The following is a 114,620-nucleotide window of genomic DNA, read 5'->3' as shown; positions in this document are numbered from 1 at the left end:
TTCCGGGGCTCCGCCCCCGTACCCCCGCGCCGCCGACGCCGACAGGGCCGGGTCCACCGCACCCCCTGAAGCACACGAGCCGGGTCTGCCGCACCCCCAGAAAACGCACTGCCCCGGCACGAACCGTGCCGGGGCAGTGGAAAATCAGGGCGCGTCAGCCGACGACCTTCTTCAGGGCGTCACCGAGTGCATCGGCTTCGTCCGGAGTCAGTTCGACGACAAGCCGACCGCCGCCTTCGAGCGGAACGCGCATGACGATGCCCCGCCCCTCCTTTGTCACCTCGAGCGGGCCGTCGCCCGTCCGCGGCTTCATGGCCGCCATGCTCGTTCCCCTTCCTGAAACCAGCTCATCGCAGCCGGCGGCCCCGTGAGAGGTGCTGTGTCACCGGCATCGAACACATTGCTTCCAGGTCATTATCCCGCATGGCGGGACCCAAAGACCAACATCAGTCGGCATCGCTTGCGCAACGCGCTCTCTCAAAACCACCCAATTCGGCGATGTGCCTGCGATACTTCGCCGCCGCTCCCCAGGCGCCCCACGGAGTTTGTTTGACGCAGGTCACATGTGCACACCCGATGATCTCCGTCATGCTGGCCTCGACACTGCCGTCAGAACCACTAAGGGGACCCGCCATGGCCGACTCCGTGCTGTACGACGTGAACGACGGACTCGCGACGATCACGATCAACCGGCCCGAGGCCATGAACGCGATGAACGTCGACGCGAAGGTCGCTCTGCGCGACGCCGTGCAGGCCGCGGCCGCCGACACGGCGGTGCGCGCGGTGCTGCTGACCGCCACCGGCAAGGCGTTCTGCGTCGGCCAGGACCTCAAGGAGCACGTGTCCCTGCTCGCCGCCGACCGTGAGTCCGGCAGCGGCGGGACCATGAGCACCGTGCGCGAGCACTACAACCCGATCGTCCGGGCGCTGACCGGGATGCAGAAGCCGGTCGTCGCCGGGGTCAACGGCGTGGCAGCCGGTGCCGGCCTCGGGTTCGCACTGGCCGCCGACTACCGGGTCGTCGCCGACACGGCCAAGTTCACGACGTCCTTCGCGGGCGTGGCGCTCACCGCCGACTCCGGCGTGTCCTGGACGCTGCCCCGGCTGATCGGGCAGAGCCGCGCCGCCGACCTGCTGCTCTTCCCCCGCTCGTTCTCCGCGCAGGAGGCGTACGAGTGGGGCATCGCGAACAAGCTCGTCCCGGCGGACGAGCTGGCCGCTCAGGCCGCCGCCGTGGCCCGCGCGCTGGCCGACGGGCCCACGCTCGCCTACGCAGCGCTGAAGGAGTCGATGGCCTACGGCGCGGACCGTTCGCTGAGCGAGGCGCTGGACAAGGAGGAGGAGCTGCAGGCGAAGGCGGGCGCCTCCGAGGACCACGCGATCGCGGTGCAGGCGTTCCTGGCCAAGGAGACCCCCAAGTACCTCGGCCGCTGAGCCGTACGGGCCGGCGTGGCGTCAGCGGCCGCCGCCGCGCGCCACGCAGTCGGCGAGGTGGTCGTCGACGAGCCCGCAGGCCTGCATCAGGGCGTACGCCGTCGTCGGGCCCACGAAGCGCAGTCCGCGCTTCTTGAGGGCCTTGGCGAGAGCGGTGGACTCGTCGGTGACGGCCGGCACGTCGGCGATCGTGCGGGGTGCAGACCGCGCCGTGCCGGGCGCGTACGACCAGATCAGTTCGTCGAGCTCGCCGGCGGGCCAGTCGGCGAGCACCCGCGCGTTGGCGAGGGTCGCCCGGATCTTGGCGCGGTTGCGGATGATGCCGGGGTCGGCGAGCAGGCGCTCCTCGTCGGCCTCGGTGAACGCGGCCACCGCGGCGATCTTGAAGCCGTCGAAGGCGCTGCGGAAGCCTTCCCTGCGACGCAGGATCGTGATCCAGGACAGCCCGGACTGGAAGGCCTCCAGGCAGAGCCGTTCGAACAGGGCGTCGTCGCCGTGGACCGGGCGGCCCCACTCCTCGTCGTGGTACGTGACGTAGTCGGCGGTGGACAGCCCCCAGGGGCACCGGAGCCTGCCGTCCGGGCCCGGCACGGCGGCGCCGGTCACCACGGTCACCGGCCCGGCTCCTCTCCCGGCTTGGTGAACATGTCCTGCCTGCCCGCCGCGGTGGCCTGGGCCCCGGCGAGCGCGGACTCCAGCTCGGCGATGCGCGCGTCCCTTTCGGCGAGCTCCGCGCCGAGGCGGCCCAGCACGTCGTCCACGTCCACCATCCGGTAGCCGCGCAGGCCGACGGGGAGGCGGAGGGCCTCGACGTCGGCGCGGCCGACGGGGCGCCCGGGCGGCAGCGGGTCCACCAGCTGCTCCGGAGGGGCCTCCGGCAGTGCCGCGCTGTCACTGCCGCCGACCACCACGAGCGTGACCGCCGCGATGACCACGACCATCGCGATCAGCAAGAACCAGAACACGAGCGACCCTCTCCCCGAACTTCCCGTACGTCCCCGGGGAACTTACCCGAGCGGAAAACCGTCCACCGCTGATCGTGCCACGGGGCACCGACAGCTAGGGTCGCAGGCGAACGATCTGAGGAGGATCAGCGGATGCTGCGGCTGGGACGGCGCGAGTTCGACGCGCACGAGCCGGTGATCATGGCGATCGTGAACCGGACGCCCGACTCCTTCTACGACCAGGGCGCGACGTTCCGGGACGAGCCCGCCCTGTCCCGCGTCGAGCAGGCGGTGGCCGAGGGCGCGGCCATCATCGACATCGGCGGGGTGAAGGCCGGTCCCGGCGAAGAGGTGTCCGCCGAGGAGGAGGCGCGGCGCACGGTCGGCTTCGTGGCCGAGGTGCGGCGACGCCACCCGGACGTGGTGATCAGCGTCGACACCTGGCGCCACGACGTGGGCGCGGCGGTCTGCGAAGCGGGCGCCGACGTGCTGAACGACGCGTGGGGCGGCGTGGACCCGAAGCTGGCGGAGGTCGCCGCACGGTACGGAGCCGGTCTGGTGTGCACCCACGCGGGCGGCGCCGAACCGCGCACACGCCCGCACCGGGTGGCCTACGACGACGTGATGGCGGACATTCTCCGCGTGACGCTCGCGCTGGCGGAGCGGGCGGTCGGGCTCGGCGTCCGCAGGGACGGGATCATGATCGATCCCGGTCATGACTTCGGCAAGAACACCCGGCACAGCCTGGAGGCGACCCGCCGGCTCGGGGAGATGACGGAGACCGGCTGGCCGGTGCTGGTGTCCTTGTCCAACAAGGACTTCGTCGGGGAGACCCTCGACAAGCCGGTCAAGGAGCGGGTGCTGGGCACCCTGGCGACCACGGCGGTCTCCGCCTGGCTGGGCGCGCAGGTCTACCGCGTGCACGAGGTGGCGGAGACCAAGCAGGTCCTGGACATGGTGGCCTCGATCGCGGGCCACCGCCCGCCGGCGGTCGCCCGCCGCGGTCTCGCCTGAGAGCCGGAGCCGGGCGCACAAGAAGCGCCGGGCACGGGAAGCCCGGGACGGCGAGGCCAGGACGGCCCCGGACGCTCGTCCGGGGCCCCTGCGCCGGCCGCGTGCGGCTACCTGCCGGTCTCCTTGGAGACCATGGCCACCGCCTCCTGAACGTCGTCCGTGACGTGGAAGAGCAGCAGGTCCTTCTCCGACGCCTTGCCCTGGGCGATGACGGTGTTGCGCAGCCAGTCGACCAGGCCGCTCCAGTAGTCCGTACCGAAGAGCACGATCGGAAAGCGCGTCACCTTACGGGTCTGGACGAGCGTCAGCGCCTCGAACAGTTCGTCCAGCGTGCCGAGTCCGCCCGGCAGCACGACGAAGCCCTGCGCGTACTTCACGAACATCGTCTTGCGGACGAAGAAGTAGCGGAAGTTCACCCCGATGTCGACGTGCGGGTTGATGCCCTGCTCGAAGGGCAGCTCGATGCCGAGGCCGACCGAGATCCCCTTGGCCTCGCTCGCGCCCTTGTTCGCGGCCTCCATCACTCCGGGACCACCGCCGGTGATCACCGCGAAGCCCGCCTTGACCAGCGCTCTGCCGAGTTCGACGCCCACCTCGTACTCGGGTGTGCCGGCCGGGGTGCGGGCGGAACCGAAGACGCTGATGGCACTGGGCAGTTCGGCGAGGGCGCCGAAGCCCTCGACGAACTCGGACTGGATTCGCATGACCCGCCACGGGTCGGTGTGCACCCACTGGGAGTCGCCCTCGGTGTCGAGCAGCCGCTGATCGGTGGTGCCCGGCCGGATCTGTTCCCTGCGGCGCAGCACCGGTCCCAGCCGCTGCTCCTCCAGCGCCCGCAATCCCTCGGGGTTGCTCATGACCTGCTCCCTCCGCCGAACATCATCTGCTTTGGCTCAGGGTAGGTCGGCCGACGTGACGAATGGCGAAATCGGGGCGATCCACCAGGATGCGATGTCAGGAAGAGAGCCACTCACGCAGCCGGTCCTCGCAGTGCGTGATCTTGTCCACGGCGACGTGTTCGTCCCGCTTGTGGGCGAAGAGCGCGTCGCCCGGGCCGTAGTTGACCGCGGGCACCCCCAGGGCGCTGAAGCGCGAGACGTCCGTCCAACCGAACTTGGGCTGCGCGGTGCCGCCCACCGCCTCCATGAACGCGGCGGCGGCGGGGTGCGACAGGCCGGGCAGGGCCCCGCCTGTGTGGTCGTCCACCACGATCTCGCTCACACCGCAGTCGGCGAACACCTCGCGGACATGCTCCTCGGCCTCGGCCATGCTGCGGTCCGGGGCGTAGCGGTAGTTGACCACCACGGTGCACTCGTCGGGGATGACATTGGTGGCCACGCCTCCCTCGATGCCGACCGCGTTGAGGCCCTCCCGGTACTCCAGTCCGTCGATGACCGGCCGGCGCGGCTCGTACGACGCGAGGCGGGCCAGGATCGGGCCGGCGGCGTGAATGGCGTTGGACCCCATCCAGCTGCGCGCGGAGTGTGCCCGCTCCCCCTTCGTGCGCAGGTGGACCCGGAGCGTCCCCTGGCAGCCGCCCTCGACCTGGGCGTCGGAGGGCTCCAGCAGGACCGCGAAGTCTCCGACGAGCCAGTCCGGGTGGGCCTCGGCCACATGCCCCAGTCCGTTGAGATGTGCGGCCACCTCTTCGTTGTCGTAGAAGACGAAGGTGAGATCGCGGTTGGGCTCCGGCACGGTGGCGGCGATCCGCAGCTGGACGGCGACGCCCGACTTCATGTCACTGGTGCCGCAGCCCCACAGGATGCCGTCGTCGTCGAGCCGCGAGGGCACGTTGTCGGCGATCGGGACCGTATCGATGTGCCCCGCCAGCACGACCCGCTCGGAGCGGCCGAGGCGGGTCCTGGCCACGACGTTGTTTCCGTGCCGGTCGACGGTGAGGTGCGGCAGCTCGCGCAGCGCTTCCTCGATGGCGTCGGCGAGGGGCTTCTCCGTGCCGCTGACCGACGGGAAGTCGACCAGGGCTGCGGTGAGCGCGGGTGCGTCGAGGGTGAGGTCAAGCGCGGTCTCAGGCATGGCTCCGACGATAAGCGGTCGTCGGCGGGTCTTGACCGGCACACCCCCCGGGGGCGCCCCCGGGGCTCCAGTACGGTGGGCGGGTGTCCGAGACCGCCTCTCCCGTCCGGCGCGGCCGCCTCTTGCGCATCGCGGCCGCGTCCCTCGTGCTGCTGGCCCTCATCGGTTACGTCGCGGTGCAGTACGTCACCGGCGGTGGGCCCCCGCGCTGTGTCGTCAGTACGGCCGAGGGCGACGGCCCGTCGTACGAGCTCACGGCCGAGATGGCGGGGAACGCCGCGACGATCTCCGCGGTGGGCACGACCCGCGGGATGCCGGAACGGGCGGTGACGATCGCGTTGGCGACCGCGCTCCAGGAGTCGGCACTGCGCAACATCGAGCACGGCGACCGGGACTCCCTCGGCCTGTTCCAGCAGCGCCCTTCGCAGGGGTGGGGGACGCCCGAGCAGATCCTGGACCCCGTCTACGCCTCGGGGAAGTTCTACGACGGCCTGGCCGAGGTGCCCGGCTACTCACGGCTGCCGCTCACGGTGGCCGCGCAGCGCGTCCAGCGCAGCGGTTTCCCTCAGGCGTACGCGAAGCACGAGCCGGACGCCGCGCTGCTGGCCGCGGCCCTCACAGGCCGCGCCTCCGCGACCTTGACCTGCGACGTCAAGAGCGGCGGCGGGCCGGGCGACCTTGCGCGGATCCGGACGGAGCTGACGCGGGCCTTCGGGCCGGAGGTGCTGCCGAAGGGCGGCAGCGGCCGCGGCCGCGCGGGCGACGCGGGTGCGCGTGAGGTGTCCGTTCCGGTGCAGGCCACGGTCGGCTCGGCGGAGACGGGTGACGGCGGAACCGGGGCGCACGGCGGCGGCACCGGCCGGGGCGGCGAGCGCGGCTGGGAGCTCGCGCACTGGGCGGTGGCCCGGGCCGACGAGCTGCGTATCGCGGAGGTCTCGTACGCGGGCCGCGTGTGGAGCGCCGAGGAGTCGGAAGAGGGCTGGCGTCCGGCGGACGGCGAGGACAGCGGCACGGACGACGTACGCATCCGCATCGCACGCTAGTGCCGCGCCACCCTCGAACGAGGCAGTCCGTTCCCCTCCGGGACGTGCTCTTCCGGGCAGCGGACCACCCCGGCGCGAGCACCTCGATTCCCCTTGAGAACAACGGGGAGTGACGGTTCGGCAGATGGTTTCCCCCTGCAGTGTTTGACCGTTTTTGCCCGAGAACGACCATGCGGCGCCTTACCAACTCTTTACCTTTGGTCACCGCAACTTTCCCCCCGCTCCCCCCGGTTGTCAGGACGTCCGAACGCCGGACACGCAGCATTCCGAACGTCCTCTCGTCTCAAGGAGCATCATGTCCCTCCCCCTGACCCGTCGGATCGCCCGTGCCGCGCTGCTCATCGCGGCGGGAGCAGCTCCCGTGGTCGGTGCGGCCGGCTCCGCAGGCGCCGTTGAACTCCCGCAGGCCCCGGTCGGCGGTCTTTCGGCCCTCGACGCGGACAACGTCGACTCCGCGGTCGACGGTGTCTCGAAGGAGACCACCAAGGTGGCAGGCAAGGTCGGCGGCAAGACCGTGAAGAAGGCCGCCCCTGTGGCGACCAAGACCGTCGGCAAGGCGGCCAAGACGGTCACTCCGGTCGCCAAGAAGGCCGCCGGTGACACCGCCGGGCAGGCGGGCGACCTGGTCGGCGGTGCCGGCGAGGGCGGCCTGCCGACCGACTCGCTGGCCGGCGGCGGCCTGCCCACCGGTGCGCTGGGCGGCGGCGGCCTGCCGATCGCCTGACAGCACGGCGCACACGCGCGGGAAGGGCCCGGGAGCAGCAGCTCCTGGGCCCTTCCCGCGCGGTGACCGGATCACGCCATGACCGGGTCACACCCTGCCCGCATGAGGTCCTGCGCTCATCCGAGGCGCTTGACCGCCGCCTCGACACGCTCGTCGGTCGCGGTGAACGCCACGCGCACGAAACGCTCGCCCGCCTCCCCGTAGAAGTCGCCGGGCGCGACCAGGATGCCCAGACCGGCCAGGTACGCGACCGTGTCCCAGCACGGCTCGTCGCGGGTGGCCCACAGGTACAGGCTTGCCTCGCTGTGCTCGATCCGGAAGCCGTGCGACTCCAGCGCCGTCCGCAGGGCCGTGCGCCGGGCCGCGTACCTGGCGCGCTGCTCGGTGACGTGCGTGTCGTCGCCGAGCGCGGCGACGGTGGCCGCCTGGACGGGGGCGGGGGTCATCATGCCGCCGTGCTTGCGGATCTTCAGAAGCTCGCCGAGCACGTCCGCGTCGCCCGCGATGAAGGCGGCGCGGTAGCCGGCCAGGTTGGAGCGCTTGGAGAGCGAGTGGACGGCCACCACGCCCGTGTACGAGCCACCGCAGACGTCCGGGTGGAGCACGGAGACCGGCTCGGCCTCCCAGCCCAGCTCGAGGTAGCACTCGTCGCTGAAGACCAGCACGTCGTGCTCGCGCGCCCAGGCGACGATCCGGGTCAGCTCGTCCTTGTCCAGCACCCGGCCGGTCGGGTTGGACGGCGAGTTGAGCCAGAGCAGCCGCAGGCCCGTAGGGTCGAGCTCGGTCGGGTCGTCGTAGACGACAGGCGTCGCGCCGCAGAGCCTCGCGCCGACCTCGTACGTGGGGTAGGCGAGACGCGGGTAGGCGATCCGGTCACCGGCGCCCAGGCCCAGCTGCGTCGGCAGCCAGGCCACCAGCTCCTTCGAACCGACGACCGGCAGGACGTTGGTGTGCGCCACGTTCGCCGCGCCGAGCCGGCGCTCGACCCAGGACACGAGCGCGTCGCGCAGCGCCGGCGTGCCCCAGACCGTCGGGTAGCCCGGCGAGTCGGCGGCCGCCACGAGGGCCTTCCTGATCAGCTCGGGCACGGGGTCGACCGGGGTGCCGACGGAGAGGTCCACGATGCCGTCGGGGTGGGCAGCGGCCGTGGCCTTGTAGGGCTCGAGCTTGTCCCAGGGGAAGACGGGGAGTCGCGAGGAGACTGCGGGCACGGCGGCGCTCACTTTCGGGTACGGGCGTCGTTTCGGGCTGTCGGTCGCGGCGTCGGACGGCGGGGTCGCACGAGGATCTCGGCGACGGCCGGGCGTGCCGCACGGGCGTGTCGGCCGGATCGCCGCTCGGGCGTGTCGGCCGGGCGCGCCGTGCGGGCGTGCCGCGTCAAACGCCTCGGTCCCGTACGGACGACGAACCGTACGGGACCGGGGACATGCGGACGGGATCAGCCGTTCTGCGGCGGCAGGGCGGCGATGAACGGGTGGTCGCGCTCGATCAGGCCGAGCTTGGAGGCACCACCGGGCGAACCGAGCTCGTCGAAGAACTCGACGTTCGCCTTGTAGTAGTCCTTCCACTCCTCGGGAGTGTCGTCCTCGTAGAAGATCGCCTCGACCGGGCAGACCGGCTCACAAGCACCACAGTCGACGCATTCGTCCGGGTGGATGTACAAGGACCGGGAGCCCTCGTAGATGCAGTCGACGGGGCACTCCTCGATGCACGCCTTGTCCTTGACGTCGACACAAGGCTGCGCGATGACGTAGGTCACGCTGTCGTTCCTCCTCGATAAGGGCTGGCTTGCGCGGGAGCGCGGCGTCGTCGATGCCCGCCCCTAGTATCTCCGTTCTTGGTAACGATCCGAACAGGAGGGGCTCACAGAGCTGTGGAATTCACTGCGGGCGGACGGCTCGAGATCAGGATCAGCCCTGCTGACGTGGGCAAACGTGTATCGGTCCGGCGCTTGAGCGACGCTGAAGCACCGGTCGCGAAGTTCACCGACACGGTCGGTGTTCTCACATCATGGACCGGGGGTGTGCTGGTGATCACACGCCGGACGGGCGAGAGCGTCCGCATCCCGCAATCCACGCTGGTCGCGGGAAAGGTCGTGCCGGCGGAGCCCGCCCGGCGCCGGGGTCCCGCGGCCGATTTCCAGGAGCTGGCCAGGGTGACGGCGCGCGCCTGGCAGCCGGTGGAGAGCGAGCGGCTCGGTGACTGGGAGCTGCGGGCGTCGGCGGGCTTCACCAGGCGGGCGAACTCGGTCCTCCCTCTCGGTGATCCGGGCATGCCGCTGGACGACGCGCTGGCGCGGGTGCGGGACTGGTACGCGGCTCGCGGACTTCCGGCGTACGTGCAGACCGCGACAGGCGCCGCCGGCACACAGGAGGAGCTCTGCGCCGAGTTGGAGGCGCGGGGCTGGCGCGCCGAGGTCTCGGCGCAGGTGCAGGTCGGAGGCCTGGCGGCGGTGGGCGACCTGGACGCGGACGTTTCCCGTGTCACGTTGTCCCGCTCGTTCGACGAGGCGTGGCTACGGCGCTACCAGCGGTCCGGTGTGCCGGGACCACATGTGCTGAAGGTCCTCGGCAGCGGCCCTTCCGTATGGTTCGCCTCCATACCCGGAGAGGGTGGGACCCCCGCGGCCATCGGCCGATGTGTGGTCGACGCACGGTGGGCGGGCTTCATGGCCGTGGAGGTGGACCCGGCGTACCGGCGCCAAGGGCTCGCGAAGGCGATCATGGCCGCCCTGGCGCGCAGGGCCCTCGAGGAGGGCGCCTCGGCCGCCTGGCTCCAGGTCGAGTCGGACAATGACGGGGGGCGTGCCCTGTACGCCGGTATGGGCTTCCGCGTCCATCACCACTACCACCACTACCGGGCGATGTAGGCCGGGGGTACGAGCACATGCACCAGAACGACCGGCGGTCCCGTTTCGCACAGGAGGCCCGCTCGCAGCGACCGGACGTGGCCCTGCTCTGCCTGCTCATCGGCGCGGAGGCCGACCCGTCGCTGGACGAGGCCGGCATGGACGCGGCCCAGATCGAACTGGACCGCCTGGCCGGGATGCTCCCGTACGGGCTGCGGGACCCTCACGCGTGGGCGGCGGCCGTCGCCGACCTGCTCGGCGGCCGGGAAGGCTTCCACGGCACGGCCGGCGACTACCAGCACCTGGAGTCCTCGCTCCTCCACGAGGTCCTGCGCCGCCGCCGGGGCCTGCCGATCCTGCTCTCCGTCGTCTGGACCGAGGTCGCCCGCCGCGCGGGCGCCCATGTCTACGGAGTGGCCCTGCCTGGCCACTTCGTGGTCGGCTTCGGCGATCCGGAGGATCCGGCCGGACAGGTCCTGGCCGACCCGTTCGCGGCCGGGCGTGTGCTCTCCGGCGCGGAGGCCGACCTCCTCGTCACGAGCGCCGCCGGCACGTCCTTGACGCCGTCCATGCTGACGCCCGCCGATCCGCTCGCGGTGGTCTCCCGCATCCTCAACAACATCCGCGCCTGGGCGGCCCAGCGCCCGGAACACTCGGCGGTCGCCCTCTGGGCCCTCGACCTCCTTCTCCTCCTCCCCTCCCACCCGGCCCGCCTCCGCTTCGAGCGCGCCCAACTGCTCGTCCAGCGGGGCGACTTCCTGACGGGAGCGGCTGAGATGGACGCGTACGCGGAGGTCGTGGACGCGGTCGAGCCGACGGCTGCGGAGGAGATCCGGGGACGGGCCCGGGCGGCCCGGGCCATGCTCAACTGAGCCTGCGCCGAGCGTGCCGGGGCCACGCCGGACCGGTCCTGCTCCCGGACCCGGCGAGGCCGCGGCGAACGGAGCCTGCCTGGCCACGCCGGACCGGGCCTGCTCCCGAGCCCTAGCGGAACTCGTGCACGACCTGGATCTCGCCGACGATGTGCGCGTTGAACTCGTCGAGCTCCTCGGCCGGCACCCAGAGCTCGAGGATCGTCTTCCCGCCTGCCTGCTGCACGGGATACCGCGCGACGAACTCGGACTCGACCTCGAACCGCGTCACGAACCCGGCGCCGTCGTGCTTGACGTTCCAGTCCCGGGCGATGCGGATCGCGTAGTCCTCGTTGAGCACGGGATAGAAGATCGGCTGCTCGGGCAGCCTCGGCGGCCACGCCCGCCATCCCGACTCCCGCACCAGCTCCAGCTCGACGGGGCCGGTGGGGCGCCACAGGGTCGTGGTGGGGGTGGTGGCGTGCTGCTGCCTGTTCATGATCCGCTCTCGGGAGTCGTGCGTGCCGGCTGTGAGCCCGGACGATAACCCGCGTGCTGCCGGACGGCCACGGCGTTTCCTGACCTCCGCGGCCGGGGGGCGGCCGGCGCCCCGCCTGTCCCGGCGTCGCCAAGGGATCTACGACCTCAACTTCCCCGTGATCCGGGCCCCTTGTCCGACCGTCAGGCGGAGACGACCTTGGATGCGACAGGCGGGGCGTGAATGACGAAGCCCCCCGCCCGGACCGGGCAGGGGGCCGTCGAGGCAAGCGTCTCAGCTCGGGTCGAGCTCGATGACCGCCGTGCGTTCCGCCGGGGTCTTGCCGCGCAGTGCCGGGCCCATCGCCTGGGCCACGTCGTCCGCCGAGACCTCGTGCTTCTTGCCGTCACCCTTGGTGATCATGATGCCGTCGAAGACGCCGTCGAGCAGCTGCTCGATCGCCTTCTTGTCGTAGACCTCGACCAGCCTGCCGTCGATCGGCTTCATGGAGAGGATCTTCGGCAGCGACTTCGCGGGGCCGAACTGGATCGACTTGCCGCCCGCCTTGATCGTGATCAGGTCGGACATCGCGGGCTCCGCGAACTCCTTCATCGCCCGGTCCAGCTCGGCCTGGGTGATGGTCGGCTGCCGGGTGGCGACCGGGAGTTCGACCAGGTCCGGTTCGCCGGTCTGCACCTGGGCGCGGTAGGCGTCCTTGACCGAGATCATGGAGCGACCGACGTCCAGCGTCTCCCCGGGCTTCCCGGGCACGGCGACGGCCTTGTTGGGCTCGAAGCGGATCGTGCCGTCGCTGGAGGACCCCGCGGTGCCCGCGAGGTCGGCGAGGGCGACGCTCAGCTTCTCCTCGTCGACGACGATCACCGGCTCGGCGACACGCTCGCCGCCGAAGAGCGAGCCGATGACGGAGACCGGGTTGTAGTCGCTGCCCGCGGCGGCGCGGACGGTGGCCTGGCTGTCCAGGGACAGTCCGGCCTTGTCGGGGTGGAGTTCGGCCTTCTTGCCGCCGACGGAGAGCTGCAGCGGCGCCTTCGCCCGCTCGCCCAGCGTGGCGTCGAGCTTGTTGACGGCCTCGTCCCTCGTGCCTCCGCCGATGTCGACGCCGAGGACCGTGGTGCTCTTGGGCACGTCGGAGTGGTTCAGCAGCAGCCCGGCGCCGTACGCGATGCCCAGCAGGCCGACCACGCCGGCGCCGACGAGCACCAGCTTGGAGCGGCCCTTCTTGGCCGGCGCGGGCCGGGGGGCGGGCCGGGCAGCCGGCTCGGCCGAGGGGCCGGGCACGACAGGGCCGCCGGAGCCGCCAGGACCTGCCGGGAACTCCGGGACGGAGAAGTCCCCGTCACCGGCCTGCGGGCCGGGCTGGGACAGGATCGGGTTGGGACCCGTACCGGGGCCCGTCTGCAGTCCGCCCGGCGGCGGGAAGGGCGAGCGGTGCCCGCCGCCCGGGACCACGGGGATGCCGCTGGTGAGCGTGTCACCGGAGACATGACCATGATCGCCGTCGCCTTCGGACGCGGGCTTCTGCGGGGTGAGCACCGCCGTGTCGTCGGACATTCGGGGCGTGTTGATGCCGGGCACCGGTGCGCCGGGGCGCTGACCGAGCGGCATGCTGCCGGTGACCGGGCCGGACGTCGGGCCCATGGGTCCGACGTCCCGTCCCGGCGCGCCGGGCGGACGGACGCCCAGCGGAGGTGTGTTGCGGCCGGGGGCGAACCCGTTGCCCTGGCCGGACGCACCGGGGCCGCCGCCGGACGCGCCGGGACGAGGGGCCGAGGGGTCGGAGGGCGCGCCGGTGGAACCTGCCTGCTCCGCGAGGGCCGCGAGGCCCGAACGCGGACCCGAACCGGCCCCGCCCGGACCGGGAGCGCCATTGCCGGCGGGGCCGCTGCCCGGCGCCGACGACGGTCCCGAACCGCCGCCCGCACCCGGCGAACCCTGCGCGGCCGCGCCCGGCGTCGGCGTACCGGCCGCCGGTGTCGCACCCGTGGCCGGCTTGCGTGGCGCGAACCAGTCGCTGGCGGCGGGCTTCTCCTCGGCCGCCGGTCCCGACGACCCTGCTGTCTCCCGGGCCGCTCCGGGGCGCGGTGTACTGCCCGTGCGCTCGCTCTCCCGCTCTGCGGTACCCGCGCCGCCCGAACCGCCCGACGACCCCGAGGCACCCGACGCACCGGTCCCGCCGGACGTACGGGAGCCGGTCGACGTGGCGGAGCCGCCGGAGGCGGGCCGGGCGTCGACGTCACTCATCGGCGTACGCATCACGACCGGCGGGATCGGCCGGGAACCCGGGATGTTGATCCGGATGCGCGTGGTCAGCGTCGTCTCGGTCCTGGGCTCTTCCGGCTGCTGCTCGGGGGCTTCCGCGGCCTCTTCCGGAGCGTCCTGCGGGTGCAGCGACGGATACTGGCGCGATCCGTACGGCGGTGTCCCGGAGGGGTACGCGGCTCCACCGCGCCCCTGGGGGCCGGAGGACGAACTGTCAGTTTCACGACTCAAAGCAGGTTCTCCCGGTTGGCTTCGCCGCCCGTTTCTTACTGGATAGCTACTGCTGCGGGCGGCTCGGCGGCGCGCACCACCATACTGGCCGCCGCCGACGAACACCCCGGGACTGTGGGAAGCGGCCTTCGGCCGACCGTACGGGCATGGTCAGTTCGACGGCTTCCCACTCCGTGGGTCGACCTACCCTAGGGGGCCGGTCGCACCGGGTGCTTGCTGGGTCCTGCGTTGTTCTATCCGCCAAGTCGGCCCGAGCCGCCGCCCGGTTGCGGCGCCCGCGACATGGTGGCACACATCACAGCGACCGCCATGCCGCCGAGCATGAAGACGAGCGGTCCGATCCCGGCGCCGAACATGGCGTCCCCTTCGGGCCGTCCGGTGCTCAGCACGACGATCGCGGCGAGCCAGCCCACGGCGGCGGAGGCCACGCCGAGCTGGGAGCCCGTCGCCCGCAGCGAGCCGATGAACAGGCCGGCGGAGGCGAGCAGGGCCAGCGCCAACCCGCCCGGGAGCCAGGCCGCTTGGACGAGTGAGCCGGCCGTGCCGACGATCGCTCCGAGGATCACCAGGGCGAGGTACGCCACGAGGCGGCCGGGCCTCGGGGGCTTCGGGGAACGGGTGAGCCAGGACCCGGGCGCGCTGCTCATGACGAAACCCCCGCGAAAAGGTCGTGCTCGCGCTCGCCGGGCTCCGCTCCCGATTCCCCGGCCACCAATTGGTAGTACTCGGTACTGAAGAGAGGTTGCCCCAGTTCGTTGGAGAGTGCGAAGAATGATCCGTCCACCACGATCTGGGTGGCATGCGCCCGCATCGCGGCCGCCTTGCGGTCCGCGTACGCGGTGCCGTCGATCTCGGCCGTGATCTCCGCGTCGTCCACGACACCGGGGACGTCACCGATCTCGGCGACACCGGGGAAGTCCGCCCCGGCGGCACGCAGCCGGGCGAAGCCCTCCTCCGCGACCGAGCGCGGGACGCGGTTCCAGTAGATCTTGGCGATCGAGTGGGGCGCTCCGAGGTCGGGCCGGAAGCCGGGCTCGGCGGCGAGGACGGCGGCTCGCATGGCCACACGGTGGGTCTGGATGTGGTCGGGGTGCCCGTATCCCCCGTCGGGGTCGTACGTCACCAGCACCTGCGGACGCACCGAACGGACGACCTCGACGAGATGTGCGGCGGCCTCGTCCACGTCCGCGCTCCAGAACGCCCCTTCGCGGTGGTTCTGCTCGAGTCCCATCATCCCGGAGTCCCGGAAGCACCCCTGACCGCCGAGGAAGCGGTGGTCGGTGACACCGAGCTCCTTCATCGCCGCGGCCAGCTCCCCGGCCCGGTAGGGGCCGAGCCGGTCCTCCCGATCCGGAGCGAGATGGGCGAGATCGTCCGGAATGACCTCGCCCTCCTCTCCGAGGGTGCAGGTCACCAGGGTGACCTGGGCGCCGGCCGCCGCGTACAGGGCCATGGTGGCGCCGTTGTTGATCGACTCGTCGTCCGGATGCGCGTGCACGAGGAGCAGACGGCGGTCGGGGAGATCCTTCATACAGGACACCCTAGAACGGGCGGTCAGAACTTGATGCCCCCGAGCATCCCCGCGACGTTGGTCGTCAGCTCGGTGATGGTCGGCGCGACCGACGAGCTGGCGAGGTAGAACCCGAGCAACACACAGACCGCCGCATGTCCGCCCTTCAGCCCGGCTTTCCGGATCAGTAGGAAGACGACGATCGCCAGCAGCACCACCGCCGAAATCGAGAGTGCCACGGCGGTTCACCTCCACAGATATTCGGTCGGGACGGGCCGGTTGCATGTGCCAGGACATGTGCCAGGAGGTTCATACCCACCTTGCGCTACGGATCATAACTATCCGTGCCTGTGCATCGATCGGTGCACGGCAGCACATGGGGGCGCACACCCCCTAAGGTTCGGTCGCATGACGTCGACGCAACCGCTCTCCTTCCCGCGTCAGTCCGCGCGGACGCAGCGCTTCACGCTGGGCGCCCCCCGCGCCTTCACGGTGTCGCCGGACGGTTCACGCGTGGTCTTTCTGCGCTCGGCCTCCGGAACGGACCGTTCGGGGCTCCTGTGGGTGCTCGATCTCGAGGGTCACGGCCCGCCGCAGGAGCGGCCGGCCGCCGATCCGCGGGAGTTGCTGGGTGGTTCGGCCGAGGAGCTCTCCGCCGAGGAACGGGCGCGGCGCGAGCGCAGCAGGGAAGGATCGGCCGGGATCGTCGCCTACGCGGTGGACCGGGCGGTCGAGTTGGCGGCGTTCACCCTGTCAGGGCGGCTGTTCACCGCCGAACTGCGGGCCGGCACCGCGCGTGAACTCCCCACGCCGGGGCCGGTGCTCGACCCGCGGCCGTCCCCGGACGGCCGGCTCGTCGCCTACGTGGCCGGCGGCGCGCTGCGTGTGACGGGCGCGGAGGGCGAGGGTGACCGTGCCCTCGCGGAGCCGGAGGACGAGCACACCGCCTACGGCCTCGCGGAGTTCATCGCGGCCGAGGAGATGGGCCGTTCACGCGGCTTCTGGTGGTCACCGGATTCGGACAGGCTGCTGGTCGCCCACGCCGACGAGCGGGACGTGCGGCGCTGGTGGATCCCGGACCTGGCGCATCCGGACCTGGAGCCCTCGAAGGTCGCCTATCCGGCCGCGGGGACGCCCAACGCCGTTGTCCGGCTGTTCTTCGTCGCCCTGGACGGGAGCCGGACAGAGGTGACGTGGGACCGTGAGCGCTACCCCTATCTGGCGCGGGCACACTGGTCCGCCGCCGGTCCTCCGCTGCTGCTCGTACAGTCGCGGGACCAGCGCACCCAGCTGTATCTGGCCGTGGACCCGGAGTCCGGCACGACCCGGACCGTGCACGTGGACGAGGACGACGCGTGGCTGGAACTCTTCTCCGGCGTCCCCGCCTGGGCCCCGGAGTCGTCCTACGAGCAGGGTTTCGGCGGCGGACGGCTGGTGCGCATCGCGGACGAGGGAGGAGCGCGGGTGCTCGCCGTCGGCGACCGGGTGCTGACCGGCGCGCAGTTGCAGTTGCGCGCGGTGCTCGACATCGGGGAGAGCGATGTGCTGGTCTCCGCGTCGGCGGGTACGGACTCCGCGGAGCCGGAGACCGGTGAGATCCATGTGTACCGGGTGAACGAGCTGGGCGTCGAACGCGTCTCCGACGGCCCCGGAGTGCATGCGGCGGTACGCGGCGGCGGGGTGACGGTCCTGGCCTCGTCGCGTACGGACGTCAGCGGCGCCCTCGTCCAGGTGCTCAAGGACGGCAAGCAGATCGCGGTGGTGGCCTCGCACGCCGAGCAGCCGGTGCTGCGTGCCCGGCCGACGCTGACCGAGGCGGGCGCCCGCCGGATCCCGTGCGCGGTGCTGCTGCCGTCGGGCCACCGGGAGTCGGACGGTCCGCTGCCGGTACTGATGGACCCGTACGGGGGACCCCATGGCCAGCGTGTGCTCGCGGCGCACAATCCGTATCTGACCTCGCAGTGGTTCGCCGATCAGGGTTTCGCCGTGGTCGTCGCCGACGGCCGGGGCACTCCGGGGCGCTCCCCCGGTTGGGAGAAGGCGGTCGTGGGCGACTTCACGCCGACGCTGGACGACCAGGTCGAAGCGCTGCAGTCGTTGGCCGGATCCTTCCCGCTCGACCTCGACCGGGTGGCGATCCGCGGCTGGTCGTACGGCGGTTACCTGGCGGCGATGGCGGTGCTGCGCCGCCCCGACGTCTTCCACGCGGCGGTGGCGGGCGCCCCGGTGACCGACTGGCGGCTCTACGACACCCACTACACGGAGCGCTATCTGGGCGACCCGGACACGCAGTCCGCGGCGTACGCGGCGAACTCGCTGGTCACCGAAGCCGGGTTGACGTCCGCGGAAGGCCCGGCGCGGCCGTTGATGATCGTCCACGGTCTGGCCGACGACAACGTGGTGATGGCCCATACGCTGCGGCTGTCGTCGGCGCTGCTGGCCGCCGGCCGGGCGCACGAGGTGCTGCCGCTGACCGGAGTGACGCACATGACGCCGCAGGAGCAGATCGCGGAGAACCTGCTGCTGCTCCAGGTCGACTTCCTCAAGCGCTCGCTGGGTCTCGGGTGAACCGGGAGCTACCAGTTCGGCGGCGGTGACGACGGCGGCGGCGGGCCGAACCCGCCGCCGGACGGTGAACCGGGCGGTGAGCTCGGCCCGGGGTAGCCGTAGCCGGGCGGCGCGGAGGGCGGGTACCCGTATCCGGGCCGGGCCGGCGGACCGCCGTAACCGGAAGCGGGCTGCGGATACCCGTAACCCGCCGGCGCCCCGTACCCGCCCGCGTCCGGACCGCCCGCCGGTCCGCTCTCGCCGCGACGCGTCAGCAGGACGATCAGCAGGAGTCCCGCGACCAGCTCGAACAGCGAGGTCGCGACGAGCAGTTGGTACTCCAGCGGCACCTGCCCGAAGTGTTCCAGGAGCCGTAGCCGGACGGCGGCGTCCACGCCGACCGCTCCGGAGGCGGTCATGGCCACGGCGACGACGGCTCCCAGCGGACGGGAGAACACGGCCCTGGCGAGCAGGCCCACGCCCGCCGTGAGGCCGAGGACGGCGGTCGTGGCGGCCAGCCAGCCCGAGGGCGGCGCCAGCAGCCGCTGTCCGACCCGTTCGCCGCCCACCAGGCTGTCGAGATACACCTCAGACCCGAACTGGTAGCCGAAGCGGAGCTGCCAGGCCGTGATCAGGGCGGCCTCCAGGAGCAGGAACGCGGCACAGAGCCAGGCCACGACGACGGTCGGCCTGGTGGGCGTCCGGTGGTGCCTGCCGGCGCGCGGACCCTGGCCGTCTCCCGCCTCGGCCGGGCGTCGTCCTGCCACGGCCGTGATGACGAGCCCGACGGCCAGCCCCAGCACGGCGAAGGTGCTGAACAGCGCCCGGGTGCGAATCGAGTCGGTGGGCTGGAGGTACGCCCAGGAGGCGGTCAGGACCCACAGGCTGGGCAGCCGGACGGCGAGGGTGAACACCGCGGCGGCGACCAGCGCGGACGCCGCCACCGACGAGCGCAGCACGGCGACACCGACACCCGCGTACACCGCGAGGAGCGTGCCGTCGAGGGGCGAGGTGGCCTGCGGGGCGATCCTCCACTCCCGCCGGGGATCCAAGGCCCAGTAGCGCCACAGGCCCTCGAGCCCGTCGGACACCGAGATGTCCCTGACGATCCACGCTCCCGTGATCAGGGCGAGCACGCCGCACAGCGCCGCTCCCGTGATCCTGGCCCCCCGCGTAAGAGTCACATCGACGATCCTGCATCGAGGCCATGGGCCGGACAAGGCGGGGACCGGACAGTTCCGGACAACCGGCGCGGGGGCGCGGGAGGACCGGCCGGGTCCGCATGGCGCGGTCCCGGCCGGTCTACGGCACCCGCACGGCCGTACGTTCCTCAGCGTGAGGCGTCCGTATATCGGACCTGCGACGCCCGAGTTGCGTCGGTGTTAAATGAACTGGTGGGTGAACTGGCGGGCCTTCACAGGGATTTCGCGCTCCCGGTATCACCGTCGCCGGGTGCCGGGCCGCTCGGCACCACATGCTTCTCCTCCGCGAAATGGCATGCCGACGGATGCCGCGCCGGCCCTTCCACCTGCTCCAGATGAGGCGGCACGGCGAGCAGCGGAACCTCCCGCGCGCACCGCTCCTGTGCCTTCCAGCAGCGGGTGCGGAAGCGGCAGCCCGAGGGGATGTTGGTGGGCGACGGCACGTCTCCCGTGAGGATGATCCTCTCCCGGTGCTCGCGCGCCTCCGGGTCGGGCACGGGCACGGCGGAGAGCAGGGCCTGGGTGTAGGGGTGCGTGGGGTGGTCGTAGATCTCGGCGTCCCTTCCGATCTCCACGATCCGTCCCAGATACATCACGCCGACCCGGTCCGAGATGTGCCGGACGATCGACAGGTCGTGGGCGATGAACACATAGCTGAGCGAGAACTCGCTCTGCAGCTTGTCGAGCAGGTTGATGACCTGTGCCTGGACGGACACGTCGAGCGCGGAGACCGGCTCGTCGGCCACGATGACCTCGGGCCGCAGGGCGAGTCCGCGGGCGATGCCGATGCGCTGGCGCTGGCCGCCGGAGAACTGGTGCGGGTAGCGGTTGATGTATTCGGGATTGAGCCCGACGACGTCCAGCAGTTCCTGGACCTTCTGCCTCCGGGAGCCCTTGGGAGCCACCTCGGGGTGGATCTCGTAGGGTTCGCCGATGATGTCGCCGACCGTCATCCGCGGGTTGAGCGAGGTGTACGGGTCCTGGAACACCATCTGGATGTTGCGGCGCACGGCCTTCAGCGCACGCCCCGACAGCTTGGTGATGTCCTCGCCCTTGTACCGGATGACTCCCGCCGTGGGCCGCTCCAGGTGGACCAGCATCTTGGCGAGCGTGGACTTGCCGCAGCCCGACTCCCCCACGATGCCGAGGGTCTCCCCTGCGAACAGTTCGACGTCGACGCCGTCGACCGCCTTGACCGCGCCGACGTGCCTCTTGAAGAGGATGCCGCGGGTGAGCGGGTAGTGCTTGACCAGGTCGCGCACCTCGAGGATCGCCTCAGCCACGGATCGCCGCCTCCCAGAAGTGGCACGCGCTGCCGCGCTGCTCGTTCACCTCGTACAGCGGTGGTACGTCGGTCCGGCACACGTCCTGGGCCATCGGGCAGCGCGGGTTGAAGGCGCAGCCGGGCGGGATGTGCATCAGGTTGGGCGGCAGGCCCTTGATGGCGTAGAGCTCCTGCCCCTTCTGGTCAAGGCGGGGGATCGATTCGAGCAGGCCCTTGGTGTAGGGGTGGGCGGGCGCCCGGTAGATGTCGTGGACGGGGGCGGTCTCCACGATCCGCCCGGCGTACATCACCGCGATCTTGTCGGCGACGTCGGCGACGACGCCGAGGTCGTGGGTGATCAGGATCAGCCCCATGTCCAGTTCGCGCTGGAGCTCGGCCAGCAGGTCCATGACCTGCGCCTGGACGGTCACGTCGAGCGCGGTGGTCGGCTCGTCGGCGATGATCAGGTCCGGCTCCAGCGACAGGGCCATCGCGATCATGATGCGCTGGCGCATCCCGCCGGAGAACTGGTGCGGGTACTGGCCGACGCGTTCCTTGGCCGCGGGGATGCGGACCCGGTCCATCAGCTCGACGGCCCTGGCCTTCGCGTCCTTGCGGGACAGGCCCTGGTGGACGATGAACATCTCCCCCAACTGGTCCCCCACGCTCAGGACGGGGTTGAGGGAGGACAGGGCGTCCTGGAAGATCATGGCCATTCCGGCGCCTCTGATCTTCCGCCGTTCGTCCTCCCGCATCTTCAGCAGGTCCTGGCCCTTGAAGAGGATCTCGCCACCGGTGATCCTGCCGGGCGGCATGTCGAGGATGCCCATGACGGCCTGGGCCGTGACCGACTTGCCCGACCCCGATTCGCCCAGCACCGCGAGCGTCTCGCCCGCGTCGACGGTGTAGTTCACGCCGTTGACGGCTCTGGCCACGCCGTCGCGGGTGCGGAACTCCACGTGCAGGTCGCGTACGTCGAGCAGACGGCCTGGCGTGTCCGGTTCCGCGGACATCACGGCCTCGTAGGACGTGGTGGGCATGGCGGCTCCTTGGGCGGTCAGCGCAGCTTGGGGTCGAGGGCGTCGCGTACCGCGTCGCCGAGCATGATGAAGGCGAGCACCGTGATCGCCAGCGCTCCGGCGGGCCACAGCAGCATGTGCGGGGCGTTGCGGATGTACGGGGAGGCCGACGAGATGTCGATCCCCCAGGAGACGGTCGGCGGCTTGAGGCCGACGCCCAGGAAGGACAGCGTCGCCTCCAGCGAGATGTAGGTGCCCAGGGCGATGGTCGCCACGACGATCACCGGCGCGACCGCGTTGGGGGCGATGTGCCGCAGCAGCATCCGTGAGCTGGAGGCGCCGAGGGCGCGGGCGGCCTGCACGTAGTCGTTCTGTTTGGCGGTGATGACGGAACCGCGTGCGATGCGGGAGATCTGCGGCCAGCCGAGCAGCACCATGAAGCCGACCACGGGCCAGACCGTGCTGCTGGTGATGACGGACAGCAGCACGAGGCCGCCGAGCACCACGGGGATGCCGAAGAAGACGTCGGTGAGCCGGGACAGCACGGCGTCCCAGGCCCCGCCGAAGAAGCCGGCGAGTCCGCCGAGCACGGAGCCGAGCAGCGCCACGCCGACGGTGGCGCAGACGCCGACGGTGACCGACGCCCGTGCGCCGTAGACCGTACGGGTGTAGACGTCGCAGCCCTGCCCGTTGAAGCCGAAGGGGTGGCCGGGCTGGGAGCCCTGTTGTGCCTTGGCGAGATCGCAGCTCTGGGGGTTGCCGGAGGCGATCAACGAGGGCCACAGGGAGATGACGACCAGGAAGAGGATGACGAGCGCGGAGACGATGAAGACGGGGTTGCGCCGCAGGTCCCGCCAGGCGTCCGACCAGAGGCTGCGCGGCTTGTCGGCAAGGCCGGTGCCGTCGGGCCCGCCGGGGGCCTTCTCCAGCGTCTCTCCCTCCGCCATCGCGAGGTTGGCCGCCCCGCCCGCTCCGGTGGCCGCCACGGCGGAGTGCGCGGGGTCGTCGAAGTGCGGATTCTGCTGCGGCTCAGGCATACCGGATCCTCGGGTCCAGGACGGCGTACAGGAGGTCCACCAGAAGGTTCGCCACCAGGAAGACGATGACGAGGACGCTGACGAAGCCGACGACGGTCTGCGTGTTCTGGCGCAGGATGCCCTGGTAGAGCTGGTAGCCGACGCCGTGGATGTTGAAGATCCGTTCGGTGACGATCGCGCCGCCCATGAGGGCGCCGACGTCCGTCCCGATGAAGGTGACCACCGGGATGAGGGAGTTGCGCAGCAGGTGCTTGCGGATGACCCGGCTCCTGGGCAGGCCCTTGGCCTTCGCGGTGCGGACGTAGTCGGCGCGGCTGTTCTCCGCGATGGAGGTGCGGGTCAGCCGGGTGACGTAGGCCAGCGAGACGGAGGCGAGCACCAGGCCGGGGACGATCAGTTCGTCGAGCCGTGCGTCGGTGGAGACCGACGGGTCGATGATGTCCCACTTGTAGCCGAGCAGCAGTTGGAGCAGCAGTCCGGTGACGAACGTCGGCACCGAGATGACCACGAGGGTGAGCAACAGCACGCCGCTGTCCACCGGTCGGCCGCGGCGCAGGCCGGTGACGACGCCGAGGGCGATGCCGATGACGATCTCGAAGAAGATGGCCACCAGGGTGAGCCTGATCGTGACGGGGAAGGCCTCGCCCATCAGCTCGGTGACCTCCTGCCCGTTGAAGGCGGTGCCGAAGTCCCCGGTGAAGACGTTGCCCATGTAGGTCGCGTACTGCTGCCACAAGGGCTTGTCGAGCCCGAACTCCTTGCGCAGCTGTGCGGCCGTCGCCGGGTCGCACTGCCGCTCGCCGCACAGGCCGGCGATGGGATCGCCCATCACGTTGACCATGAGGAAGATCAGCAGCGTGGCGCCGAAGAAGACGGGGACCATCTGCAGCAGACGCCGGATCACATAACGTCCCATGAAGGGCTCCGGGGGTCGTGGGAAGGGGTACGGCCCGGCGCGGCGGGCGCGCCGGGCCGGGTGCCTTCGGCCGTCAGTTGACCTTGATCTCTTCGTAGACGGGAACGCTGAACGGGTTCAGTGCGACGTTCGATACGCGCTCCGAGTAGCCGGCGCTGCCGTTCTGGTACCAGAGCGGGATGGCGGCCATCTCGTCCCGTACGACCTTCTCCGCCTCCTTGAACGTCTCGACGGCCGTGGCCGGGTCGGCCTCCGCGTTGGCCTTGTCGACGAGGTCGTCGAACTTCTTGTTGCTCCACTTGCCGTCGTTGGAGGAGGCGTTGGTGTAGTAGAGCGGCTGGAGGAAGTTCTGGATCAGCGGGTAGTCCATCTGCCAGCCGGCCCGGAAGGGGCCCCGCATCTTGGACTGGGTGATCTGGTTGCGGAAGTCGGCGAAGGTGCCGATCGGGTTGCCGACGCAGGCCCTGTCGTCGCCGAGGGCGTTCTTGATGGAGTTGCAGACGGCGTCGATCCAGTCCTTGTGCGACCCGGTGTCCGCGTTGTACGTGAGGGTGACCCGGCCGCCCGGCAGGCCGCCGCCCTCGGCGATCAGCCGCTTCGCCTCCGCGGGGTCGTACTCGCACGCCTTGCCGCACAGCGTCGGGTCGAAGCCGCCCTCCTCGCCGAGCACGGGCGAGGTCCAGTCCTTCGCGGGGGTGCGGGTCTGCTGGAAGATGGTGTCGGTGATCTGCTTGCGGTTGATCGCCATCGACAGACCGGTGCGGACCTTCGCCCCGTCCGGCGTGTTCCACGCCTTGTCGTAGTAGGGGAAGGCGAGGGTCTGGATGATGCCGGCGGGGGTGTTGATGTACCGGTCGCCGAGGTCCGCCTCCACGTTCTTCAGCTGGGAGGCGGGCACGTCGTCGACCAGGTCGAGGTTGCCGGCGATCAGGTCGGTGTAGGCGGTGTTGTTGTCGGTGTAGACCTTGAGGTCGATGCCGCCGTTCTGTGCCTTGTCCGGCCCGTTGTACTCGTCCCAGCGGCGCAGGGACATCTGGGAGCCCCTGGCGTAGGAATCGACGAGGTAGGGGCCGTTGCCGACGGGCTTGGCGAGCCAGGCGTCGTGGTCGTCGAAGAAGGCCCTGGGCAGCGGGGCGAAGGCCGCGTAGCCGAGGGTGTCCGGCCAGGTGGAGAACTTCTGCGACAGCTTGACGGTGAAGGTCCGGTCCCCGGTGACCTTCAGTCCGGACAACGTCTGGGCGCTCGGCCGGCCCTCCTCGGGATGGACCTGCTCGTACCCCTCGATGTAGCCGAAGAAATACGCGTTGCGCTGGTTGTTCCTCAGGTGGGCGCCGTAGTTCCAGGCGTCCACGAAGGATTTGGCGGTGACGGCCTCGCCGTTGCTGAACTTCCAGCCGGGTTCGACGGTGATGGTGAAGTTGACCGAGTCCTTGGTCTCGATGCGCTCGGCGAGCATGTCCTGGGCCTCGCCCGTCTTGGGGTCGTACCGCTTGAGCCCGCGGAAGATCATGTCGAGGACCTTGCCGCCCTGCACCTCGTTGGTGTTGGCGGGCTCCAGGGGGTTCTGCGGGTCGCCCCAGGAGGAGCTCACGATCCCGTCGGCACCACTGCCGCCGCTGTCGCTTCCGCCGCCGCAGGCCGCCGCAGTGAGGGCGACGGCGATCGCGCATGCGGCCCACTTCGCGTGGGTGGCTCCGCGCATGGAGTGCCTCCTAGATCCCAAGTCAGACTTGGGCCCAATATCACCCCATAAAGGATCTAACGCATTTTCAGCACACCCGGGCGGAGGCCCGAGACACCGTCAGGACCAGCTCCCAGGTGTCGATCGCATAGAACAAGGACATCCCGTGCGCCTCGTAGAGGGAAAGGGCGCGGCTCTCGTTCTGCGTGTCCACGGCCAGGCCGATGGTGTCCCGGCCGCGGGCGGCGTACGTGGCGAAGGCATGGCGCAGCAGATGGCCGCCGAGACCACGGCCGCGCGCCTGCTTCCGTACGCCGAGGTTCCCGATCCAGCCCATGGCGTCCTTGTCGTTCCTCGTCAGCAGGACGGCCACGTCGCCTTCGCCCTCGATGCTCGCGATCCACATGAGGGACCGGTCCCGTGGCCCGGTGTCGGCCAGCCACTGCTCGTAGGTCCGCGGGTGGTGGTCGAAGTGTTCCGCGAAGGTCTCCTCCACCAGGGCGTGGGCGATCCGGTGGTCGGCGTCGGCGGCGCAGTCGCGCAGCCTCACACCGGCGGGCGGCTCCGGCATCCGGTCGGCCTCGCTCAGCGGCCGGGTCATGACCTGGTAGCGGCGCACGACACGCCAGCCGCGGGCATCGAGGAGCCCGGTGTCCAGCGCGGGCCGGACGTTGAGGTTCAGATGGAGCACGGCCCGTTCCGCACCGGCCGCGGCCGCCTTGGCTGCCGCCCGCTCCTCGATCCGCTCCAGCACGAGCACGGCCGCGTCCGGTCGGCCGGGGAGCACATAGTGGTCGACGCCGATGTCACCCTCGCCGGAATCGCTCCAGAGGATCCCGTACGCCACGAGGTCGCCGTCCTCGTGCACCAGCCAGGAGTCCTGGGCGAGGTCCACCTCCGGGTGGGCGAGGTCGGTCTCGACCGTGTGCAGTTCGGTGTCCGCCCGTCCGATCTCCGCGATGTCGACGGCGTTCAGCAGGGCGCATATGAAGGGTGCGTCCGCGAGGGTCGCGGGCCGGACGGTGAGTGGCATGCCGCCACTGTTCGCGCACCGGCCCCGCCCTCGCAACGGATTTTCGCCGCCGCGGCGGCTCAGACGGCGGGGCTCTGACGGACCAGGAGGCCGACGACGGTCTCGTCGTCCTCGAACGTCCCCGTCGGGGTGAAGCCGAGGGCGCTGTAGAGCTTTGCCGCGCCGGTGTTGCGGGGATGGTGGGACAGCCGTATCTCCCGGCAGTCCGGACGCCCGGACAGCATCCTGATCAGCGCGGTCATCGCCTGCCGGCCCACGCCCTTGCCCTGCTCGTCCGCGTCGACGATCAGGCCCCCGACCCAGTGGGTCCCGTCCTCCTCGTCGTACGCCCACATGACATGGCCGACCACCGTGTCGTCGGCGAAGATGCCGAGCGAGGTCCAGACCCCGCCGCGCATCGACAGCAGCAGGTACCGGGCGGCGAGGGCAGCCACGAAGGCCCGCTGCTCGTCACGCGGCGCGATGTCCGCGACGGCCCGCCAGTTGTCGTCGTCGACCGGGCGGAGCGTGATCCGGCGGCCGGTACGGTCGGTCAAGAGGTCCATCGGGACACCTTCCGGTGCCCCCCTGCACGGGCGCAAAGCCTTTTCCGCCGCTTCCCGCCGGGCACGACGAAGGCGCCCGCTCCCCGGAGGGAACGGGCGCCTGCGCCGACAGCGGGGACTACGCCGCGTGGACGACGTCCTTCTCCTCGGCGAAGTGGCACGCCGACTCGTGCGCGGCCGGGGTGTCCTGGCCCTTGAAGCGCTCCGGGACCGCGAGCAGCGGAACCTCGGTGGCGCACTTGTCCTCCGCCTTCCAGCAGCGGGTGCGGAAGCGGCAGCCCGAGGGCGGATTGGCCGGCGACGGGACGTCACCGGTGAGGATGATCCGCTCACGACCCTCGCGCGCCTCGGGGTCCGGGACCGGGACCGCCGACAGCAGCGCCTGGGTGTAGGGGTGCGTCGGGTGGTCGTAGATCTGCACGTCGGTGCCGATCTCGGCCATCTTGCCGAGGTACATCACGCCGACCCGGTCCGAGATGTGCCGGACGATCGACAGGTCGTGGGCGATGAAGACGTAGGAGAGGTTGAACTCGTCCTGGAGCTTCTCCATCAGGTTGACGACCTGTGCCTGGACCGACACGTCCAGCGCGGAGACCGGCTCGTCGCAGATGATGATCTCCGGGTTGAGCGCGAGGCCGCGGGCGATGCCGATGCGCTGGCGCTGACCGCCGGAGAACTGGTGCGGGTAGCGGTGGATGTACTCCGGGTTGAGACCGACGACGTCCAGCAGCTCCTGCACCTTGCGGCGCCGGTCACCCTTCGGGGCCACCTCGGGGTGGATGTCGAAGGGCTCGCCGATGATGTCGCCGACCGTCATACGCGGGTTGAGCGAGGTGTACGGGTCCTGGAACACCATCTGGATGTTGCGGCGCACGGCCTTCAGCGCACGCCCCGACAGCTTGGTGATGTCCTGGCCCTTGTAGAAGACCTCGCCGGCGGTCGCCTTCTCCAGCGTCATCAGCAGCTTGGCGACGGTGGACTTGCCACAGCCGGACTCGCCGACGATACCGAGCGTCTCGCCCTGGTAGAGGTCGAAGGAGATCCCGTCCACGGCCTTGACCGCGCCGACGTGACGCTTGAACAGGATGCCCTGGGTCAGCGGGAAGTGCTTGACCAGGTTGCGCACCTGAAGGATCGGCTCACCGCGCTCGACGGTCGCGTCGAGCGCCGCGACGGCCGCCTCCTCGGAGGCGACCTCGACGGTCTCCACCTCGGTCACGTTCGGGGTCGCGTCCACGGCCTCGTTCGTCTTCTTGAGCTCAGCCATGGATCGTCTCCTTCCAGAAGTGGCACGCGCTGCCGCGGCCGGGCAGATCACTGCCGTCCTGCTCGGTCACCGGAGCCAGCGCCGGGATCTCGGTGCGGCAGATGTCGTCCGCCTTGGGGCAGCGCGGGTTGAAGGCGCAACCGGTGGGGATCTTCAGCAGGTTGGGCGGCAGACCCTTGATCGCGTACAGCTCCTGGCCCTTCTGGTCCAGGCGCGGGATCGAGTCGAGCAGACCCCGGGTGTACGGGTGCGCCGGCCGCTTGTACAGCTCGTGCACGGGGGCGGTCTCGACGATCCGGCCCGCGTACATCACGGCGATCTTGTCCGCGACGTCGGCGACGACGCCGAGGTCGTGGGTGATCAGGATCAGGCCCATGTTGTACTCGCGCTGGAGCTCCGCGAGCAGGTCCATGACCTGTGCCTGGACGGTCACGTCGAGCGCGGTGGTCGGCTCGTCGGCGATGATCAGGTCCGGCTCGAGAGCCAGGGCCATGGCGATCATGATGCGCTGGCGCATACCGCCGGAGAACTGGTGCGGGTAGTCGCCGACCCGGGCCTTGGCGGCCGGGATCTTCACCTTGTCCATCAGCTCGATGGCCTTGGCCTTGGCGTCCTTCTTGGACAGGCCCTGGTGGACCCGGAACATCTCGCCGAGCTGGTAGCCCACGGAGAGGACCGGGTTGAGGGAGGACAGCGCGTCCTGGAAGATCATCGCGATCTTCCGGCCGCGGATCTTCCGCCGCTCCTCGTTGCTCATGGTGAGCATGTCCTGGCCGCGGAAGAGGATCTGGCCGTGCGGGATCTTGCCGGGCGGCATGTCGAGGATGCCCATGATGGCCTGGGCGGTGACCGACTTGCCGGAGCCCGACTCGCCGAGGACGGCCAGCGTCTCACCGGAGTCGACGCTGTAGTTGACGCCGTTGACTGCCTTGGCGACACCGTCACGGGTGTGGAACTCGACGTGCAGGTCGCGCACTTCGAGCAGCGGACCGGAGGTCTCGCCGCCCGCGCGGGGCGCCGGGACGCCTGCTGTTTCTTCGATGATGGTCACGTCGTACGCCCTCCTCAGCGCAGCTTGGGGTCGAGGGCGTTGCGAACCGCATCGCCGAACATCAGGAACGAGAGCACCGTGATCGAGACCATCACCGACGGGATGATCAGCACGTGGGGTGCGTTGCGCAGCTGCTCACGTCCACTGGACACGTCGACACCCCAGGAGACCGTCGGTTCGGCGAGGCCGACACCGAGGAACGACAGCGTCGCCTCCGCGGCGATGTAGCCACCGAGGGCGATGGTCGCGACGACGATGATCGGCGCGAGCGCGTTGGGCAGGACGTGCCGGGTCAGGATGCGGGTGGTCGAGGCGCCGAGCGCCCTCGCGGCCACCACGTAGTCCGCCTGCTTGATGGTGATGACGGAACCGCGGGCGACACGGGCGATCTGGGTCCAGCCCAGGAACACCAGGGCGAGGATGACGACCCAGATGGCGCGCTTCTCGAAGCTGGTGAGGACGACAAGGGCGCCCAGCAGGAACGGGATGCCCATGAAGATGTCGGTGATGCGGGACAGCAGGGTGTCGATCCAGCCGCCGAAGTAACCGGCGATCATGCCGACCAGGGTGCCGAGGACGGTCACCAGGGCGGTGACGCCGACGCCGACGATGATCGAGGCACGGGCGCCGTAGACGACACGGGCGTAGATCGAGCGGCCCTGGCCGTCGTAACCGAACCAGTCCGGCTGGAAGAAGTGGCTCCAGTTCGGCTGACCGAGGTAGTGGTTCGCCAGGTCGGCGTCGCGCGGCGAGGCACTGGTGAACAGGCCCGGGAACGCGGAGATGACGACGAGGAGGACGATCATGCCCGCCGAGATCAGGAACAGCGGGTTGCGGCGCAGGTCGTGCCAGGCGTCGGACCACAGGCTGCGAGCCTTGTCCGGCTTGGGCGCGGTGGCCGTGAGCAGCGCGTCGGGCGCCGCGGTGGTGGCGGTAGCGACCTTCTCGGCCCCGGTGGACGCCGCGGTGGCTGCGGTCTTCTCAGGCATACCGGATCCTCGGGTCCAGGACCGCGTAAAGCAGGTCGACGAGCAGGCTGGCGAGCAGGTAGACGAGGACGATCAGGGAAGCGATGCCGACGACGGTCGCGCCCTCGCGGCGGAAGAGTGCCTCGTAGATCGCGTCACCGACGCCCTGCACGTTGAAGATGCCCTCGGTGACGATGGCGCCGGTCATCAGGTTGCCGATGTCGGTGCCGAGGAAGGTGACCACCGGGACGAGCGAGTTGCGCATCAGGTGGACACCGATGATCCGGCGGCGCGGCAGGCCCTTGGCGACCGCCGTGCGCATGTAGTCGGCGCGCAGGTTCTCCGCCATCGAGGTACGGGTCAGCCGTGCCACGTAGGCGAGCGACAGCGAACCCAGGACGATCGCCGGCAGGAGGAGGTCTCCGAAGCTCTCGGAGTCCTGCACGGTCGGGGTTGTCACCCCCCACTTGAAGGCGAACAGGTACTGCATCAGGTAGCCCAGCACGAAGGAGGGCATCGAGATCAGCACGAGGGTGAGGGCGAGGAGCCCCCGGTCCCGCACGGACTCGGGACGCAGACCCGCGATGATGCCGAGGCCGATGCCGACGACCACCGTGAAGGTGAACGCGAAGAGCGTGAGCCGGATGGTGACCGGGAACGCCTGCGCGATGATGTCGGCGATGGGACGCTGGCTTGCGATCTCCGTGCCGAAGTTCCCCTGAACCAGCTCGAAGAGGTACTTCAGGTACTGCTGCCAGAGCGGCAGGTCGAGACCGCGGTCATGGCGAATGGCCTCGACCACGGCGGGGTCGAAAGCCTGGTCCCCCATGAGCGCTCTGACGGGGTCGCCGGGCAGCGCGAACATCATGGCGAAGATCAAAAAGGTTGACCCGATGAACACCGGGATCATCTGGAGCAGTCGTCGTGCGACGTAGCGCCCCATGGGTGCCTCCGTGAGGGGTTAACTGGGTCCGGGGGCCGCCCGCTTGCGGACAGCCCCCGGACCACCGCCGCCGCCGGATGTCCGGCGGCGGCGGGTGACGGCCGAGTGGGGATGAGGCCCGCAGGCGCTTACTTGACGGTGACTCCGGTGAGCTCGAGGTCACCGTGGAAGTCGACCGCGACGTCGTCGACGCCCTTACCGTGGCCACCGTTGATGCGGTAGTACCACAGCGGGATGGCCGGCATCTTCTCGAGAAGCTTCTTCTCGACCGCCTGGTAGCCCTTCACGGCGTCTTCCAGGGAGCTGGCCTTGTCCGCGTCCTCCATCATCTTGTCGATCTCCTTGTCGGAGAAACGACCGTTGTTGGACTCGGCGTTGGTGTGGTAGAGCTCCTTGATGAAGTTCACGTTGACGGGGTAGTCGGCCACCCAGCCACCGCGGTACATCGACTTCACCTGGTCGTTGTCACGGGCCTCGAGGTCCGTGGGGAAGTCCGGCTTGGCGTCGCCGACACAGTCGACACCGGTCGCCTTGCGGATGGACTCGCAGACCGCGGTCACCCACTCCTTGTGGCCGCCGTCGCTGTTGTACTGGATGAACAGCTTGTTCTCCGGGACGCCGCCGCCCTCGGTGATGAGCTGCTTGGCCTTCGCCGGGTTGAACGTGAAGACGTCCGTGCCCAGGTCCTGGTTGCCCTTGACCTGCGGCGGCGTGAAGCTCGTCGCGGGGGTACGGGTGTTGTTCAGGACGGTCTTGGTGATCGTCTCACGGTCGATCGCCATGGACAGACCCTGGATGACCTTGGGGTCGATGTCCTTGAACGTCTTGCTGTAGAACGCCGGGACCAGCGACTGGATGGCCGCGTACGGCTGCTCGATGGCGCCGTCACCCAGGTCCTGCTTGTACTTCGGCAGGTCCGTCGGGCCGACCTGGCGGATGATGTCCAGGTTGCCGGAGACGACGTCCTGGTACGCGGCCTCGAGGGTCGCGTAGTTCTTGAACTGGATGCCCTTGTTCTTCGCCTTGTTGGGGCCCTGGTAGTCAGGGTTGGCCGCAACCTGGATCAGCTTCTTGTGGGTCCACTTCTCGAACTTGTACGGACCGTTGCCGACCGGCTTCTGGCCGAACGCCTTCGGGTCGTCGAAGAAGACCTTCGGCAGCGGCGCGAACGTCGCGTAGCCGAGCTTGTAGTTGAAGTACGGGACCTTGTCCTTCAGCTCGATCGTGAAGGTGGTGTCGTCCACGACCTTCAGACCGGACATCTTGTCGGCCTTCGGGTCACCCTTCTCGGGGTGCACGTCGTCGTAGCCGGCGATGTCCGCGAACCAGAAGCTGTTCTGCTGGTTGTTCTTGATGTTCGCGTACCAGTTCCACGCGTCGACGTACGACTGCGCGGTGACGGCCTCGCCGTTGTGGAACTTCCAGCCGGACTTCAGCTTGACGGTCCAGGTCTTGGAGTCCGTCGTCTCCACCGACTCGGCGTTCGTGAGGACGATCTCGCCCTTGGAGTCGAAGTCCAGCAGCTGCGTGAAGAGCGACTGGATCACGTACGAACCGTTGGTCTCGTTCGTGTCGGCCGGGATCAGCGGCTTCTGCGGCTCGCCGACGTCGATCGAGACATAACCGGCAGGCTTGCCGGCCGGGTTCTTCTTGCCCTCTTCGCCGCTGCCGCCACCACAGGCAGTGGCCGCCAGGGCGACAACGATCGCTCCCGCGACCCACTTGGCGCTCTTGGCACCACGCATGGGTTCCTCCTCATGAGTCCACTTGTCACTACAAGAGGGGCACCGTTCTACGCGCGCTGACACCCCTGACAGCGCTCGTCAAGTACCCCGAGTGTGCTCGTGAGTCGGCGCTCCCCACAGCGCATGACCCATTGACCCGAGCTCAATGGAGCCAACTATTAAGTAGGACAGGCTTGTAAACCACACCTAAAGGGTCTCGTTTTGACAACATCAGAGAGGGACTCCAGCCCGAAATCCGGACAAAGCGATCCCAGACAGACACCCGCGAAACGGACCGTTAACACATGTTCCGGAGTGCGACGGCCGATATCCGGACACTCGGGCCAGGAAAAAGAGTTGACGAACGGCCCGGCCCTCCACAGTCTCTGCGGAGGGCCGGGCCGTGCGTTCAGCGGTTTTCCAGAGCTTTACCGTCAGCCGTGCTTGGCACGCGAAGCCGCGCGGCCGCGCTCCTTCTGGTCCAGGACGACCTTGCGGATGCGCACCGCCTCCGGGGTCACCTCGACGCACTCGTCGTCACGGCAGAACTCCAGCGACTGCTCCAGCGAGAGCTTGCGCGGCGGGACGATCGCCTCGAACGAATCGGCCGAGGAGGAGCGCATGTTGGTGAGCTTCTTCTCCTTGGTGATGTTCACGTCCATGTCGTCGGAGCGGGAGTTCTCGCCGACGATCATGCCCTCGTACACCTCGGTGCCGGGCTCGGTGAACAGCACGCCGCGCTCCTGAAGGTTCGTCATCGCGAACGCGGTGACGGCGCCGGAGCGGTCGGCGACGAGCGAGCCGTTGTTCCGGGTCTGCAGGGGGCCGAACCAGGGCTCGTGGCCCTCGTGGATGGAGTGCGCGATTCCGGTGCCGCGGGTGTTCGTCAGGAACTCCGTACGGAAGCCGATCAGGCCGCGGGACGGGACCACGAACTCCATGCGGACCCAGCCGGAGCCGTGGTTCGACATGTTGTCCATGCGGCCCTTGCGGACACCCATGAGCTGGGTGACGGCACCCATGTGCTCCTCGGGCACGTCGATCGTCATGCGCTCGACCGGCTCGTGGACCTTGCCGTCGACCAGCTTGGTGACGACCTGCGGCTTGCCGATCGTCAGCTCGAAGCCCTCACGGCGCATCTGCTCGACCAGGATCGCCAGCGCCAGCTCACCGCGGCCCTGCACCTCCCAGGCGTCGGGACGCTCGGTGTCGAGCACGCGCAGCGAGACGTTACCGATCAGCTCGCGGTCCAGCCGGTCCTTGACCTGGCGGGCCGTCACCTTACGGTCCTTGACCGCGGACTTCGCGTCCGCGCCCTTGCCGGTGCCGCCCCGGCCGACCAGCGGCGAGGTGTTGGTGCCCACCGTCATCGAGATCGCCGGCTCGTCGACCGTGATCAGCGGCAGCGCGATCGGGTTCTCCGGGTCGGCCAGCGTCTCGCCGATCATGATGTCCGGAATACCGGCGACGGCGCAGATGTCACCGGGGCCGGCCACCTCGGCCGGCTTGCGGGTGAGCGCCTCGGTCATCATCAGCTCGCTGATGCGGACGTTGGAGATCGTGCCGTCACGCTTGATCCAGGCCACGGTCTGGCCCTTGCGCAGCTCGCCCTGCTCGACGCGGAGCAGCGCGATACGGCCGAGGAAGTTGTCGGCGTCCAGGTTGGTGACGTGAGCCTGCAGCGGGGCGGACTCGTCGTACTCCGGCGCCGGGACGGTCTCGAGCAGCGTGCTGAAGAACGGCTCCAGGCTGGTGCTGTCGGCCGGGACGGTGCCGTCCTCCGGCTTGGTCAGCGAGGCGACGCCGTCACGGGCACAGGCATAGACGATCGGGAACTCGATCTGCTCCTCGGTCGCGTCCAGGTCCAGGAACAGGTCGTACGTCTCGTCGACGACCTCGGCGATCCGGGAGTCCGGGCGGTCCGTCTTGTTGATGCAGAGAATGACCGGCATCTTCGCGGCGAGCGCCTTGCGCAGCACGAAGCGGGTCTGCGGCAGCGGGCCCTCGGAGGCGTCGACGAGGAGGACGACCGCGTCCACCATCGACAGACCGCGCTCCACCTCGCCGCCGAAGTCGGCGTGGCCGGGGGTGTCGATGATGTTGATGGTGACCGGGGCCCCGCCGTCCTTGGGGTGGTACTTCACGGCGGTGTTCTTGGCCAGGATCGTGATGCCCTTCTCACGCTCCAGGTCGTTCGAGTCCATCATGCGGTCGTCGAGCTGCTCCGCGGCGTGCGCGGCGAAGGCGCCGGCCTGCTTCAGCATGGCGTCGACCAAGGTGGTCTTGCCGTGGTCGACGTGGGCGACGATGGCAACGTTACGGATGTCGTGGCGCGTGGGCATGCTGGCTGGCGCTTCTCTCGATCGTGGGATCGGGCGTTGGATGAGATCCTCGTCCGCCCGCCGGGCGGACACGCCACGGCTTGTCCCATGGTACGGGGCCGCCGGGACGCGGGCCTCCCGGAACGATCGGGTCCGGGACGAACGAGGCGGGGATCACGCCGCGGCCGGTACCGGGAGGACCGGCGAAGGCGGTGCACATCGGCAGGTGGGGAGGCTGCCGGTACGAGGGGGGGGTGCATGGACATGCGTGGGCGAGCCTGGGTCAACGAATCGGCACGAGCTTGCCCGCCGGCGGTGCCGGCGGGCAAGGAAATTGAGCCAGTCCTGAGGTTGTGACCTGCGGTTTCTCCTGGCAGACGGTCGGTGCGGCTACTGCTTGGGGGCGGCTGCGGCCGTCTTGAAACCAATGTCCTGGTATCGGGGCTCGGCGAATCCGAAGGCGCCCGCGTTGACCACCTGCTTGCGTACCGCGACCAGCTGCGGGCGCTGGTAGAGCGGAACCGAGCCGGCCGCCGCCCAGATCCTGGCGTCCGCCCTGCGCATCAGGTCACGGGCGGCGTCCGCGTCGAGCTCACCGGCGGCCTGGGTGAAGAGCTGGTCGATGTAGTCCGTACCCACCCGCGTGTAGTTCTGCTCGACGAGGAGCGAGCCGTCGGAGGCCGGCTTGGGCTTGGCGTAGATCGGCCGGGCGTCGGTCGCCGGGAAGGGGCTGGAGGGCCAGGAGTACAGGGCCAGGTCGTAGTCGCCGGACGCGATGTGGTCCTTGAAGAAGCTCGCGTCGTCCACCTTGATGATCTCGGTGCGCACCCCGACCCGGTCGAGCATCTGCGCGATCTTGTCGCCGACCGTGCGCAGCACCTCCGAGCCCGCGCCCGTGGGGAGGACGAAGCGGAGGCTCAGCGGCTTCCCCTCCTTGCCGAGGGCGCCGCCGACGGGTGCGCCGCCGGGTGCCGCCGTACCGCGCGGAGCGTAGGCGCCTGCCATGCCGCCCTTGTCCTCGGCCTTCCTGGCCGCCTTGTCCGCAGAGCCGGCACCGTCGTCGGCGAGCGACGCGGCCTGGCGCCGGACGGCGGCGCTCTGGAGCGCGGCGCCGGTGGCCGGGGCGAGGACGTGCGTGACGCGGGAACCGGATCTCGGGTCATGGGCTGCCGGCTTGTCGTCACCGACGATGTAGAGCCCGTCGTCGGAGGCGGCGTCGTTCTTCTTCTCCGACGCCTTGCCCGAAGGGTGCGAGGACGGCTCGGCGGTGGCCTTGCCCGTCGTCTTCTTCCCGTCCTCCGGCTTGCCGTCCTTGCCGTTCTCCTCCGGCTTCCCGGCCTCGCCGCCCGCCTTGGCCGGCTCCTCTCGCAGCCCTTCGGGCGTCCAGCCGGCGTCGGCGAGCAGCGCCTGCGCCTCCTGGGTGTCCTGCTCCCCGAGTGCGGCGCTGTTGTCGGTGTACGCGGCCTGCCCGGCAAGCGCGAGGTGGTTGCCGGGCGGCTCCGCGGGCAGTCCGAGCGGCGTGAGCACGGCCTCGGCGATCTCCTTGCGGTCCAGCGCCCGGGCGATGGCGCGGCGCACCCGGTCGTCGGCCAGCGGCCCGGACTCGCCGTTCAGCGCGAGCTGGGTGTACGCGGGCTCCAGTGACTTGCGGACCTCGTACTTACTGAGGGCGGACTGCTCCTGCGCGTACTTCTTCTCCGCCTCCGCCGCCCGCTTGCGGGCCTGCTGTGCCACCTCGGCCAGCTCCTCGTCGGAGCCATGGGCCATCGCCCACGACTTCAGGGCGGCGGAGGGAGCCTTGGCGGTGCCGGGGCCGTAGGCCAGCGGACGCCCGCCGCGTCCGGCGTCCTTCACGGCGTAGGCGATACGTTCCGCCGCCGCGGGGTCGACATCCGCCAGGTCGAGGCTTCCGGCGGTGAGCGCGGCGACCCGCTTCTCCCGCGGTACGGCCGACAGCACCAGCTTGTCGAGCTTCGGGCGGTCCCCCCACCAGCGCGGGTTCGGCACGAGCGTGGTGGTGTCGGCCGCCTGGTCGATCTTGGAGATCCGGAACGGTCCCGCCGACACCTTGAGCTTCGTGCGGGCTCCGTCATTGAAGGCCGCCGGAGTCCCGGTCACGTCCTTCGGGTAGAGCGGCGTGAACAGCGACTGCCAGTCCGCGTAGGGCTTGGTGAAGGTGACCTTGACCTCCAGGTCGTTATCACCGCGCTCGACCTTCTGGATCCGGTCGTACCCGGCGTTGCGCGCCGTCCAGTACGAGGAATCCTTTCCGCTCAGCGCGCGCCACTGGGCGAGGAAGTCCGGGGCGCCGATCTCGCGGCCGTCGCTCCACACGGCCTGCTGGTTGAGCTTGTAGAGCACGACCTGCTTGGGCTCCCGCTCGACGATCTCCGCCGATTCGAGATAGTCCGGATTGCGCTGCGGTCGCCCGTCGGCGTCCAGGGTGAACAGCGCCGGCAGCACGGCGCCCGCGATCCGGCCGGTCGTGGCGTCCGCGTCGGCCTGGAAGGAGTTGAGCGTGGCGGGCATCGTGTCGACGGCCCAGCGCAGGGTCCCTCCGTCGGTGACGAGCTCACGGTCGGCGGGTGAGATGTCCTGAGCCGGGGGCTTCCCCCTGCTCTGCTCCTCGCCCGAGCTGCATCCGGCGAGAACGGGGAGTACCAGCACTCCGCTCGCGAGCAGTGCGACGGGGCGGAGCCTTCGGGAGCATGTCCGCCCGCGGGGGGCTTCGACCTGGGACATGGCTTGTACCTCTTCGTCCTGTTTCGTCGAATTTAGGGATGATCACACCGATTCCACTCACTGAAGTGGATGGATTGCCGCGCCGGACGCAGACACGGCGGCGCTTCCGCCAAGGCCACCCGTGCGGGCGAACCGCGAACGCCGCCAACGGGAACAAAAAGGGTGAATATGGGGGGAGTGAGGCTCCGACCATGAGGGGCGCGCTGGCGGCGCATGCGCCGGGAATCCCCGTACGTCCCCTTCACAAGCGGGGATGTGACGCGCGACACTCGCAGGCGCATGAACGACGCCACCGCACCCCGCGGAAGTGAGGGCAAGTCATGTCACAGGAAGATCTCGCGGCCGTCCAGCGCCGCCTCGATGAGCTGGTCCGGCGTGTCGGCCAGCTGGAACAGACCGTCGACCAGCTGCGCGGCTCCCGCCCGCTCACGGGCACCGCCGCGCCGGCCGCGAAGGCCCGTACCGAGCTGGTCACCATCCCCGACGCCCCGTACGACAACGCGCTGTGGACCGATTCCGACGACGAGGGACTGGGCGTGCGCGACCGGCACGCGCCCTGACCGGCCCGGACAGCAGGAGCCGGCCCGCAGGAAGGGCCGGCGGACCGGAGCCCATCCCTGATCCCACTCCACCCGGAGCCTTCGTTGGCCACTGGTACCGAACCACCACAAGTCCATAAGGGCGTGCACGAGGCCACGCGTGCCGCCATCGGCCCCCGCCACCTGCGGACGGACCGCTGGTGGCTGGCCCCGGCCCTGACGGCCGCCGGCCTGCTCGCCTTCATCGTGTACTCGACCTGGCGCGCGTTCGCCAATGCCGACTACTACGCGGCGCCGTACGTCTCGCCCTTCTACTCGCCCTGCCTGGCCGAGAACTGTGAACCGATGCGGTCGGGCCCCAACTGGGAGATCTTCGGCAGCTGGTGGGGCCTGTCGCCCGCGCTGCTCATCCTGATCTTCCCGCTCGGCTTCCGGCTGACCTGCTACTACTACCGCAAGGCCTACTACCGGGGCTTCTGGGCCTCTCCCCCGGCCTGCGCCGTCGCCGAGCCGCACAAGAAGTACTCCGGCGAGACCCGCTTCCCGCTGATCATGCAGAACATCCACCGGTACTTCTTCTACGCCGCCGTGCCGGTCGCCGGGATCCTCACGTACGACACGGTGCTCGCCTTCCGCGACGAGCACTACGAGTGGGGCCACATGGGCCTCGGCACGCTCGTGTTCCTGGTCAACATCGTGCTGATCTGGGCGTACACCATCTCGTGCCACTCGTGCCGGCACATCATCGGCGGCCGGCTGCGGCACTTCTCCAAGCATCCCGTGCGCTACCGCCTCTGGGGCTGGGTCGGCAAGCTGAACGCCCGTCACATGCAGCTCGCGTGGGCGTCGCTGTTCAGCGTCGCGCTCGCCGACCTCTACGTCTACCTCGTCGCGTCCGGCGTCTTCGACGATCCGAGGCTGTTCTAGATGGAAGGTGCTTGATGACCGAGCTCGAACGGCAGCAGTGGGACGTCGTGGTGGTGGGTGCGGGCGGCGCGGGCCTGCGCGCCGCCATCGAGGCGCGCGAGCGGGGCGCGCGTACGGCGGTGATCTGCAAGTCCCTGTTCGGCAAGGCCCACACGGTCATGGCGGAGGGCGGCATCGCCGCCTCCATGGGCAACGCGAACGCGGGCGACAACTGGCAGGTGCACTTCCGCGACACCATGCGTGGCGGGAAGTTCCTCAACCAGTGGCGGATGGCCGAGCTGCACGCCCGCGAGGCGCCCGACCGGGTCTGGGAGCTGGAGACCTGGGGCGCGCTCTTCGACCGCACCGCCGACGGCCGGATCTCGCAGCGCAACTTCGGCGGTCACGAGTACCCGCGTCTCGCCCACGTCGGCGACCGCACCGGACTCGAACTGATCCGCACACTCCAGCAGAAGATCGTCTCCCTCCAGCAGGAGGACAAACGGGAGCTCGGTGACTACGAGGCCGGCCTGAAGGTCTTCCAGGAGTGCACGGTCACCAGGGTGCTCAAGCAGGACGGCAGGGTCTGCGGAGTCTTCTGCTACGAGCGGGAGTCCGGCCGCTTCTTCGTCCTCGAGGCCCCCTCCGTCATCCTGGCCACGGGCGGCATCGGCAAGTCCTTCAAGGTGACCTCCAACTCCTGGGAGTACACCGGGGACGGGCACGCCCTCGCGCTGCTGGCCGGCGCTCCGCTGGTGAACATGGAGTTCGTCCAGTTCCATCCGACGGGGATGGTCTGGCCGCCGTCGGTGAAGGGCATCCTCGTCACCGAGTCGGTGCGCGGCGACGGCGGGGTGCTGCGGAACTCCGAGGGCAAGCGGTTCATGTTCGACTACGTGCCCGACGTGTTCAAGGAGAAGTACGCGCAGTCCGAGGAAGAGGGCGACCGCTGGTACGAGGACCCGGACAACAACCGGCGTCCCCCCGAGCTGCTGCCGCGCGACGAGGTCGCGCGGGCGATCAACTCCGAGGTCAAGGCGGGCCGCGGCTCCCCGCACGGCGGTGTGTTCCTCGACGTCTCCACCCGGATGCCGGCGGACGTGATCCGCCGCCGGCTGCCGTCGATGTACCACCAGTTCAAGGAACTCGCGGACGTGGACATCACGGCGGAGGCCATGGAGGTCGGCCCCACCTGCCACTACGTGATGGGCGGCATCGCCGTCGAGTCCGACACCGCGGGGGCGCTCGGCGTGCCCGGGCTGTTCGCGGCCGGAGAGGTCGCGGGCGGGATGCACGGCTCCAACCGCCTCGGCGGCAACTCGCTCTCCGACCTCCTCGTCTTCGGACGCCGGGCCGGTCTCCACGCGGCCGAGTACGCCCAGCGGCTCCCCGCACGGCCGGCGGTCGACGAGGCACAGATCGACGCCGCGGCGGCGGAGGCCCTGCGCCCGTTCAGCGCCGAGGGTCCACAGGCGGGTGCGGCGCCCGAGAACCCGTACACGCTCCACCAGGAGCTTCAGCAGACGATGAACGACCTGGTCGGCATCATCCGCCGGGCGGGCGAGATGGAGCAGGCCCTGACGAAGCTCGCCGACCTGCGCGAACGGGCGAGCCGTGCCGGGGTCGAGGGGCACCGGCAGTTCAACCCCGGCTGGCACCTCTCCCTGGACCTGCGGAACATGCTGCTGGTCAGCGAGTGCATCGCGCGGGCAGCCCTGGAGCGGACGGAGAGCCGCGGCGGCCACACCCGGGAGGACTGCCCCGGCATGGACCGCGAATGGCGCCGGGTGAACCTGGTGTGCCGGCTCCGGCAGGAGGACGACGCAGCCGGGACCGCCGGAGCCACCGGCCGGATCCGGCTCGAGCGGAGGACCACCGAGCCCATCCGTGCCGACCTGCTCGCCCTTTTCGAGAAGGAAGAGCTGATGAAGTACCTCGCCGAGGAGGAGCTGACCGAGTGAGCGCCTACCAAGCCCGCTTCAAGGTCTGGCGGGGCGACCGGAGCGGCGGCGGCCTCGAGGACTTCACCGTCGAGGTCAACGACGGAGAGGTCGTCCTCGACATCATCCACCGCCTCCAGGCCACCCAGGCGTCCGACCTCGCGGTCCGCTGGAACTGCAAGGCCGGCAAGTGCGGGTCGTGCAGCGCCGAGATCAACGGCCGGCCCCGGCTGCTGTGCATGACCCGGATGTCCGTCTTCACGAGGGACGAGACGATCACGGTCACCCCGCTGCGGGCGTTCCCCGTGGTGCGGGACCTGGTCACCGACGTCTCCTTCAACTACGAGAAGGCCAGGGAGATCCCCGCGTTCGTGCCGCCCCCGGGCGTCGCGGCCGGTGAGTACCGGATGCAGCAGATGGACGTGGAGCGGTCGCAGGAGTTCCGCAAGTGCATCGAGTGCTTCCTGTGCCAGGACACCTGCCATGTGGTGCGCGACCACGAGGAGAACAAGGAGGCCTTCGCCGGCCCGCGGTTCCTGATGCGCATCGCCGAACTGGACATGCATCCGCTGGACTCGGCCGCCGGGACGGGACTGGACCGCAGGACGACGGCACAGGACGAACACGGACTGGGCTACTGCAACATCACCAAGTGCTGTACGGAGGTCTGCCCCGAGGGCATCAAGATCACGGACAACGCGCTGATCCCGATGAAGGAACGGGCCGCGGACCGCAAGTACGACCCGCTGGTGTGGCTGGGCAACAAGATCAGGCGCCGGGAGGGCTGACCGCGTGCGGCGCGGGGGCCGGCGCGAATCCCACGCCGGGCCCCGCCCCTCGGCTGTCAGCACCACCCGTCGCGGTAGGCCTTCCAGTCGCCCTCCTCGGCCGCGAAGTCCACGTACAGCGCGACACCGAAACGCTTCCTGTCGCGGTCCGTGCGTCCGAGGCCCAGCCGGGTGCCGCGGACCGCGGCCTCGACCGTCTCGGCGTTCTCGTGGTGGCCGAGATCGTCCTCGTGGAAGAACGGCAGCCCCATCAGCAGGTCGGTGTCCGGGGGCGTCACCTCGAGCGCGAGGGCGGTCTGCTGCGCGACGTAGCCGCCGTACATGCCCTCCAGCGGCATCCAGGTGTCGTACGACATGACGGCGATCTGGTCGACCCGCCGCGCGACCTCGCCGAAGAACGTCTGCGACCACCACTTCTCCCGGCCGGTGACCGCCGCGTTCACACGGTGCAGGGCGGGCAGCGGGTCGATCTGGTGGGCCGCGACCGACAGCTGCGCCTTACGGTCGCGCGTCAGCTCGCGCAGTGCGTCGAGCAGGGACAGATAGTCGCGGTCCCCCGAGAGCAGCGGCTCCAGGTCGAAGTGGACCCCCTCGAACCCGGCGTCGAGGATCTGCCGGGCGGAGCCCACCACCGCGTCGCGGGACCGTTCGTCCAGGCGCAGTCCGTCCGGCCCGTCGTTGGCGAGCACGTCGCCCAGCCACGCCTGGACGCGGATGCCCGGCATCTCCCGGTGCACGGCGTCGATGAGCCGGCGGGCACGGGGGTAGCGGTCGGCGGGCAGAGTGCCGTCGTGCTCGAGAGGACCGGCGTGCACGTACAGGTCCTTGATGCCGGTGCCGCGGATCCGCTCGGCGAAGGCCCGGACGTCGGCGTCCTTCTTACGGCCGTCCACCCATGCGTGGCCCAGCCAGATCGCGTCCTTGCCGCGGGTGCGGGTGCCGTCCTGGAGGTCGCCCGCGTAGTTGATGCGCAGAGCCACCGCACCGGCGAGCGGTGGGACGAGCAGGACCAGCGCCAGGGCGAGCGCGATCCTCCTCGGCCACTTCAGCCGCGGGCCCCGCCATGCCCGTACGAACGCCCGCACCCTGCCCTTCGGCCGTGCGGCCGTTCCCGTTCCCTCGTTGATCCCCATGAGGTGCAGGACCGGTGATCGGGTACCCGCGGTTCCTGACGGTGTCCGGTCGCGGCGGAACAGAGCCGGACTTAGCCTCCGAAATGTGATGCGAACAGCCGCCCGGATCCTCGTCGCCGTGCTCGCGGCGGCATGGTGGCTGGTCGCGCCCGCCGCCGGAGGAGCCACGGCCGACGACCCCGTCGACCTCTCCCGGCAGGGGCAGATCACCGACCGCACCAACGCCCTGGGCGACCGCGCGGGGCAGGTGTCCCGGGCACTGGACCGCCTGTACGACGAACAGCGGCTGCAGCTGTTCGTCGTCTACGTCAGCGACTTCTCCGGCCGCTCCGCGCAGGACTGGACGGCGCAGACCGCCGCGAAGAACGGGCTGGGCACGAGCGACGTCCTGCTGGCCGTCGCGACCCGCGACCGGCAGTACGCGTACTGGGTCGATGCCGCCTCCCGCCTCACCGACGCACAGCTCGCCGAGGTCGCCCGGACGGCGGTGGAGCCCGCGCTGCGGGAGAACGACTGGGCGGGCGCCGCGATCGGCGCCGCCGACGGCTACGGCGCGGTGCTGTCCGGCGAACCGGTCCCCACGGTGAACATCACGCCCGGCGAGGCCGAGCCCGGCGGCGGTGGCGCGGGTACCGGCGCGGGCGACCTCGTGCTGCCGATCGCGGTCGTCGGCGGCGCCGCCGCCCTCGCCGCGTACACGTACACCAAACGCAAGCGGCGCACGGCGACCCGCACCACGCCCCAGGGCGGCCAGGAGGGCTGGGGCACACCGGAGCAGCCACCGCTGTCGGAGCTCGACGCCAGGGCCAAGGCGGCTCTGGTGGAGACCGACGACGCGGTGCGCACCAGCCAGGAGGAACTCGGCTTCGCCACGGCCCAGTTCGGCGAGGAGGCGGCACAGCCCTTCCACGAGGCCGTGGCGCACGCGCAGCAGGAGCTGACCGCCGCGTTCCGGCTCCGCCAGCAGTTGGACGACGCGTACCCGGAGGACGACGCCACCCGCCGCAGGATGCTCGACGAGATCCTCGCCCGCTGCTCGGAGGCCGATCGCAGGCTCGACGCCGAGGCCGAGGACTTCGACCGGCTGCGGGCCCTGGAACGCAACGCGCCGCAGGCCCTGGACACGGCGGAAGCCGCGTTCCAGGACGTGAACGGCCGGGTCGTCAGCGCGGAGGCCACGCTGGGCGTGATGCGCGAGCGGTACGCGCCGTCGGCGGCGGCCCCCGTCGCGAACGACGTGGAACAGGCGAAGGACCGGCTCGAGTTCGCGACGGCCGCCCTCGAGCGCGCCCGGCAGGCCGTCGAGGCCGACGACAACGGATCCGCCGCGGTCCAGGTGCGGGCGGCGGAAGGGGCCGTCGCCCAGGCCGCCCGTCTGATCGAGGCCGTCGACCGCCGGGCGCAGGAACTGGCGGAAGCGGCCGGAAAGCTGCCGAGCGCGCTGACGGAGACGGAAACCGATCTGGCGGAGGCACGCGGTCTGCTCAAGGGGACGGAGGAAGGCACGTCGACCGCCGGGCTCCAGGGGCGGATCGCCCGAGCGGAGGCGGTCGCCGCGGAGGTGCGCACGGCGACGGAGTCGGGGCGGTACGACCCCATCGACGCACTGCGCCGGGTCGAGGAGGCCGACGCCGCCCTGGACGAGGCGCTGGCCGGGATCCGGGAACAGGAACAGGGGACGCGGCGCGCCCTGGCCCTGCTGGACAGGGCCCTGCTCGGCGCGCGCTCCGGCATCGGCGCCGCCGCGGACTACATCACCACGCACCGCGGCGCCGTCGGCAGCGAGGCCAGGACCCGGCTGGCGGAGGCCCAGCGCCGGCTGGAGCGGGCACAGACGCTCGCCGGCGCGGACGGCATCGGCGAGATCGGCACCGGCGGTGATCCGCAGGCGGCACTGGCCGAGGCACAGCGGGCGGACTGGCTGGCGCAGCAGGCGCAGAGCCTCGCCGAGAACGATGTGCGCGACTTCCGGAACCCGTTCGGTCCGGTCGGTACGCCAGGGGGCCGGGGCGCCGGAGGCGGGCTCGGGGGCGCGGTGCTCGGCGGGATCCTCCTCGGCGGGATGCTCGGCGGCGGGGGAAGGGGCGGCGGCATGGGCGGAGGGTTCGGCGGGGGTTTCGGCGGCGGGCCCGGCAGCTTCGGCGGTGGTGGCACGCGGGGCCGGATGGGCGGTGGCCGTTTCTGATGTACGCCGGCCCGAAGCGCGCACGCCGGCCCGTATTCCGTTTGGCGTTCAGGAGCCGTTCAAGGAGCAGTGGCATGACCAAGCAGACCGTTCTCGGGCGGGTCACCCAGCTGGCCAGGGCGAACATCAACGCGCTGCTGGACCAGGCAGAGGACCCGCAGAAGATGCTCGACCAGCTGATCCGCGACTACACGAACAACATCGTGGAGGCGGAACAGGCGGTGGCGAGCACCATCGGCAACCTGCGCCTCATGGAACAGGACCATCAGGAGGACATGGAGGCCGCCCAGGAATGGGGCAGCAAGGCGCTGGCGGCCAGCAGGAAGGCGGACGAGCTCCGCGGGGCGGGACGGACGGCGGACGCCGACAAGTTCGACAACCTGGCGAAGGTCGCCCTCGGCAGACAGCTCCGGTCCGAGCGGGAGGCGAAGACCGCGGAGCCCACGATCGCCTCCCAGACGGCAGTCGTCGACAAGCTCAAGTCCGGCCTGGAACAGATGAAGGCGAAGCTGGGGCAGCTCCAGGCGAAGCGGGACGAGCTGGTGGCCAGAGCGAAGTCCGCCGAGGCGCAGAACCGGATGATGGACGCCGTGAAGAGCGTCGACGTGCTCGACCCGACGAGCGAACTCCACCGCTTCGAGGACAAGGTCCGGCGGGAGGAGGCGAGGGCGCTCGGGAAGCAGGAACTGGCGGCGTCGTCGCTGGACGCGCAGTTCGAGGAGCTGGAGAGCGTGGGGGAGGAAGCGGAGATCGAGGCGAGGTTGGCGGCGCTGAAGTCTGCGTAGGGGTGGGCCGGGGGGTGGCCGCTGCGCGGGGCCCGTCCGCGCCCCTTCCCGCGGTATCGATGTGCGGCTCCGCCGCGTGGGGGCTCCGCCCGGACCACCTGTCTCAGAACATGCTCAGCAGCTGCTCCACCGTCGGCTCCGCCGACCCCTCGCCGTCCGGCAGTGCCAGTTCGAACCACACCGTCTTGCCGCGCGGCGTACGCCGGGAGCCCCACGCCGCGCTCAGGAGGCCGACCAGTTGGAGGCCGCGGCCGCCCTCGTCGGTGTCGCGGGCGCGGCGGCGTCGGGGCTGGACGAGGCCGGCGTCCCACACCTCGCAGACCAGGGTCCGGTCCCGAAGCAGCCGCAGCCGGATCTCGCCCTCGCCGTACCGCAGCGCGTTGGTGACCAGTTCGCTGACGAGCAGTTCGACCGTGTCGACGAGGGCCTCGAGGTCCCAGGCGGTCAGCTGGGCGCGGGCCAGTTCGCGGGCCCGGCCCACGGAGCGGGGTTCGCGGGGCAGGCGCCAGTCGCCCACGGCTTCGGTCGGCAGACCCTGTATACGGGCCATCAGCAGCGCGATGTCGTCCTCGCCGTGCCGGGTGTCGAGAGCGCCGAGCACGTGGTCGCAGACGTCCTCGAGGGGGCGTACCGGGTCGGCGAGGGCGGCGCGGAAGGCACGCAGACCCTCTTCGAGCGGATGGTCGCGGGACTCGACCAGACCGTCGGTGTAGAGGGCGAGGAGGGACCCCTCGGGTACTTCGATCTCCACCTCCTCGAAGGGTTCTCCGCCCACGCCGAGCGGCATGCCCGGCGGCACGTCGAGCAGCAGGGCCTCTTCGCCGGGTTCGACGAGAACGGGCGGCAGGTGGCCCGCGTTGGCGAAGGTGCAGCGTCGGGTGACCGGGTCGTACACGGCGTAGACGCAGGTCGCGAGGTACACCTCGGAGAGGTCCGCGTCGCGGGACGTGTGGGCGACGCGGGAGGGGACCTGGGCGCCGCCCGAGGTGCGGCCGCCCTTGGCGGGGCTGCCGAGCCCGCGGGCGATCTCGTCGAGCGCGGAGAGCACTTCGGCGGGTTCCAGGTCGAGCAGGGCCAGGGTCCTCACGGCGGTGCGCAGTTCGCCCATGGCGACGGCGGCACGCAGTCCGCGGCCCATCACGTCCCCGACGACCAGGGCGGTGCGGTGGCCGGGGAGTTCTATGACGTCGAACCAGTCGCCGCCGACTTCGGTGGCGGTGGTGCCGGGCAGATAGCGGCAGGCGATGTCGAGACCGGCGGCCTCCGGGTCGCCGGGGGGCAGCAGACTGCGCTGGAGGATGAGGGCGCGTTCGTGCTCCCTGCGGTACAGGCGGGCGTTGTCGATGCAGACGGCGGCGCGGGCCGCGAGTTCGACCGCGAGGGCCCGGTCCCGCTCCCCGAAGGGCTCGCTGCCCTTGGTGCGGGAGAACTGCACCAGTCCGACGACGGTGTCGTGCGCCACCATCGGTACGGCCAGCGTCGACTGGACGAGGCTGCCGTCCTCGCCGGGGATCGACCGGACGGCTGCCGTGCGCAGCGCGCCGGCGCACGGCGAGTTGAACGGGTAGCGGTGGACCTCGCCGACCGCGGTGGGGGCGCTTCCTTCGGCCACGCAGCCCGGGGTGGTCATCAGCGGGGCGTCGGAGACGGCGCTGGCGAAGGCGACCCTGCGCAGTTCGGCACTGCCTCCTCCGAAGCCCTCGGAGCGGGCGGAGCCCCCCTGTCCGGGCGGGGCCTCTTCGCCGGTGAGCAGTCCCTGGTACAGGTCGACGGAGGCGAGGTCGCAGAAGCCGGGGACGGCGACGTCGAGGAGTTCGCGGGCAGTGGTCTCCAGGTCGAGGGAGTTGCCGATCCGGGCGCTCGCCTCGTTGAGGAGGGCGAGGTTCCGGCGGGCGTTCGCGGCCTCGCGGGCGGCGATGTGACGGCGTGTGACATCCGTGCCGACTCCGGCGACCCCGACGGGCCTGCCCGATCCGCCGTGCACCCGGTAGAGGTTGATCGACCAGTGCCTGCGGTCGGTGCTGCCTGGTGCCGTGCCGACGATCTGGAGGTCGGTGACGGGCTCACCGGTCTCCAGGACCCTGCGCAGGGAGGCGTTCATCCGCTCCGCCTCGGGGCGGGAGAGGTAGTCGTGGACGGTGCGGCCGCGGTGGTCCTCCGCGGCGCCGCCGAAGACGGTGGCGAAACGCTGGTTGGCGCGCTGCACGGTGAGGTCGGTACCGAAGAGCAGGAAGCCGAAAGGAGATTGGCCGAATATGGCCTGCGATGCGGCGAGGTCCGTCTCTATGCGGCGCAGCGCGCGAACGTCGACGACGATGCACAGCGCGCCCTGTTCGCCCTGGGCCGTCTCACTGGGCATCACATAGATCTCGGCGAGACCGTGCGCCCGGCCGCCGCCCGGCATCCGGAAGGGGACGAGTCCGGTCCACTCCTTGCCGTCGAGGATCTCGGCCAGTCTGCGGCGTCCTCGGGGCCGGAGCTCCGCGGGCATGAAGACCTCGACCGGGTCCTGGCCCCTGGCCTCGTCGGCAGTGATGCCGAACAGTTCCACGGCCCGGTCGCTCCACTGCTCGACCAGACCGTCGTGGCCGATCGAGAAGGAGGCCACCTTGATGTAGTCATAGATCGAGCCAGGCGGGCTGCTCTGCCATACGACATCGCTCGCCGTCTCAGGTATTTCGCTCACGCGACCGTCCCCTCCAGCTCACCGCACCGGACCGGCCATGACCGCAGTATTCAGCACTACGGCTCCCACCGACACGGCGTTCACGATCACAGAGCGGTCTCGTTCGTTTTGAGCCGACTCCGGCGTGATCGTCGTCCCTGAAGACTTCTAACCAGCGAGAGCCAGCTCGAACCACACGGTCTTGCCCGTCCTGCCCCGGCGCGTGCCCCACCGCCGGGCGGAACAAGCCACCAGTTGCAGCCCTCGTCCGCTCTCGTCCTCGCTGCGCGCCGGCCTTTTCACGGGCGGATCCGGAAGGGGATCGGAGACCTCCACCAGCAGGACCGGCGCGGCGCCGGAGGGGTCGCGGCGGCTCAGGCGAAGGTTGATCGGGCCAGGGGTGTAGCGCTGGGAATTGGTCACCAGCTCGCTGACCAGGAGCACCGTCAGATCACCGACGGCGGCGTCGATTCCCCACAGCCGGAGGGTGTCGCGGACCGCGTGCCGGGCCGCGCGCACCACGTTCGGTTCGGCCGGAAAAGTCCACTCGGCGCATTCGCCTCGGGTGCCGATCACGCCGATCACTTCCCCGGATCACCAGCGGAACCATGTCCTGTTTCAGGGGGTTAATCAGCACATACCCTGTTTGTCGCTCTCATTACCTTCCACGAACCGCAATGGCCGCACCTGTTGCCCGGGACGGCGATGGCCTCAGCGGTGCGCACCCTCGCCGGTCCCCTCGGCCCGCTCGTGCCGGTGGCGCGCGCAGGCGGCGACCGCGGGTACGTCCTGGTCGAGCCAGTCGACGGCGTCGAGCTCGTCGGGCGCGAGCCAGCGCAGGGCGTCGTGGTCCTGAAGCGGTCTGGGCTCACCGGACAGCAGCCGGACCGTCCACACCTGGAGCACGTAGCCCGCCCGCAGCGGCCACTCGCCGGGGACCCGGTCCACCGCCTCCGTCTCGATACCCAACTCCTCGCGCAGTTCTCGCACGAGCGCCTGCTCGGGACTCTCCCCCGGCTCCAGCTTGCCGCCGGGCAGCTCCCAGCGGCCGGCCAGTTCGGCGGGCGCACTGCGCCGCGCGGCGAGGAGCCGCCCCTCGTCGTACACGGCTCCGGCCACTACCACCACGCGATCAGTCATGCGGCGGAGCGTACTGGGCCCGAGCGACGGGGTGCGTGCGCCGGCGGCGCCGTCAGCGGGCCGTCCGGCCGACCCGTTCGACCCAGTAGAGGCGCTGGTGGCCGCGTCCGTCGAGGGCGTCCGCGATCTTCTGCGCCTCCGCCTCTGTCGCGTACCGGCCGACGCGGTAACAGTTGCCGTTGCCGTCCTGCCGTATGACGAGCCAGGGCAGAACAGCGCCGCTGTCGGTCATCGCGCCCCTCCCTCGGTCGGCCCGTTTGTCCGTAACGATCGCCAGGAAACCGCAGTACGCATATGCCCAAGCCTACGCCTGACGTTCACTGAGCGGATACGGGTTTTCACAAAGAGACAGGAAGAGGGGCGCATCCGACTGGATACGCCCCTTGCCCCCGTACCGGTGGCCTCTGCGGCGCCCGCCCCGGTACCGCAGAAAGGTCACCTCACGGGCAGGTGGTACGCGATGCGGTAGCGGTCCGCGGGCACGACGACGTCGGCGGTCTCCACCGCACGGCCCGAGGCGTAATACGTACGCTCGACGACCATCACCACATGGCCCGGCACGCCGCCGAGGGTCAGCAACTCCTCCGCGAGGCCGGGCCGGGCGCCGACCTCTTCCACCACGTTGTCCACCACGATGTCGATGGCGGCCATCCGCTCGACGACTCCGCAGCCGCCGAGCGGACCCTCCTCGGGCAGCATGACCGGCGTGCGGCCGGTGACTTCGAGCGGCTCCCAGGAGGTGGAGAGCATCATCGCCTCGCCCGCGTCCCGGAAGACATAGCGCGTGCGCATCACGCGGGCGCCGAGCTCGATGCCCAGCCGCGCCGCCACCTCCGGGGTCGCCGCCTCCTGCTCGCTGCTGGACTCCCACGTCCCCCGGGCACCCTCCTCCGCCTGCTCCTGACGGAACGGGCTGGCTCCCGACGGCGGCCGGAAGCCGGACCGGGCGACCCGGCGCGGCACGGGCCGCTCCCGCACATACGTCCCCGAGCCCGAGCGGCCCTCCACGAGCCCTTCCGCCATCAGGACCTTGCGCGCCTCGAGGGCGACCGTGTCCGAGACGCCGTACTCCTCGCGGATGCGGGCCTGCGAGGGGAGGCGGGTGTGCGGCGGCAGCGAGCCGTTCACGATCTTCTCGCGGAGATCGCTCGCAACGCGCAGATAGGCGGGCTGCTCACCGAATGTCACTGGCCACTCCCCATCAGGTTGACAGACTGCAACAGCGTCGCAACCGTCGGTTGCTAACCGCAAGTGTGGGCCAACGTTTCACCCGAAGTGATGATTTGCCGCTGAGCAGAGGTTTACCGCGGGTACGGGCCATCCGGCGGCGGTACCCCTTGACCGCAATGGTCCATACCAATACGTTCCTGCGCACACGACACCGTTCTCGGAACCCGTTTCCGGCACGCGCACAGGAATGAGCCCGATGCGTCGAAGAACCTTTGTCCGGGCGGCCGTTGCCGTCTGCTCGCTCTCGCTCGTCGCCACCCTCGCCCCCGCCGCCGTCGCCACCTCGGCCCAGGAAGAGGACCGGGGCAGCGGCCACAGCCACCACAAGCAGTCGTACAAACGTGTCGGCTACTTCACCCAATGGGGCGTCTACGGCCGGGACTTCCAGGTCAAGGACATGGACACCAGCGGCCAGGCCGCCAGACTCACCCACATCAACTACGCCTTCGGCAACGTGAACGCCGAAGGCAGATGCTTCACCGGGAACGTCCCCGGCGAGGCCGACGCCTGGGCGGACTACGTCAGGCCGCTGGAGGCGCAGGACTCGGTCGACGGCGTCGCGGACACCGCGGAGCAGCCGCTCGCCGGCAACTTCAACCAGCTGCGCGAGCTCAAGGCCGAGCACCCCGGCCTGAAAGTCATGATCTCGCTGGGCGGCTGGAGCTGGTCCACCCACTTCTCCGACGCGGCCCGGACGCCCGAGTCGCGCAAGGCGCTCGTCTCCTCCTGCATCGACCTCTACATCAAGGGCAATCTGCCGGCCGACGGGGCGCGCGGCGGCGAGGGCGCGGCGGCCGGCCTGTTCGACGGCATCGACATCGACTGGGAGTGGCCGGGCTCCGAGGGTGACGCCGACACCGTGTACCGGCCCGAGGACAAGCAGAACTTCACGGCGCTGGTGCACGAGTTCCGCACCCAGCTGGACGCGTACGCCACGTCGCAGCACAAGGCCAGGGGCGGCAAGCGCAAGCACTACGAACTGTCCGCCTTCGTGCCGACCGCGCCGGCCAAGATCGACGCCGGTTTCGAGGTCCGCAAGATCATGCGGGACTTCGACTTCGTCAACCTCCAGGGCTACGACTTCCACGTCTCCGGCGAGAAGACCACCGCCCAGCAGTCGGCGCTGTACGCCAGAGGCGACTTCAGCGTCGACCAGACCGTCCGCGACTGGCTGCGGCGCGGTGCGCCGGCACGCAAGCTGGTGGTCGGCATGCCCTTCTACGGGCAGGGGTGGACCGGAGTGACCGGCGGGGGCGACGGCATGGGCCGGCCCGCGACGGCACCCGCCCCGGCGACCTGGGCGGCCGGCTACGAGGACTACAAGGCCCTCAAGAAGCTCGCGGACTCCGGTGCCTACAAGGTCCACCGCGACCGGCGCAACGGGCACGCGTGGCTCTTCGACGGCACGACCCTGTGGACGTACGACGATCCCGCGGTGCTGCGCGCCAAGACCTCGTACATCCGCGACCGTGGCCTCGGCGGCGCGATGTTCTGGTCGCTCGACGGGGACACCGCCGACGGCGAGCTGACGGCCGCGGTCGACGGCGGGCTGAGCCGCCGCTGACCGGGTGCGGCCCCGTACGGATCCATGTCCGTACGGGGCCGTGCCCCGCCCGGGACAGGTGCCGCGGTGGCCGGACCGGCACGCGCTCACTCGCCGGTCGCGTACTCCTCCTCCGGCGGCGGGGTGGTGCTCAGGCCCAGGGCGTCCCGGGCGGCGATCCGCGCCGCGGTGGTCAGCGCCTCCTCCGCGGCGGTCACATGCGTCCGGAAGGCGTCCTCGTCCGCCGCCTTCGCGGCGACGGACCATTCCTTGCCGGACGCCTCGAACCGCTCGGCCCTCGTCGCCAGTGAGGGGGACGCGCCCTCGGGCCAGGAGCCGTTGCGCAGGGCCTCCGCCTGCTCGGCCAGGACGGTGGACATCTCCCGGGCCCGACTCCGGTACGGCGAAGGGGCGGCCGCTCACGCGACCGCCCCTCATCTGCTCAGCCTGTCATCGGCTCATGGCCTCATGGCGCATGGGCTGTGCGGGCTCCCTCACTCAGAACTGCAGCGCCCAGGAGTCGATCTTCCCGGTGTCGTACGACGCGTTGTCGCTGACCCGCAGCTTCCAGGTGCCGTTGGCCGCTTCCGACGACGCGTTCACCGTGTAGGTGGTGATCACGTTGTCCAGGCTGCCGCCGGACCCGTACGCCTTGAGGTTGTACACGGAACCGTCGGGAGCGACGAGGTCGATCCGCAGGTCACCGACGTAGGTGTGCTTGATGTCGACCGGCACGCGAAGGCTGGTCGGCGCGTTGCCGGCGACTCCGCTGACGGTGATCGGCGACTCGACGGTGGAGCGGTCGCTGATCGCGTAGTCGTTGAGGTTCTCGAACCGGTCGCCGGTGGGCGGCTCTGTGCCGCCGTCGCCGACGAAGAGGAGACGGTTCGGCGAACCGGTACCCGGGCTGGTCACGACGCCGCTGGTGGCGGCGGTGGTCAGGGCCGTGGACACCTGAGCCGGGGTCGCGGTCCTGTTCTGCGCCAGGTACAGCGCAGCCGCGCCGGCGACGTGCGGCGTCGCCATCGAGGTGCCGGAGATGGTGTTCGTCGCCGTGTCACCGGTGTTCCACGCCGACTTGATCGACGAGCCGGGGGCGAAGATGTCCAGCACGCTGCCGTAGTTGGAGAAGCTGGAGCGGGCGTCGGAGCTGGTGGTGGAGCCGACGGTGATGGCCTCCGCGACGCGCGCGGGCGAGTAGTTGGAGGCGTTGGAACCGTCGTTGCCCGCCGCCACCGCGTAAGTGACGCCGGAGGCGATGGAGTTGCGCACGGCGGTGTCGAGGGCCGTGTCGATGCCGCCGCCGAGGCTCATGTTGGCGACTGCCGGCTTGACGGCGTTCCGCGTCACCCAGTCGATACCGGCGACGACCTGCGCGGTGGTGCCGGAGCCGGAGTTGTTGAGCACACGGACGCCGACGATCTTGGCCTTCTTGGCCACACCGTAGGAGGAGCCCGCGACGGTACCGGCGACGTGGGTGCCGTGGCCGTTGCCGTCCTGCGCCGTGTTGTCGTTGTCGATGGCGTCGTAGCCGTTGAAGGCACGGCCACCGAAGTCGCTGTGGGAGATGCGCACACCGGTGTCGATGATGTACGCGGTGACCCCCTCACCGGCGGTGTCGGGGTAGGTGTAGCTCTGGTTCAGCGGCAGCGCCTTCTGGTCGATCCGGTCGAGACCCCAGGAAGGCGGGCTCGGCTGGGTGCCAGAGATCTTGAAGACACGGTTCTGCACGACGGACTCGACGGCCGGGTCCGCGGCGAACTTCTTCGCCTGCGCCTCGGAGACCTTGACGGCGTAACCGTTCAGAGCGGCGTTGTACGTCTTCTCGATCTTCGCGCCGTACTTCGCCGCGAGGCGCTTGCCCGCCCTGGAACCGGCGTCGCCCGCGGACTCCTCGAGGGTGACGATGTAGCTGCCCTCGATGGCTCCGGGCGCGCCCGCGTTCTCGATGACACCCGTGGGCGCCGGCAGGGCGGCGGAGGCCGGAAGGGCGGAGACCGTGCCGAGTGCGAGCGCGGCGACGGATATGGCGCTGGCCGCGGCAAGTCTTCGCCGCGAGTCACGCATCACAGACATGTGAGGGGTCCTCCTCATTGGTGGTGCGTTGCTGTGGGGGATTACGACAGGAGCATGCCAATGACGCGGCCCCAAATCCGCGTCATGTGCGTACGCCTACCGAGCGAAAGATTGACCGATCCATAGGAATCCCACAAGAGGCCCGACCGCCAGGTAACAAGCGCGCCACACAACTGACATGCTGGCGAACCATGACGACGTACCGCTGCCCCGACTGCGGAACCAGTTCGCCGGTCGATTCTGCCACCTGGTGCTGCCCGGACTGTCGCGGGCCCTGGGACCTGGACTTCCTTGCCTCGCCGGTCCCCCTCGCCGAGCTGCCGGGCCGGGTGAATTCCCTGTGGCGTTACGCGGAGGCGCTGCCGCTGACCGCTCCCGTCACCTCCCTCGGGGAGGGCCGCACCCCGCTCGTCCCGCTCACCGGGACCGTCTCCGTGAAGCTCGACTTCCTCACGCCGACACTGTCCTTCAAGGACCGCGGCGCGGTGATGCTGGCCGAGCTCGCCCGGCGCCTGCCCGGAGAGCCGCGCCGCGTGATCGCCGACAGCAGCGGCAACGCGGGGACGGCCGTCGCCGCGTACTGCGCGCGGGCCGGACTGGACTGCACGGTCTTCGTCCCCGAGGCCACCTCCGCCAAGAAGGTCGAGCAGATCCGGGCACACGGCGCACGGCTGGAACTCGTCCCCGGTGACCGGGAGGCCACGGCCGAGGCGGCCCGCGCCGCGGCCGGCGGCGAAGGGGTCTTCTACGCGAGCCACGTGTACAACCCCTACTTCCTGCACGGCACCAAGACGTACGTGTACGAGCTGTGGGAGGACCTCGGCGGCCGGCTGCCGGAGGCGATCGTGGTCCCCGTCGGCAACGGCACGCTGCTGCTGGGCGCGGCCCAGGCACTGACCGAGCTCCACTCGCACGGCCTGATCGACTCCCGCCCGGCGCTGATCGCGGTTCAGGCGGAGGCCGTCTCGCCGCTGGCCGCGGCGTTCCACGCGGGCGCCGACGACCTGCTGGAGCGCTCCCCCGCCCGCCCGACGCTCGCCGAGGGCATCGCCATCCCGAACCCGCCGCGGGCACGGCAGATCCTGCGGGCGGTACGGGAGTGGGGCGGGACGTTCCTGACCGTCACGGAGGACGAGATCCGGCAGGCCCAACGCGACCTCGCGGGGCGGGGCCTGTTCGTCGAGTCGACGGGTGTGGCCTGCTGGGCGGCGGCCGGCGGCTGGACCGACCGCACGGCGGTCGTGCCGCTGTGCGGAGCGGGGCTGAAGACGGGGACGGCCCCGGCCTGAGGCGCCCCTGTGGACATCCGGCATGCTCCTGTGACGCGCTCTCTCCCTTACGGCCCGACCAGCGGGGCCCGGTGCTCCTGGAGCGCCCGACCAGCGGGCCCGGTGTTCCTGGAGCGCCCGGCCTGACCGCTCCGGCGTTACGATCGGCCGGTCGACAAGGGGGCGGGGATGCGGAACGTGTCACGGCGGGCCGTGCTGGTCCTGGGGGCAGGGGCGGTCGCGTCCGCCTGCTCCGGAACGGAACCGCAGGACGGTGTGGACGAGGGGCCGGTCCGTACGGATACGGAGCCGCTGGAGAAGGCGTTCGCGCTCCTCGGGCCGTTGAGTGACGCGCACTGGCTCGGCTACGACCGGGTGAAGAACAACGACGGCCGGTCGGTGCCCGGCCCGTCCGACATCCGGGTCGTCGGTTTCGCCCGGCTCGCGGACGGCAAGGCGGCCGAGCTGACGTCGGTCACGGAGCGCGCGTTCGCGCCGGAGCCGCTCGGTGAACTGCCCGAGCAGCTGGCCGCGTTCGCGCCCGAGGACGCGCGGTGGCAGCACAGTGCGGCCTTCGACGACGAGATCACCGGCGGCGCGTACCCCGGCCGGTTCCTGCTGTCGCCGGCCACGGGAACCGTCTGCTTCGACGCGCTCAACGCGACGTAGCGGCCGCTGCGCCGGTCCCCGGGGCGCGTCAGATCTCCGGCCGCTGCTGCGCCGGCGCCCCGACTGCGGCCTCGTCCTGGGGCACCGGCTCACTCGCCGGCCCGCCCGCGAGGCGTCGCTGTTCGTCCTCCACGATGCGGCGCGCCAGCGAGCCGACCGAGATGTCGACCGCGTCCGGCGTGGCCTCCGCGACATCGCTGCGACGGGCGTAGGCGTCGAACAGGCGGGACTTGCTCTCCAGGATGTCCAGCATCCGCTGGTCGACGCTGTCCGTGGCGAGCAGCCGGTGGACCTGCACGGCGCGGACCTGGCCCATCCGGTGGGCACGAGCGACCGCCTGATGCTCCATCGTCGGTTTGACCTGCGGTTCGCAGATGATGACGACCGATGCCGCCTGGAGGTTGAGCCCCACACCACCGGCCTCGATCTGCGCGAGCAGCACCGCGTGTCCGGGCGCGGCGGTGAACTCGTCCACGAGCTGCTGGCGGCGGGCGGCGGGCACGCTCCCCGAGACGGGGCCGAACACGCCGCCGTCCAGAGCCGCCCCCACCGTGGCGAGCACATCGCGGAAGTACGAGAAGACCACCACTTTGAGCCCGTTGACCGCGGCGTCGTCCACCAGCTCGCGCAGCCGCTCCAACTTCGCCGACTTCTCGGGACGCGCGTAAGCGGCCCTGCGCATCGCCATGAAGTTGCCGCTCGCCACGGCCTCCCGGTACGCCTCCGCGTCGTCCGCGCTGAACGCCTCCCACTCCTCCACCTGGAGCAGTGAGGGCAGTTCGGTGAGCACGTCCTGCTGGTTGCGGCGCAGATAGGCGGGGGCGACCGCGCGGCGGAAGGCCTGGGAGCCGGCGACCGCGTCGCTGCCCTGGATCCCGGGCAGCAGCGCCGGCTGGAGATGGCGGACGAGGTTGCGGAACTCCTCGACCCGGTTCTCCATCGGCGTGCCGGTGAGGAACAGGACCCGCTCGCACCGCTCCGCCCAGCGGGCGACGGCCTTCGACCTGCGGGCGTCCGGGTTCTTCACGTAGTGGGCCTCGTCGACGACGAGCATGCCCGGCGGGGAGCCGTCGGGTACGGCCAGGCCGTGCAGGGCGTCGAAGGTCGTGACGGCGATGCCGCCCCGGTCCTGCCAGTCGGCGTACGCGTCGGCGCGGTCCGGCCCGTGCACCGGCACGGGGCGCAGTGTGCTGCGCGACCTGATCTCACGCGTCCAGTTGATGAGGACGCTCGCCGGGCACACCACCACGAAGTGCGTGTGCCCCTCACCGGCGAGGTGGGCGAGTGCGGCGATGGCCTGGACGGTCTTGCCGAGTCCCATCTCGTCGCCGAGGATCACCCGGCGCTGGGCGAGCGCGAAGCGGGCACCGAAGTCCTGGTAGCCGCGGAGCGACACACGGCGATGGGTGTCGTCGAGCTGCTGGCCGCGTACCCGCTCCGCGAGTTCCGCGGGCAGGAAGCCTTCCGCGGTCTCCGGATCGGGGCCACGGCCGGAAACCTCCGCGAGGAGGCTGTAGTACTCCGCCGACCGGAGCTCGAAGTCGACCCAGGCGGCGGCCTCGGAAGCCGGGGGACGCAGCAGGTCGACCGACGCCTGCCCGAGCAGCAACGGCAGCTCGGCGCCGGCCGCCTCCGCCGTCACCTCCCGGATCCGCGCGAGCGCCGTCAGCGCCCGCTCCCGCCCGTCCCGGCCGGTGAGCATCATGCGCAGCCGCCCACCGGCGGGCCGCGCCGCTGTCAGCGGCTCCGCGAGCTGCTTCTCCAGCCGCTCCGCCGCGTCCAGGGCACGCCGCAGTCCGGGCCCGGCCTCGACGAGCCGGTGCAGGGCGACGACGAGTGCGGTGGTGCGCGGCTCCGGCCGGTCCACGTCGATCCGGACGGCGACGGTCTCCGCCACGGCGTCCGCGATCTGGCCCGCGGCGGCGATGGCCTGGTCGGCGGTCTGCGCGCCGACGCCGGGGACCTGGCGCAGCTCGTACCGTCCCGCCGCGTGCACCTGACGCACCGTGCCGTATCCGGCCGCTTCGAGGGCCCCGAGCCTCAGCCGTCCCTCGGTGACGTCCTTGAGCCGGCTCACGGGAATGGACCCGAGTTCCTTGTCCACGAGCTCGGTGCGGATCGGGTCGAGCGCCCCGGCCACGTCCGCCAGCGCGCGGCGGTGGTCCGAGCGGACCGCCCGCGCCGCGTCGAGCAGCCGGCCGGCCTTTGCGAGCAGTTCCCTGGCGTCCCGCCCGGCGCGCACCGCTCGCGCCCCGCGCCCCGCACCGCCGTCTGTCATGACGCCCCTCATGTGCCTTCCGCCCCGACGTGCGCACATCCTTCCACGGGTGTGCGACATCGCCGGGGGCCGGTCCCCCGGCGGTCCGGCGACGGTTTCCGGCCCCAGCTCGTAGCCCGCCTCGGGTGCGGACAGGCCGAGGCCGGCGGGGGTGCGGGCAGGCCGGGGTCGTCGATGAGGATCGGCCCTTCACCAGGGGAAACGTCGCGTACGTCAAGTCGTCGTATGCGCATGGGCGGTGGATGGTACGCGTCACCCGGCGTGACGATGAAGGCGAGTTGAAAGCGGTGCGGCAGGGTGGCACCACGCCTCTGGGAGGGTGAGGGCCGTCCGGTCTGTTTCCGGCCAACAACACCACCCGGCCCACCGCCTTCACAGCAAGCACACAGGCTGTCCCGACCATGAACACAGGGCGTTGGAGGCGCAATATCGGCATATCTCCCGCACTTGTATTCGCGCCGTTGGGCTTCTTCGCCGAAATCTCCTCTTGTACTGACCAGTAGGCCTATGTCTATGGTGCTCCCGCACGCGGCGGATCTTGACCACTCCGCCGGACGCGCACACATCAGTAGGCGGCCGGGGGAACAGTGCCGCCACGGGGGAGGGATGAATCGTCATGCCGCGATACCGGCTCGCTGTAAGCACCGCCTTGGTCGCCGCTGACTGCACCCGCCGTCCCCGCGCCGGGACAGCGGGCTGACCCGGCTCATCACCACCGCCTCTTGAGGCGTTCGCCCCCGCCTGCCTTCGCTCGCTACGAAGGATGATCCTTTGCGACTTGGACCAGGGTTGTTCAACCCCAGATCCCGAATATCCGCGACCCTCGCCTCTGCCGTCACGTCCGTCACCGCCTTGGCCGTCCTCGGTGGCCTGGCCGTCCAGCCCGGTCCGCTCGGCCGGAACGCCGAACTGCCCGTGGACCTGGTGGCCGACTCGTACGACGGCTATGACACCAAGGCGGCCGAACGGCTGCGTGAGGACCAGTGCCTGGCCGGCGAAGCCCTGCGCACGGGCGGCCCGAGCATGTTCGCCCTTGCGCAGGAGGCGCTCGCGCTGCCGCCCGATCAGCTCCACAAGAAGCTCGAACGGGACATCTTCAGCGACAAGACCCCGCTGCATCAGGCCTACCGAGCGGACAGCGCCAGCAAGGACCAGTGGGTCGACAAGGTTCAGAAGCAGGGGTACGCGTGGTCGAGTGCCACGAGCGGGCTGGAGTCCTACCCCGGCGAACCGCGCGACGCGAACGAGATCTACGACCGGATCGGGCTGCTGTCGTGGCTGTGGCAGTCGTACTCCAGTCCGGAGTTGGGGGTTCTCAACCCGTTCTGGGACCCCTCGCCCACCGCTGACGACAAGACGAAGGCCGCCGCACTCGCGCTCGGCGATCCGCAGTACACCACCGGAGGGACGCCGAAGGAGCAGGAGGCGTGGAAGCTGTGGAAGAAGAACTCCGGGAAGGTCGAGCCCAATCAGTTCTTCGTTCCCAGGGTGTTCGCCGATGACGCCCGGATCTTCCTCGCCTCCGGTGGCTTCCCCCGCACGGCAACGGCTCCGGGCACGCCGGAGTTCCGCATCGCGGTCGAGGATCTGAAGGCCCGCTTCGCGTCGTGCGCGTGGCACGATCCGATCGACCCGAACCGGGTTCTCGGCAAGGAGGTGGCGCAGGCGTCCACCGAGTGGCAGCAGGAGATCGCCTCGCAGGCCACGCAGCGGCAGCAGATCCTCGCGGCCGGCGCGACTGCCACGAAGGCGTTGCAGGACGGCACGTACACCCTGGGACAGATCGTGGGCCAGTCGTGGCTCGCGGACTACCACACCCGCTGGCAGGACTACTGGGCCGCGGGCGGTGTGGGCTGGATCGGCGACAGCTACGTGACGATCGAGGTGCCGGGCGCGAAGGGCAGCTGCCTGGACGTTCAGGGCGGTGGTAAGACCAACGGCACGCTGGTCCAGATCTACACCTGCAACGGCGGCGCGGCGCAGCAGTGGACGCTCGAGGGCAGTGAGGACGACCTCCACCTGCGCAACGTCGGCTCGCAGAAGTGCCTGGACGTGGCGGGGAACGCGTCGACGAACGGCACGAAGATCCAGATCTCGGACTGCTACAAGTCCAAGGGCCAGTCGTGGGAGGGCGACGTCCGCGCCACTTCGCCCCTGAAGAGCGTGTCCACGGGCAAGTGTCTGGATCTGCCCGCGTTCACCAAGGCTACGGACGCGCGGCTGTGGGACTGCAAGGACGCCGGTGCGCAGAAATTCCTGATCAAGCCGTCCGGCCACAAGGGCACCGACAGCCTGTCGTACCCCAAGAAGGCGCAGTTCGACCGGGCGAAGAAGAGCATCGCCGACACCCAGGTGGCGGCGAAGCAGCAGCTGGCCGCGCTCAAGACCCAGCTGGAGAACGCCAAGAAGTCGGCCACCACGTCGGACGCCGCCGAGCAGGCCGCGTACGGTATCGCGGATGCCGCTGGTGCGCCGCGGGGTCGTGGTCTTCTCGTCGGTCAGCAGAAGGCGCAGGTCACCAAGGGGGCCGTGGCCGCGCTGACGGCGATGGTGAAGGCCGGCGAGACCGCCGAGGCCGCCACCCGTGCCGCCGCCGGTGACAGCAAGACCATCGCCCAGCGTGCGCTGGCTCAGGCCGCGCAGGTCAACGCCGAATTCCGTAAAGAGGCCGCGCACAAAGCGGAGTTGCAGGCGAAGGCGGCAGCGGACGCTGCCAAGCTGCACCGGGACAACGCCAAGAAGGACAAGGAAACGGCCGAGGCCAAGCTCGCGGTCACGCTGAAGGCGGAGGCCGACGCGAAGGCCGCCGCCGCCGACGCGCACGCCAAGCGGCTCGCGGCCGAGGCCGAGGAGAAGACGGCCAAGGCGGAGAAGGACACCGCGGCGGCAAAGCAGGCCGAGGCCGACCAGCACAAGCAGACCGCGCAGGCCGAGGCGGCGAATGCCAAGGACGCCAAGGAGAAGGCCGAAGCGGCCGAGGCGACCGCGGTCGAGAAGAAGAATGGCGCGGTCAAGGCCCGCGACAAGGCTCGTGACCTGCGGGACGACGCCTGGGACGCCGCGCAGAAGGCCGACGCGGCCCGTGCCAAGGCGCAGGCGAAGGAGGCGTTCGCCGAGGCTCACGAGTCCGACAGCAACGCCAAGGAGTCCAGGGCGGCAGCGGACGCGGCGAACGCGCATGCCAACGACGCCGAAGCGGCAGCCGGCCGTGCCCGCACCGCGGCGGATGCCGCGACCGAGGCGGCGGCCGAGGCAGATGCCGCGGCGACCCGTGCCGAGGCGGCGGCCAAGCGGGCCCGTTCGAACTCGGACGCCGCCCAGGCCGCCAAGCTGAAGGCCGACGCCGCCGTCAAGACCGCGACGAGCGCTGCGGCCGATGCCATCGACGCGTCCGAGCACGCCACCGCCGAGGCCAAGACCGCAGTCAAGCTGGCCGAGGAGGCGGAGAAGCTGGCCAAGACCGCCAAGTCCCACGCGGACGAGGCGAGCAAGGAGGTCGTCAAGGCGCTGGCCGCGTCGGCGAAGGCGGCGGGCTTCGCTCACGTCACGGCGCAGGCCGCCGTCGACGCCGGGAACGCTGCCGCGCAGGTCGCCAAGCCGGCGAACGACGCGATCCAGCTCGGCTCCCCGTATGTCACCACCGACTCGGCCGCGAGCCTGGTGGTGCTGACCGGGCAGGCGTCGAAGTCGATCGCCGAACAGCAGCAGGCCGTCGCCGACGCCCACGCCAAGAACGCACAGGCCGAGGCCGCCGCGGCGAAGAACCTCGCCGACCAGGCATCGGGCGACGCGAAGATCGCCTACCAGAACGCGGCCAACGCCGCCGGCCACGCGGCAACCGCCCGCACCTACTCGAAGGAGGCTCTGGGCTACGCGGCCGGCGCCGCCGCAGCCGCAGCCAAGGCATCGGCGTCACTGGCCCGCACGATCGAGTACGACCGCCGGGCCACAGACGACGCCGCGGCCGCCGACAAGGCCGCAGGCCGTGCCGAGGGCCATGCCAAGGACGCCCGTGACTCCGCCGACCAGGCCGCCCTCGACGCCCAGGCCGCACGCGACGCCGCAACCGCGGCCGAGCAGTCTGCCAAGGAGGCACGCGCAGCCGCCGACCGCGCCGCCACCGCCGCCACCGAGGCCGAACAGGCCGCCAAGGACGCACTGAAGTACGCGAAGGAGGCGCAGAAGGCAGCGGAGGAAGCGGCACGCAACGCCGCGAACAAGCAGGTCTCCACCGGTGCGGGCACCGGAGTCGGCGGCACGTGGTACGTCGTCGACGAGGACACCATCGAGATCACCGACGCCAAACAGCATGAGCCCTGCGTGATCACCGTCGGTTTCGAAGGCTGCACCACCACGTTCACGGTCACCTTCAGCGCGGTGGTCGACTTCTTCCTCTGCACCGACCCCGACACGACGGCCGGTGCCGGCGCCTGCCCTCCGCAGGACACGCTTCTCATCGAGAGCAAGCGCATCCCGGGTCTGAAGAAGGACGTCACCAGGTACTTCTCCAAGCTGGAGCTGATCCAGCAGACCCTCACCTACAAGCTCATCAAGGCGGTCCTGGTCCAGGACTTCGTCGACTGCTGGCACGGCAGTGCCGGCGGCTGCGCCTGGGCGCTGAGCAACTTCATCCCCGGCAAGGCGTTCGGCAAGGTCTTCGAGGGAATCCGCGCCCTGGACGCCGCCATGAAGACCGGCGTCGGCGTCCGTGACGCGTTCAAGGCGCTCAAAGCCCTCGACCTGGACCCCGCGACCCTCGCCATGCTCGAACGCTCGGTGAACGTCTACGAGGACGCGTTCACGGCCTGCACGCGCAACAGCTTCCCCGCAGCGACCCCGGTGCTGATGGCGGACGGTTCACACCGGCCCATCAGCCAGGTGGGCGTGGGTGACCTCGTCCAGGCCGCGGACCCGGCATCCGGCCGGCTGCGCGCCCGGCAGGTCACCGACACCTTCCAGCACGACACCGAGCGGCTGGTCGACCTCACCATCGCCGGCGGCGGCACGCTGACCAGCACCGCGGGCCACAAGTTCTACGTCGTGGGCCGTGGCTGGACGCTGGTCTCCGACCTGAACGTCGGAGACCGCCTGCGCACCCCGGACGGCTCCGTCCGCGCGCTGACTGCCCTCCGTGACCGCTCGGGCCTGGCTCCGCGCACGGTCTACGACCTCACCGTCGACGACCTGCACACCTTCTTCGTGCGCACGAAGGGTCAGCGGCCGGACGACGTGCTCGTCCACAACTGCCTGAACCTCACGCTGCACGAGGGAGACCGGGGTGCCCACACGATCAGGGATCATGTGGACCCCAGCCCGCAGCAAGCCGTTGACAAGGCCATCGACGACATGCGAAGGATCCCCGGCCACCCGGGAGTAACGAGCGTCTGGAAGGACCTCGCAACGGCCCAGGCCTCTGTGGACGCGGCCTTCGCGAAGTGGTACGCGACTCACAGGAAGGAGCTGGAGACGTGGATGAAGAACACTCCCAAGGACTCGGAGAGTGCGGCGCACCTCAAGTCGTTCAAGGTCCAGCTGGACACCCCGGGCTCACTCGGAACCATCTACCCTCACACTGGCGTTGCGGATGCTCGTCAAGCCGGAAACTGGGTCTCCATCACCCTGAAGAGGTCCCGGCACAAGCCCGGGTACATGGTCTACACGTCGCACCCGGAATGAGAGTCACCTAGCAATGGATCGTAAGGACATCTGGATCGACTTCGGTCTCAGCGGCCTCACCAAGTGGTACGCCAGCACCTTCGAGTTCACTCCGCTGGAAATCGCCGTGGATGCCGCGGACTGGGGGGAGGGTGCCTACGCACCCACTCTCCGGGAAGACGCCCTCAGGCTGCTGGAGTCACCCCTGCCGACCAGGGTGATCGACATCCTGTCGTGTGCGGCCGTGCGCTCCAAGTTCGTCCCGGAGGAGCGATGGATGGACGGACGCGACTGGCTCCGCCAGATCGTGGACGTCTGCGAGGAACGCATCCGCCGGGACGAACCGCGATCCCTTGCCCATCCGCAGGCACCCGCGTGGGATCCGGAGTTGAAGGACGCGGTCCTCGCCGAGGTACGAGCTCTCGCACCGGAGTTGGACCGCGCCACCGCCGACCACCCCTACTACGGGGTTCCGGAAGTGGTCCCGTCGCTGGAACGGGTCGTCACCGAGGTCGACCCCGACCTCGGGTTCAGACTCTTCCTGCGGGTCCTCAAGGCGTACTTGATTCCGATCAGCGACTCGCAGCACCTCCGGTACCGCGAGCTGGGCGAGAGATTTGGCTACAACGAGTTCGTTGTCGATGACGGCACTCTGCAGCTCATGCCGCGCGTGGACTGACCGCTGAGCAGTACCACCGAGGGCGGCATCCGGTCTTCCACGGGTACCGCCCTCGGCTCTTCGTCCTCCGCACCGCTCTTCCGCACAGGAGGTTCCTTGATGGCAAGGCAACGCGAGGTGTACTACGTGGACCACGTGGACGACTTCGGTCTCAGTGGACTGACCGGGTAGGTGTGCTCCCGTTCGATGCTTCGCCTCGACGAAGCCACTGTGCTCGCCCTTGCCCAGCACGCGGCCGCTGAAGAGGAGGACGACCAGCTCGGCGTGGATGTGCAGGTGCTGATGAACTCCTCACTGCCTGCCGAGGACATCCACGCCCTGTGGTTGGCCGGCGTGCGACGCTGCTTCGACCCGGTCGAGGACGGCACGGACATGGGTGCCTGGCTGTGCCGCCTTTCGGACGCGTGCTCGAAGCGTCCGCTGGAACGGGATCCAGGCCTGGCGGAGGTTCTGTGCTCCCTGGGCCGCCATGCCGCTCGGGCGGACCCGCCCGCTCTCATCCCTTCCTAGCACGCCCCCCGCACAGAAAGACCAGGGACCGACCTCGTAAGGCCGGTCCCTTTCTGCCCTGCATGTCGGCCAGATCGCCGACGTGGCGATAATGCGTCCGCTACACGTTGAAGCGGAACTCCACCACGTCGCCGTCCTGCATCACGTAGTCCTTGCCCTCCATGCGCGCCTTGCCCTTCGCGCGGGCCTCGGCGACCGAGCCGGTCTCGACCAGGTCGGCGAAGGAGATGACCTCGGCCTTGATGAAGCCCTTCTGGAAGTCGGTGTGGATCACACCGGCCGCCTCGGGGGCCGTGGCGCCCTTCTTGATGGTCCAGGCGCGGGTCTCCTTGGGGCCTGCCGTGAGGTAGGTCTGCAGGCCCAGGGTGTCGAAGCCGACCCGGCCGAGGGTCGCGAGGCCCGGCTCGTCCTGGCCCATGGACTGAAGGAGCTCGAGCGCCTCGTCGTCGTCCAGCTCGATCAGCTCGGACTCGATCTTCGCGTTGAGGAAGATCGCCTCCGCCGGGGCGACCAGGGCGCGCTGCTCGTTCTTGAAGTCCTCGTCGACGAGCTCGTCCTCGTCGACGTTGAAGACGTAGAGGAAGGGCTTGGTGGTCAGCAGGTGCAGCTCGTGGAGCAGGTCGCCCTGCTCGGTGCCCTTGGTGATGCCCGCGGAGAACAGCGTCTGACCGGACTCGAGGATCTTCTGCGCGGACTCGACCGCGGCGAGGACGGCGACCTTGTCCTTCTGGAGGCGGGCCTCCTTCGTCAGGCGCGGGACCGCCTTCTCCACCGACTGGAGGTCCGCGAGGATCAGCTCGGTGTTGATCGTCTCGATGTCGTCCTTCGGCGAGACCTTGCCGTCGACGTGCACGACGTTCTCGTCCTTGAAGGCGCGGATGACCTGGCAGATCGCGTCCGACTCGCGGATGTTCGCCAGGAACTTGTTGCCCAGGCCCTCACCCTCGCTCGCGCCGCGCACGATGCCCGCGATGTCGACGAAGTCGACCGTGGCGGGGAGGACGCGCTGCGAACCGAAGATCTCCGCGAGGACGGGGAGGCGGGAGTCGGGGACGCCGACGACGCCCACGTTCGGCTCGATGGTGGCGAACGGGTAGTTGGCCGCCAGCACGTCGTTCTTGGTCAGGGCGTTGAACAGGGTCGACTTGCCGACATTCGGCAGACCGACGATTCCGATCGTGAGCGACACGTTGGCGACTTCCTGACGTGGAGGGTGATGACTGGCGGGGCCTTGCGGCCCGCGGTGAGTGGGGCCGATCCACCAGTTTACGGGCGCGGCGGACGGACCTGCGACGGCCTGCTGCGGCCGTCGCGGGCCCGCCCGGAGTCGAACGCAGCCCCAAGGTCGTCCAAAGGGCGTGTCTAGTGACGGTTTCGTACCTCTTGGCGACCTAGTTTGTGCGGGTGGAGCAGCACAGGACAGGTCGCCCCCAGCCGCGGCAGCAGCCGCCGGCTCCCCTCCCGGCACCGGGCACACTCGCCGACGCCACCGTGTATCCGGTGCCGGCCCGCCCGCCGCGCCCGGTCCCTCCCCTGGTGCTCGCGCTGCGCCGGCTGCCGAATCCCCGGCTGACCGGTCTCGGCGCGGGGCTGTTCGCCGCCGCCACGATGCTGGCGCTCGGCGCTCTCGACGAGTTGCTGTTCGACGGTTCCGCGATCCTCTACGGGCTGCTGTTCCTGCCCGTGAGCGCGCTCACGGCGCTGTGGGTTCGGGAGGCCGACCTGGTCAGCGCGCCGATCATCGTGCCGATCGCGTTCACCGTCGGGATCGTGCCGCTCTCCGGCGGCAACGGCGGGTTCGGCGGGCAGATGATGGCCGTGGTGACGGCGCTCGCCGTGCACGCGGGATGGCTGTACGGCGGAACGCTGGTCGCCGGGGTGATCACCTGCGTGCGGAAGGTGCGGACGATGACGCGGCGGCACCGCCGCGGGCGCGGGCCGCAGGGCCCGCCGGGCCCCGGCCGCCGCGGCTGACACCCGGCGGAGGCCGGCTGAGGCCGGCTGAGGCCCGGCGGAGGCCCGCCCACGCGCCTCGCCACGGCCGGGGCCCGCCCCCGCGGTACGGATCACCTGCCGGCGGCCGCCATCGCCGCGCCCACGATTCCCGCGTTGTTCTGCAGTTCCGCCGGGACCATCTCCGCGCGCACGCCCTCGATCAGCGGCAGGAACTTGTCGGCCTTGCGGCTCACCCCGCCGCCGACGATGAACAGCTCCGGCGAGAACAGCATCTCCACGTGCGCCAGATACTTCTGCACCCGCCGCGCCCAGTGCTGCCAGGTGAGGTCGGCGTCCTCCTTGGCCTTCGTCGAGGCCCGCGTCTCCGCGTCGTGGCCGCCCAGTTCGAGGTGGCCGAGCTCCGTGTTCGGGACCAGCCGGCCGTCGACGAAGAGCGCGCTGCCGATGCCGGTGCCGAACGTGAGCATGATGACGGTGCCTTTACGCCCGCGCCCGGCCCCGAAGGTCATCTCCGCCACACCGGCCGCGTCCGCGTCGTTCAGGATCGTTACGGGCAGACCGCCGAGGCGGTCGCTGAGGAGCGAGGCCGCGTCCTTGTCGACCCAGCCCTTGTCCACGTTGGCCGCGGTGCGCGTGACGCCGCTGGTGACCACGCCGGGGAAGGTGATGCCGACCGGGCCGGTCCACCCGAAGTGGCCGACCACCTCCGCGACGCCGTCCGCGACGGCGTCCGGCGTCGACGGCTGCGGTGTCAGGACCTTGTGGCGCTCCTGCGCCAGATCGCCGCGGTCCAGGTCCACGGGAGCGCCCTTGATCCCGGACCCGCCGATGTCAACTCCGAAGACGTTCATGGACACAACGTTAAGGGGCCGAGCTGAGCGTCACTGCCCGGACGGGTCGGCCGACATCGCGGCGGCCTCCGCGCGCAGGTCCCTGCGGAGCTCCTTCGGCAGCGAGAAGGTGATCGACTCCTCGGCGGCCTTCACGATCTCGACGTCCTCGAAGCCGCGCTGCGACAGCCACTCCAGCACGCCCTCGACCAGCACCTCCGGCACGGACGCGCCCGAGGTGACACCGACCGTGGAGACACCGTCCAGCCATGCCTCGTCGATCTCGTCGGCGAAGTCCACCAGGTGGGCGTCGCGGGCGCCGGCGCCGAGGGCGACCTCGACGAGGCGGACCGAGTTCGACGAGTTCTTCGAGCCGACGACGATGACCAGGTCGGCCTCCGCGCCCATCTGCTTGACGGCGATCTGGCGGTTCTGCGTGGCGTAGCAGATGTCGTCGCTGGGCGGCGAGATCAGGCCGGGGAACTTGGTCTTCAGGGCGCCGACCGTCTCCATCGTCTCGTCGACGGAGAGGGTGGTCTGGGACAGCCAGACGACCTTGTCGGGGTTGCGGACCTCGACGTTCGCCACGTCTTCGGGACCGTCGACCAGCGTGATGTGGTCGGGCGCCTCGCCGGACGTGCCGATGACCTCTTCATGGCCCTCGTGGCCGATCAGGAGGATGTCGTAGTCCTCCTGAGCGAACCGCACGGCCTCCTTGTGGACCTTGGTGACCAGCGGGCACGTCGCGTCGATCGTCGCGAGCTTCCGCTCCGCCGCCTCCTCGTGGACGGTCGGGGCCACTCCGTGCGCCGAGAACATCACGATGGATCCCTCGGGGACCTCCGCCGTCTCGTCGACGAAGATCGCGCCCTTCTTCTCGAGTGTCTGTACGACGTACTTGTTGTGGACGATCTCGTGGCGGACGTAGATGGGCGACCCGTACTGCTCCAGGGCCTTCTCCACGGCGATCACGGCACGGTCCACACCTGCGCAGTAGCCGCGAGGAGCGGCGAGGAGGACGCGTCGGGCAGGAGGCGTAGCAGTCATGTGCCCCATCGTAAGGGCCGCGCCAATGAGGGGTTTGATCGGACACCAGCAGCAGACTGGCGGTACTCCGAGCGGGAGAGGCCCCATGAGGCGAGCCACCACCCAGGAGACCCGCCCAGGGGAGGTGCCCGGCGGCGGCGAGCTGCGGCGCACACTCGGGTTCCGCGACCTGGTCGTCTACGGGCTGCTGTTCATCGCGCCCATGGCCCGTCGGCGTGTTCGGCACCCTCGACGCCAAGTCGGGCGGCGCTGTCGCCCTCGTCTACGTCGTCGCCGGCATCGCCATGGCTTTCACCGCGATGAGCTACGCGCAGATGGTGCGGGTCGTGCCGCAGGCCGGCTCGGTGTTCACTGATCGTGCTGGCGCTGCGGCGGGGGCAGCGCGAGACGCTGTCCGGCCGGGAGAGCCAAGGGCCTCTCGTCTGGATCATGCCGGGCTCGCGGGGCCCCGGCGGAGGAAACAGGAGCCCGACGGTCCGCTCCCGGGGCGCCGGAGTTGTCCGACCCGGCCGTTACGCTCGGCCCTATGGCTATCGACACGTCCGCGGAATCCCCTCTGCCGGTCGGCGAGGTGTCACGGCTCATCGGCGGCTGGATCGACCGGCTCGGGGCGGTCTGGGTGGAGGGACAGATCACCCAGCTGTCGCGGCGCCCGGGCGCCGGTGTCGTCTTCCTGACGCTGCGCGACCCGTCGTACGACATCTCGGTGGGCGTCACCTGCTTCCGTCAGGTCTTCGACGCCGTCGCCGACGTCGTGGCCGAGGGCGCCCGGGTCGTCGTGCACGCCAAGCCGGAGTGGTACGCGCCGCGGGGGCAGCTGTCGCTGCGGGCGGTCGAGATAAGGCCGGTCGGCATCGGTGAACTGCTGGCCAGGCTGGAGCAGTTGAAGCGGTCGCTCGGCGCGGAGGGCCTGTTCTCGCCGGACCGCAAGAAGTCGCTGCCGTTCCTGCCGCACCGGGTGGGCCTGGTCTGCGGGCGGGCGTCCGCGGCCGAGCGGGACGTGCTGGAGAACGCGCGCAGGCGCTGGCCGCACGTCCGCTTCGAGGTGCGCAACGTGGCCGTGCAGGGGGTGAACGCCGTGGCGCAGGTGGTCCAGGCCGTCAAGGAGCTGGACGCGCTGGACGAGGTGGACGTGATCATCGTGGCGCGCGGTGGGGGCAGCGTCGAGGATCTGTTGCCGTTCTCCGACGAGCAGTTGGTACGCGCGGTGGCGGCGTGCTCGACGCCGGTCGTGTCGGCGATCGGCCACGAGCCCGACTCCCCGCTGCTGGACCTGGTCGCCGACCTGCGCGCCTCCACGCCGACCGACGCGGCGAAGAAGGTCGTCCCGGACGTGGGCGAGGAGCTGGTCCGGGTACGGCAGCTGCGGGACCGGGCGCTGCGCACCGTGCAGGGACTGCTGGACAGGGAGGAGCGCGGTCTCGCGCATGCGCTCGCCAGGCCGTGCATGGAGCACCCGCAGCGGATGGTGGACGAGCGCGCGGCCGAGGTCGACGCTCTGGTCGCCCGGAGCCGGCGAGTCCTCGGCCATCTGCTGGACCGCGCCGACTCGGAGCTGTCGCACACCCGGGCGCGGGTCGTGTCGCTGTCGCCCGCGGCGACGCTGGAGCGGGGTTACGCGGTGCTGCAGCGCGCCGACGGGGCGGTGGTGCGCTCGCCGGAGGAGGTCACCGCGGGGGACCCGCTGCGGGCGCGCGTCGCGGAGGGCGAGTTCTCGGTGCGGGTCGGCGAGTGACCCCCGCGGTGTGCGCCGGTTCTGTTGTCGTTTCTCATACATAGGGTGGATCGCATGGCTGCCAAGACGGAAGAGGCCGCGCTCGGTTACGAGCAGGCCCGTGACGAGCTGATCGAGGTCGTGCGCCGGCTGGAGGCCGGCGGCACCACGCTGGAGGAGTCGCTGGCGCTGTGGGAGCGCGGCGAGGAGCTGGCGAAGGTGTGCCGTCACTGGCTCGAAGGCGCGCGGGCGCGTCTGGACGCGGCGCTGGCGAAGCCGGAGGAGGACGGGGCGGCCGACGGCGGATGAGCGCTGCCGCGGCGCGTGGGCGCATCGGGGAGACGGACGCGGGCGGCGAGCCCGGTGTGATGACGGACACATTCCGCATGTAGTTGAAATTTAATGCAACGCGGCCCGGTTGGCAGCCCCCGTAAGGCTTTTTCACGCACGCGGAAGGTACGCCCCATGTCCCTCGTTCTTGACCCCGTCGCCCAGGACCTCCTCTTCCGTGAGGCCCGTACCGCCAACACGTTCGCCGACGAGCCGGTGACCGAGGAGCAGGTCCAGGCGATCTACGACCTGGTCAAGTTCGGTCCGACCGCCTTCAACCAGAGCCCGCTGCGCGTGGTGCTGGTCCGCTCCGCCGAGGCCCGCGAGCGCCTCGTCGGCCACATGGCCGAGGGCAACCAGGCGAAGACCGCCTCCGCCCCGCTGGTGGCGATCCTGGCGGCCGACAACGAGTTCCACGAGGAGCTGCCGTCCCTGCTGCCGCACTTCCCGCAGGCCAAGGACATGTTCTTCAGCGAGCGCCCGGTCCGCGAGCAGGCCGCCGGTCTGAACGCCGCCCTCCAGGCCGCGTACTTCATCGTCGGTGTGCGCGCCGCCGGCCTGGCCGCCGGCCCGATGACGGGCTACGACGCCGCCGGCATCCAGAAGGAGTTCCTGGACGACGACCACACCCCCCTGATGGTCGTGAACATCGGCAAGCCGGGTGACGACGCCTGGTTCCCGCGCTCCCCGCGCCTGTCGTACGAGGACGTCGTCACCACCGTCTGAGCGACGCACCCGCACGGGCCCGCACGCACGCACGGGCCCCGCACAGCACACGAAGGCCGCCGCACCCACGCGGGTGCGGCGGCCTTCGCCGTACGAGATGCGCCCGCGCAGCGCGCGGTCACGTCCCCAGGGGTCAGGAGCCGGCGGAGGGCTTCGCCGACGGGGTGGGCGACGCCGTGCCCCCGGGCTCCCCGGCCTTGAGCGCCGCCGCCATCTCGGCGAGCCGCTCCGGCCCCGCCGTGCCGGTGACCACTGTCGTCGCGCGGTCGTCCGTCAGCACCAGGGCGTCGTACTTCGGGCCGTCCCAGAACTGCCAGGCCCGTCCGGCCACCTGCTGGATCCGCTCCGTCTTGACGGCGTCGTGCGTGACCTCCCGGACGTACTTGTCGGCCGGCCGGGCCGTGGACTGCTCCACCGCCACGTACTGGTCCTGCGGATCGAGGAAGCCGAGGTGCCAGGCGTGGGCCTTGTCCCGCTCGAACGTCACCGAGGTGGCCCGCCATCCCTTGTCCAGCCCGTCGGGCGCCACCACCGGGTACGGGGCGGCGCGCTGCGCCGTCACCAGTTCGACGCGGTAGTCGACCGTCCTGATCGGGTCGGCGTTCTCGTCGTGCGGAACGAGCATGTAGATGCCCGCCACGACGACGCCGATCACCGCCATGGACTGGAACATGCCCCGGATCGTCTGCTTGCCTCGCATACCTGCCACGTCCACCATGTTCGCATCCGGCAGGTCTGCTCATCCGTGGCCCCCTCTGCTCAATATGTCGACGTACCGATAGAGTCGCCCCACCCTCTTTATTTACGGCCGTCGTCGTACAGAAAGGTGCGCTCCGATGACCGAGAATCATCTGCCGTCCCAGCTCGAGGTCTCCCCCGAGGCCCCCGACCGCAACCTCGCCCTGGAGCTCGTCCGGGTCACCGAGGCCGCCGCCATGGCCGCCGGCCGCTGGGTCGGGCGTGGTGAGAAGAACGGCGCCGACGGCGCCGCGGTCAAGGCCATGCGGACCCTCGTCTCCACCGTCTCGATGAACGGCGTCGTCGTCATCGGAGAAGGCGAGAAGGACGAGGCCCCGATGCTGTTCAACGGCGAGCGGATCGGCGACGGGACCGGCGCCGAGTGCGACATCGCCGTCGACCCGATCGACGGCACCACGCTGACGGCCAAGGGCATGCCCAACGCCATCGCCGTCCTCGCCGCCGCCGACCGCGGCACCATGTTCGACCCGTCCGCCGTCTTCTACATGGACAAGCTGGTCACCGGCCCCGAGGCGGCCGACTACGTCGACATCAACGCCCCCGTGTCCGTCAACATCCGGCGGGTCGCCAAGGCGAAGCACTCCTCGCCCGAGGACGTCACGGTCGTCATCCTCGACCGTCCCCGCCACGAGGGGATCGTCAAGGAGATCCGCGAGACCGGCGCGCGGATCAAGTTCATCTCGGACGGCGACGTCGCCGGTTCGATCATGGCCGTCAAGGAGGGCACCGGCGTCGACCTGCTGCTGGGCATCGGTGGTACGCCCGAGGGCATCATCTCGGCGTGTGCCATCAAGTGCCTGGGCGGCGTGATCCAGGGCAAGCTGTGGCCGAAGGACGACGACGAGCGGCAGCGTGCGATCGACGCGGGGCACGACCTGGACCGCGTACTGAGCACCGACGACCTGGTCTCCGGCGAGAACGTCTTCTTCGTCGCCACCGGCATCACGGACGGCGAGCTGCTGCGCGGCGTCCGCTACCGCGCGGAGACCGCGATCACCCAGTCCCTGGTGATGCGCTCCAAGTCGGGCACCATCCGGCAGATCGACTCCACCCACCGGCTGTCGAAGCTCCGGGCGTACAGCCAGATCGACTTCGACCGCGCGCAGTAGTCCTCGGGCCGGCGACGCCGGCCGGGGTGCGGAGCAGGCAAACGGAAGGGGCGCCCTGTGTGCGAGGGCGCCCCGTTTCCGTGCCGTCGTCCGGGATCAGGCCGCTGAGGCCGACTTCTTCACCTCGACGTCGCGCCGCCTGCGACGGGCCAGCACCACGCGGCGCTCCGCCGCGGTGAGGCCGCCCCACACGCCGTACGGCTCGGGCTGGAGCAGTGCGTGTTCCCGGCACTCCACCATCACCGGGCAGCGGGCGCAGACCCTCTTCGCCGCCTCCTCACGCGACAGCCGCTCGGCCGTCGGCTCCTTGGAGGGCGCGAAGAACAGTCCCGCCTCGTCCCGGCGGCACACCGCCTCCGCGTGCCAGGGACCTGCCTGGTCCTCCCGGGCAGGAATGCGCTGGTGCGGCACGGCGGCCACCTGCAGGGACTGATGCGGCAGTTGCAGCACGGTCTACTCCTGACGACGGGATTCGCGAGCGAGAGACGATGCAGCAGTCCCTACCCGCTGTGCGCACGCCTATGCACTGAGTGGCACTGAGTTCCGACGCACGGAATTACGGATCGGCGCGTGCGGCGCGAAAGCGCCCCCAAGGCCCGGCCGCGCGCGATCGTCTCCGGCCGACGCCCGCGAACCCGTCAGTGCAGGTGCTTGCGGAGCCGGTCGTGGAGGTCGGAGATCCGCCGGCCGCGCTTCGGCTTCGCCTCGACATTGCCGAAAACCGTGTAGCCGTTGACGACGACCACCGGCGCCTCGGGATCGGCGGCCTCCAGCGTCACGACCTCGAAGTTCCCGAAGATGCCGGTCCCGCTGCCGCGCAGGGAGATGTTCTCGGGGACGCGCACCTCGACGTTGCCGAAGATCGAGGTCGCGTTGATCACGGAGAGCCGCTGCCCGTAGAGCGCCTCGGTGAGGTCGATCTCGATGTTGCCGAAGAGCGAGAAGGCGTTCGTCCTGCGGCCCACGCGCCAACGGCCCTTGCGGGTCGAGCTGGAGAAGACGGCGACGAGGTTCTCCGCCGGGCCGCCCGGGTCCGCCGAGTCGTCGTAGGCGCGAGCGGCGGCGTCGGACCGCCGGCCGGCGGCGGGCAGGTCCCGCACGATCGGCTCCAGCTCGCCCACGGTCTTGGCCCGGTAGACCGCGTCGATGCGCTCCGAATGTTCCTCGGCGTCCAGCCGGCCCTCGGCCAGGGCGTCGCGGAGGATGTCCGCGATCCGGTCGCGGTCGGCGTCGGAGGCACGGATGGCGCCGTCCGGGTCCAGCGGGGCGGCCGGCTTCTGGGGCTGCCCGCGGCCGGCGGCCGCTGAATCATGCTTGTCGAGGTCCACGGCATCACCCTAGCGAAACGCGATAGATCGCGACTAGTGGCCCACGCCGTTCCGGCCGTGACGGCGGGCTCCGGCCGGTTCGGCCCGAAGTGAGCCTTACCTCACAGGATCGCGGTTCTCCGGTCGTTCTACGCTGGAAGGCGCGCCGCCAATGGAGGCGGCGCTGCCGTCTGTCGAGTGAGGAATGGCCGTAATGCCAGAGTTTGCGTACTCCGACCTGCTCCCCTTGGGGGAGGACACCACGCCGTACCGCCTGGTGACGGCCGAGGGAGTCTCCACCTTCGAGGCCGACGGCCGTACGTTCCTCAAGGTCGAGCCGGAGGCCCTGCGCAAGCTGGCCTCCGAGGCGATCCACGACATCCAGCACTTCCTGCGCCCGGCCCACCTCGCGCAGCTGCGGCGGATCATCGACGACCCGGAGGCGTCGTCGAACGACAAGTTCGTCGCGCTGGACCTGCTGAAGAACGCGAACATCGCCGCCGCCGGCGTGCTCCCGATGTGCCAGGACACCGGCACCGCGATCGTCATGGGCAAGCGCGGCCAGAACGTGCTCACCGAGGGCGGCGACGAGGAAGCCCTGTCGCGCGGCATCTACGACGCGTACACCGAGCTGAACCTCCGGTACTCGCAGATGGCCCCGATCACGATGTGGGAGGAGAAGAACACCGGCTCCAACCTCCCGGCGCAGATCGAGCTGTACGCGACCGACGGCGGCGCCTACAAGTTCCTCTTCATGGCCAAGGGCGGCGGCAGCGCCAACAAGTCCTTCCTCTACCAGGAGACCAAGGCGGTCCTCAACGAGGCCTCCATGATGAAGTTCCTGGAGGAGAAGATCCGCTCGCTCGGCACGGCCGCCTGCCCGCCGTACCACCTGGCGATCGTCGTCGGCGGCACCAGCGCCGAGTTCGCGCTGAAGACCGCGAAGTACGCGTCCGCGCACTACCTGGACGAGCTGCCGTCCGAGGGGTCGGAGCTCGGCCACGGCTTCCGTGACGAGGAGCTGGAGAAGAAGGTCTTCGAGCTCACCCAGAAGATCGGCATCGGCGCGCAGTTCGGTGGCAAGTACTTCTGCCACGACGTGCGTGTGGTGCGCCTGCCGCGGCACGGCGCCTCGCTGCCCGTCGCCATCGCCGTCTCCTGCTCCGCCGACCGTCAGGCCGTCGCCAAGATCACGGCCGAGGGCGTCTTCCTGGAGCAGCTGGAGACCGACCCGGCGCGGTTCCTGCCGGACACGACGGACGAGCACCTGGACGAGGCCGGTGACGTCGTCAGGATCGACCTCAACCGGCCGATGGACGAGATGCTCGCCGAGCTCTCCAAGTACCCCGTCAAGACCCGGCTCTCGCTGACCGGCCCGCTGGTCGTCGCCCGTGACATCGCGCACGCGAAGATCAAGGAGCGCCTCGACGCGGGTGAGGAGATGCCGCAGTACCTGAAGGACCACCCGGTCTACTACGCGGGTCCCGCGAAGACCCCGGAGGGCTACGCCTCGGGCTCCTTCGGGCCGACGACGGCCGGCCGGATGGACTCCTACGTCGAGCAGTTCCAGGCCGCCGGCGGCTCCAAAATCATGCTGGCCAAGGGCAACCGCTCCAAGCAGGTCACGGACGCGTGCGGCACGCACGGCGGCTTCTACCTCGGCTCGATCGGCGGCCCGGCGGCGCGGCTCGCGCAGGACTGCATCAAGAAGGTCGAGGTCGTCGAGTACGAGGAGCTCGGCATGGAGGCGGTCTGGAAGATCGAGGTCGAGGACTTCCCGGCGTTCATCGTCGTGGACGACAAGGGCAACGACTTCTTCCAGGACCCGGCTCCCGCGCCGACGTTCACGTCCATCCCGGTGCGTCAGGGTTCGTAGCGCGCCGACGCACGACGGCTCCCGTCCCTCCCCCCAGCTGCGGGAGGGACGGATTCTTTCGAATTGTCTGGATCTGCCGCGGGCATGAGCGTGCAGTCGACAAGTGAGCGGCATCGCCCCGCGCCCCGAGGTCGCTCCCATCGGCTCATCGTGCGGACCAGGGGATGCGTGCGATGTGGAGGGCGAGATGGTGGCGGTCCTGTCGTATCGGGTGACCGGTCCGCGCCACTGGTTGAGGCGGTTGACACAGCGCTCGAGTTGATACAGCGCTCGACAGGGTTGCGCTGCTGGTAGTCGTCGCGGTCGGAAGCGCGGCGTCTGCCTCCGGCGCGTCCGCGGCGTTTCCGGTGCGCAGCCTGGTCGGCCGGCTCGGGAAACACGGTCTGGATGCCAGAGACTCGCAGGTGTTCGCGAACAGCACGCGAGGAGCAAGCCTCGTCAGCCATAGGTATTCGCGGGCACTACAGGGTCCGGCCAATCGCTGTGGAGGCCCGCGGGCGGGTCATGACCGGTATGAAGGCGGGGCCAGGCCGGCCGGACCCGTTCCAAAGGCTTTTGCGGTGATCCGGCCAGGAGTTCGTCCGGCTCTCAGCCGGTCGCCTCCGCCTCCACGGTCAGAGCAAAGTCGGGGCGGACCTCCAGGTTCCTGAGATCGGGGTCGTCGCTCTGCCCTGGCGCACAGCGGCGGACATTCTTGAAACCGGCCGATTCGAGTTCGGCCGTCAGGGTGGGGAAGTCCCACAGGTATCCGATGTGATGGCCGCAATCCTGGAAAGTCGTGCGCAGCAGATCGATGGGGTGATGGATCTCGTAGCCTTTCCGGCGCCACCTCTCCATCTCCAGTCGGGTCTCCTCATCGTCTGCCGTGTAGAGCCGGACCACGTGCTCCACGTCCGGAGTGGACAACCTGATGCGTCCACCCGGGACGAGTACGCGATGCGCCTCACGGAACATGCGGCGATTGGGCTCCAGGCGGATGTGCTCGATCATGTTGTCCGCGTAGACATGGCTCGCCGAGGCAGTGCGGACCGGCCACCTCCTTGTTGCATCCAAGTAGTGCCGTGTACGCCAGGAGATATCGGTGCAGATCCAGCCCGGGCGTCGGGCTGCGTGGCTGCCGATTTCGACCTTCAAGAGATTCGGCGACTTCACTGCCAGGGCGAGCCGGGACTGCGCAACCGGACGGTTCAGCGGACCGATCACTGATTTGATGACGCTCTTCACGTTGGCCACGCCGGCATCCTAGGCCGATCTTTCGACGACCTTCAGGACGCCGCACGTTCCCCAGCCGCCGTCACCCGAAGATGCCTCCTGATTCCTCCGGGGGATGCAAATTCACCATCTGTTCGAACGCGACGGGCTTTCCGGATGGTTGGGAAGCCAGTCGTGTCATGTGCCCTGCACGCGAGTAAAGGACATTAAGGTGTCGATGATTCACGGAGATGCCGCTCCAGCTCGGCTCCGGCATCACTCCGACCTCGGCCCGACACGGCGATGCGCGAATCCCTGACATTCTTGGCCACCCGCGCCGGCGGGTGCTGTGGGGAAATCGCCGAAACTCCTCTGGGCAGCCATGCAAAGGAGCAGTACGACCGTGACCCTCCTCCACCGCGTACGCAGCGCCGTACAGCGTCTCGGTATCGACATCGCCCGCTACCCGGCGACCTGGTCAGGTCCTCAACTCGTCCAGCTCATGCGACAGTTCGGGATCGACGTGGTCATCGACACGGGCGCACACAGCGGTGGATACGGGACGATGCTGCGTCGCAGCGGCTATCAGGGCCGCATCGTCTCCTTCGAGCCGCTGAGCGGGCCGCGTGCGGAACTGCGCCGCCGGTCATCGTCCGACCCCGCCTGGACCGTGCTGCCGTACGCGCTCGGCGAGCGCACCGGCATCATCGTGATGAACGTCGCCGGCAACGCGGGCGCCAGCAGTTCGGTGCTCCCGATGCTGGAACGCCACTCGCGGGCGGCCCCGCACGCCGGTTACACCGGCGAGCAGACGGCCGAGATCCGCCGGCTCGACGATCTGTGGGAGCAGATCGTCGTCCCGGGCGAGCGGGTCTTCCTCAAGATGGACGTCCAGGGATACGAGGCACACGTGCTGCGCGGTGCGGGCGCCCACGCGGCGGACTGCCTCGGCATCCAGACCGAGACGTCCTTCGTTCCGCTGTACGAGGGCGGGCTGCTCTTCGACGAGGCGTTGAACCTGCTCCAGTCGGATCTCGGTCTCACCCCGATGTCCGTCATCCCCGGCTTCACCGACCCGCAGTCCGGTCAGATGCTCCAGTGCGACGTGGTGCTCTTCCGCGCACGAGAGGCGGCATGCGTATGAGGCCGCTGCGGATCGCCCTGGTCCACAGCTTCTACAGCACCTCCGCCCCCGGTGGTGAGAACGAGGCCCCCCTCGACCATGCGCAGGCGCTGCACAGGGCCGGACACGAAGTACGGATGATCGCCGCGCACACCGACGAACTGCGGACCCGCCCGCTGCACGCGTTCCGGTGCGCGGTCACGGTGGCCGGCGGGCGCGGCCGCTCCCCCCTCCCCGAACTGCGGGCCTTCTCCCCGGACATCGTGCACGTACACAACCTCTTCCCCAACTTCGGCCGCGACTGGCTGACCGGATGGCGCGGTCCGCTCGTGACGACGCTGCACAACTTCCGCCCGATCTGCGCGGCGGCGACGCTCTACCGCGACGGCGCGATCTGCACCAGGTGCGTGGACGGGGACCGCTGGGCCGGGCTGCGTGCCGGCTGCTACCGCGATTCCCGGCTCGCCACACTGCCGCTGGCCTGGGCGGGACGTGGCGGAGCGGCCGCCGACCCGCTGCTGCGCCGCGCCGACCGGATCGTGGTCCTCTCCGAGCTCGGCCGCACCACCTATGCACGCGCCGGGGTGGACGAGCGGCGCATGGCGCTCATCCCCAACTTCGTGCCGTCGGTGGACGGCCCGGCCGTCGAGGCCGGGGAACGCTGGGTGTACGCGGGCAAGCTCACCGCGGAGAAGGGCATCCTCGACCTTCTCCGCCGTTGGCCGGCCGACGTACCGCTGGACGTCATCGGCAACGGTCCGCTGGAGGAGGACTGTCGCGCCGCCGCACCACGCTCGGTGCGGTTCCACGGTGTGCTCGGCCGCACCGAGCTGCGGCACAGACTGCCGGGCTACCGCGGCCTCGTCTTCCCCAGCCGCTGGTACGAGGGCATGCCGCTGGTGTACATCGAGGCGCTCGCCGCCGGCCTCCCCGTGCTCGCCTTCGAAGGTTCCGCGACGCACGCCGCGGTGCGGGCAGAGGGCACCGGCGCCGTCACCGGCTGGGAGGAGCCGCTGGACCGAGTGCTGCGCGAGGTGGGCAGCCGCTTCCCGGATCTGCGTGCCCACTGCCGGCGGGTGTACGAAGAGGCGTACAGCGAAGAGGTCTGGGCCGAACGGATGGTGCGGCTCTACGGGGAACTCCTCGGCACGGCCATGCCCCTGGAGTCGGTATGAAAAGGGCTCGTGTCGTCTTCGTGCAGCCGTACATGACCTCGTACAGGTTGCCTTTCTATGCCCGGCTCGCCGATCAACTGGCGGAACGGGACATGGAGTTGGCCATCGCCCACGGTACGCCGACCGGCTACTGGGTGGACCGCCGCGACAGTGTCACGCTGCCCGGAGCGATCGAGCTCCCACAGCGCGACTGCTGGATCGGCGGGCGCCGCATCGTGTGGCGTCCGCTCGGCGCGCTGGCGCGCTCCTGTGACGCGCTCGTGCTGCCCCAGGCGCTGCACCAGATCGACGCGTACCCGCTGCTCGCCCGTCGACGCCGCAGGACGCGGGTCGCGCTGTGGGGGCACGGGCGGACCTACAGCATGCGGCACCGAATGCCCGAGCGATGGGCCAAGGCGGCGCTGACCCGCAGGGCCGACTGGTTCTTCGCGTACACCGACGCGGGCGGGGAGTACGCGGTGCGGGCCGGGGTGCCGCCTCAGCGGGTCACGGTGGTGCAGAACGCACTCGACAGCCGGTCGCTGGCCTCGGCGCGCGACGCGGTCACGGACGCCGAGGTGGCGGCCCTGCGTGAACGGTACGGGCTGAACGCCGGGCTGACCGGGCTGTACATCGGCGGGCTCGACCGGAACAAGCGAATCCCTTTCCTGCTGGCCGCGGCCGAGGGGATCGCCCGGCGTGTCCCGGGCTTCCGGCTGCTGGTCGCGGGCGACGGCGCCCAACGAGATCTGGTGGCGGCCGCCGGCGGCCCGGTCGTCCACGTGGGGCACGCGGATGACGGGGACAAGGCGCTGCTCGGCGCTGCCGCCGACGTCATGCTGATGCCGGGAACCGTCGGACTCTGCGCGGTGGACTCCTTCGCGCTCCGAACACCACTGGTGACCTGTGTCTGGCCCCTGCACAGCCCCGAGTTCGAGTATCTGGAGGACGGGCGCAACGCCCTGGTGGTCGACGGCGACGCCGACTGCTACGCGGCGGCCGTGGCCGCGCTCCTCGCCGATCCCGACCGGTTGGCTTCCCTGCGGCGCGCCTGCCGCGCCGACGCGACGCGCTACACGGTCGAAGCGATGGCCAACCGGTTCGCCCGCGGTCTGGAATGCCTCGTCCACGGCAGTGCGTGACCGGACACAGCGAACGGCTCCCGGGCGCGGACCCGGACGTCCTCCACCGGCTCGACACGAAGCACGCACACGGGGCCGGGCCGGGCCGGCCGTCTCACGGCCGGCCCGAGGAACGGGCGACGGCATGCGAGCCAATGGTGCCTCTGCCGAGACGGATCAGGCCTCGTCGGCGCGCCACCGCGTAGGCGGGCAGCCGGTCCCGAAGGAGCGCGACCCCGGCGACGAGCGGCAGTGCGGCCATGAGTCCGAGGTACGGGCCCTGGACGAGGCCCGCGTGGCAGACCCCGAAGACGGCGCCGCCCACCGCGGCATGCGCTGCGTGCGCCCGCAGCACGTGGATCGCCAGGGGGCCGCCCCAGCACACCAGCTGGACGGCGTGCGCTGCGAGCGGGCCGGCCACCGCGGCGGCCAGGAGCACGGACAGACTCTCCTGCCGGAACGCGGCGAACAGGCTGCACGCGATCGCCAGCACGGCAGCGAGCTGGGAACCCACCATGGCGCCCGGGGCCTGCCGCACCTGGTTGATGGAGTCACCGACCCAGGCCAGCAGGGAGAACGCCGCGCCCACCGCGAGCAGCGGCACGAGCCGCCCGGCGGACTCCCAGCCGGGGCCGAGCAGCACACCGAGCAGGGCGGGACCGACACCGGCGATTGCTCCGAACCCGATAAGGCCGATCGCCGAGGCCCCGCACAGCGTGTCGTACTCGCCCTTGCTGCCGCGCGACTCGGTGAGGGCGGGCGCGGCCGCACGGTTGATGCCCTGGGCCAGCATGGCCACCGGAAGCTGGGTGAAGAGGGATGCCCGCGAGTAGTACCCGGTTGCGGCCGGGCCGAAAAGGGCGCCGACAAGCCAGAGGGGAGCGGTGTTGCACCCGTACTGCACCAGGCTGAAACCGGTGAAGAAGGTGGACGGACCGAGCAGCTCAGCCAGTGGCGGACGTGGCCCGTCCGGCAGCGGTTGTGCGGCGAGCAGCCGCAGCGATCCGGCGAGTACCACGGCCGCGGCGAGCGGTGTGGCGACCGCGAGGGCGTACGGGCTCCAGCCGGCCACCAGCAGTGTGAGGGACAGTCCGAACCCCGAGGCCTGGCCGAGCAGTTCCAGACGCACCACGCGCGCCGCATGTCCGCAGCGCCGCAGGGCGGCCGTGGCCGCGAGGGACATGGGAGTGACGAGGAACTGAGTGCTCAACAGCCGCACCAGGGATACCAGCCCTTCCATGTCCCAGAGCAGGCCGACGGCCGGTGCGGCGAGCTGCGCGGCCACGAAGCAGCAGCAGCCGGTGACGGCGGTCGTGCGCAGGGCAAGGCGGGTGAGCGGCCGGGTGAGCCGGCGGGCTCGGAGCAGGCAGACGGACACGCCGCCGTTGGCGAAGTAGGCGAGGATTCCGAGTGCGGCGGCCGCGATGGCGTACGCCCCGAAGGTGGCGGGCTCCACGAGCCGTGCGGTCAGAGCGGTGTAGCCGAGCTGGAGGATGACGGCCTGCGCGGCGCCCGCGAAGTTCCACAGCAGGCTGTGCACGGCGGAGCGGGCGGTGGTCATCCGGTGGGTTCGCCGGCCGGGAGCGGGCACCGCGCGAAGAGCGCCGCCAGGCCATGGTCCGGTGGGGACAGGGTCCGCGCCGTGCCGACACCTGGCGCCGGCATGGACGGTCTCGCGCCCGTCGGCCGTGGCGCGGGCTCGTCGCTGGGATCCGGGCCGGCGAGCCGGGTCACAGCGTCCGAGCCCCCGGGATCGGGGCGCCCAGCTCGGCGTCGGTCATGATGCGGGCCAGTTCGGGAGCCAGAACGGTCGGCCGCCAGCCGAGCTCGCGTTCCGCCTTGGACGCGTCGCCGATGAGGGCGGGAACCTCGGAGGGTCTCAAATACCGCTCGTCGAAACGTACATGGCGCTCCCAGTCCAGTCCCGCGCGCTCGAAACAGAAGGTGAGGAAGTCCCGGACGCTGTAGCTTGTACCGGTGGCGACGACATAGTCGTCGGGCTGGTCGCGCTGGAGCATCCTCCACATCGCGTCGACGTACTCAGGCGCGTACCCCCAGTCGCGGCGCGCCTCCAGATTGCCCAGATGCAGGAACTGCTGCTCGCCTCTGGCGATCTTCGCGGCGGCGCGGGCGATCTTGCGGGTCACGAAGGTCTCGCCCCGGCGCGGGGACTCGTGGTTGAAGAGGATGCCGTTGACGGCGTAGATGCCGTACGCCTCACGGTAGTTGCGGGTGATCCAGTACGCGTACACCTTGGCGGCCGCGTACGGGGACCGCGGGTGGAAGGGTGACCCCTCGGACTGCGGGGGCGCGGTCGTCCCGAACATCTCGGAGCTGGATGCCTGGTAGAACCGGCACGGCAACCCGGTCATCCGGATGGCTTCGAGCAGACGGGTGGTGCCGAGTCCGGTGGTGCTGCCGGTGAACTCGGGTTCGTCGAAGGAGACCCGGACGTGCGACTGAGCGGCGAGGTGATACACCTCCTCGGGCTGAATGCGCTCCAGCAGCGCGGCCATGCGGGAGCCGTCGGCGAGATCGCCGTAGTGCAGTTGCAGCCAGGCGTCGGGCTCGTGCGGGTCCTGGTAGAGGTGGTCGATCCGCTGGGTCGTGATGGTGGACGCGCGTCGGACGAGGCCGTGCACCAGATACCCCTTGGAGCGCAGGAGCTCGGCTAGATACGAGCCGTCCTGACCGGTGATGCCGGTGATGAGTGCGGTCTTGTCGGGCACGGCGACTCCTGGGTCGTACGGGGACTGGGTGCGTCACTGCGCGGCCGTGCGCAGGCCGCCAGCAGGCCGAGGATCACGGCCTGCTCGGGGAAGAGCGGGTAGGTGGTCATGAAGATCAGGTGGCCGCAGATCAGCAGCCGGATCAGCAGCCCGTGCTCGCGGTCCGCGCCGGCCGCGCGCCCGGCCGTCGCGTACAGCGCCAGGAGTGCCGCGACGCCGAGGAGCCCGAGGCGCAGCAGCACTTCCAGGTAGTAGTTGTGCGGGGAGAAGGTGATGAGGACCCCGTTCATCATGCGGTCGTAGCCCGAGCCGAACGGCAGTCCCACCAGCCAGTCCAGCACTCCGTCGAGCCTGGGCAGCAGCGCGAGCCAGCCCTCCACGCGCCACACGAGCGTCGCGTCGTCCTCACTGGAAGCCCCGAGGCTCGATGTAACCCCTTCGGCGACACCCCAGGAGACAGCCAGCAGGCCGAGCGTGCTCAGGGAACCCAGGACGGTGAGCGCCGCGAGGCGGGATCCCTTTTGGTGACGGCGCGTCAGCAGCCAGCCGATGAACATGATGCCGACGGCCAGCCAGACGGTGCGGTGCTGCATCAGGACGACGACCATCAGCAGCGGCCAGGCCAGGAAGCCGGGGCCCGCGAGGCCCCGGCCGCACAGCAGGAACATGGCCGCCTGGCCGATGATCAGGGCCTCGGCCGGCCCCAGCGCACGGGCGTTGGTGAGCACCCCGTCGACCATGACCTGTTCGGAGTTGGAGCCGATACCGGCCTCCAGCCACCACAGCAGCGCAAGCAGGGACAGAACGCAGGCGGCCGCGACCCAGACGCGGGCCACAGTGCGCACCAGCGGCCGGCCCGGAGAGAGGACGGCGACGAAGAACGCGACGCACAGGAGCTGGATGAAGTGTGTCCTGGCCTCGTTGCCCACCGTCTGGGCATCGAAGCGTCCGAATCCGCGGAGCAGCGCACAGGCGGTCAGGGACAGCAGGGCGAGGAGTGCCAGCGGGGCGCGGTACCCCCTCCTCCTCGCGAGGATGATGAGCGACGCAGCCAGCAGACACATCGTCAGCACGTCGGTGGGAAGCAGATCCACGCCCGCGCCCGACCGGGACCCGGGCATGGACTGATACGACTGCCAGAGCTGGACGGTGGTGTACACACCGATGGCCCAGCCGGGCCAGCGGACGAAGCTCGCGACGAGGGCCGCCCCGAGCAGGAACGCGGTGCAGCCAAGCAGCGGTGTCGTCGGGTCGAAGGACAAAGGATCAGCCCTCAGCGAAAGAGCGGCGGACCGCGGCTCGCGCCGCCGTCTTCGCGTAAGGGGAGAACAGCAGCAACGGGGCCCACGGCCAGGAGTGCCGCAGGCAGTAGATCCACCATTGGCGGGGCGGCAGTTCGCGCTGCGAGGTGACCCGGCGCAGCGCCTCCCGCACCCCGATGCCCGGTTCACGGGAGCCGGTCAGAGGCGGGCCGTAGTCGCAGCTGCCGACGTGGCGCGGGGTCACATAGGCGCGGGTGCCGGCGCGGCGGGCACGCAGTCCGTGGTCGTAGTCCCCCATGCCGTGGCGGAAGACCTCGTCGATGTCCCCGACCCGTTCCCACACGGCGCGGGGCAGGAGCACCACGTTCCCGTTGTACGTGTCGCAGGGCTCGGGCCGTCCAGTGGGTTCGACCAGCGCGAGGGCCCGGCCTCGGCGCCCGGAGTACGTCGTGCGGAGGCCGTCCCGCGCCCGTACGGCGCCGACGACAACCTTGCCGGACCCGACCGCGCGGGCGGTTTCGAGCAGCACGGCCAAGGCGTCGCCGTCCAGCGTCACATCGTCGTTGAGCCAGAGCTGGTAGTCCCATTCCGGCTCGTCGGGCATTCGGCTGCCGCGGCTGGCGATGCGCATGCCGTGGCCCCAGTAGACATCGCTGCCGACCGTGGTGACCTGTACTCCCGGGTGGGTGGCGCGGACCGCGCAGGCGGTGCCGTCGGTACTGCCCGCGTCAACCAGATAGGTACGGACGGCCGTGTCCTCCGGCAGTCCATGCTGTTCTGCGAGCGCGGCAAGCGCCGACAGGGTCTTCTCACGTCGATTGTGGCTGGTCATCAACACGGCGATGCGGACTGACGGCACGGAACACTCCTCAACTCGCGCATCCCATGACTACCAGACGAACAGTGCGTAAGCGCCAAACCGGGCCGGGGTGCTGATCCAAGTCCGATAACCGCGCCGCTCGCCTGGCCCGACTGCGATCGGAACCGGGCGGCCGAGCCGGCGAGATACCCCAGCGACCTCATACGCCGACGGTGTGATTCCTCCGTGGAAGCGCTCTTGAATGCCGGGAGGGTTACCGCACGCTGCTTAGGGTTCCGGTCATGACGGTCACTCCAATGGCATTCCGCGTGCTCAGCACCGAAGTTCGCAAGTGTCCGGGTGCGCGGTGACGCGAAATGACGAGCTGCGCCGCCCGTTGTCGAGAACTGCCCTCGAAAGGGCCGCGGTGACACCGCTGGTCCGACGGATCAAACTCAAGGCGGCGGAGGTTGTCGTACCCCGGCTGACCCGGATTCTGCCTCGCGACGATCTGGAACGTCTGGGCAGTGATTACGGGGGGTGGTGGGTCCCGACCGGCCTGATCGCCGCGGACTCGGTCGTCTACGCGGCAGGGGTCGGTGAGGACGCGAGTTTCGACCTCGCCCTCATTGAACGGTTCGGCTGTGAGGTATGGGCGATGGATCCCACGCCGCGCTCCATCGAGTACGCGAGCGGAATCACCGATCCCCGATGGCACTTTCTCCCTTTCGGACTGTGGAAGGAGGACGCGATTCTGCACTTCCACCCACCCGCCGACTCCGCGCATGTCTCCCATTCCGCGACGGAGGTCCGCGGCAGCGGTCCGGGGTTCGACGCCCAATGCCATTCGCTGGCGACGTTCACCGAGAAGCTGGGACACGACCATGTCGACCTGCTGAAGATGGATATCGAAGGTGCGGAGGGCGCAGTGCTGGACTGGATCGCGGCGGAGAGAATCCTGCCCCGGGTGCTCTGCGTGGAGTTCGACGCACCGGAGAATCCCTGGGTCCTGCGTCGGCGACTGGGTCGCCTTGAGGCAGTCGGCTACGTCGTCCGCCGGACAGAAGGCCGCAACTACACCCTGACGCTCGGCTAGTTCACCGGAATCCCGTTACTGCCGATTCCGCCCCGGATCGTCGGCAGGCGGGCGCCTCCACCCTGTCCCGGACCGGGCAGCGGCCGAAAGGCGTCATCGTCAACAGCTCGCTGCCCGGCGAGCGGAAGACCAGGACCGGCGCCGCGCTCGCCCTCTCCTTCCCCGACTCCGACGCCTTCACCTGCCTTGTCGACGCCGACCTGCCCCATCCCTGTGTCGCCCGCTCCTTCGGGCGAGAAGTTCAGCACTCGGAACCCTGTGCGCGACCCCGCTCCCGCAGCAGCGCGGCCAGAGTCGTGGCCGCCCCGTCGATTTCCCGCCCGCAGGCCAGCAGTACGTCGTACGGGGCTCCGCAGGGATCGGCGATCCCGTCCGCGGCCCGCGAGACCGGCGCCAGGCTGCCGCGGGCGGCCGCGGCCCGGGAGATCACCTCCCCGGGCAGTGCCGCCTCGCCGTGTGCGGACTCCGATCTCGACACCGATTCGCCGGCCACCCTGGCCAGCCGCAGGAACTCCCTGAACGTGAAGCACTTGCGCAGCGCAACCGGCAACAGCCGTACGGCCGCCTCCCGGTGCTCCCGGTCAAGACCCAGTACGAGATCTGCCTCCGCCACCAGTTCCGGCATCAGCCTCCGGGACGTGAACCCCGCACTGTTTCCGCCCAGTTGCTCCAGCACTGAACGGGTCGCCGGGTGCATGCCCGTCATGTGCTGGGCCATGGTGCCCGCACTGCCCACTCGTGCTTCCGGGAGCCTGGCCGCAAGCAGTCGCTCGGCCAGCGGGGAGCGGTGCACATTGCCGGTGCAGATGAAGAGGATGGTCAGCCGAGCCGCGACGTCAGCCATACGTAGGTCTCTTCGATTCCCTCGCGCAGTCCGGTCTTCGGTTTCCAGCCCAGGGAATTGATCAGGGTGGTGTCGAGCAGTTTGCGCGGGGTGCCGTCCGGCTTGGAACTGTCCCAGTCGATCGTTCCGCGATAACCGACCACCCCAGCCACCAGCCGGGCCAGTTCCCTCAGCTCCAGGTCCTCGCCGGTGCCGACGTTGACGGGCTGCTCACCGTCGTACTCCTCCAGCAGGAACAGACAGGCCCGGGCCAGGTCGTCGGTGTGCAGGAACTCCCGGCGCGGGGTGCCGGTCCCCCAGTGGGTGAGCCGGCGCTCGCCGCGTAGGTGTGCCTCGTGCGTACGGCGCAGCATGGCCGGCAGGACGTGGCAGGTACGCGGGTCGATGTTGTCGCCCGGCCCGTACAGGTTGGTGGGCATCGCAGAGATGTACGGGAGCCCGTACTGCCTGCGCAGCGCCTGGACGTGAATGATCCCGGCGATCTTGGCGATGGCGTAGGCGTCGTTGGTGGGTTCCAGCGGGCCGGTGAGCAGGGCGCTCTCGGGGATCGGCTGCGGGGCGTGCTTGGGATAGATGCAACTGGAGCCGAGCAGCAACAACCTTTCGACGCCGTACTCGCGCGCCGCGTCGAGGACATTGAGCTGGATCCGGAGATTGTCGGAGAGGAACTCCACCGGCTGGGCCGCGTTGGCCGCGATGCCGCCGACGCGGGCGGCGGCCAGGACGACGGTGTGCGGACGCTCGGCGGCGTACAGGGCGCGAACCGCCTCACGGTCGCGCAGATCGAGCTCGCGGGAGCTGCGTACGAGGAGATCGGTGAAGCCCTCGGTGGCCAGATGCCGTACGACGGCGGAGCCGACAAGGCCCTGGTGCCCCGCGACATGGACCCTGGCCGAGCGGTCGAGGCGCGTCATTTGGCCTCACCGCGCAGGAGTGCCGCCCCGCGGGACAGCACCGACCCGGTGCGCGGACGCGGCGGCGCGGGAGCCGGGGTCCGCCACGCGGCCGACGAGTCTCCGTAGTCGTATCCATATGCTGCGTACCTCGGCATCGAGCTCATGCTGAAGACCGTGCCGAGGGTCCGCACTCCCACCGTGTGCAGGGCTTCAGCGGCCGCCCTGACCCGGTCGCGTGGGGTCTTTCCGGCCCGTACGACCAGGAGAGCCCCGTGGGCGAAGGTGGCGAGCCCCGCCGTGTCGGCGACGGGCAGCAGCGGAGCGGTGTCGACGATCACGGCCTCGTAGCCGGCGGCGAGGTCGCCCAGCAACTCCGCCATCGGCTCGGAGGCGAGCAGCTCGGTGGGGTTGGGCGGCAGGGGGCCGCTGGCAAGGACGGACAGCCCGCCCACGCTCTGCATCACGTCCCCGATCCGCGCCTGGCCGATCAGCACGTTGGTCAGGCCGGCGTTCCGGACGAGCCCGAAGGTGTGGGCCACGGCGGGGCGGCGCAGATCGGCGTCGACGAGGCAGGTGGAGATGCCGCCCTCGGTGAGCGAGAGGGCGAGGTTGACCGCAGTGCTGGTCTTGCCCTCGCCCGGCAGCGAGCTGGTGACGACGATGATCCGGGGCCGGTCTCCGAACTGGGCGAACTGCAGGTTCGTCCGCAGATGGCGATAGGCCTCGGCCCGCGCCGAGTGCGCCGCGGCACCGGAGGCCAGCGGCTGCTGCGGACTCTCCTTGTCGAACGGAATGGAGCCGAGTACGGGCAGGCTGGTGAGGGCGGTCACGGCGTCCGCGGTCTTGAGGGTCGTATCGAGGGTCTCCCGGAGGACGGCGGTGCCTGCGCCGATCAGCAGCCCGGCGAGCAGGCCCGCGGCAAGGTTGAGAGCGGGGCGCGGGCTGACCGGGGCCGAAGGGGCCGAGGCGGTCTGGGTGACGCTCAGCTTCACCGGGGACTTGGCCGCACGGGCGTCGAGGCTCTCCAAGCCCTCGACGACGTCGCTGAAGCGGTAGGCAACGGCGTTGGCGATGTCCGCCGCGCGACGCCGCTCGGTGTCGCTGACCGTGATGTTGATCAGCACGGTACCGATCGGGGCTTCCGCGGTGATCCGGCCGGCGAGTTCGTCCGGCTTGGTGTCGAGGTCGAGGGAGGAGACGACGTGCCGGGTGACCTGACGGCTGGTCACGATCGATGCGTATGACTGGACCCGGGCCAGTGAGAAGCTGTTGCCCTGCTGGAGCGCCATGGTGTCGCCACCGGACTGCGCGGAGACGAACAGCTGGGCGCGCGCCTGGTAGACGGGAGTCGACAGGGTGGTGGCACCCCAGCCGGCCGCGCCGCCCAGCAGGACGCAGGCGAGGACGACGGGCCAGCTCCGGGTCAGCGCTTTCAGGATGCTGCGGAGTTCCAAGCTGTACACCTCATCCGGTCGTTCGGGGCAGCGCCTGGCCAGGTTAGATGCATTTGCACTGTTTGTCCGCCAATGAGGCACCGACGCCTACTGAGCCGGTGCACACGTGGCCGTGGGCGCCGCTGTTGATGTGCCGCAGGCAGCGCGGGGGGACCTCGTGACGAAAGCGCCCTCCCCAGAAGCCCGGCACTTTCTCAGCGACGGTTCCGGGCCAGGATCCCGAAGGTGTTCGGCGGGCCGAACCTGTCTCCGACTGCTTGCAGCAGCCCGGACTGAGTCGACCAGTAGCGCTGCAGCTCCACCTTCTCGAAGGCGGGTTCCAGCAGCGCGCACAACGCCTGTTCGTCGAGCCCGTTGCGTACTACGTGGTACTCCACCATGTCGGCCTCATTGGTCTCGTCGTAGACGCCGCGCAGCCGACGCATCCGGGTGGCCAGGCCGCGGCGGAATTCGCCTTGGCCGAGTCTCCAGAGCAAATACGCATTGCGGTCCAGGCACATAGACGTCCGAGACCGCCGTGGATACCAGAGCGGGTCCTGAATGCTGAAGAACCCGCCACCGGGCTGGATGCGCTCCACGAGCCGCTCTACCGTCTCAAGGTAGTTCGGAATATGGTGCAGTACGGAGATGCACACAGCCGCGCCGAGCGGACCCCCGTTGCGATCCGCTTGCCCGTCGCGGTCGAAGGTAACAGTGACCTTCTGATTGTTTCGGAAGCGGTTCCGGAGGACCGTCGCACTGGGCATGCTCATCTCCGTCACCTCAACGTCGGCGCCGGCAGCCACCACGTGATCGGTAAAGGTGCCGTGCCCGGCGCCGAGCTCCAGAACGTGGCATGCGCCGTTCCGCTCGATGACATCACCTACCACGGTGTGCACGCCCGCGATCACACGCTCGCGGACACTGTGGTGGCGGATGTGCGGTGAACCCTTCGCGTAGTCGTGGCCGACGTCATGCCCCTGCTCTTGGAGCCTCCCCATAGAGGGATTCGCTGGAATGACTGTCATGCCGGGAAAGTACGCGCCTTGCGTTCCGTCTTCCGGAATCCGGGGCCGGGACGGCTGGGAGTTCATGCGTTCGGCCTCCGCTCACCGCCGACTGATGATTGCCGACCCCACTTCTGTCAGAGCTCGTCCTGCGTCTTGTCGTACGCGTTGTACAAGCGCTTCGGAAGCGGCTTGTCCTCACGCAGAGCCTTGAAGAGCTTCTCCGCCTGGTCCTCGACCATCATGTAGCCACCCCTGTAGCGGGGGTCACAGGGAATCGTGACCAGCGACGTCCGCTTCGCGGGGATGCCACGGGCCCTTTCCACCAGGCCGTTCAGCTCACCGAGGGAGTCAAGCCCGCGGTCGGCGACCAGTGAGGATGTGACCGCGTTCAGCACCGGATAGAGGCGCGTCGGGTCGGTGAGCGTGCCGCTGCCGCGCAGTTCCCGCAGCAGGTCGTCGATGAACTCCTTCTGGCGCTCGATGCGCTGCAGATCACTACCGTCACCGGTGCCCGTTCGCGCGCGTACGAACACGAGCGCCTGGTCGCCGCGGAGCAGTTGTCTGCCCGGGCTGAGCTCAACGGTGGAGTCCGGCACGCTCATGGGTTCGTGGACCTCGACCTCCACGCCTCCGACCGCGTCCACGACCTTCTCGAAGCCGGTGAAGTCGACGACGAGATGGTGGTCGACGCGGACGCCGGTGAGCTTCTCGAAGGCGCGGATCGCACAGGCAGCCCCGCCGAACTGGAAGGCCCAGTTGAACTGCGCGTACTGCGCCAGGCTGCGCGTCCCGTCGGGCCGCAGACAGCTGGGGATGTCGACCATCATGTCGCGCGGCACGCTCACCAACGAGGCGCTGCGGTGGTCTGCCGAGAGATGGAGCAGGATCGTTGTGTCACTGCGCTCGCCGCCGTAGTTGCCCTCCCGGTCGGAGCCGAGAAGCAGGATGTTCTCGGCTCCGTGCGCAACGGCCCGGGGGCGGGAGCCGTGGTCGGTCGCGAGCGCGCGGGCGGTCTCGTCGTCCGTACGGATATTGCCGTCGAGGCGTTGATAGAGGACCCAGCCGGCGCCGCCAGTGACGGCCAGGAGAAGGGCCGCGCCGAGGCCGACGACGCAGAGGAGAGGTTTGAAGCGTAGTCCACGTACTGCCATGGAAGAGCCCTTCCTCTCCACGGGCCGAACCGGCGGCCATTCCCTCGAACGTGTAACGCGTTGCGCCCGTACGGCAGGAGCCCCGCAGGCCGGCCGATCAGCTCGGCTGAGCGAGGCCCGGTCAGCGGAACCGCTCGCGCACACTGCCAGTTCGGCGTCCAGGTGCTACAGGGCGCTGCGCGCGGTGAAGGAGAGTCACTGTCGCGCTCCTTTGTATGCCGCCCAGAGGAAACGGGGATGCCCCCACAGCACCCGGCGCCACAGTCGGCGCGGTTCGCTGCAGAGTCGGAAGAGCCATTCCAGGCCGTGCCGCTGCATCCACAGCGGGGCCTGCGGCTTGTTGCCGGAAACGAAGTCGAAGGCGGCGCCCACGGCGGCGAACACCGCGGGGTGCGCGGCGGCCAGCCGGGCGGCCTCGAAATCCTGTTTAGGGGTGCCGAGGCCGAGCCAGACGATCTGGGCACCGCTGACTCGGATCCGTTCCAGCTGCGACTGTCGCTCCGCGTCGGTCGGTTCGCGGAACGGTGGTGACTCGATGCCTACGATCCGGGCGCGCGGGAAGCGGGCGCGCAGTTCGGCGGCCAGCCGTTCCAGTACCGCCGGGGTGGAGCCGAGGAGGTAATGGCGCAGGCCCACGTCCTGGCCGTTACGGAAGACGTCCAGAAAGAGGTCGGGGCCGTAGACCCGCGTCGGCGGCAAGGAGCGGCTCCGGTGGACGATCCGGTTGGCCCAGACCACCCCTTGCCCGTCGGGAAGGTTGAGGGTCGCCGTCCGCAGCGCCTGTGCCAGTCGCGAATCCCCGTCGGCGAGGGCGAGGGTGTACGCGTTGCAGAGGTGGACGTCGGCCGCCACGCCTTCGGCGGCGAGACGGACCACCGCGGCGGCCGCGGCGGCCGGAGTCGCAGCGGCCACGGGAACTCCGGCACACAGGACGGTGGGCAGGCCGGCGGACACGCCCGTGCGCGTTGTGGCCGGCAGGCGCACGTCTCTGCCCGTCATCCGCGTGCCGCATCGATAGCCCTGGCCGCTTGGGGGGTGTCCACGATCCGGCGGTCCCGGCGCGTGGGCCGGCCGACCCGGCCGGATCCGTACACAGGCACCCTGAGCATGCTGCCGCAGGCGAGCACTGCGGCGCCCGCCACTGGCAGCACGGCGGAGGGCGGCAGCCAGGCGTGGTGGATCAGCAGCCCGAGGAGCGTCCCGACGAGCGCGATGACGCCCAGGACCACAGCCGTTCCGGGCACCGTCAGCCCTAGCCGTCGCAGCCGGTGCGCGATGTGGTCGGTGCCGCCGAGCAGCAGCGGGCGGCCCTGCCGGTGACGGGAGACGAGGACGAGCGCGGTGTCGGCGGTGACGACGAGGGTGAAGGCGAGCAGCGCGCCCGTGGTGCGGGCCGGGGTGTGGCCGGTGTGCAGCAGTACAGCGGCTGAGGACAGCACGAAACCGGTGAACAGCGAGCCGCAGTCGCCGAGGAAGATCCGGGCGGGATGCCAGTTGTGCAACAGGAAGCCGGTGAGGGCGGCGGCCAGTACACAGAGCAGGAGGGCGAGGCCGGTACGGCCCTCGGTGATCGCGCAAATGGCGAGCCCCAGCGCGGTGAGGGCCGCGACTGTCCCCATCGCACCGTCCGAGTTGTCCAGCAGGTTGAAGGCATTGGTGACGAAGACGATCCACAGCACGGCGAGGGCTCCGGTCACCAGCCCCAGTCCGCTGCCGTACGCGACGGTCCCCGCGGCACCCGTCTCGACGACAAGTCGCGCCCTGGGTCCCAGCGGCCGCACGTCGTCGACCAACCCGAGCACGGCGACGGCGGCTCCGGCCATGAGCAGCGTGCCGACCTCCCGGCCCAGGAACCCCTGCCCGGTCCACGATCCCGAGAAGACCGCGCCGAGGGTCCCCACGACCACTGCAACCCCGCCGAGGTGGGGGATGGGGCGAGTGTGCGCCTTGTGGCCGGCGGGACGGTCGAGGAGACCGGCACAGGTGCGTCCCCACCGCAGCGCGAGGGCACGCAGGAGTCCGGTCAGTACAGCGGTGAGCAGCAGGGCGGCCGCTGCGGCCGCTAGCGTGTATGGCACGGTGAAGGTCCTCTCAGACCAGGGTCAGGCCGGCACCGCTGCGCGCTCGACGCGCGCCTCGGCGATGGTCGCATCGAGGATGTCGTCGAGGGTGCGCAGCGGCCGCCAGCCGGTGAGGGCACGAATCCGCTCGGTGTCGGGCAGCCGGCGCTCCATGTCCTCGAAACCCTCGCCGTACGCCTGGTGGTAGGGGACCAGCCGGATCTCGGAGTCGCTGGCGCTGCGTGCGATGACACGGGCGGCCAGCCCGGCGATGGTGGTCTCTTCGTTCGTACCGATGTTGAAGACCTTGCCGACCGCCTCCGGATGGGCGAGAAGCCGCAGCAGGGCGTCGACGACGTCGGCGACGTGCGCGAAGCAGCGCCGCTGCTTGCCGTCGCCGTGCACGGTGAGCGGTTCACCGTGCACTGCCTGGCGTACCAGCCGGGGCACGACCATCCCGTACGCAGGGCTCTGCCGCGGTCCGACCGTATTGAACAGCCGCACCACGATGGTGGGCAGGTTCAGTTCGCGGTGGTAGGCGAAGGCGAGGATCTCGTCGACGGCCTTGGCCGTGGAGTACGACCAGCGCGCCACGCTCGTGCTGCCCAGGATCCGATCGGAGTTCTCGGCAAGCGGTCCCGAGGAGTTCTTGCCGTAGATCTCCGACGTGGAGGCGAGGAGCACCCTGCGGCGGTAGCGGTGAGCCGCCTCGATGACCGTCTCGGTGCCGCAGATGTTGGTGGTGAAGGACTGCAGTGGCCGCTCCACGATCAGCCGGACGCCGACGGCTGCGGCGAGATGGACGACCGTGTCGCACTGCCGGACCAGTTCGTCCACGAGCAACCGGTCGAGCACGGAGCCGTGGACGAAGCGGAAGCGTGGATTCTGTCGGGCGTGGTCCAGGTTCTCCTCACGGCCGGTGGTGAGGTTGTCGAGGACGACGACTGTATGGCCCTGTGCGAGCAGGGCGTCGGCGAGATGTGAGCCGATGAAGCCGGCACCGCCAGTGACCAAATACGTCGTGGGATTCATGCGCCACCTGTCCGGTTGCGGTATCCGAGTGACGCCAGAACGGCATCTGGTATATGACGGAGCCAAAATACCCGGCTTTGTACCAATATTGGGCGAACAACATGGCTCACCGTGCATCGATATCGGAGATGTCACACATGGGATCAACAGCGACCTCGGCACCACAGAACGTCGTCCTGGTGGTGGGGCTGGGATACGTCGGACTGCCGTTGGCGGTGCGCGCAGCGGAGGCGGGCTTCCGGGTGACCGGCCTGGACAGCGACGAGCAGCGCGTCAAACGACTGGAGGCCGCCGACTCGTATATCGAGGACATCCCGAACGAACGACTACTACCGCTGCTCGACTCCGGACGGCTGAGCGTCACCACCGATTACGCGGACGCGGTCGGCTTCGACGTCTGCGTGATCAGTGTGCCCACGCCGCTGCGCGACGGCGCCCCGGACCTGCGGTGCGTCGAGAGCGCGGGGCGGTCGATCGCCCCGCTGATACGTCCCGGCGCCGTCGTCGTGCTGGAGTCGACGACGTACCCCGGCACCACCGAGGAGATGCTCCTGCCGATCCTGGAGGCGGGCAGCGGTCTGCGGGCCGGCAAAGAATTCCGGCTCGGGTACAGCCCGGAACGTATCGACCCGGGCAACACCCGTTGGCATCTCGAGAACACCCCCAAGGTTGTCTCAGGCATCGACGACGACTCCCTCGAAGCCATCACGGAGTTCTACGACCGGATTGTGACCCGGACCGTGCAGGTCTCCTCCCCGCGCACCGCCGAGTTGACCAAGCTGCTGGAGAACACCTTCCGGCAGGTGAACATCGCGCTCGTCAACGAACTCGCGATGTGCGCCCGGCCCCTTGGTGTCGACATCTGGGAGGCGGTGGGCGCGGCCGCTACCAAGCCCTTCGGCTACATGCGCTTCACCCCGGGGCCCGGGGTGGGCGGTCACTGCCTGCCGGTGGATCCCTCGTATCTCTCCTGGCAGGTACGGCAGAAGCTCCAGCATGACGTGCGCTTCGTCTCCCTCGCCCACGAGATCAACGAGCACATGCCCGAGTACGTGGTGCAGCGCGTCGAAGGCGGCCTGGCCGGACTCGGACGGACGCTGGCCGACGCACGGGTGCTGGTGTTGGGGCTCGCGTACAAGAAGAACACCGGGGACGTACGGGAGTCTCCCGCCGCCGCCGTCGCCGAACTGCTGATGGTGCGCGGCGCGCGGGTCCGGGCCGTGGAACCGCACGCCGACCCACAGGTGCTGCCGCCGAGGGTGCTGTGCGTCGATCTGACCGAGGCCGAGATCGCGGCCGCGGACGCGGTGGTAGTCCTGACCGACCACGACGACTTCGACTACGGTCTGGTGGAGCGCCATGCGACGTATGTTTTCGACGCCCGCAACCGCTGCCGGGGAGACCGGATCGACCGCCTGTAACCGGAGGCGGCATGGGAGGTCCGGCCGGCGTAGACCAGCGAAGGCCGCATTTCGTCCACGCTTCTGCTTTCTCGGTGAGGACGGGCAGTGGCGGGGTCTCCGCCTTCCTTGCTTCGGTGAACTCCTCGGCGAGCTTGTCCGGCCACTGGTAGTCCGGTGCGGAGGCCCCACTCACCATTGATCCGGAGTCGGGACGCCCGCATGCAACTGGCAGCGTGATCGCAGCGGAGATCGTCACCGGGGAGTACGCCACCGACCGCGTGATCCCCACCCCCGCCCGCCTCGCCGACGAGTACGGCATCGCACAACTGACCGCGCGCCGCGCCATGGCCCGACGCCGGAAAGAACGGCGCCGCGTCCGACGCGTAGCGTCGTCCGCGGCGCCGTGCTCCCGGGGTCAGGCGAAGCGCTGGTTCGCCGAGCCGTCGCAGGTCCGGAGCCGGACCGGCTCGTTCACCGCGCCGTGGGTCAGGCAGACCCCGGTCGCGGACGCCGGCCGGATCGTGGCTCCGTCGCGGACGAACTTCTGGTTGGGGCCGCCGTGGCAGTCCCAGACGGTCAGTGCCGTGCCGGGCCGGAAGTCCCCGGCGGGCACGTCCAGGCAGCGGTCCTGGGACAGCTCCGTGTGGACGGTGGCGCGGGCCGGGTCGTGCCACCAGCCCTGGTTGCGGCCGCCGTGACAGTCCCAGCCGGCCACGCCGGTGCCGTTGGCGCTCCGGGCGCCGTGGACGTCCAGGCAGTTGCCGGTCGCCTCGTTCCGCAGCGGCTTGAAGGCGTCGTCCCAGGCGTACGGGACCAGGGCCGGCTTCCCCGTGGAGTTGACGTCCGCGCAGCTCGCCTCGCGCAGCCCGGAGTTGTAGAGCTGGGTCAGGCAGGACGCGAAGGCGGCGTGGCCGCGGATGTTGGGGTGGAAGGACTGCCGTACGGAGTTGGCGTCCGGGGGGAAGTGCCCGAGGTCGATGTACAGGCCGCGGGCCCAGGGGTCCTGGTAGCAGACCTCATGGCCGTGGAAGAGGCGGGAGTTGTCCAGGTACACGGCCCCGGTGGCGCGTGCGGCCCGGCGCATGCCGCGTTCGAAGGCGGGGACGGCGGTGTTCCGGCCCCACACGGTGTCGGAGTCGTAGCCCATCCCGCCGCAGATCAACTTGCCCGGGAAGTCGGGATTGTCGCGGAAGTCGGGTCCGATCGGGCTCGGGTAACCCATGACGACCAGCTTGTAGTCGCCGTCCTGGTATCCCGCGTCGCGCATGACGGTGCGCAGGTCGCGCACCGTCTGCTCGACCTTGGGGACAAGACCGTCGACGCGGGCCTGCCAGCCGGGGGCGTACTTGGGCTCGCAGGGTCCTTGGACCAGGATGTAGCGGGTGACGCAATCGGTCATGACGGGACCGAACTGGAGGTCGTCGTTGGCGCCGGCGACCAGCAACACCATCTTGATACGGGTGTTGCGGGCCTTGACGGCGAGATTGTCGCTCTGGACCAGCTCGTCGGCGTGCTGCTTGCTGCCGCCGATGCGGATGTTGGGAGTGGACGCACCGGAGCAGGACACGTTGTACGTGACGTCGGCGGGTATGCCGGTGCGGTGGATGGCGGCGTCCGGCGAGCGGTGGCACCAGTTGTCGGGCCCGTTCGTGCCGGGCTCGTAGGTTCCGGTGCCCTCGCCGGAGATCTCGCTGTCGCCGAGCGAGATGAGGGCGGACTTGCGTTCGGCGAGCGGACGCTCCGCGGGGCTGCCGTAGAGCGCGGTCGCCTCGGCGGCCCGGACGGCCTCGAGTTCGGGCGGCAGGGGTACGGTCGCGGAGCCGACGGGCTCCGCTGCCGCGGGAGCTGCCACGGCCAGGCCGCTCAGACCGGTGACGAGCGCGGCGGCGGCCGCCATGGTGCGACGGAGTCGAAGTCTGGGAACGGTGCCTTTCATTGCGCCTCCCCGGGTTGTGGTTACCCGGGGTATTTACTGGCGGGTAGCGCAGTTGGGAATAGGCAGAACAAGACAAGTGCTCAACTTTTTCAGGAGGTACGACACGATGAGCGACGCCGACGAGTACCGGACCGAGCACGATTCGATGGGTGAGGTGCGGGTCCCCGTGCACGCCAAGTGGCGGGCGCAGACCCAGCGGGCCGTGGAGAACTTCCCCGTCTCCGGTCAGCGTCTGGAGCGTTCGCACATCGAGGCGCTGGCCCGCATCAAGGCCGCCGCCGCCCATGTCAACGCCCAACTCGGCGTGCTGGACAAGGATGTCGCGGAGGCGATCGCCGCCGCCGCGACACAGGTCGCGGAGGGCCGCTGGGACGAGCACTTCCCGGTCGACGTCTTCCAGACCGGCTCCGGCACCTCCTCCAACATGAACACCAACGAGGTCCTGGCCACCCTCGCCACCGAGCGCCTCGGCCGCGACGTGCACCCCAACGACCATGTGAACGCGTCCCAGTCGTCCAACGACGTCTTCCCGTCCTCCATCCACATCGCGGCGACCGCGGCCGTCACCCGTGACCTGATCCCCGCCCTGGACCATCTCGCCTCCTCCCTGGAGCGGAAGGCCACCGAGTTCGCGGCGGTCGTCAAGGCCGGCCGTACGCATCTGATGGACGCGACACCCGTCACCCTCGGCCAGGAGTTCGGCGGCTACGCGGCCCAGGTCCGGTACGGGATCGAACGGCTGAAGGCCTCGCTGCCCCGTCTCGCGGAACTGCCTCTGGGCGGCACGGCCGTGGGCACCGGGATCAACACCCCGCCCGGCTTCTCCGCCGCCGTCATCGCCGAGGTGGCCCGCACGACCGGGCTGCCGCTGACGGAGGCGCGCGACCACTTCGAGGCGCAGGGGGCCCGCGACGGCCTCGTGGAGACCTCGGGGCAGCTCCGCACGGTCGCGGTCTCGCTCACCAAGATCTGCAACGACCTGCGCTGGATGGCTTCGGGGCCGCGCACCGGTCTCGCCGAGATCGCCCTCCCCGACCTCCAGCCCGGCTCCTCGATCATGCCGGGCAAGGTGAACCCGGTGATCCCCGAGGCGGTTCTGATGGTGGCCGCTCAGGTCACCGGCAACGACGCGACCGTCGCGGCGGCCGGCGCGGCCGGCAACTTCGAGCTCAACGTCATGCTCCCGGTGATCGCCAAGAACCTGCTGGAATCGGTCAGACTTCTGGCCAACGCCTCGCGCCTGCTGGCGGACCGCACCGTCGACGGCATCACGGCCGACGTGGAACGGGCCCGCGAGTACGCCGAGTCCTCCCCCTCGGTCGTCACCCCGCTCAACAAGTACATCGGCTACGAGGAGGCGGCGAAGGTCGCCAAGAAGTCGCTCGCACAGCGCCGGACGATCCGTGAGGTGGTGCTCGAGTCCGGCTATGTGGAACGGGGAGACCTGACCGTGGAACAGCTGGACGAGGCACTTGACGTGCTGCGTATGACACACCCGTGACGCACGGGCCGTGACACGGCCCGTGACACGCCTCGCAGCGTGGCCCGTTCCGTACTCCTAAGATCTGCTCATGACAGGCACGGGAGGCCCGGCACACGGAACGGGCAGGACGGAACCGCACAGGACCGACGCGGAGAGCGCCGCACGCTGGGAGCCGGGCGACCACATCCTGTGGCGCTACCGCGGGCATGCCACGGGCCGCGCCGGCCGCGCGTTCCACATCTGCCGCCCCGTGACCGTCGTCCAGGACACCGACGAGCTGCTCGCCGTGTGGATGGCCCCCGGCACCGAGTGCGTGAAGCCGGTGATCGCGGACGGCACCCCGGTGCACGAGGAGCCGCTCGATACGCGCTACACCGCACCCCGCACCACCGCCCGCACCCGCTGGAGCGGCAACGGCGTGCTCAAGCTGGCGCAGCCCGGCCTGCCCTGGTCGGTGTGGCTGTTCTGGGAGCACGACTGGCAGTTCCGCAGCTGGTACGTCAACCTCGAGGAGCCCCGTACCCGCTGGTCGGGCGGTGTCGACTCGGAGGACCACTACCTCGACATCTCCGTCTACCCGGACCGCAGTTGGCTGTGGCGGGACGAGGACGAGTTCGAACAGGCGCAGCGCGTCGGCCTGATGGACGCCCGGACGGCGAGAGGCGTACGGGAAGCGGGCCGGGCGGCGGTCGAGGTGATCCGCGCCTGGGGTGCGCCGTTCTCCGACGGCTGGGAGGGCTGGCGGCCCGACCCCGCCTGGCACGTACCGGCCCTTCCGGCCGACTGGGACCGGCTGCCGGCGCGGCAGGCGGCCTGATCCGGGCGCTCCGGCCGGTTCCCGACGGGAACGCGCTCCGGCGTATACGACCTCGTGAGACTCTTGATGCGCCCCCTGGGGGCAAACGTAGGATCGTCGTCCGCAAGGCATGGCCGTACGAGGGAGCAGGAGCGCAGGGCCCGACCGTTCAGTCATTCAGCAGTCACAGAGCGTCCAGTCACCGAGCGTCTCGCAAGAGGCAGCACGAGTAACTCACCACAGGGGGTTGAGCTGTGCCGGAAGCCCGCCACCCTGTCGACGTCACCCCCAGAGCGGGTATACCGCCCCACGAGGCGATTGCAGCGCACCACCGGCCCGGATGGACGGAATCCCACGCGTGACGGAGCATCCCACCTCCCACGAAGGCCGGCAGCCCCTGGCTGCCCGGTCCCAGGAACGCACCCGGCCGCGGGCGCAGGCGGCCGGGGCATCACCCGCGCCCGCCGGGCCGCCGCCCAAGCCCCAGCCGCAGCCCCAGCCGCAGGTGCACACGGCGCCGCTGCAGGCCCAGGACATCGCGGGGACCGCGAGACGGGAGGGCGACCGGCTGCGGTTCGTAGGAGCGGCCACCCGGCGGATCGCGCGCGGCATCGACCTGGACGAGATCGTCCTCGGTCTGTGCCGGGCCACCGTGCCGACGTTCTCCGACGCGATCCTGGTCTACCTCCGCGACCCGCTGCCGGTCGGCGACGAACGGCCGGTGTCCCCCTTCGTGCTGCGGCTCCGGCGCACCGACAGGCTGCGCTCCAGCGCCGACGACACGGACCAGGGCGGCGTCGGCGCCATGCCGCTGCTGGACGCGGGGAGCGAGCCCACACCCGCCGCCGAGCTCTGTGAGGTCCGGTCCGGAGGGGCGCTTTCCGAGGTGCTGCGCGGCGTGCGGCCCGTCTTCGGCGACTCCGCCGCGGCCCGCGCCGCGCTGCCCGAGCTGCTCGGCGACGGCCGGTCCGTGCCGACCGGCCACCGCGCGATACTCGCGCCGCTGCGCGGCCGCCGCCGGGTGATCGGCGCCGCCGTCTTCCTGCGCCGCCCCGACCGGCCCGCCTTCGAACCGAACGACCTGCTGGTCGCCGCGCAGCTGGCGACCCACACGGCGCTCGGCATCGACAAGGCGGTGCTGTACGGCCGCGAGGCGTACATCGCCGACGAGCTCCAGCGCACGATGCTGCCCGACTCGCTGCCCCAGCCGACCGGCGTGCGGCTCGCCTCGCGCTATCTCCCGGCGGCGGAGACCGCACGCGTGGGCGGCGACTGGTACGACGCCATCCCGCTGCCCGGCAGCCGCGTGGCGCTGGTCGTCGGTGACGTCATGGGCCACTCGATGACCTCCGCCGCGATCATGGGCCAGCTGCGGACGACCGCGCAGACGCTGGCCGGTCTCGACCTGCCGCCCCAGGAGGTCCTGCACCACCTGGACGAGCAGGCGCAGCGCCTCGGCACCGACCGCATGGCCACCTGCCTCTACGCGGTGTACGACCCCGTCTCGCACCGGATCACCATCGCCAACGCCGGGCACCCGCCGCCCATCCTGCTGCACCTGGGCGGGCGGGCCGAGGTGCTGCGCGTGCCGCCAGGCGCCCCCATCGGCGTCGGCGGGGTCGACTTCGAGGCCGTGGAGCTGGACGCCCCGGCCGGCGCGACGCTGCTGCTCTACACCGACGGGCTGGTCGAATCCCGGCTGCGTGACGTGTGGACGGGCATCGAGCAGCTGCGGGAGCGGCTCGCGGACACCGCGCAGCTCACCGGACCCGACCACTCGCCGCCGCTGGAGGCCCTCTGCGACGACGTGCTCGACATGCTGGGCCCCGGCGACCGCGACGACGACATCGCCCTGCTCGCGGCCCGCTTCGACGGGATCGCGCCGAGCGACGTCGCGTACTGGTTCCTCGAGCCGGAGGACGCGGCCCCGGGCCGGGCCCGCCGCCTCGCCCGGCGCGCACTGGCCCGCTGGGGCCTCGAGGAGCTGTCCGACTCGGTGGAGCTGCTGGTCAGCGAGGTCGTCACCAATGCCGTGCGGTACGCGGAGCGGCCGGTGACACTGCGGCTGCTGCGCACCGATGTGCTGCGCTGCGAGGTCGGCGACGACTCGCCGCAGCTGCCCCGGCAGCGGCGGGCGCGGGACACGGACGAGGGCGGCCGCGGTCTGTTCCTGGTGAACCGGCTCGCGAGGCGCTGGGGCGCGACCCGGCTCTCCACCGGCAAGGTCGTCTGGTTCGAGCTGCCCACCCGGGCCTGACACGCATACGCAGGCGCCCGCACCCCGGTCCTCGAGGTGCGGGCGCCTGCGTCGTGCCCGGGCCCGTCAGGGCTGGGGCGGGCGGCGGTCGGTGTCCTTGTCCGGGTCGCCGTCACCCGGCTCGACGGGAGGCGTGAACGTCCCCGTCGGCGGCGTGATCGTCGTCGTCGGCGTCGGGAACTCGTCCGTCGGCGTCGGGTCCGCCGTACCGGTGTCCGTGGGCGTCGGAGTGGGGTCCTCGGTCTCCGTCTCCGTCTCCGTGGGGGTCGGGGTCGGGTCCTCGGTCTCCGTCTCCGTCTCCGTCGGGGTCGGGTCCGGGCTCGCGATCTCCGCCACGTCGAGGTCGAACTCGGCGTCGGAGCCGCCGTTCAGCGCGCCGAGCGTGTAGTCGGCCCAGATCCTTGCGGGGAAGCCACCGCCGTTGGCACGGCCGGCCTGTGCGGTGCCCGTGAGGGACACCTGGCCGCCGCCCTCCTTGGGCGACTCGCCGAACAGGGCCACCACCGTGGCGAGTTCGGGGGTGTAGCCCGCGAACCAGGCGGACCGGTTCTTCTCCGAGGTGCCCGTCTTGCCCGCCGCTTCGTAGAAGCTCGACCTCGCGGCGATGCCGGAACCGTTCTTCACCACGCCCGTGAGGCCCGCGGTGACCGTGTCGGCCGTCTCACGGCTGATCACCTGGCTGCCGATCGGGTCCTGGACCTCGAACTCGCGGTCCTTGTGCTCGGCCTTGCCGACGATCGTCGGGGTGACCTTCTTGCCGTGGTTGTCGAGGGTGGCGTAGACGCCGGCCATGTCCCACGTGGAGGCGCCCATCACGCCCAGCGAGATCGCGGGACGCTCGGGGAAGTTGACGTCCGGCATGCCCAGCTCGAGCGCCGTGTCCTTCACCTTGTCCAGACCGACGTCGACGGCCATCTGCGCGAAGGCGGAGTTGATCGACCTGTTCAGCGACGTCTGGACGCTGACGGGGCCGTAGCTCTTGCCGAGGTCGTTCTGCGGGTTGAACGGGGTGTCGCTGCCCTCGACCGGGCGCTTGCTGGTGCCGTCGTAGATGGTGTTGAGACCGATCGGGTCGCCGTCCTGTGTCGTCGAACCGTTCTCCAGCGCGGACGCGAACACGACCGGCTTGAAGGTCGAGGCCGGCTGGTAGTCGCGGCGGGTGGCGTTCGACAGCCAGTGCTTGGTGGCGTCCACGCCGCCGTAGAGGGCGACGACCTTGCCGGTCTTCGGGTCGACGGAGGTGGCGCCGGCCTGCACGGTGGCGTCCACCGTGTTGCCCTCGCGGTCGAGCTCGTCCTCGAGCTGCTTCTTGACCGCGCCCTCCAGCTCCTTCTGGCGCTTGGAGTCGATGTTCAGGGTGATCGTCCAGCCACCGGCGTCGAGGTCGGCCTTGTCGATGCCCTGGCGTGCCAGCTCCTGCTTGGCGGCCTCGACGATGTAGCCGGCCTGCCCGCTGAGGCCGGCCGGCGCCTTCGGGGCCTGCGGTGCGGGGAACTTCAGGCTGTCGCGGGTGCTCTTGTCGAGCCAGTCCTCCTCGACCATGTTGTTGAGCACGTAGTTCCAGCGATTGGTGACCGTCTCCTTGGTCTCGTCGGAGGCGACGGCCCAGTCGTAGCTGCTGGGGGCCTGGACGAGAGCCGCGAGGTAGGCGCCCTGGGCGACGTTCAGCTTCTCGGCGTCGACGCCGTAGTACGCCTGGGCGGCGGCCTGGATGCCGTACGCGCCACGGCCGAAGTAGCTGGTGTTGAGGTAACCGGCGAGGATCTCGCTCTTCTCCTTCTTCCGGTCCACCTTGAGCGAGATCACCAGCTCCTTGAGCTTGCGGCTGACCGTCCGGTCCTGGTTCAGGTAGTAGTTCTTGACGTACTGCTGGGTGATCGTCGAGCCACCCTGCTTGCCCTGTCCGGTGAGGGTGTTCTTCAGTCCCCGCAGCGTGCCCTTGATGTCGACGCCCGAGTCCTGGAAGAAGGTCTTGTTCTCGGCCGCGACGAAGGCGAACTGGACGTCCTGGGGGATCTTGTCCAGGCCGACGATCTCCCGGTTGACCTCGCCGGTACGGGCCAGGAGCTTGCCGTCGCTGTACTTGTAGACGTTGCTCTGCAGCTTGGCCTCTGCGTTGGCCTCGGGGACCGGGACGAGCAGGTAGGCCACGAAGAACGTGCCCATCGCCAGCAGGCACAGGCCGAGGAACGTGCCGAGCATCTTCTTGAAGGTGAAGAAGCGGCGTATGCCCGAGGGCCTGGATTTTCTCGCCCGGCGCGCCCCGCGCTGCCGGGCCTGTCGCGCTTCCGCTCGGCCCATCGCTCCGTCCGCTCCCGCTCTGTCGGCCAACCGGCTCACTCGTCCGGCGTTCTGGTCACCGGTGTCTGCCCGGAATCAGCTCAGAAAGCTAACACCGGTCACCCAGACAAAGAGGAGCTGATCCCCCCTTTTCCGGACGTGAGAATGAGCACCCCGTCTCATGGAACCGACTCACGAAGGGGCTCCAGGGTTGCCACATACGTTAAAGTGATATCAGTTTGCTAGACCGACGACGGACCGGCGGACGGCACTCGGCCGTGCGCGGAAACGGGGACGACCATGCCTGCCACCTCCAGCCACGACACAGCCTCCGGCTTCGCGAACAGCGCGCCCGACGCACCGGAAGTACCGGAGATGCCCCAGCCGCGGGTGCGCGAGTTCGCAGCCCACAGCATCGGAGGCGGCCTGGCGCTGCTGCTCGGCCTCGTCGGGCTGGCGGGGGGCGCGGCCCTCGTCGTCGCCGCCACGGCGTTCGACTCTGCGGGCATCAAGGCCGTACTGATCGCCGGCGGCGTCGTGATCGGCATCGCCGCGTTCCTCGCCATGTGCGGACTGAACATGGTCGCCCCGGGCGAGGCACGCGTCGTCCAGCTCTTCGGCCGCTACCGGGGCACGATCCGCACGGACGGACTGCGCTGGGTCAACCCGCTCACGGCTCGGACCAAGATCTCCACCCGGGTGCGCAACCACGAGACGGCCGTACTGAAGGTCAACGACGCGTACGGCAACCCCATCGAGCTCGCCGCGGTGGTCGTGTGGAAGGTCGAGGACACCGCCCAGGCCATGTTCGAGGTCGACGACTTCCTCGAGTTCGTCTCCACCCAGACCGAGGCCGCGGTCCGCCACATCGCCATCGAGTACCCCTACGACGCCCACGACGAGGCGGGCCTGTCGCTGCGCGGCAACGCGGAAGAGATCACGGAGAAGCTCGCCGTGGAACTGCACGCACGGGTCGAGGCGGCCGGCGTCCACATCATCGAGTCCCGCTTCACCCACCTCGCCTACGCGCCCGAGATCGCCTCTGCGATGCTCCAGCGCCAGCAGGCCGGCGCGGTCGTGGCCGCCCGGCGCCAGATCGTCGACGGCGCGGTCGGTATGGTCGAGGCGGCCCTCGCCCGGATCGCCGAGCAGGGCATCGTCGAGCTGGACTCCGAGCGCAAGGCGGCCATGGTCTCCAACCTGATGGTGGTGCTGTGCGGCGACCGCGCGGCCCAGCCGGTCCTCAACACGGGCACGCTGTACCAGTGACGCCGCCGCCCTCCGAACGCAAGCAGGTGCTCCTGCGGCTGGACCCGGCGGTGTACGAGGCACTCGCCAGGTGGGCGGGGGACGAGCTGCGCAGCGCGAACGCGCAGATCGAGTTCCTGCTGCGACGCGCGCTGGCGGACGCCGGCCGGCTGCCCTCGTCCACGGGCCCCATCGCCCGGCGCGGCCGGCCGCCCAAGGCGCAGCCGGGGGCGTCGGGCGATGCCGGGAGCGGGGCGCCGTAGCGACCCGCGCCGGCTGCGAGGGGCCTGGCGTTCAAGAGAGCGCCAGGCCGGTGTAGTTGTGTGCCAGCTCCGCCGCCGCGTGCGGCGACGTGGCGATGCGGTCCAGCTGGGCCACCTGGAGGCGGGCGTCGAAGGAGCTTGCGCCGGGAGCGGTGTGGAGCGTGGTGGTCATGAACGCGGAGAACCGCTCCGCCTGCCACACCCGGCGCAGGCAGGTGTCGGAGTAGGCCTCGAGCAGTTCGCCCGAGCCGGAGCCGTACAGGCCGGCGAAGGCCGTGGCGAGGACGGTGACGTCGCCGGCGGCCAGGTTGAGTCCCTTGGCGCCGGCCGGCGGGACGATGTGGGCGGCATCGCCGGCGAGCAGAATCCGGCCGTGCCGCATCGGCTCGGTGACCGAGCTGCGCATCGGCAGCACCGACTTCGCCGATATGGGCCCGCGCTCGAGCCGCCACCGCGGACCGGCTCCGAGCCTGCGGTCCAGCTCGTCCCAGATCCGGCCGTCCGGCCAGGCGGCCGGGTCCTCGCCGTTCGGGACCTGGAGATACAGGCGGCTGACCCGCGCGGCGGGCACGGCTCGGCGGACGACCCGGACCGGCCGCGCACCGGCAGGATCGGGACGGACTTGACGGCGCCGAGGGGCTCGCCGTGGCGTCACGGCCCGGCCCGACCGGAGAAGCTTGGCGGGACCGGAGCGGCCCGGCCGGCCCCGAGAAGCGGGGTGGTCCGCGCCCGGGCGCAGCTCAGGAGGACACCCCCGCTATACACGGCGCGTATACACCCTGAGTACAGTGGCCGCCATGTCCATCGGTCACACACTCCTCGGCCTCCTCGAGGCCGGCCCGCGACACGGCTACGACCTGAAGCGGGCCTTCGACGAACGGTTCGGACAGGACCGCCCGCTGCACTACGGGCAGGTCTACTCGACCATGTCCCGGCTCCTGAAGAACGGTCTCGTCGAGGTCGACGGGGTCGAGTCCGGTGGCGGGCCGGAGCGGAAGCGGTACGCCATCACCGACGCCGGGATCACCGATGTCGAGCGGTGGCTCGCCCAGCCCGAGAAGCCGGAGCCGTACCTTCAGTCGACGCTCTACACCAAGGTCGTCCTCGCGCTGCTCACCGGCCGCAGCGCCGCCGAGTTGCTCGACGGCCAGCGTGCGGAGCATCTGCGGCTGATGCGGCTCCTGACCGAGCGCAAGCGCCACGGCGACCTCGCCGACCAGCTGATCTGCGACCACGCCCTGTTCCACCTGGAAGCCGATCTGCGCTGGCTGGAACTGACCGCCGCGCGGCTCGACCAGCTCGCCTCGGAGGTCCGGGCGTGATCCCCGCCGGTTCCCTGCTCGTCGCCGACGGCCTGCGCAAGACCTTCGGGTCCACCACCGCCCTCGACGACGCCTCGTTCTCCGTCCATCCCGGCGAGGTCGTCGCCGTCATGGGACCGTCCGGTTCCGGCAAGTCGACCCTGCTGCACTGCCTCGCCGGCATCGTCCGGCCCGACGCCGGCTCCGTCACCTACGCGGGCCGCGAGATCACCGGCCTGTCGGACGCGGAACGCAGCGCGCTGCGCCGCTCGGACTTCGGGTTCGTGTTCCAGTTCGGCCAGCTGGTCCCGGAGTTGAGCTGCGTCGAGAACGTGGCGCTACCGCTGCGGCTCGGCGGCGTGAGGCGCAAGGAGGCCGAGCGCACGGCGCAGGAATGGCTGGAGCGGCTCGAGGTCGGCGACACCGCGCGCAAGCGGCCCGGCGACATCTCCGGCGGGCAGGGGCAGCGGGTCGCGGTGGCCCGCGCGCTGGTCGCCTCGCCCAAGGTGGTCTTCGCCGACGAACCCACCGGCGCCCTGGACACCCTCAACGGCGAGCGCGTGATGTCGCTGCTCACCGACACGGCCCGCCGGCAGAACACGGCCGTCGTGCTCGTCACCCATGAGACGCGCGTCGCCGCCTATTCGGACCGGGAGATCGTCGTGCGTGACGGCAGGGCACGCGACCCCGAGCGGGTCGCATGAGCATGACCCGGCACGAGCCGCACCCCGCATCCGCGGCACCGGGCCTGCCGCACCTCGCGCCGCGTGCGCACCGCGGGCCGGCCGCGCGGTTGCGGGACCTCGCCATGGGCCTCCGGTTCGCCGTCTCCGGCGGCCGTGAGGGCCTGACCCGCACCGCGCTGACCGCCCTCGGCGTGGGGCTCGGGGTCGGACTGCTGCTCATCGCCGCGTCCGTACCGCAGATGATGGACGCCCGGGACAGCCGTACCGCTGCCAGGACCGCCGTCGGACCGGGGCTGGGCGAGCAGGTGCCGGTCTCCGCGACGAGCCTGGTCATGGCGCCGGCCGACACCGACTACCGCACGCAGACCGTCGGCGGCGAGATCCTGCGGCCGGACGGCGCCGACCCGGCGCTGCCGCCGGGCCTCGACCGTGCCCCGGGGGCCGGCGAGATGTACGTCTCCCCCGCGCTCGCCGATCTGCTGGCCTCCCCCGAGGGGGGGCTGCTGAAGGAACGCCTGCGCCACCGCACCGTGGGCCTGATCGGCGACGCCGGGCTTCTCGATCCGGGTGAACTGCGCTTCTACGCGGGCAGTTCCACCCTGACCACCGACACCGGCGGTGTGCGCGTCGACGGCTACGGCACCCGGGGCGGCGGGGACCCGATGGCCCCCGTGCTCATCGTCGTCGTCGTCCTGGCGTGCGTGGTACTGCTGGTACCGGTGACCGTCTTCATCGCGACCGCCGTCCGCTTCGGCGGCGAGCAGCGCGACCGGCGGCTCGCCGCCCTGCGCCTCGTGGGCGCGGACGCCCGCACGACCCGCTGGATCGCTGCCGGTGAGGCGCTGTTCGGCGCCGTGCTCGGACTGGCCGTCGGAGCCGTGGCGTTCGCCGGGGGGCGGCTGATCGCCGGCTCCGTACGGGTGTGGGACCTGAGCGCCTTCCCCTCCGACGTCGTACCGGTGCCCTGGCTCGGCGCGCTGATCCTTCTCGCCGTGCCGGTCTTGTCGGTGGTGGTGACGCTGCTGGCGATGCGCGCCGTGACGGTCGAACCGCTGGGTGTCGTACGGCGGTCGGCGCCGCGCCGCGGCCGCCTGTGGTGGCGGCTGCTGATGCTGCCCGCGGGACTGGCCGTGCTTGTGGCGACCGGCATGGTCGGCCAGGACCCGGAGGTCGTCGAACCGTGGCCCGTCGCCGCGGGGACGCTGCTCGTGCTGTTCTCGCTGACCGCGCTGCTGCCCTGGCTCGTCGACGCCGTCGTCCGGCGACTCGGCCGCGGCCCGGTGGCGTGGCAGCTGGCCGTGCGCCGGCTCCAGCTGGGCAGCGCCTCCGCGACCAGGGCGGTGGGCGGCATCACGGTCGCGGTGGCGGGAGCGATCGCGCTCCAGATGGTGTTCGCCGCGGTGCACGACGACTTCAACCGCGTGACCGGGCAGGACTCCGCGCGGGCGCAGCTGACCGTCTCCGCCGAGTTCCCGAGCGGCGAACTGGCCGGCGAGATGATCAGGGAGTTCCGCGCCACGGAAGGCGTGCGGGGCGTGATCGGCACGGTGGAGGCGTACGTGGTGTCCCCGGAGCCCGTCGCCGAGGGGGACATCCGGCCGACGACCACCCTGACGGTCGGCGACTGCCCCACCCTGCGGGAACTGGCGCGGATCCGCTCCTGCGCGGACGGCGACACGTTCGTCGTGCACGGCGCCCGTGACGAGCCGCCGTCCGACTGGATCGACAGGACCGCCCGGAAGGGCAGGCCGGTGAACCTCAACAGCGGCCCCCCGTTCGACGGCTCCGCGCCCATGCTGTGGACCCTGCCGGAGCGGTCACCCACGGTGATGGCGCGCCCCGACCCGGTGGGCGAGGAGCACACCGGCATCTTCGCGACACCGGGCGCCCTGGACGTGTCCGCGCTCCCCGGCGCCCGGACCACGGCGCAGGTGCAGATCGACGAGAGCGTGGCGGACGCGAGGGAGTTCGTGCGCAACGCCACCGCACGGATCGACGCCCCGGTCCGGGTCCGGACCGTCCACAAGATCGAACGGGACCGGCAGTACCAGAGTGTCCGGACCGGGCTGCTGGCCGCCGCCTGGGCGACGATGGGGCTGATCGCGGCGTCGATGGCGGTCGCCCAGATCGAACAGCTCAGGGAGCGCAGGCGGCTGCTGGCCGTCCTGGTGGCCTTCGGCACCGGCCGCGCCACGCTGACCTGGTCGGTGCTGTTGCAGACGGCCGTCCTGGTGGTGCTCGGTACGGCGATGGCGGTCGCGGCCGGAATCGGGCTGGGTACGGCGATGCTGCGGATGATCGGGAAGCCGGTCACGCACTGGGGATCGTTCCTCCCGGTGGCCGGCATGGGCGCGGGCCTGATCCTCGTGGTGACGCTGCTGAGCCTGCCGGTGCTGGTCCGACTGATGCGCCCGGGGGGCCTCCGGTCCGAGTGACGTCCGCGCGGTGCGGGTCCGTCCTCTCAGGGCGCGACCCGCACCGGCAGTGCGCCCATCGCCTCCCGCAGCGCCGTGGCGAACTCCTCGAACTCGCCGCCCCGGGCGGCGCCCGACCGCATCGCGAGCGCGATCCGTCGTGACGGCGCGGGATCGGCGAACCAGCCGGTCTGGAGACGGCCGGCGCGGCCGGTTTCCACATCGACTGCCGTCCGCGGCAGCAGCGTCACGCCGAGACCGCCCGCGACCAGCTGGACGAGCGTGGCGAGGCCCGCGGCGGTCGTGGTCACGGGGGCGCCTTCGGTGCGGCCCGCCTCGCGGCAGATGTCGAGGGCCTGGTCCCGCAGGCAGTGCCCCTCGTCGAGGAGGAGCAGATGCAGCTCGCGCAGCGCCTCGCGCGGGATGTCCTGGCGGCCGCCGAGCCAGTGGTCCTCCGGGGTGACCAGCACGAAGTCCTCGTCGAACAGCGGCAGTTCGGTGACTCCGGGCACGCCGAGCGGCACGGCCAGCAGCAGCAGGTCCAGCCTCCCCGCGCCGAGCCCCTCCAGCAGGGACGAGGTCTGCTCCTCATGCACCTGCAGATCGAGCTCCGGGTACCGCTCGTGGACCAGTTTCAGCACGGTCGGCAGCAGATACGGTGCGACCGTCGGGATCACGCCCAGCCGGAGCACGCCCGTGAACGGCGCCCGTACCGCTTCCGCCTCGTCCATCAGGGCGCTCACGGCTTCCAGCACGGCCCTGGCCCGGACCGCGAGCCTCTCCCCGGCCGGGGAGAGGAGCACCTTGCGCGTCGTACGCTCGAGGAGCTGGACACCGAGTGCCTCCTCGAGCGCCGAGACGGCGCCGGAGAGTGCGGGCTGACTCATCCCGATTGCCGCCGCCGCGTCCCGGAAGTGCAGATGCTCCGCCACGGCCGCGAAGGCGCGCAGCTGTGCGAGGCTCGGCTGTTTGCCCCTGTTTGTTATGGCCACTGATAAGTACCTCCGATCGCGATGACCGAGTCTAGCTATTTCCGCGATCAATGCACTCTGTGCCACTATCAAGATCCGTCCAACCCCACCGGATGCCCCCAAAAGGGAAATCCTGTTTGCAAGGAGAGCGCGTGCTCACTGTCGGTGACCAGTTCCCCACGTTCGACCTGACTGCCTGCGTCTCGCTGGAGAGCGGCAAGGAGTTCGAGCAGATCAACCACAAGTCCTACGAGGGCAAGTGGAAGGTCGTGTTCGCGTGGCCCAAGGACTTCACCTTCGTCTGCCCGACCGAGATCGCCGCGTTCGGCAAGCTGAACGACGAGTTCGCCGACCGTGACGCCCAGATCCTCGGCTTCTCCGGCGACTCCGAGTTCGTCCACCACGCCTGGCGCAAGGACCACGCCGACCTGCGTGACCTGCCCTTCCCGATGATGGCCGACTCGAAGCGCGAGCTCATGCGGGACCTCGGCATCGAGGGCGAGGACGGCTTCGCGCAGCGCGCCGTCTTCATCGTCGACCCGAACAACGAGATCCAGTTCACCATGGTGACCGCCGGGTCCGTCGGCCGTAACCCCAAGGAGGTCCTGCGGGTGCTGGACGCCCTGCAGACCGACGAGCTGTGCCCGTGCAACTGGACCAAGGGCGAGAACACCCTCGACCCCGTCGCGCTGCTGTCGGGCGAGTGATCCGACATGGCTCTCGATGAACTGAAGGCCGCCGTACCGGACTACGCCAAGGACCTGAGGCTGAACCTCGGCTCGGTCATCGGCAACAGCGAGCTTCCCCAGCAGCAGCTGTGGGGCACCGTGCTGGCCTGCGCGATCGCCTCGCGTTCGCCGCGGGTGCTGCGTGAGCTGGAGCCGGAGGCGAAGGCCAACCTCAAGCCCGAGGCGTACGCCGCCGCCAAGTCGGCCGCCGCGGTCATGGCCATGAACAACGTCTTCTACCGGACCCGGCACCTGCTGTCGGACCCGGAGTACGGGACGCTCCGTGCCGGTCTGCGGATGAACGTCATCGGCAACCCCGGTGTGGAGAAGGTCGACTTCGAGCTGTGGTCGCTCGCCGTCTCCGCCATCAACGGCTGCGGCCAGTGCCTCGACTCCCACGAGCAGGTGCTGCGCAAGGCCGGAGTGGACCGCGAGACGATCCAGGAGGCCTTCAAGATCGCCGCGGTGATCCAGGCCGTGGGTACGACGCTGGACGCAGAGGCCGTCATGGCCGAGTAGTCCTCGCACACACATAGGGGCCCCGGCCCCCCCGGGGGGGGGGGGGGGGGCCCGTCGTGTGTGGGGGGCCGCTGGACCGGGTGGCCCAGAGGCGCCCGGACGCGCACACCCCCACCGCCCCCACGCCGGTACCCCGCGGG

The 114,620-nt window shown here is 70.4% G+C and carries 98 protein-coding genes and 2 pseudogenes; 41 read left to right on the top strand and 59 right to left on the bottom strand.

What is annotated here, in order from left to right; all coding sequences use genetic code 11:
- Positions 1-154 precede the first annotated feature (154 nt).
- Positions 155-322 (bottom strand): DUF3117 domain-containing protein, encoded by a 168-nt coding sequence (locus ACIPJI_RS09180; RefSeq protein WP_003966491.1) that lies wholly within the window; start codon positions 320-322, stop codon positions 155-157.
- Between the two features lie 311 nt (positions 323-633).
- Here ACIPJI_RS09180 and ACIPJI_RS09175 point away from each other — a divergent pair, with 311 nt between their 5' ends.
- The gene (locus tag ACIPJI_RS09175; RefSeq protein WP_356621310.1) at positions 634-1,434 is read left to right on the top strand and encodes an enoyl-CoA hydratase-related protein; all 801 of its coding nucleotides are present in this window, start codon (positions 634-636) and stop codon (positions 1,432-1,434) included.
- Positions 1,435-1,455: 21 nt separating this feature from the next.
- Here ACIPJI_RS09175 and ACIPJI_RS09170 read toward each other — a convergent pair whose 3' ends face one another.
- Both ACIPJI_RS09170 and ACIPJI_RS09165 read right to left on the bottom strand, forming a co-directional pair.
- Complete coding sequence (locus ACIPJI_RS09170; RefSeq protein WP_402245794.1) at positions 1,456-2,040, bottom strand: DNA-3-methyladenine glycosylase I; 585 nt, start codon at positions 2,038-2,040, stop codon at positions 1,456-1,458.
- Between the two features lie 5 nt (positions 2,041-2,045).
- Entirely contained in the window at positions 2,046-2,399 is a 354-nt protein-coding gene (locus tag ACIPJI_RS09165; RefSeq protein ID WP_307708137.1) for a hypothetical protein, read from the bottom strand.
- A gap of 132 nt (positions 2,400-2,531) precedes the next feature.
- Between ACIPJI_RS09165 and folP the strand changes: the two genes are divergently transcribed.
- A complete protein-coding gene (gene folP / locus ACIPJI_RS09160; RefSeq protein WP_307708136.1) occupies positions 2,532-3,392 on the top strand; it encodes a dihydropteroate synthase in 861 nt (286 codons plus the stop codon).
- A gap of 107 nt (positions 3,393-3,499) precedes the next feature.
- Here folP and ACIPJI_RS09155 read toward each other — a convergent pair whose 3' ends face one another.
- Complete coding sequence (locus ACIPJI_RS09155; RefSeq protein ID WP_356621309.1) at positions 3,500-4,249, bottom strand: TIGR00730 family Rossman fold protein; 750 nt, start codon at positions 4,247-4,249, stop codon at positions 3,500-3,502.
- A gap of 97 nt (positions 4,250-4,346) precedes the next feature.
- A complete protein-coding gene (dapE, locus tag ACIPJI_RS09150; RefSeq protein WP_356621308.1) occupies positions 4,347-5,426 on the bottom strand; it encodes a succinyl-diaminopimelate desuccinylase in 1,080 nt (359 codons plus the stop codon).
- An 83-nt stretch (positions 5,427-5,509) separates the two neighbouring features.
- On the opposite strand from dapE, the gene ACIPJI_RS09145 reads away from it, so the two are divergent.
- Both ACIPJI_RS09145 and ACIPJI_RS09140 read left to right on the top strand, forming a co-directional pair.
- The gene (locus tag ACIPJI_RS09145) at positions 5,510-6,469 is read left to right on the top strand and encodes a hypothetical protein (protein WP_402245312.1); all 960 of its coding nucleotides are present in this window, start codon (positions 5,510-5,512) and stop codon (positions 6,467-6,469) included.
- A 295-nt stretch (positions 6,470-6,764) separates the two neighbouring features.
- Positions 6,765-7,193 carry an ATP-binding protein gene (locus tag ACIPJI_RS09140; RefSeq protein WP_402245311.1) on the top strand — a complete coding sequence of 143 codons (429 nt, stop codon included), beginning with the start codon at positions 6,765-6,767 and terminating at the stop codon, positions 7,191-7,193.
- A gap of 116 nt (positions 7,194-7,309) precedes the next feature.
- Here the strand turns inward: ACIPJI_RS09140 and ACIPJI_RS09135 are convergent, their stop codons facing one another.
- Together ACIPJI_RS09135 and fdxA are read right to left on the bottom strand one after the other, a co-directional pair.
- On the bottom strand, positions 7,310-8,404 hold the full coding sequence (locus tag ACIPJI_RS09135) for a bifunctional succinyldiaminopimelate transaminase/glutamate-prephenate aminotransferase (protein WP_307708131.1): 1,095 nt from the start codon (positions 8,402-8,404) through the stop codon (positions 7,310-7,312).
- Between the two features lie 227 nt (positions 8,405-8,631).
- Positions 8,632-8,952: a ferredoxin gene (gene fdxA, locus ACIPJI_RS09130; protein ID WP_003985062.1), complete on the bottom strand. Its 321-nt coding sequence runs from the start codon at positions 8,950-8,952 to the stop codon at positions 8,632-8,634.
- Between the two features lie 114 nt (positions 8,953-9,066).
- Between fdxA and ACIPJI_RS09125 the strand changes: the two genes are divergently transcribed.
- Positions 9,067-10,062: a GNAT family N-acetyltransferase gene (locus ACIPJI_RS09125; RefSeq protein WP_402245307.1), complete on the top strand. Its 996-nt coding sequence runs from the start codon at positions 9,067-9,069 to the stop codon at positions 10,060-10,062.
- Positions 10,063-10,079: 17 nt separating this feature from the next.
- Positions 10,080-10,913, top strand: coding sequence for a transglutaminase-like domain-containing protein (locus ACIPJI_RS09120; protein WP_402245306.1), 834 nt, complete (start codon positions 10,080-10,082; stop codon positions 10,911-10,913).
- A 112-nt stretch (positions 10,914-11,025) separates the two neighbouring features.
- Here the strand turns inward: ACIPJI_RS09120 and ACIPJI_RS09115 are convergent, their stop codons facing one another.
- From ACIPJI_RS09115 to ACIPJI_RS09095, 5 genes are all read right to left on the bottom strand, one after another.
- Positions 11,026-11,391 (bottom strand): hypothetical protein, encoded by a 366-nt coding sequence (locus ACIPJI_RS09115; RefSeq protein WP_356621302.1) that lies wholly within the window; start codon positions 11,389-11,391, stop codon positions 11,026-11,028.
- Between the two features lie 273 nt (positions 11,392-11,664).
- The gene (locus ACIPJI_RS09110) at positions 11,665-13,881 is read right to left on the bottom strand and encodes a hypothetical protein (protein ID WP_402245304.1); all 2,217 of its coding nucleotides are present in this window, start codon (positions 13,879-13,881) and stop codon (positions 11,665-11,667) included.
- Between the two features lie 233 nt (positions 13,882-14,114).
- Positions 14,115-14,528 carry a DUF6113 family protein gene (locus tag ACIPJI_RS09105; RefSeq protein WP_307708126.1) on the bottom strand — a complete coding sequence of 138 codons (414 nt, stop codon included), beginning with the start codon at positions 14,526-14,528 and terminating at the stop codon, positions 14,115-14,117.
- Complete coding sequence (mshB, locus tag ACIPJI_RS09100) at positions 14,525-15,412, bottom strand: N-acetyl-1-D-myo-inositol-2-amino-2-deoxy-alpha-D-glucopyranoside deacetylase (RefSeq protein WP_402245302.1); 888 nt, start codon at positions 15,410-15,412, stop codon at positions 14,525-14,527. The genes ACIPJI_RS09105 and mshB overlap by 4 nt, the downstream gene beginning before the upstream one ends.
- A 23-nt stretch (positions 15,413-15,435) precedes the next feature.
- Positions 15,436-15,630, bottom strand: coding sequence for a hypothetical protein (locus ACIPJI_RS09095; protein ID WP_005312422.1), 195 nt, complete (start codon positions 15,628-15,630; stop codon positions 15,436-15,438).
- A gap of 169 nt (positions 15,631-15,799) precedes the next feature.
- Between ACIPJI_RS09095 and ACIPJI_RS09090 the strand changes: the two genes are divergently transcribed.
- Complete coding sequence (locus ACIPJI_RS09090; protein WP_402245300.1) at positions 15,800-17,959, top strand: prolyl oligopeptidase family serine peptidase; 2,160 nt, start codon at positions 15,800-15,802, stop codon at positions 17,957-17,959.
- An 8-nt stretch (positions 17,960-17,967) separates the two neighbouring features.
- On the opposite strand, the gene ACIPJI_RS09085 is transcribed toward ACIPJI_RS09090, so the two are convergent.
- From ACIPJI_RS09085 to ACIPJI_RS09015, 15 genes are all read right to left on the bottom strand, one after another.
- Complete coding sequence (locus ACIPJI_RS09085) at positions 17,968-19,122, bottom strand: hypothetical protein (RefSeq protein WP_402245298.1); 1,155 nt, start codon at positions 19,120-19,122, stop codon at positions 17,968-17,970.
- A gap of 230 nt (positions 19,123-19,352) precedes the next feature.
- Entirely contained in the window at positions 19,353-20,423 is a 1,071-nt protein-coding gene (locus tag ACIPJI_RS09080) for an ABC transporter ATP-binding protein (RefSeq protein WP_402245296.1), read from the bottom strand.
- Positions 20,416-21,417 (bottom strand): ABC transporter ATP-binding protein, encoded by a 1,002-nt coding sequence (locus ACIPJI_RS09075; protein WP_356621415.1) that lies wholly within the window; start codon positions 21,415-21,417, stop codon positions 20,416-20,418. The genes ACIPJI_RS09080 and ACIPJI_RS09075 overlap by 8 nt, the downstream gene beginning before the upstream one ends.
- A 44-nt stretch (positions 21,418-21,461) precedes the next feature.
- Complete coding sequence (locus ACIPJI_RS09070; protein ID WP_307708121.1) at positions 21,462-22,460, bottom strand: ABC transporter permease; 999 nt, start codon at positions 22,458-22,460, stop codon at positions 21,462-21,464.
- The gene (locus tag ACIPJI_RS09065; protein ID WP_307708120.1) at positions 22,453-23,376 is read right to left on the bottom strand and encodes an ABC transporter permease; all 924 of its coding nucleotides are present in this window, start codon (positions 23,374-23,376) and stop codon (positions 22,453-22,455) included. The genes ACIPJI_RS09070 and ACIPJI_RS09065 overlap by 8 nt, the downstream gene beginning before the upstream one ends.
- Positions 23,377-23,449: 73 nt before the next feature.
- Entirely contained in the window at positions 23,450-25,078 is a 1,629-nt protein-coding gene (locus ACIPJI_RS09060) for an ABC transporter substrate-binding protein (protein ID WP_402245294.1), read from the bottom strand.
- 67 nt (positions 25,079-25,145) lie between these two features.
- Positions 25,146-26,090 (bottom strand): GNAT family N-acetyltransferase, encoded by a 945-nt coding sequence (locus ACIPJI_RS09055; RefSeq protein ID WP_356621295.1) that lies wholly within the window; start codon positions 26,088-26,090, stop codon positions 25,146-25,148.
- 59 nt (positions 26,091-26,149) lie between these two features.
- Complete coding sequence (locus tag ACIPJI_RS09050; protein ID WP_356621294.1) at positions 26,150-26,635, bottom strand: GNAT family N-acetyltransferase; 486 nt, start codon at positions 26,633-26,635, stop codon at positions 26,150-26,152.
- A gap of 118 nt (positions 26,636-26,753) precedes the next feature.
- On the bottom strand, positions 26,754-27,902 hold the full coding sequence (locus tag ACIPJI_RS09045; RefSeq protein ID WP_356621293.1) for a dipeptide ABC transporter ATP-binding protein: 1,149 nt from the start codon (positions 27,900-27,902) through the stop codon (positions 26,754-26,756).
- Entirely contained in the window at positions 27,895-28,953 is a 1,059-nt protein-coding gene (locus tag ACIPJI_RS09040) for an ABC transporter ATP-binding protein (protein WP_402245292.1), read from the bottom strand. Before ACIPJI_RS09040 ends, ACIPJI_RS09045 begins: the two co-directional genes overlap by 8 nt.
- Positions 28,954-28,967: 14 nt before the next feature.
- A complete protein-coding gene (locus tag ACIPJI_RS09035) occupies positions 28,968-29,942 on the bottom strand; it encodes an ABC transporter permease (RefSeq protein WP_356621291.1) in 975 nt (324 codons plus the stop codon).
- A complete protein-coding gene (locus ACIPJI_RS09030) occupies positions 29,935-30,864 on the bottom strand; it encodes an ABC transporter permease (protein WP_159687733.1) in 930 nt (309 codons plus the stop codon). Before ACIPJI_RS09030 ends, ACIPJI_RS09035 begins: the two co-directional genes overlap by 8 nt.
- A gap of 128 nt (positions 30,865-30,992) precedes the next feature.
- Positions 30,993-32,609 carry an ABC transporter substrate-binding protein gene (locus ACIPJI_RS09025; RefSeq protein ID WP_307708113.1) on the bottom strand — a complete coding sequence of 539 codons (1,617 nt, stop codon included), beginning with the start codon at positions 32,607-32,609 and terminating at the stop codon, positions 30,993-30,995.
- A gap of 413 nt (positions 32,610-33,022) precedes the next feature.
- Positions 33,023-34,930, bottom strand: a complete 1,908-nt coding sequence (gene typA, locus ACIPJI_RS09020; protein ID WP_307708112.1) for a translational GTPase TypA — start codon at positions 34,928-34,930, stop codon at positions 33,023-33,025.
- Between the two features lie 369 nt (positions 34,931-35,299).
- A complete protein-coding gene (locus ACIPJI_RS09015) occupies positions 35,300-37,651 on the bottom strand; it encodes an ABC transporter family substrate-binding protein (protein WP_402245289.1) in 2,352 nt (783 codons plus the stop codon).
- Positions 37,652-37,971: 320 nt separating this feature from the next.
- Here ACIPJI_RS09015 and ACIPJI_RS09010 point away from each other — a divergent pair, with 320 nt between their 5' ends.
- The 4 genes from ACIPJI_RS09010 to ACIPJI_RS08995 all read left to right on the top strand — a co-directional run bounded on the left by ACIPJI_RS09010 (position 37,972) and on the right by ACIPJI_RS08995 (position 41,824).
- The gene (locus ACIPJI_RS09010; RefSeq protein WP_307708110.1) at positions 37,972-38,211 is read left to right on the top strand and encodes a hypothetical protein; all 240 of its coding nucleotides are present in this window, start codon (positions 37,972-37,974) and stop codon (positions 38,209-38,211) included.
- 84 nt (positions 38,212-38,295) lie between these two features.
- The gene (locus tag ACIPJI_RS09005) at positions 38,296-39,117 is read left to right on the top strand and encodes a hypothetical protein (protein ID WP_307708109.1); all 822 of its coding nucleotides are present in this window, start codon (positions 38,296-38,298) and stop codon (positions 39,115-39,117) included.
- Positions 39,118-39,131: 14 nt separating this feature from the next.
- Positions 39,132-41,057, top strand: a complete 1,926-nt coding sequence (locus ACIPJI_RS09000) for a fumarate reductase/succinate dehydrogenase flavoprotein subunit (protein ID WP_356623227.1) — start codon at positions 39,132-39,134, stop codon at positions 41,055-41,057.
- Positions 41,054-41,824 (top strand): succinate dehydrogenase/fumarate reductase iron-sulfur subunit, encoded by a 771-nt coding sequence (locus tag ACIPJI_RS08995; protein ID WP_307708107.1) that lies wholly within the window; start codon positions 41,054-41,056, stop codon positions 41,822-41,824. The genes ACIPJI_RS09000 and ACIPJI_RS08995 overlap by 4 nt, the downstream gene beginning before the upstream one ends.
- A gap of 56 nt (positions 41,825-41,880) precedes the next feature.
- Here the strand turns inward: ACIPJI_RS08995 and ACIPJI_RS08990 are convergent, their stop codons facing one another.
- Positions 41,881-42,957 (bottom strand): hypothetical protein, encoded by a 1,077-nt coding sequence (locus ACIPJI_RS08990; protein WP_356623229.1) that lies wholly within the window; start codon positions 42,955-42,957, stop codon positions 41,881-41,883.
- 88 nt (positions 42,958-43,045) lie between these two features.
- Between ACIPJI_RS08990 and ACIPJI_RS08985 the strand changes: the two genes are divergently transcribed.
- Both ACIPJI_RS08985 and ACIPJI_RS08980 read left to right on the top strand, forming a co-directional pair.
- Positions 43,046-45,142, top strand: coding sequence for a TPM domain-containing protein (locus tag ACIPJI_RS08985; RefSeq protein WP_402245792.1), 2,097 nt, complete (start codon positions 43,046-43,048; stop codon positions 45,140-45,142).
- A 74-nt stretch (positions 45,143-45,216) separates the two neighbouring features.
- On the top strand, positions 45,217-45,927 hold the full coding sequence (locus ACIPJI_RS08980; protein WP_402245287.1) for a PspA/IM30 family protein: 711 nt from the start codon (positions 45,217-45,219) through the stop codon (positions 45,925-45,927).
- A gap of 103 nt (positions 45,928-46,030) precedes the next feature.
- On the opposite strand, the gene ACIPJI_RS08975 is transcribed toward ACIPJI_RS08980, so the two are convergent.
- The 5 genes from ACIPJI_RS08975 to ACIPJI_RS08955 all read right to left on the bottom strand — a co-directional run bounded on the left by ACIPJI_RS08975 (position 46,031) and on the right by ACIPJI_RS08955 (position 50,920).
- On the bottom strand, positions 46,031-48,613 hold the full coding sequence (locus ACIPJI_RS08975) for a SpoIIE family protein phosphatase (protein ID WP_402245286.1): 2,583 nt from the start codon (positions 48,611-48,613) through the stop codon (positions 46,031-46,033).
- Between the two features lie 147 nt (positions 48,614-48,760).
- Positions 48,761-49,177 carry an ATP-binding protein gene (locus ACIPJI_RS08970; protein WP_402245284.1) on the bottom strand — a complete coding sequence of 139 codons (417 nt, stop codon included), beginning with the start codon at positions 49,175-49,177 and terminating at the stop codon, positions 48,761-48,763.
- A 126-nt stretch (positions 49,178-49,303) separates the two neighbouring features.
- Positions 49,304-49,732 carry a (deoxy)nucleoside triphosphate pyrophosphohydrolase gene (locus ACIPJI_RS08965; RefSeq protein ID WP_356623235.1) on the bottom strand — a complete coding sequence of 143 codons (429 nt, stop codon included), beginning with the start codon at positions 49,730-49,732 and terminating at the stop codon, positions 49,304-49,306.
- A 52-nt stretch (positions 49,733-49,784) separates the two neighbouring features.
- Positions 49,785-49,964: a hypothetical protein gene (locus tag ACIPJI_RS08960; RefSeq protein WP_005312482.1), complete on the bottom strand. Its 180-nt coding sequence runs from the start codon at positions 49,962-49,964 to the stop codon at positions 49,785-49,787.
- A 203-nt stretch (positions 49,965-50,167) separates the two neighbouring features.
- Positions 50,168-50,920, bottom strand: a complete 753-nt coding sequence (locus ACIPJI_RS08955; protein ID WP_159687762.1) for a GntR family transcriptional regulator — start codon at positions 50,918-50,920, stop codon at positions 50,168-50,170.
- Positions 50,921-51,158: 238 nt separating this feature from the next.
- Between ACIPJI_RS08955 and ACIPJI_RS08950 the strand changes: the two genes are divergently transcribed.
- A complete protein-coding gene (locus ACIPJI_RS08950; protein ID WP_356623237.1) occupies positions 51,159-52,526 on the top strand; it encodes a glycoside hydrolase family 18 protein in 1,368 nt (455 codons plus the stop codon).
- Positions 52,527-52,612: 86 nt separating this feature from the next.
- Here ACIPJI_RS08950 and ACIPJI_RS08945 read toward each other — a convergent pair whose 3' ends face one another.
- Both ACIPJI_RS08945 and ACIPJI_RS08940 read right to left on the bottom strand, forming a co-directional pair.
- The gene (locus ACIPJI_RS08945) at positions 52,613-52,885 is read right to left on the bottom strand and encodes a hypothetical protein (protein WP_402245281.1); all 273 of its coding nucleotides are present in this window, start codon (positions 52,883-52,885) and stop codon (positions 52,613-52,615) included.
- Between the two features lie 118 nt (positions 52,886-53,003).
- Positions 53,004-54,581 carry a S8 family peptidase gene (locus ACIPJI_RS08940; RefSeq protein ID WP_402245280.1) on the bottom strand — a complete coding sequence of 526 codons (1,578 nt, stop codon included), beginning with the start codon at positions 54,579-54,581 and terminating at the stop codon, positions 53,004-53,006.
- Positions 54,582-54,772: 191 nt separating this feature from the next.
- On the opposite strand from ACIPJI_RS08940, the gene ACIPJI_RS08935 reads away from it, so the two are divergent.
- Positions 54,773-55,870 carry a pyridoxal-phosphate dependent enzyme gene (locus ACIPJI_RS08935; protein ID WP_402245278.1) on the top strand — a complete coding sequence of 366 codons (1,098 nt, stop codon included), beginning with the start codon at positions 54,773-54,775 and terminating at the stop codon, positions 55,868-55,870.
- A gap of 168 nt (positions 55,871-56,038) precedes the next feature.
- Positions 56,039-56,518 (top strand): hypothetical protein, encoded by a 480-nt coding sequence (locus ACIPJI_RS08930; RefSeq protein ID WP_402245276.1) that lies wholly within the window; start codon positions 56,039-56,041, stop codon positions 56,516-56,518.
- A gap of 28 nt (positions 56,519-56,546) precedes the next feature.
- Here the strand turns inward: ACIPJI_RS08930 and ACIPJI_RS08925 are convergent, their stop codons facing one another.
- Positions 56,547-58,796: a DEAD/DEAH box helicase gene (locus tag ACIPJI_RS08925; RefSeq protein ID WP_402245274.1), complete on the bottom strand. Its 2,250-nt coding sequence runs from the start codon at positions 58,794-58,796 to the stop codon at positions 56,547-56,549.
- A 771-nt stretch (positions 58,797-59,567) separates the two neighbouring features.
- Here ACIPJI_RS08925 and ACIPJI_RS08920 point away from each other — a divergent pair.
- From ACIPJI_RS08920 to ACIPJI_RS08910, 3 genes are all read left to right on the top strand, one after another.
- The gene (locus tag ACIPJI_RS08920; RefSeq protein ID WP_402245273.1) at positions 59,568-64,472 is read left to right on the top strand and encodes a ricin-type beta-trefoil lectin domain protein; all 4,905 of its coding nucleotides are present in this window, start codon (positions 59,568-59,570) and stop codon (positions 64,470-64,472) included.
- Between the two features lie 13 nt (positions 64,473-64,485).
- Positions 64,486-65,130 (top strand): hypothetical protein, encoded by a 645-nt coding sequence (locus tag ACIPJI_RS08915; protein WP_402245271.1) that lies wholly within the window; start codon positions 64,486-64,488, stop codon positions 65,128-65,130.
- A gap of 186 nt (positions 65,131-65,316) precedes the next feature.
- Positions 65,317-65,640, top strand: coding sequence for a hypothetical protein (locus ACIPJI_RS08910; protein WP_402245269.1), 324 nt, complete (start codon positions 65,317-65,319; stop codon positions 65,638-65,640).
- A gap of 100 nt (positions 65,641-65,740) precedes the next feature.
- Here the strand turns inward: ACIPJI_RS08910 and ychF are convergent, their stop codons facing one another.
- A complete protein-coding gene (ychF, locus tag ACIPJI_RS08905; protein WP_307708093.1) occupies positions 65,741-66,829 on the bottom strand; it encodes a redox-regulated ATPase YchF in 1,089 nt (362 codons plus the stop codon).
- Positions 66,830-67,044: 215 nt separating this feature from the next.
- On the opposite strand from ychF, the gene ACIPJI_RS08900 reads away from it, so the two are divergent.
- Positions 67,045-67,614, top strand: a complete 570-nt coding sequence (locus tag ACIPJI_RS08900; protein WP_402245267.1) for a DUF6542 domain-containing protein — start codon at positions 67,045-67,047, stop codon at positions 67,612-67,614.
- A 92-nt stretch (positions 67,615-67,706) separates the two neighbouring features.
- On the opposite strand, the gene ppgK is transcribed toward ACIPJI_RS08900, so the two are convergent.
- Together ppgK and ACIPJI_RS08890 are read right to left on the bottom strand one after the other, a co-directional pair.
- A complete protein-coding gene (gene ppgK / locus ACIPJI_RS08895; protein WP_356623252.1) occupies positions 67,707-68,447 on the bottom strand; it encodes a polyphosphate--glucose phosphotransferase in 741 nt (246 codons plus the stop codon).
- Between the two features lie 30 nt (positions 68,448-68,477).
- The gene (locus ACIPJI_RS08890; protein ID WP_307708090.1) at positions 68,478-69,482 is read right to left on the bottom strand and encodes a 4-hydroxy-3-methylbut-2-enyl diphosphate reductase; all 1,005 of its coding nucleotides are present in this window, start codon (positions 69,480-69,482) and stop codon (positions 68,478-68,480) included.
- Positions 69,483-69,558: 76 nt separating this feature from the next.
- Here ACIPJI_RS08890 and ACIPJI_RS08885 point away from each other — a divergent pair.
- From ACIPJI_RS08885 to ACIPJI_RS08870, 4 genes and pseudogenes are all read left to right on the top strand, one after another.
- A pseudogene (locus tag ACIPJI_RS08885) lies at positions 69,559-69,853 on the top strand (amino acid permease); the annotation flags it as partial.
- Positions 69,854-69,999: 146 nt separating this feature from the next.
- Positions 70,000-71,208: an exodeoxyribonuclease VII large subunit gene (gene xseA, locus ACIPJI_RS08880; RefSeq protein WP_356623253.1), complete on the top strand. Its 1,209-nt coding sequence runs from the start codon at positions 70,000-70,002 to the stop codon at positions 71,206-71,208.
- A 54-nt stretch (positions 71,209-71,262) separates the two neighbouring features.
- The gene (locus tag ACIPJI_RS08875; RefSeq protein ID WP_356623254.1) at positions 71,263-71,496 is read left to right on the top strand and encodes an exodeoxyribonuclease VII small subunit; all 234 of its coding nucleotides are present in this window, start codon (positions 71,263-71,265) and stop codon (positions 71,494-71,496) included.
- Positions 71,497-71,652: 156 nt separating this feature from the next.
- A complete protein-coding gene (locus tag ACIPJI_RS08870; protein WP_402245265.1) occupies positions 71,653-72,243 on the top strand; it encodes a malonic semialdehyde reductase in 591 nt (196 codons plus the stop codon).
- 133 nt (positions 72,244-72,376) lie between these two features.
- Here ACIPJI_RS08870 and ACIPJI_RS08865 read toward each other — a convergent pair whose 3' ends face one another.
- Positions 72,377-72,943, bottom strand: a complete 567-nt coding sequence (locus tag ACIPJI_RS08865) for a DUF4245 domain-containing protein (RefSeq protein ID WP_356623355.1) — start codon at positions 72,941-72,943, stop codon at positions 72,377-72,379.
- A gap of 136 nt (positions 72,944-73,079) precedes the next feature.
- On the opposite strand from ACIPJI_RS08865, the gene glpX reads away from it, so the two are divergent.
- Positions 73,080-74,111, top strand: coding sequence for a class II fructose-bisphosphatase (gene glpX / locus ACIPJI_RS08860; protein ID WP_307708086.1), 1,032 nt, complete (start codon positions 73,080-73,082; stop codon positions 74,109-74,111).
- Between the two features lie 96 nt (positions 74,112-74,207).
- On the opposite strand, the gene ACIPJI_RS08855 is transcribed toward glpX, so the two are convergent.
- Together ACIPJI_RS08855 and ACIPJI_RS08850 are read right to left on the bottom strand one after the other, a co-directional pair.
- Complete coding sequence (locus ACIPJI_RS08855) at positions 74,208-74,561, bottom strand: WhiB family transcriptional regulator (RefSeq protein ID WP_159687804.1); 354 nt, start codon at positions 74,559-74,561, stop codon at positions 74,208-74,210.
- Positions 74,562-74,749: 188 nt separating this feature from the next.
- Positions 74,750-75,439 (bottom strand): DUF1707 domain-containing protein, encoded by a 690-nt coding sequence (locus ACIPJI_RS08850; RefSeq protein ID WP_356623256.1) that lies wholly within the window; start codon positions 75,437-75,439, stop codon positions 74,750-74,752.
- Between the two features lie 184 nt (positions 75,440-75,623).
- Between ACIPJI_RS08850 and ACIPJI_RS08845 the strand changes: the two genes are divergently transcribed.
- Positions 75,624-77,294, top strand: a complete 1,671-nt coding sequence (locus ACIPJI_RS08845; RefSeq protein ID WP_307708084.1) for a fumarate hydratase — start codon at positions 75,624-75,626, stop codon at positions 77,292-77,294.
- A 588-nt stretch (positions 77,295-77,882) separates the two neighbouring features.
- Here the strand turns inward: ACIPJI_RS08845 and ACIPJI_RS08840 are convergent.
- On the bottom strand, positions 77,883-78,527 hold the full coding sequence (locus tag ACIPJI_RS08840) for a class I SAM-dependent methyltransferase (protein WP_402245262.1): 645 nt from the start codon (positions 78,525-78,527) through the stop codon (positions 77,883-77,885).
- 361 nt (positions 78,528-78,888) lie between these two features.
- Here ACIPJI_RS08840 and ACIPJI_RS08835 point away from each other — a divergent pair, with 361 nt between their 5' ends.
- The 3 genes from ACIPJI_RS08835 to ACIPJI_RS08825 are packed head-to-tail and all read left to right on the top strand — an operon-like array spanning position 78,889 to position 81,904.
- On the top strand, positions 78,889-79,629 hold the full coding sequence (locus ACIPJI_RS08835; protein ID WP_402245260.1) for an FkbM family methyltransferase: 741 nt from the start codon (positions 78,889-78,891) through the stop codon (positions 79,627-79,629).
- On the top strand, positions 79,620-80,783 hold the full coding sequence (locus ACIPJI_RS08830; protein WP_402245259.1) for a glycosyltransferase family 4 protein: 1,164 nt from the start codon (positions 79,620-79,622) through the stop codon (positions 80,781-80,783). The genes ACIPJI_RS08835 and ACIPJI_RS08830 overlap by 10 nt, the downstream gene beginning before the upstream one ends.
- Complete coding sequence (locus ACIPJI_RS08825; RefSeq protein ID WP_402245258.1) at positions 80,780-81,904, top strand: glycosyltransferase; 1,125 nt, start codon at positions 80,780-80,782, stop codon at positions 81,902-81,904. The genes ACIPJI_RS08830 and ACIPJI_RS08825 overlap by 4 nt, the downstream gene beginning before the upstream one ends.
- Positions 81,905-81,998: 94 nt before the next feature.
- Here the strand turns inward: ACIPJI_RS08825 and ACIPJI_RS08820 are convergent, their stop codons facing one another.
- The 4 genes from ACIPJI_RS08820 to ACIPJI_RS08805 form a co-directional block, all read right to left on the bottom strand.
- A complete protein-coding gene (locus ACIPJI_RS08820; protein ID WP_402245256.1) occupies positions 81,999-83,444 on the bottom strand; it encodes an oligosaccharide flippase family protein in 1,446 nt (481 codons plus the stop codon).
- 169 nt (positions 83,445-83,613) lie between these two features.
- Positions 83,614-84,612, bottom strand: a complete 999-nt coding sequence (gene gmd, locus ACIPJI_RS08815; protein ID WP_402245254.1) for a GDP-mannose 4,6-dehydratase — start codon at positions 84,610-84,612, stop codon at positions 83,614-83,616.
- Complete coding sequence (locus tag ACIPJI_RS08810) at positions 84,555-85,874, bottom strand: hypothetical protein (protein ID WP_402245252.1); 1,320 nt, start codon at positions 85,872-85,874, stop codon at positions 84,555-84,557. The genes gmd and ACIPJI_RS08810 overlap by 58 nt, the downstream gene beginning before the upstream one ends.
- A 4-nt stretch (positions 85,875-85,878) precedes the next feature.
- Positions 85,879-86,733, bottom strand: coding sequence for a glycosyltransferase family 2 protein (locus ACIPJI_RS08805; protein WP_402245250.1), 855 nt, complete (start codon positions 86,731-86,733; stop codon positions 85,879-85,881).
- Positions 86,734-87,025: 292 nt separating this feature from the next.
- On the opposite strand from ACIPJI_RS08805, the gene ACIPJI_RS08800 reads away from it, so the two are divergent.
- A complete protein-coding gene (locus ACIPJI_RS08800; RefSeq protein ID WP_402245248.1) occupies positions 87,026-87,769 on the top strand; it encodes an FkbM family methyltransferase in 744 nt (247 codons plus the stop codon).
- A 241-nt stretch (positions 87,770-88,010) separates the two neighbouring features.
- Here the strand turns inward: ACIPJI_RS08800 and ACIPJI_RS08795 are convergent, their stop codons facing one another.
- The 8 genes from ACIPJI_RS08795 to ACIPJI_RS08760 form a co-directional block, all read right to left on the bottom strand.
- Entirely contained in the window at positions 88,011-88,613 is a 603-nt protein-coding gene (locus ACIPJI_RS08795; RefSeq protein WP_402245246.1) for a low molecular weight phosphatase family protein, read from the bottom strand.
- Positions 88,589-89,527 (bottom strand): GDP-L-fucose synthase, encoded by a 939-nt coding sequence (locus ACIPJI_RS08790; protein WP_356623277.1) that lies wholly within the window; start codon positions 89,525-89,527, stop codon positions 88,589-88,591. Before ACIPJI_RS08790 ends, ACIPJI_RS08795 begins: the two co-directional genes overlap by 25 nt.
- On the bottom strand, positions 89,524-90,963 hold the full coding sequence (locus ACIPJI_RS08785; RefSeq protein WP_402245244.1) for a polysaccharide biosynthesis tyrosine autokinase: 1,440 nt from the start codon (positions 90,961-90,963) through the stop codon (positions 89,524-89,526). The genes ACIPJI_RS08790 and ACIPJI_RS08785 overlap by 4 nt, the downstream gene beginning before the upstream one ends.
- A 194-nt stretch (positions 90,964-91,157) precedes the next feature.
- Positions 91,158-92,036, bottom strand: coding sequence for a class I SAM-dependent methyltransferase (locus ACIPJI_RS08780; RefSeq protein WP_402245242.1), 879 nt, complete (start codon positions 92,034-92,036; stop codon positions 91,158-91,160).
- A 50-nt stretch (positions 92,037-92,086) separates the two neighbouring features.
- Entirely contained in the window at positions 92,087-93,103 is a 1,017-nt protein-coding gene (locus ACIPJI_RS08775) for an LCP family protein (protein ID WP_402245240.1), read from the bottom strand.
- Positions 93,104-93,298: 195 nt separating this feature from the next.
- Positions 93,299-94,015 (bottom strand): WecB/TagA/CpsF family glycosyltransferase, encoded by a 717-nt coding sequence (locus tag ACIPJI_RS08770; RefSeq protein WP_402245238.1) that lies wholly within the window; start codon positions 94,013-94,015, stop codon positions 93,299-93,301.
- An 83-nt stretch (positions 94,016-94,098) separates the two neighbouring features.
- On the bottom strand, positions 94,099-95,181 hold the full coding sequence (locus tag ACIPJI_RS08765; protein ID WP_356623286.1) for an MraY family glycosyltransferase: 1,083 nt from the start codon (positions 95,179-95,181) through the stop codon (positions 94,099-94,101).
- Positions 95,182-95,205: 24 nt separating this feature from the next.
- Positions 95,206-96,195, bottom strand: coding sequence for an NAD-dependent epimerase/dehydratase family protein (locus tag ACIPJI_RS08760; RefSeq protein ID WP_356623288.1), 990 nt, complete (start codon positions 96,193-96,195; stop codon positions 95,206-95,208).
- 137 nt (positions 96,196-96,332) lie between these two features.
- On the opposite strand from ACIPJI_RS08760, the gene ACIPJI_RS08755 reads away from it, so the two are divergent.
- Positions 96,333-97,616, top strand: a complete 1,284-nt coding sequence (locus ACIPJI_RS08755; RefSeq protein ID WP_356623289.1) for a nucleotide sugar dehydrogenase — start codon at positions 96,333-96,335, stop codon at positions 97,614-97,616.
- Between the two features lie 397 nt (positions 97,617-98,013).
- Here ACIPJI_RS08755 and ACIPJI_RS08750 read toward each other — a convergent pair whose 3' ends face one another.
- Entirely contained in the window at positions 98,014-99,534 is a 1,521-nt protein-coding gene (locus ACIPJI_RS08750) for a ricin-type beta-trefoil lectin domain protein (protein WP_402245235.1), read from the bottom strand.
- Between the two features lie 106 nt (positions 99,535-99,640).
- Here ACIPJI_RS08750 and ACIPJI_RS08745 point away from each other — a divergent pair, with 106 nt between their 5' ends.
- From ACIPJI_RS08745 to ACIPJI_RS08735, 3 genes are all read left to right on the top strand, one after another.
- Positions 99,641-101,035, top strand: a complete 1,395-nt coding sequence (locus tag ACIPJI_RS08745) for a class II fumarate hydratase (protein WP_356623292.1) — start codon at positions 99,641-99,643, stop codon at positions 101,033-101,035.
- A 70-nt stretch (positions 101,036-101,105) separates the two neighbouring features.
- Positions 101,106-101,834 carry a DUF402 domain-containing protein gene (locus ACIPJI_RS08740; protein ID WP_356623295.1) on the top strand — a complete coding sequence of 243 codons (729 nt, stop codon included), beginning with the start codon at positions 101,106-101,108 and terminating at the stop codon, positions 101,832-101,834.
- A 337-nt stretch (positions 101,835-102,171) separates the two neighbouring features.
- Positions 102,172-104,070 (top strand): SpoIIE family protein phosphatase, encoded by a 1,899-nt coding sequence (locus ACIPJI_RS08735; RefSeq protein ID WP_402245233.1) that lies wholly within the window; start codon positions 102,172-102,174, stop codon positions 104,068-104,070.
- Between the two features lie 66 nt (positions 104,071-104,136).
- Here the strand turns inward: ACIPJI_RS08735 and ACIPJI_RS08730 are convergent, their stop codons facing one another.
- Positions 104,137-106,371, bottom strand: a complete 2,235-nt coding sequence (locus tag ACIPJI_RS08730) for a transglycosylase domain-containing protein (RefSeq protein ID WP_402245231.1) — start codon at positions 106,369-106,371, stop codon at positions 104,137-104,139.
- Between the two features lie 279 nt (positions 106,372-106,650).
- On the opposite strand from ACIPJI_RS08730, the gene ACIPJI_RS08725 reads away from it, so the two are divergent.
- Positions 106,651-107,619 carry an SPFH domain-containing protein gene (locus ACIPJI_RS08725; RefSeq protein ID WP_402245229.1) on the top strand — a complete coding sequence of 323 codons (969 nt, stop codon included), beginning with the start codon at positions 106,651-106,653 and terminating at the stop codon, positions 107,617-107,619.
- Complete coding sequence (locus ACIPJI_RS08720) at positions 107,616-107,861, top strand: hypothetical protein (protein WP_307708063.1); 246 nt, start codon at positions 107,616-107,618, stop codon at positions 107,859-107,861. Before ACIPJI_RS08725 ends, ACIPJI_RS08720 begins: the two co-directional genes overlap by 4 nt.
- 31 nt (positions 107,862-107,892) lie before the next feature.
- On the opposite strand, the pseudogene ACIPJI_RS08715 reads toward ACIPJI_RS08720, so the two are convergent.
- Positions 107,893-108,420 (bottom strand): annotated as a pseudogene (locus tag ACIPJI_RS08715) (FAD-dependent monooxygenase); the annotation flags it as partial.
- Positions 108,421-108,658: 238 nt separating this feature from the next.
- Between ACIPJI_RS08715 and ACIPJI_RS08710 the strand changes: the two are divergent.
- The 3 genes from ACIPJI_RS08710 to ACIPJI_RS08700 are packed head-to-tail and all read left to right on the top strand — an operon-like array spanning position 108,659 to position 112,283.
- The gene (locus ACIPJI_RS08710) at positions 108,659-109,183 is read left to right on the top strand and encodes a PadR family transcriptional regulator (RefSeq protein WP_356623304.1); all 525 of its coding nucleotides are present in this window, start codon (positions 108,659-108,661) and stop codon (positions 109,181-109,183) included.
- A complete protein-coding gene (locus ACIPJI_RS08705) occupies positions 109,180-109,866 on the top strand; it encodes an ABC transporter ATP-binding protein (RefSeq protein ID WP_402245226.1) in 687 nt (228 codons plus the stop codon). Before ACIPJI_RS08710 ends, ACIPJI_RS08705 begins: the two co-directional genes overlap by 4 nt.
- A gap of 2 nt (positions 109,867-109,868) precedes the next feature.
- Positions 109,869-112,283 carry an FtsX-like permease family protein gene (locus tag ACIPJI_RS08700; protein WP_402245789.1) on the top strand — a complete coding sequence of 805 codons (2,415 nt, stop codon included), beginning with the start codon at positions 109,869-109,871 and terminating at the stop codon, positions 112,281-112,283.
- Between the two features lie 26 nt (positions 112,284-112,309).
- Here the strand turns inward: ACIPJI_RS08700 and ACIPJI_RS08695 are convergent, their stop codons facing one another.
- Entirely contained in the window at positions 112,310-113,254 is a 945-nt protein-coding gene (locus ACIPJI_RS08695; protein ID WP_307708060.1) for a LysR substrate-binding domain-containing protein, read from the bottom strand.
- Positions 113,255-113,385: 131 nt separating this feature from the next.
- Between ACIPJI_RS08695 and ACIPJI_RS08690 the strand changes: the two genes are divergently transcribed.
- Positions 113,386-113,940, top strand: coding sequence for a peroxiredoxin (locus tag ACIPJI_RS08690; RefSeq protein ID WP_402245224.1), 555 nt, complete (start codon positions 113,386-113,388; stop codon positions 113,938-113,940).
- Between the two features lie 6 nt (positions 113,941-113,946).
- The gene (locus ACIPJI_RS08685) at positions 113,947-114,480 is read left to right on the top strand and encodes an alkyl hydroperoxide reductase (RefSeq protein WP_307708058.1); all 534 of its coding nucleotides are present in this window, start codon (positions 113,947-113,949) and stop codon (positions 114,478-114,480) included.
- Positions 114,481-114,620: the final 140 nt, after the last annotated feature.

The sequence above is a fragment of the Streptomyces sp. NPDC086835 genome (genome assembly GCF_044745705.1).
Lineage (GTDB): Bacteria > Actinomycetota > Actinomycetes > Streptomycetales > Streptomycetaceae > Streptomyces.
The sequence above is the reverse complement of the archived record's forward strand: the minus strand, read 5'-3'. Positions and strand labels throughout refer to the sequence as shown.

Coding starts and splice junctions, on each gene's coding strand:
- ACIPJI_RS09075 (WP_356621415.1), bottom strand. CDS start 21,417: ATGTCCGCGGAACCGGACACGCCAGGCCGTCTGCTCGACGTACGCGAC.
- ACIPJI_RS09070 (WP_307708121.1), bottom strand. CDS start 22,460: ATGCCTGAGCCGCAGCAGAATCCGCACTTCGACGACCCCGCGCACTCC.
- ACIPJI_RS09050 (WP_356621294.1), bottom strand. CDS start 26,635: ATGGACCTCTTGACCGACCGTACCGGCCGCCGGATCACGCTCCGCCCG.
- ACIPJI_RS08930 (WP_402245276.1), top strand. CDS start 56,039: ATGCGGAACGTGTCACGGCGGGCCGTGCTGGTCCTGGGGGCAGGGGCG.
- ACIPJI_RS09140 (WP_402245311.1), top strand. CDS start 6,765: ATGTCCCTCCCCCTGACCCGTCGGATCGCCCGTGCCGCGCTGCTCATC.
- ACIPJI_RS08795 (WP_402245246.1), bottom strand. CDS start 88,613: ATGGCTGACGTCGCGGCTCGGCTGACCATCCTCTTCATCTGCACCGGC.
- ACIPJI_RS09035 (WP_356621291.1), bottom strand. CDS start 29,942: ATGCCTGAGAAGACCGCAGCCACCGCGGCGTCCACCGGGGCCGAGAAG.
- ACIPJI_RS08915 (WP_402245271.1), top strand. CDS start 64,486: ATGGATCGTAAGGACATCTGGATCGACTTCGGTCTCAGCGGCCTCACC.
- ACIPJI_RS08870 (WP_402245265.1), top strand. CDS start 71,653: ATGTCCCTCGTTCTTGACCCCGTCGCCCAGGACCTCCTCTTCCGTGAG.
- ACIPJI_RS08780 (WP_402245242.1), bottom strand. CDS start 92,036: ATGAACTCCCAGCCGTCCCGGCCCCGGATTCCGGAAGACGGAACGCAA.
- ACIPJI_RS09105 (WP_307708126.1), bottom strand. CDS start 14,528: ATGAGCAGCGCGCCCGGGTCCTGGCTCACCCGTTCCCCGAAGCCCCCG.
- ACIPJI_RS08965 (WP_356623235.1), bottom strand. CDS start 49,732: ATGACTGATCGCGTGGTGGTAGTGGCCGGAGCCGTGTACGACGAGGGG.
- ACIPJI_RS09045 (WP_356621293.1), bottom strand. CDS start 27,902: ATGGCTGAGCTCAAGAAGACGAACGAGGCCGTGGACGCGACCCCGAAC.
- ACIPJI_RS08745 (WP_356623292.1), top strand. CDS start 99,641: ATGAGCGACGCCGACGAGTACCGGACCGAGCACGATTCGATGGGTGAG.
- ACIPJI_RS08710 (WP_356623304.1), top strand. CDS start 108,659: ATGTCCATCGGTCACACACTCCTCGGCCTCCTCGAGGCCGGCCCGCGA.
- ACIPJI_RS09065 (WP_307708120.1), bottom strand. CDS start 23,376: ATGGGACGTTATGTGATCCGGCGTCTGCTGCAGATGGTCCCCGTCTTC.
- ACIPJI_RS09175 (WP_356621310.1), top strand. CDS start 634: ATGGCCGACTCCGTGCTGTACGACGTGAACGACGGACTCGCGACGATC.
- ACIPJI_RS09120 (WP_402245306.1), top strand. CDS start 10,080: ATGCACCAGAACGACCGGCGGTCCCGTTTCGCACAGGAGGCCCGCTCG.
- ACIPJI_RS08980 (WP_402245287.1), top strand. CDS start 45,217: ATGACCAAGCAGACCGTTCTCGGGCGGGTCACCCAGCTGGCCAGGGCG.
- ACIPJI_RS08945 (WP_402245281.1), bottom strand. CDS start 52,885: ATGTCCACCGTCCTGGCCGAGCAGGCGGAGGCCCTGCGCAACGGCTCC.
- ACIPJI_RS08790 (WP_356623277.1), bottom strand. CDS start 89,527: ATGACGCGCCTCGACCGCTCGGCCAGGGTCCATGTCGCGGGGCACCAG.
- ACIPJI_RS08910 (WP_402245269.1), top strand. CDS start 65,317: ATGCTTCGCCTCGACGAAGCCACTGTGCTCGCCCTTGCCCAGCACGCG.
- ACIPJI_RS08990 (WP_356623229.1), bottom strand. CDS start 42,957: ATGGGGATCAACGAGGGAACGGGAACGGCCGCACGGCCGAAGGGCAGG.
- folP (WP_307708136.1), top strand. CDS start 2,532: ATGCTGCGGCTGGGACGGCGCGAGTTCGACGCGCACGAGCCGGTGATC.
- dapE (WP_356621308.1), bottom strand. CDS start 5,426: ATGCCTGAGACCGCGCTTGACCTCACCCTCGACGCACCCGCGCTCACC.
- ACIPJI_RS08730 (WP_402245231.1), bottom strand. CDS start 106,371: ATGGGCCGAGCGGAAGCGCGACAGGCCCGGCAGCGCGGGGCGCGCCGG.
- ACIPJI_RS08875 (WP_356623254.1), top strand. CDS start 71,263: ATGGCTGCCAAGACGGAAGAGGCCGCGCTCGGTTACGAGCAGGCCCGT.
- mshB (WP_402245302.1), bottom strand. CDS start 15,412: ATGAAGGATCTCCCCGACCGCCGTCTGCTCCTCGTGCACGCGCATCCG.
- ACIPJI_RS09115 (WP_356621302.1), bottom strand. CDS start 11,391: ATGAACAGGCAGCAGCACGCCACCACCCCCACCACGACCCTGTGGCGC.
- ACIPJI_RS08845 (WP_307708084.1), top strand. CDS start 75,624: ATGGCCGTAATGCCAGAGTTTGCGTACTCCGACCTGCTCCCCTTGGGG.
- ppgK (WP_356623252.1), bottom strand. CDS start 68,447: ATGAACGTCTTCGGAGTTGACATCGGCGGGTCCGGGATCAAGGGCGCT.
- ACIPJI_RS08950 (WP_356623237.1), top strand. CDS start 51,159: ATGCGTCGAAGAACCTTTGTCCGGGCGGCCGTTGCCGTCTGCTCGCTC.
- ACIPJI_RS08890 (WP_307708090.1), bottom strand. CDS start 69,482: ATGGGGCACATGACTGCTACGCCTCCTGCCCGACGCGTCCTCCTCGCC.
- ACIPJI_RS09000 (WP_356623227.1), top strand. CDS start 39,132: ATGACCGAGCTCGAACGGCAGCAGTGGGACGTCGTGGTGGTGGGTGCG.
- ACIPJI_RS09025 (WP_307708113.1), bottom strand. CDS start 32,609: ATGCGTGGTGCCAAGAGCGCCAAGTGGGTCGCGGGAGCGATCGTTGTC.
- ACIPJI_RS08740 (WP_356623295.1), top strand. CDS start 101,106: ATGACAGGCACGGGAGGCCCGGCACACGGAACGGGCAGGACGGAACCG.
- ACIPJI_RS08985 (WP_402245792.1), top strand. CDS start 43,046: ATGCGAACAGCCGCCCGGATCCTCGTCGCCGTGCTCGCGGCGGCATGG.
- ACIPJI_RS08830 (WP_402245259.1), top strand. CDS start 79,620: ATGCGTATGAGGCCGCTGCGGATCGCCCTGGTCCACAGCTTCTACAGC.
- ACIPJI_RS08700 (WP_402245789.1), top strand. CDS start 109,869: ATGACCCGGCACGAGCCGCACCCCGCATCCGCGGCACCGGGCCTGCCG.
- ACIPJI_RS08940 (WP_402245280.1), bottom strand. CDS start 54,581: ATGTCTGTGATGCGTGACTCGCGGCGAAGACTTGCCGCGGCCAGCGCC.
- ACIPJI_RS09055 (WP_356621295.1), bottom strand. CDS start 26,090: ATGCCACTCACCGTCCGGCCCGCGACCCTCGCGGACGCACCCTTCATA.
- ACIPJI_RS09060 (WP_402245294.1), bottom strand. CDS start 25,078: ATGCGCGGAGCCACCCACGCGAAGTGGGCCGCATGCGCGATCGCCGTC.
- ACIPJI_RS08935 (WP_402245278.1), top strand. CDS start 54,773: ATGACGACGTACCGCTGCCCCGACTGCGGAACCAGTTCGCCGGTCGAT.
- glpX (WP_307708086.1), top strand. CDS start 73,080: ATGACCGAGAATCATCTGCCGTCCCAGCTCGAGGTCTCCCCCGAGGCC.
- ACIPJI_RS08865 (WP_356623355.1), bottom strand. CDS start 72,943: ATGCGAGGCAAGCAGACGATCCGGGGCATGTTCCAGTCCATGGCGGTG.
- ACIPJI_RS09090 (WP_402245300.1), top strand. CDS start 15,800: ATGACGTCGACGCAACCGCTCTCCTTCCCGCGTCAGTCCGCGCGGACG.
- ACIPJI_RS08755 (WP_356623289.1), top strand. CDS start 96,333: ATGGGATCAACAGCGACCTCGGCACCACAGAACGTCGTCCTGGTGGTG.
- ACIPJI_RS09015 (WP_402245289.1), bottom strand. CDS start 37,651: ATGTCCCAGGTCGAAGCCCCCCGCGGGCGGACATGCTCCCGAAGGCTC.
- typA (WP_307708112.1), bottom strand. CDS start 34,930: ATGCCCACGCGCCACGACATCCGTAACGTTGCCATCGTCGCCCACGTC.
- ACIPJI_RS08960 (WP_005312482.1), bottom strand. CDS start 49,964: ATGACCGACAGCGGCGCTGTTCTGCCCTGGCTCGTCATACGGCAGGAC.
- ACIPJI_RS08925 (WP_402245274.1), bottom strand. CDS start 58,796: ATGACAGACGGCGGTGCGGGGCGCGGGGCGCGAGCGGTGCGCGCCGGG.
- ACIPJI_RS09010 (WP_307708110.1), top strand. CDS start 37,972: ATGTCACAGGAAGATCTCGCGGCCGTCCAGCGCCGCCTCGATGAGCTG.
- xseA (WP_356623253.1), top strand. CDS start 70,000: ATGGCTATCGACACGTCCGCGGAATCCCCTCTGCCGGTCGGCGAGGTG.
- ACIPJI_RS08685 (WP_307708058.1), top strand. CDS start 113,947: ATGGCTCTCGATGAACTGAAGGCCGCCGTACCGGACTACGCCAAGGAC.
- ACIPJI_RS08820 (WP_402245256.1), bottom strand. CDS start 83,444: ATGACCACCGCCCGCTCCGCCGTGCACAGCCTGCTGTGGAACTTCGCG.
- ACIPJI_RS09180 (WP_003966491.1), bottom strand. CDS start 322: ATGGCGGCCATGAAGCCGCGGACGGGCGACGGCCCGCTCGAGGTGACA.
- ACIPJI_RS08760 (WP_356623288.1), bottom strand. CDS start 96,195: ATGAATCCCACGACGTATTTGGTCACTGGCGGTGCCGGCTTCATCGGC.
- ACIPJI_RS08775 (WP_402245240.1), bottom strand. CDS start 93,103: ATGGCAGTACGTGGACTACGCTTCAAACCTCTCCTCTGCGTCGTCGGC.
- ACIPJI_RS09030 (WP_159687733.1), bottom strand. CDS start 30,864: ATGGGGCGCTACGTCGCACGACGACTGCTCCAGATGATCCCGGTGTTC.
- ACIPJI_RS08750 (WP_402245235.1), bottom strand. CDS start 99,534: ATGAAAGGCACCGTTCCCAGACTTCGACTCCGTCGCACCATGGCGGCC.
- ACIPJI_RS09155 (WP_356621309.1), bottom strand. CDS start 4,249: ATGAGCAACCCCGAGGGATTGCGGGCGCTGGAGGAGCAGCGGCTGGGA.
- ACIPJI_RS08825 (WP_402245258.1), top strand. CDS start 80,780: ATGAAAAGGGCTCGTGTCGTCTTCGTGCAGCCGTACATGACCTCGTAC.
- ACIPJI_RS08725 (WP_402245229.1), top strand. CDS start 106,651: ATGCCTGCCACCTCCAGCCACGACACAGCCTCCGGCTTCGCGAACAGC.